Here is a 115,343-nt window from a genome sequence, read left to right as displayed (position 1 = left end):
TAACATCCATCATTGCTGCTAAAGAGCTTTTATTGCTGTTTGCACCTTCGGTACATGACGCAAACTTTTTATAAACGCTATTCACGCCCAAAGCTAAAAATGAAAACGCGCTTAAAACGCCCAAGAGCCAAAACGCACGACGGATAATATCATTTAAAAACGGCAAGAAAAGCGCAACTTGTACCAGCGCACAAAACATGGTAAACAACACGGCAGAATATACTAATTTTTTAAGACGTGCCTGATACGGTGCAAATTGCGGCTTGGAAAGAATGTCTTCGTTGGGAGTATCGTAATGTGCAACCACAACAATAGGCCTATTGCCCTTCATAACCAAAGGACCCGTTGCACGATGTACGCCGATAATGTTTTGACTTTGTGCAAGTGGACCAAACGAACTAATTTCAAAAATATGAAGCTTTTCTAGCACAAGCAAAACCGTTGCCGCAAGACATACGATAAAGCCGAAATAACTCACAAATGTACCCGTAAAACCAGAAATAAGCATGCCAATAAACAAGACAATATACAGACTATCATGCACAACTATTCCCCAGCCGTGCGAAACAACATCTTGGCGATGTAGCTCAAGATTATGGTCGCGCATGAGTTTTTCTATAAGCTCAGCGGCATCAAGCTCTTCCTGGCTATTGGTTGGAGCAATTTCAATGGATTCATTTAAATAATCAAGATATGTACGAATATCTGCCATACGTATATCCTTTGTTTTGCTGTAAGCCGTTTTCTTTAACGCATATGGAATAAATAACTTACTTTCTTTTATGCAAGCCACGCATTCCTTTTATAAAGATACGTGTGTTTTTCTTCCACATACAGTTATGTATAAGTTTGCCACAAATTTCCTCTTTACGCACGCAAAATATAGAATTTGTTACAAAAGACATTCTCATAATTCGCTCATGTCATGATTTGATTGAGTTTTGTATACTGATACCGTAGATTCTGATCGACCCACAAGGCTTTAGCAGCAAATGTACAAGGCAGTGATGTATATGTTTACCGAAAACGATTATGCCGTTCGACGGATTGTTGCACTGGCAACCTACTTTATGAACAATGCCTCAAGCGTAAGCGAAGATCGTCTTTTGTCGATGTTTTACACTGCAATCGAAAAAAGAGAATCCCAAGTTAAAGCGCTTAAACGTGATATAGCTCGCCTTGAATCTTGTGGCTTTGTTTTTATGAAACACGCAGACCTACAACAAGGAAAACCATGTATATCATGGCAGGTTGACGAGAAAAAGAGTTTTATTATCCATAAGTTTTCACCAGTTTTCATGCAAGCACTACGCGTTCTATGTGAGCCACTTACACTTGATAATTCGTTTGCATGGCGAGATGAATTGAAAAGCGCGCTTATAAAATTGGACTCCCAACCGCATATATCAACCTTACCCATTGCTAAGAAGGCACCATCTTTTCCTGTAGATATGTGTACAAACGAGCAAACGAAACAAACTATACTTGCCGTCCTAATTCAGGCGCTGAGTACGCATCACTGCGTGAGCTGTACCTATACCGTACAAAGTGGAGAGACACGCTCTTATACGCTTGCAATGCTTGGCACTTTTGGATTTCACGAGCATACCTATTTTGTTGCCGAAAAACAAAACGAAAAACACGGCAAACCATCATCGTCTGAAACCTGTGCTCATAAGCACATTCGTGTGTTTCGTTTAGATCGATTTGTAAAAGTTACGCTCACTTCAAAAACTTACACACCACCTCAAGATTTTTCATCGCTTGATTATCGTGTTATGCCCTATCAACTGGGAAATAACCCCTTAGAAGCAACGTTTGCTATTCTGAATAGCTGTCCCAAAGAAGTGCGCGAAGCATGTCATATGCACTTACATCCAGCACAGTTTTGCGAGAGTAAACAAACAACCACCACGGCGCAACAAGCAGCTGCACCACAGCATGTTGCGTTATGGAAAACACAGGTTTCAAATATTGATCTTACGGTGCGCTGGGCTATCGAAAACAACTGTATTCCCCTTGCACCATCAGCATTACATACTGCATGGAAAAAACTTCTGCACTGCACGGAAAATTTTTATGTTGAGCAACCTAATACTATAAAGCAGGCGCCTTCATCAGCTGACAACAAAGCTACATCACAACATCTGCGCGGACGAAAAGACACAAAATCCCTTATTAAGCTTCTCATTTCTCTTGTGGGAAGGCTTCAGCACAATGGAGATACACTTACCGAAGATCAAATTATGCAAATTACTCATTGCAAACGCGATCAGGCGCAAAAAATATTGCAGTTGTTGCTTATGCTGGGTGGCGACACACAATTTCCTGGTCTAACTCTCACCTATGTAGATACAAAAAATCCTAGCACTGCCAACAATAATTCAAGTGCTGCAAGCTCTTGTGCAACAGATAATGATTCCTATGAAGATACGCCTATTCAAAGCGTAACGCTTTATGATCCACATTATGATTCATATGGTATTAAAGGACGAAGCATGCGTTTGACGATGGCCGAAACCAAAGCACTTACCGAAGCGCTAACTCTGCAGGGCTTTGCAAACAAAGATGAGTTTTTAACCTTCTTACAAACGAATGTTGTAAAGAGTGCTCACAACGGTTCACGAGCCTCTGAAGTGCGCAAATGTAAAGAACAGGCGCAGCAGGGTGCGAGCATGGCGCAAGAGTTGTCAGTCATTACTCGCGCGTTACGCAATCAGTGTGTTATTCAATTTAGCTACGTAAAGTCAAATCTCTCGTGTTACCGCACGATGAATGAGTCTCAGCAGTTTGACACTTTACCCAACCAAACTCAAACTTCATCTCATCAACGTCGTGCAATACCGCTTGAATTACAACGGCGTGATCAAGCATGGTATATTCAAGCATATGATTTGGACAAGCATGCAATACGGATATTTAAATGCAAAAACATGCATACTATTACAGAACTCCCCTCTACGTCCTGTAAAAACCTTACAGATTTACACTCCACAACTCTGCACGTCACTCATGAAACTACAGATTTGATAGACTTTTTCGTTACTAATCCTGGTATTCTACAAAAACTATGGTGGCCAAACTCACCAAAGAAACCGCAAGAACTAGATGGTGTTATCAAAATATCGTATCGTCTGTTTTCAAGCTCGTGGCTTATACAACGTATGTGCGCTTGCGCCGATAGCGTGTGCACAAGCAATATAAACTTCTCTCAGCAGGTAAAGGCATATGCGGATAAGCTTCTTGCAACGTCGAGTTCTTTAAAAGAGCAAAACATCGCGTAACACTTAACACTACGCAACGCCAAGAATGTAAAGAACACAAGTTTATTCTTCGTGAGCTTTTCGCCACATCTGTATGTACGACTTCATGTTCTCACAGGATATTTCCTGATGGTGTGCATTTGGTAAAGCGTGAAGCACGTGTTTTCCATATGCCTTGCTTAAAACGCGCGTATCAGCAATAATCACCAGTCCACTGTCATGTTGCGTTCTAATAAGCCGCCCAGCTGCTTGACGAATTTCGGTAATTGCACGAGGCAACACATAATTCCACCAGGTAGATGAGTCGCGTTCGGTAAGCGCTTCAACTATAGGATCGGTTGGTGGCAAAAACGGAAGTCGAGGAATTACAACACAGCGTAATGTATCTCCAGGCGCGTCGATACCCTCCCAAAACGACTTGAGTGCTACCAGTGACGCTGTTGTATCCTTTTTGAATCCACGCATAATTTGCTGCGCCGATGTTGTGGGAAGCTGTTCAAGCAGTGTTAGACCATGGCTTTCAAGGCGCGGCGCGAGCTTTGAACTTACAGCCTCCATCTCACGACGATTGGTAAAAAGCGTTAGCACCGAGCCATTCATGGCTACATGAATATCAAAGAGCAGGTTAGATAGGTGCTGAATATATTTTTCATGCTGTGGCAACACAAGGTTATTAGGAACAATAACCCCCATATGACTCTCGTAATCAAATGGCGAAGGAAGCGTTTTGGTTTCTACACGCTCGCTGTTAAGCCTGTCAAGTCCAACCAAATGATTAAAGTACTCAAATGATTGTTCAATCGATAGCGTTGCAGAGGTATATAGCACACTTTGCGCACCTAAATACCAATCGGTGTACAGGCGCTTTCCAATATCAAGACACGTTTCCCTTAAATAGGTCTGATATACTTTCTTTTGCTTTACTCGCTCAACCGTATATACAAACCCATCTTCCAAACCTTGAGTCAGACGAGTCATTACCTCAAGATACGAGGCAACATAAGCACATACACGCTTAAAATCAGAATCACGATGCTGAGATGCTTCACTTGAAATTACCTTACAAAGTTGAGTAAGCACCGCCTCGAGCGTATCGAATGTTTTAGCAAACTCGCTCATTTTGTCTAAAAACGCATTCCATGCATCTTGAGAAACAATAGAGTTGTCTACACGCTGAATCATATGTGTATGCGCGCCACGAGAAAAGCGATATCGGTCATCAAGCGTAACAGCATTAAGAGAATCGAATAAATCTTCGTTTTTAACATGCAACTGCGCCACCAACACAGACGCTTTTGAAATAAGTTTTTGCAAAAGAGGTTTTTGCTCGCTGTTAGACGAGCTGGAAAACGCGTCGCCTAACAAGCCAGTTTTTATACCACCTAATGTATAAAACAGATCGTAAAAGGCGTCTTGAGACAACTCTTGTGCCCATTGATCGCGAACTTGATCAGCAAATCCATGAGCCTCATCCACAATCCAATTGGAAACAAGCGGAAATAATACATGCCCCAACGCGATATCAGTTGCAAGTAATGCATGGTTGGTAACCACAAGATGTGCATGTTGAGTTCTTTCGCGCAACTCGCTTAACATATAATGCGGTGCACAAGTAGACAAAGTGCGGCTTGAGCCTGTGTGATGTGACGCAACAAAATCCCCTTTAGGAATCATGTTCCACCTAATACCCAAGCTATCTACATCAACATCAACTAATTCGCAACAAGCACTGTATATAAGAGCCGCCGTAGTAAGAATTTCAGCCTTAATTTTTGACGAGGAAAATCTAATATCTTTGAATTGCGAAGTATCAAATTCTTCTCGCAAGAGCGTGTCAATCCCTTCAAGATAGGGATAGTGTTCAGCACCTTTCACAATAAGATATGAAAAGTCTTTGGGATAAACCGCATGTAAATGAGGCAATTCCTTTTTGATAAGCTGCTCTGCAAGCGCGTTGGTTTTGGTAGCAACTCCTATTTGTATATCATTTTGTACCGCACGAGAAACCGAAGGAAGTAGATATGCAAGACTTTTACCTACACCAGTTCCAACCTCTAAAACGCCGCATTGACCGCTATTTTGTAAGCTCGTTACGCGTACAGCCATTTCTTGTTGTGTTGGACGCACTTCGTAATTTTGCGATAAAAACATCTGAGCCACACAGCCCGTAGACGAAAAATCATGCTTTGTTTGAGTTTCATCAACCGTTTTATCTTGATTTGCATGCTCCTGTTGAAACGTATAGGTATGCGTGTTAAAAAGATCTCGTCTAATTTCGGAAATCGTGCCCGTATTTGACATACCAACAGATGTATTCTCAACAGCTAAACTATACACAAAAGGAGCGTCGCTGTTTTCTGGGAGCACTTCGTGAAGAATATACGAAAAAATGAATCTATACGGCCAGTTAACCTCGTTATGCGCTTCTACTAATGTTGTTAAAATCCCTTGAGGTATGTCGCAAATACCTGCCAAAATATAATGCCACACACCTGCTAAGGCAGTACAATCGTCGTTTGCACGATGAGTAACGCTTTCACAGCCAAAGATATACGCTAAATCCTGCAGTTTGTGCGAGGTCAACGCAGGAAACGCTATGCGAGAAAGCGCCAGCGTATCGATCCAAGTATCACTTACACAGGTATCGTTTTGTGCGGCTTCAATAAAGGCTCTATCGAAGCTTGCGTTGTGAGCAAGAATAGGATCAAGTTCAACAAAATCAGCAAGACGCGCAACCGCAGTTTGGGGAGTTGGGGCGTGTTCCACATCAACGCTGTAAATGTTGGTAAGTTTTTCAATATTATGCGGTATAGGACGAGATGGATTTACAAATGTTGTAAACTCATCAACCACACTCCCCTCTTCAAGCTTTACGGCAGCAATTTGGGTAAGCTGATCATTTTTATGCGAAAGCCCTGTTGTTTCGGTGTCAAGCGCCACAATGTCGGATTCTAGGCAGCCAAAATCATATAAAGATGCGCGCTCCATAAGCGTTGTATATCTTTTACGAATATGAGGATGAATATCCAAAGGCAAAAATTCATTGACTCTCATCTCAAAATCTTGCCGTTGTTGATTGTCTTGTTCCACGTCAGTCACCCAAATTCGCTGGATTATTTTTCTAATGCATATTCTACCAAGCGCTTACAAAGCTCAGGAAATCCCATGCCTTCATGTGCTGCAGAATCAGGAATTAAACTACGCTCAGTCATCCCTGGAATAATATTAGTTTCCAAAGCATACGGCACACCATTTTTGTCAACAATAAAATCGGTACGCGAAACACCACGACAACCAAGTGCCACATGAGCTTGCTCGGCAAGTTCTTGAGCGCGAGCGTATACATCTTTATCCAAACGTGCAGGTATAACATGGTGAAGAGCTGCAGGCTCGGCTTTTGCTTGTATATCATAAAACGGAGCGTTAAACACAATTTCAACAATAGGCAGTGCATGAGGATGATGGTTTCCAATAACGGGAACCGTTATCTCGGTACCAACAATAGCTTGCTCTATAAGAACATGTGTTCCTGTTTTTTGTGCTTCCTTAATTGCGCCTGCAAGGTCTTTTTGTTCTTCAACTTTAAATACACCAAAACTCGAACCGTTGTCCGTGGGTTTTACAAATAACGGCAATCCTAAGTTATCAATAATACGCTGTACTACGTTTTCATCAATCTCGTCATCTGAAGCAAGACACGCATCTTTTGGAGTAGGAATACCTGCGTTTTCGTATGCTAGTTTAGCGATATCTTTTGCAGTTCCCATAGCAGATGCCAATACTCCAGAGCACGTATAAGGAATATGAAGAATTTCCAACAAACCTTGAATACAACCGTCTTCACCATAGCGGCCGTGCATAGCAACAAAAGCAATATCAAATTCATGCGCAGCAAGTCGTTGAATAAAAGAAAGGTCTTTAACGTCAAACATTTCAACTGTTGTAAAACCAGCTTCTTTAAGAGCTTTTACACATTCGGTGCCAGATTGGAGTGATATCTGAGCTTCGTCAGACCAACCACCTGCCAACACTGCAACGCGATAATGTGTTACATCAGTTTTCTGCATAACCGTCTCCTTACATGCCTGTGATTTGGGTAGAATAAAAACATACATTTACAACGTAGTTAAGTGGTATAAGCATACAACATTTATCACTTATGAGAGAGGCTCACCGTAGGCATATGAACAATCAAGACAGTAAAATCAAAGTAGACCGTACGGCTATCGCCGATGAGGTACGTTCTCTGTACAAGGAGACACAAAAGAATCCACAGCAACTGGCATTAGACGCAGGTAATGAGGATAGTTCAAATATTCATACATCAACGCGACAACCAAGTTGTAGTTGCATAAATGCGGCCCACACGGCTGCTTTGTGTAAACAAGAAGCGTCACAAAAGGTCGAGATTAGAAGCTTGAACCATGATCAGCTAACCTATGCACTTACATCTATGGGCGAACCTGCGTTTAGAGTTAAACAAATTGAGGCGTGGTTGTGGCAAAAGAACGCACGCTCTTTTGATGATATGACAAATCTGTCTAAAAAGTTGCGCCTTCAGCTCAAGGAAAAATTTGCTTTATACTCCCCCGCCCTCGTTAGTAAGCAGGTTTCGCAAGATGGCAGCAGAAAGTATCTTTTACGCTTTCAAGATGGTGTTATGGCAGAATGTGTGGGTATGCCAACTAAAAACAAGCTTGCGATATGTGTTTCAACGCAAGCGGGATGCGCTATAGGCTGTGTGTTTTGCGCAACAGGTAAAGCTGGTCTTACTCGTTCGCTTACGGGTTATGAAATTTACGAACAAGCTCTATTCATACAAGACGATTTCCAAATGCGCGTTGCTAGCGCAGTCCTTATGGGACAAGGCGAACCGCTTACTAATTATAACGCAAGCATATTTGCACTTAAAATGATGAACTCAGCTGACGGCCTAGGTGTAGGAGCTCGACATCTTACTATTTCTACCTGTGGAATACTGCCGAACATCATAAAGTTTTCTCACGAAAAAGAACAGTTTACCTTAGCTGTTTCTCTGCATTCCGCCGTGCAATCTACCAGAGATTATCTTATGCCTGGCGTTAAACGGTTTAATCTGCAGCACTTACACGACACGATGAATTTATATGTAGAAGCAACAGGCAGACGTCCAACCTATGAATATGCACTGATAAAAGGTGTTAATGATACTGATGAAGAACTTGCGGCACTCTGCGATTTTTGCGCTGGAACGCTTGCACATGTCAATCTCATTCAACTTAATAAGATAGATGATTCTCCCTTTTTACCAACAAGCGAAAAACGTGCTGAACATTTTGTTAAAACACTTAAACGTTTTGGTGTCGAGGCAACTATTCGTCATTCACGTGGCGCAGATATAGATGCTGCATGTGGCCAACTTAAACAAAAAGTAGTAGGAAAGAAACGCATATAATTGTGTAAATGCTTAGATGAAACAATTTTAAATTTTGTTTCATTACTATTTCTAACAAAACGCCCGTCTCTTACAAGGCGGGCGTCCGTTTTATCATTATTGTAAAGACTTTATTCCTCTAACGAACCTGATTGTATACGCTTAACAAGCCTCATTAAGTCGTCATTATCTGCAAACTCAATTTCAATCCTATGTTTGGTACCAGATTGTTTAACTTTAACTTTGGCACCAAGGGCAATATGTAATTGGCGAGCAGCGCGCTTATATTCTTGTGGTAACACAGTACGAGGTTTTTTATCTAACGTAGCGCCAGAAAACAATGGAGCAAGTTTTTCTGTCTCTCTTACCGATAAATGCTCTTCCACTATCTTCTTTGCAAGTTTTATTTGTGCTTCTTCTTGAGGAATACTCAATAATGCCCGAGCGTGTCCAGCACTTATAAGCATATCACCAAGCAAATTTTGAATTTCTTGAGGTAAATCGAGCAAACGCATAGTATTGCTTATAGCCGAACGCGACTTTGATAACACCCTACTCAGTTCTTCTTGTGTCACTTTAAGTTGCTTAATAAGTTTTTTATAGCCTAAAGCTTCTTCAAGAGGGTTAAGGTCTGCTCGTTGCAGATTTTCGATTAAGGCAAGTTTGAAAATTTCGTCGTCTGAAATATTACGAACACATACTGGTATTTCTTTTAGACCAGCCTGTTTTGCCGCCTGAAAACGCCTCTCCCCTGCAACAATCTCATAAGCTGAACCTTTTTTCCTTACTAAAATTGGCTGTAAAACACCGTTTTGCTTAATAGAATCCGCCAGTTCTTGTAGTTGAACTGGATCAAAATGTTTTCTCGGTTGATTCTTATTTGGTTTGATTTTATCAAGTGATATAAGCTCAGATTCCTTGGGAGTTCCAGCCTCAGTATCACTACTTGTTAGAAGAGATTCAAGACCTCTTCCCAACCCAGATTTTTTAGCCACGACGGCTCACTTCCTTTGCAAGTTTAAGATATGCCAATGACCCCTTGCTAAAACGTGCATAAAGATTAATTGGAAGTCCGTGACTTGGGGCTTCGGATAATTTAACACTTCGGGGAATAATCGTTTTAAACACCTTAGAACCAAAATACTTTCTTACTTCACTTACCACTTGTTTTGAGAGCGTAGTACGGGGATCGTACATTGTCATTACTACTCCAAAAACATCAAGTGTTGGATTAAGCCTCGAATTAATCATTTTCATCGACTCAATAAGCTTACTTACTCCTTCAAGAGCATAAAACTCACATTGAATAGGAATGAGAAGGTTTTCTGCTGCTACCAGAGCATTAATGGTAAGCAATCCAAGTGATGGGGGACAGTCAATAAAAATATAATCGTATTGATATCTAATGGGTTCAAGCAAACTTTTTAGTATATTTTCACGAGCTATACTTGACACAAGCTCAATTTCAGCACCTGCAAGTTGGATTGTAGCTGGTATAACCCAAACATTTTTTTGAGGCGTTTCATAAATTAACTCTTCCAAAGGAGTATTATCCAGCAATGCATTATAAATATCCTTTTCAAGTGAGGTTTTATCAATGCCAAAACCAGATGTTGTATTTCCTTGTGGGTCTAAATCGATAACCAAAACACGTTTTTTTTGCTCACCTAAACAAGATGAGAGATTTATAGCAGTTGTAGATTTACCTACACCACCTTTTTGATTAATGATTGGGATAATATGACCCCTATATTGTTTCGTTTGAGCTTCTGTCTCCATTAAACACCTCTCAGCGATTATTGTTTCACGTGAAACATTTTACAACGGTTTATGGACAGCATCACCAATATTTCTCGGAAGTTTTATCTTTGCTTCATTTTCTTTACGATATACAACAAATTCTCTATGTCCCATGTGAAGTGGCAACTCAAATGTTTCACGTGAAACAAATCTAAATCCACACGTGGCAGCTATATTTACTGCATGTTGAAACTCTTCTTCAGTAAGCTGTGCTTTAGAGCAAATGAGAACACCGCTATGATCCAAGAGGGGAGAAGCATACTCAAGAAGAATAGAAAGACGCGCAACAGCTCTAGTTACAATCAAAGTAAACTGCTGATTATATTGAGGGGAAAGTTCTTCAACACGCTTATTCTCAATATAAATAGGGCTATCAATACGATTTTCTTCAATGTAATGCGAAAGAAATTTTGTCTTTTTTCCGACAGAATCACATAATACAAGTTTTTTTGGCACCTTTATAGATAAAGGAATTCCTGGAAACCCAGCTCCTGTACCTAGATCAAGAATAGTTTGTTTACATACATCAATGTTAAGGTCTTGCATAACTAACATATTCAAAAGTGAATCAAGGTAGTGTAGAACAAGAGCATTCCATGTATCAGTAATACGTGTCAAGTTTGTAACTTTGTTATACTCACGCATTGAACAGAAGTGCTTATACAACGCATCTGCCTCGCTGCTGGTAAGACTTATACCAAACGTGTCCGCTAAATAACAGAGCACATTAATAAAAAAAGATTCCTCTTTATCTAAAAACGACTGATTAAAACTGTATAAACTGTTGTCTGTTACCAAGAAGTCACGATAGGGTAGAGGTATGTCGTGTAAAGTAATGTTAGTTTGTGTATTAGAAGCCTTCATATATATCATTTCTCTTTGTAACAAACAGAACAATAGTATGAGCTGCTAACCCAAATGTTATTTATTATGAAATACAAAATCTCAAGCAGTCTTCATACCCTTTAGATAAGTCTTATTGTAGATGATGGTCAATCACTTATCGCAAGCCATATAAAAGTTTGTAACAAACAAACATAGTTTTACATCTAATAAAAAAGAGCTGCAACACATATAGTTGCAGCTCTTTCAAAACATATACAAGAAAATTTAACGTTGCCTATTTTTTCTTACATAGGTAACAACAACTCTACGATGAGGCTCAACGCCCTCGGAATGTGTTGCTACAGAAGAATCACCAAGAAGTGCAATATGAACCAGTCTACGTTCAGCAGGACTCATAGGTGACAGACTAACTTTGCCATGACGATTACGTGCACGTGCGGCTGCGGCTAAGGCAATAGCTTCAACTTTCTTTTTCCTGCGAACCTTATATTCTTCAACATCTATAGTAACTGGATAATAAAAATGAAGTTCATTGCTTACAAATGCATTAATAATGGTTTGCAGCGCTTCTAGGGTAAAGCCGTGACGTCCTATAAGAACTGCTAAATCACCACCAGATATATCAAAAATAAGAGAATTTGTTTCGCTTTCGTATTCATCTATAGAAACACTTGTTTCACCAAAAAATCCCAGAATAGACTTAAGATGTGTTACAACAATAGAAGCAATAAAGTCTTTTTCCTCTTCAGACAAAGGCTCACGAGCTACCATATGATCGTGAATTGCATTGATAACAGGGTTATCACTTGGAACATATTCGGATTCAATACGTTCATCCTCAGTGTGTTGATCTTTGAGAGCGGCTGAGGAAAATTCACGTTTTACAGGCTTCTTATCGTCTTTGGAAGATTTATATTCCTGGTTTGAAGTTGAAGTAATTTCAGAAAAGAAACCATCCGCACGTTGTTGAGCTAAAAATGCATCAAGTGAAGCTTTAGTATCTTTAAACATAGAATCACTGCGATTCACCTGAGAATCAGACTCATCCAGTGAATCAAAACTATCTGGCATAAATTGCGACTCGGTACTCATAAACTCTCCTTAGTGATATTAACGGTTATCCCTTTTTATGAGGACGATTTTTCTTTTCTTTTCTCACAACATCGGGTTGGACGCTCTGATTTTTCATTTTTTCTTCGGTTTCTTTTTTAACACGTGCCATAACCCTATCAGTAACAAGTTTTTGCTGAATAATTTGCCAAACTGATGAAGTGTTGTAATACAGCAAGACTGCAGTAGGTACGGTCCATCCAAACCAAAGCATGAAAACACTCATTACAGCGCCCATGGTAATTGTTTGAGAACGCTGTTGAGATGACGATGCAGAAGAAGTGATAACCATTGGAATAAATGTCATAACACTAAAGGTAATAACCAAAAGAATGTAAATTGCCGCACCCGACAAACCTTGCTGCTCAAAAACTGTTTGAGGAGATAATGAGATAGAGGGAAGTATATTAAAGAACGAAGCATCTTGCGGAATCTTGCTTGCAACCGTAAATAAACCAAAGAAGATCGGCATTTGCAAAAGTGTTGGCAAACATCCGCCAAGCATATTAAATTTATGCTCGGAATAAAACTTTTGCATTTCTTCGTTCATACGCGCAGGATCATCGGCATATTTGTCTTTAATCTCTTGCATTTTTGGTTGTAGTACCTGCATTTGAGCAGAGGATTCTGTTGATTTGGTCATAAGCGGTATCAACAACACACGTATAATTAAAGTTAATATAATAACTGCCAAACCCCAATCGCCACAGAGCGATTGTAAAAGCTCAAGAATTTGAGTTAATATTCCTATAAACCAATCCCACATACGTCCTCCGTAACTGTTTAGGGCACTGGATCAAATCCTCCCTTATGAAAAGGGTGACAACGTAAAATACGGCGAAGAGCTAAATAACTTCCTTTTAAACATCCATACTTTTTAAGTGCTTCGCATGCATATTCAGAGCAGGTAGGGCTATAAATGCATGAAGGACGCATAAGAGGGGATAGATATCTTTGATATCCTCTAATAAGCGTAATAAAAACGTTTTCCGTTTTAGCCAATTTCATTTTATAACTCTTAAAGAACGTATAAGTACCTTACAATTTATGAGCTATAACACCTATGTTGCCGTTATGGAATGTAGGAGTTTATTTATAATCTTACTCAGTTCATAAGAGGAGTACGCTTTTGTTTTGTATGTGGCAAACAAAATCACATCAAAATTTTGTGGAACACAATCTGTGTCACGAACAGCTGCTCTTAAAAGTCTTTTACACCTATTTCTAAGAGGTGCACATCCTATCTTTTTAGGTGCACAGTACGCAATACGGGTTGTTTGTGTAGACGGGATATAAATTATTCTCACAGCAGGATGAAACAATCTTTTCCCGTTTTTGAAAACCATAGCAAAGTCTCGTTTCGACTTTATGGTTTGCATACCCCTCTCCTTATAAACTGTCTACGTTATTACAGACTTACGGTAAGTCTTTTGCGACCCTTAGCACGACGACGAGCAAGAACAAGTCTTCCTGCTTTTGTAGCCATGCGTGCACGGAAGCCGTGAGTCTTAACGCGTTTAGACTTATTAGGTTGATACGTACGTTTCATAAAAACCCCTTTTTATACTAGTTTTATATACGGTATACGATGCCTGTTTGTAATAAGCTAAAAAAGTATAAAAGTTTATGCAGGTGTATGTCAATATTTATACATGAACACCTTAAATTCAACGTGTTTCCACATCCACGCTCAGTTCATGTATTTTCCTATTTTTGTTTTCATAACTTTTCATTGTTTAAGAAAGTTTGTGACAGATGTTTGAAAGTTTTTATCACAACTATTATGCATTACCTGTTGTTTTATAAAAGTTTTCACAGTTTTATTCATTCTTTTTTGAATATGTTTATAAAGTTATCTACATCTTTTTAACAATTGTTGAAAACTTATTTTCAATACCTTTCATCTATGAAAGACAATGCATTTATTATGAAAGAAATTTACTTTGAATGCCAAAAAAGAAGATATGTGTCGTAATATATAAGTTTGCAGAGCTTGTTAAAATTCAAGTATGGTAAAAGAGGTGAAAAGATGGCACATACGTTTTATCCTTTCGTAGAAAACCATGAACAAGAAAAAGAGTTAGATAATAAAGATAAAACTATGTCAAAGCCTTCCTCTAAAAATGATACTTTATTACCTCAATACGCAGCTAGGATTGCAGTATTTGATGCAGCCAACGCCGCACCGCGCGTGGTAGTTATTGAACCTTGTAATGTACGCGATTATTTAGAAGAAATCACTCAACAGGTAACAAAACTAGCCTCAGAACAAGGCGGTACCATACCTTTTATGGTGATTAGAGAAATTGTTGAAAATTTTATTCATGCATATTTTATTGAACCTTCTATTAGCATTTTAGATAAGGGTATGACCATACGATTTGCAGATCAAGGGCCTGGTATTAAAGAGAAAAACAAAGCACTGGATTTTGGTACCACATCTGCTACAACCGAAATGAAACGTTATATCCGCGGTGTTGGGTCGGGACTTCCCTATGTGCGCGAGTATATGAAAAGTACACATGGGTTTTTAGATGTTGAAGATAATATTAATGGCGGAACTATTGTTACTTTATGCGCGCAAGAAGGTGCGCAACACTCATGCAGGACTTATAATAAAACTCAAACAGATGCTACACACACTGGTATGCAGGGATGTACAACTTATCAACCAATGAATTCTGTACAAACCTATGAAACAAATGAACAAAACGCTTTTAACAGAGCATATCAAGCAAATGTTACCTATCCTGCTAATAGCTATGTATCATATAACCCCGAACAAATGCCTACAAATTCTACTCCTATGTATCAACAAACATATCAGCAGGTACCACCACAAAACTATCCACAGCAACAAAACCGTGAAGCATACCCTATGGGATATTCCATGCAGGTACAACCAACACGGGTTGAATCTCCTCTTACTACATTGCCATTAACAGCTCGACAGCAACAGATACTAACATGCGCTCAAACATATGGATATGTAGGACCAACCGAGTTAACAAAACTTTATGGCTTGTCGCAACCAACATGGTCACGTGAACTTAAAACATTAGAAGATATGGGAATACTTCATAAAAATCCCAAGGAACAAAAAAGAGTAATAACTAAACTTGGTTATGCATATATAAACTCACATTTACAACAATAGCCTGCCTCAATAATCACTTGTATGAATAAATGACCTATTATTTTGTAGCACTATATTTTTTCTTAGATAGACTTCAAAAAGTTTTCAACATTCTTTTTGAATTTTATAAGTTTTCATCATATACTAGAATTACTTTTCAACATTATTTAGGTAACGGCTCTTAGTAAGAAAATTATCGTAATTCAGGAGTAAATATGAGTAAAGAGGTTATTGAATCAAATATGCAAGTAGCGGAACATGATATGTCCGATGCATACAGTTTGTGGCAAGATGTTATTAACCTCTTTCGTGAGGATGGTTATATTCCTTCGGTTATAGCAATGTTAGAAAAATGTACGCTTGTTAGTTTTACACATAACGTCCTCACCGTCAGTACGTCCTTAAATTTTGCCTACAAAAAACTTTCGGCGCATAAAGACGCTATTGTTGCAAAGATGGAAGAGGCGGCATTTGAGCCAATTTCATTACAAATTTTGTTTAAACCTTTTAATAATGATATAAAAACTGATAGCGATACAGCTCATACAGACGTTAAATTGTTTGACACAGCTCAAACAAAACCAGAATCAATTACAGCGCAACTACCGAATCAAGTAAAGGTTGAGACACACGAAACACCAAGCACAAATGATTCAAGCGACAAACTCATAAATGTACAGACTAAAATTACTAAAGATGAGTTGGATAAACTTGAAAATCAAGATAACTTGGTATTTGATCAATATTTTGATCAAATGAAAACCACACATATGGAACGCCTTAATCGTGAACATAAAATAATTTCGTTTGAAACAGGACAGGTAGAAAATCCTATACAGAGTGAAATTGATTCCAAACTAACCTTTGACCGTTTTGTACAAGGTGAGGAAAACCAGTTAGCATATCAAGCAGCAAATCAGGTTGCATGCGGATCGTGTAACCAATCATATAATCCACTTTTTATCTATGGTAAAAGTGGATTGGGAAAAACACACTTATTACGGGCAATACAAAACTACATTATAAAAAATGATCCTACGCGCACCTGTGCTTACAAAACAGCAACAGAATTTATTGAAGAATATACACTGGCATGGCAAAAGTCGCCACTCGAAAGAAATGCTTTAGCTCGTAGTTATAAAAATATTGATGTACTTATTATCGATGATATCCAAAATATGCGAACAGCAGCAGGTACCATCAAGTTTTTCTTCGATACATTTAATTCGCTTATTTCTAATGGAAAACAAATTGTTTGTGCAGCCGATCGATCGCCTCAAGAGCTTCAATTAGGTGAAAGTAAGTTTGACGAACGCGAAACCAGTCGTATGGATTCTGGTATAACTATCAGTATTCAGGTACCAAATTACGAGTTAAAACTTAATCTTATTAATAACTTTTACAAATACATTCGTCATGATGCTGAAGTAGAACACTTACTTATCGATTTTGGAACAATCACCGAAGAACAGCGAATGTATATGGCAAAGATTGCGGGTAGCAACATTAGAGTTATCGAGGGTTTTGTTCAAACGTGTTTAATTAATGCAGGTAAAAGAAAAAAAGAGGGGAGAATTTTCTCTAATAACGATATCGCACAGATAGCAGCAACTAAATGGAAGCCGCGGCAGCATATTCCCAGTATTGAGGAAATTCAAAAATGTATAGAAGACACGTATCACATATCTCATAACGATTTGGTAGGTGACCATAGGAATAAAGAGCTTACTGAACCACGTCATATTTGTATTTGGTTAGCACGCGAACTCACAGACATCACATTGGCTGACATAGGTCAAAAATTTGGTAACCGCACGCATGCAACGATAAAACACAGTATTGCCATTATCGAGAAGAAGAAGAAAGACAGAGTGTTTTATGATCAACTGCAAAAATTTAAAGATCTTCTTACAAAAGAATAGACTGAATTGCACATGTTTATAACTTTGTTGATGCTTGTTAATGAATGTCTATAAACGCGGATAAAAAGAGCTTTAAACAGATATGGTTGGTTTGTATGTTGATAATGATGGAAATTTATAAAAGATTTGCTCGCTAAAAACGTAGTGTTTAACTGCATGAATGATAAGTTATTAACATGTGAACAATACTTATTAATAATAAAGTATTTAGATATTTATTATTATTTATATAATGAGATGTAGATACTTTTAAGCGAAAGGAAGCATATGAAATTCTGTGTAAGTCAAAAAGAATTCAATCAGGCAATTACGATAGTTCTACGTGGTGTTGCCTCCCAAGCTACGCTTCCTGTTTTAGGTGGTATTTATATTCAAGCACAAGGATCAACGCTAACTTTACAAACATGTGATCTCAAAGTCTCAATACGTCATAAACTTGAAGCTGCGGTTGAAGAAGAGGGTCAAACAGTTGTCCCTGGCATGTTCTTATCAAAGTTGGTAAAAAACTTACCTGATGCACCTATTACCGTAGAAACAAATCAGGCGCAGGCAATTTTAACATGTCTTAAATCTACCTACGAACTTTCTACCCTTGATGCTACCGATTTTCCTGAGTTTCCAGATATTACACCTTCTCAAAGTATTGAGTTGCCAAGTGATTTGCTTAACGATATGGTAGAGCGCGTGTATCGTGTAACAAAAGAGGATATATCTAATCCAATTTTAGGTGGTATTACCCTTGTTGCTGCCGAAAATAAACTTACTATGTATGCAACAGATTCTCATCGCTTGGTTATTATTGATACAAACACGGAAACTGCGTCTATTGATTCTGAGTTTACCGCAATTATCCCTGCCGTTTGTTTTCATGAACTTCTTAATTTGCCAACTATTACACCTCGTTTGCAAATAGGATTAACTGATAATCAGGTTATTTTTAGTTTTGAAAACACAACGTATGTAAGCTTAAAAATTGAAGGTATGTTCCCCAATTATAAAAATCTCTTTCCTAAAACTTGCAATACTAAGCTTACTGTTAATCCCGAGCAGCTTACGCAGGCAATTAAGCGTGTTGCATTAGTTACCACGAATAAAAATCTTGGTGTTATTTTTGATATAGATCCTCAAAATCAACTTATAACACTTAAAGCAGACTCTTCTGAGTTTGGTGCTTCAAAAGAAGAGTTTAGTGCAACTATCGAGGGTAATCCTATTTCGTTTTCAATGAATTACCAGTTTATTCTTGAATGTTGTCGCTCTACAACCCATGCCGACGAAATGACTTTTGAGATAGTTGACAGTTTCCAACCTATTGTTATTAAGTCGTTTGGAACAATGAACTATCAATGTTTGTTGATACCACTTCGCACTAATTAACAACCTTGAGGTAGTATGAGTTTTATATTACGTGAGCTTACCTGTACAAATTGGAGAAATTTTCAACATCTTCACATAAGCTTAGGTGATAAAACAACTGTTTTACATGGCAGTAATGCTGTTGGTAAAACAAATACCATCGAGGCTGTGCAAATGATTACCACAGGTACTTCATTTAGAAAGCCTTTGCTTACTCAGATGATTTACCATAACAAAGATGCAGCTCAGCTTCGTGCGTCTTATGAGGATGAGCTGCATAGTGTTGAGTTGGCTTGTAATATATCAACGCATGTAAAAACGTACTTAAAAAATAACAAAAAGTGTTCTGTTTCAACACTTTGTTCTGTTATGCCTTCGGTGCTTTTTTCTCCCGACGATTTATTGTTTGTTAAGCAAGCAGCTCGCTTGCGCAGAAGTGAAATAGATGGGTTTGGCACTCTTGCACATAAAGGTTATAGAAAGCTTGTCGCAACATTTTCTCGTGCACTTGAGCAAAGAAACAACATACTTAAATTAAATTTTGTAGATTCAGATATGTTACATGCCTGGAGTGTATCGTTGGCGCATGGATCTGCAAGTGTGGTTGCTGCTCGCCTTAAGCTTATCAATCACCTTTATCATAAAGCTTGCGAGGTATATCATACAATTTCTCCTGCCGAGCACCTTGAAATTAAGTACAAAAGCTCAATACCTTTGATAAAAGATTTAGAACATAAGGTAGAAGAGACTTATCTGTATACACCACAAAGTTTATCTTCTCTTAGTAAAGAAGATCTTGTGCAGTCATATTTAGATGCTTTTAGTCAAAAGGAGCAAGAAGAATTACGTAGGCAGGTAACACTTATAGGTCCTCAAAGAGATGATATTGAATTTTATATCAATGGTGTACCAGCGCGCACATATGCCTCGCAAGGCCAACAAAGAAGCGTTGTTTTGGCATGGAAATTAGCAGAGGTTTTGTTTATTAAAGAGTTAACTGGACAAAATCCTATTCTGCTTTTAGACGACGTTATGAGTGAGCTTGACGCCACGCGCCGTTTAGCGATTATGGAATTTATCCAGCAGGGTATTCAGACTATAATTACAACCACAAATCTTTCGTATTTTACAAAAGATATACTTGACTGTGCGAAGGTGGTGAATATGAATGAAAAACAATCATAAACAACCTGCTGAAAGCAGTCTTTCTTCACTTTTAAATTCATGTATTACCAATCCTGCTCTCGCAAAAATTAAAAAGCAAAAAGCTTCTGCTACCGCTTGGAATTCGGTTATAGGGGATATCGAAAGAAAACATACAACTGGTGTGTTTGTTATAGAACCTAAAATAAAAGGTCGCTATCCTATTCTTGGTGTGTTTGTTGATTCTTCCTCTGTTCTTGTAGATTTTAATGTTAATAAAGAAATGTATCTTCTAAGACTTACGCACTTAGGTTATAAATTTGATGACATTCTTTTTAAGCTTTCTAAATATACGCAAGCAAAACCTGTGTTTAAACCACAAACAATCAAATCATCGTGCGCAAGTCCTGCTTTACAACAAACTTTAGCACCTTTACCTGCACTTTCTCCTCAAGAGGTTGAGTTTGCTGAACAAGTTGTGCAAAACTTACCACCCACGCTTCGTTCATCTGCACTGAAGGCTGTTAAAACAACACTGCAACGGCACAAGTTATCAGCATACGCAAAAGATAATTTATCGCTAAATTAAGCCGTATAAACCGCTGAGAGATATACTTTTGCGTGGTATAGTGTGAGATATTGTTTAGGCTCGTTGATTTTTCTGCATATTTCACAACATTTTCCATAATTTTATAACGAGTCTTAATAATTAGCGTAAAATAGAGACATCGTATAAAAGGAGGGTGTTTGTGACAAAAGAAGTCAGTTCATACGGTGGTAACGAAATTAAAGTTCTTGAAGGACTTGACCCAGTTCGTAAACGTCCTGGAATGTATATTGGTACAACGTCAGCATCTGGTTTACATCACCTTGTGTGGGAGATTGTTGATAACTCAGTAGACGAAGCAATGGCTGGTTACTGTACCTCAATAAATGTGGTAGTACATCCTGATAACTCTATTTCTGTTGAAGATAACGGGCGCGGTATTCCTGTTGAAATGCACCCTCAAAAGAAAATTCCTACCCTAGAAGTTGTTTTAACAATTTTACACGCTGGTGGTAAGTTTGATAATGCTGCTTATAAAGTATCAGGTGGATTGCACGGTGTTGGTGTTTCGGTTGTTAATGCACTTTCAAAACGCTTGATCGCACGTGTTTCGCGCGACGGTGGAATTTTTGAAATGGAATTTAAGCGCGGTAAAGTCACAAAAAAGATGACGCGTGTTGGTGATTCTTCTCATACTGGCACAACCATTACGTTTTGGCCCGATGACACCATTTTTGAAACTACAACATATAATTTTGATACACTCCACGACCGCTTACAAGAAACTGCTTTTCTTAATAAAAATTTGCACATCAGCCTTACCGACGAGCGTGAAGAGACGCCTCGTAAAGAGGAGTTTTGCTACTCAGGCGGTATCGTAGACTTTGTTAAATACTTAAACGAAGAAAAAACTATCCTACCTGGACTTAATGACCCTATTTATATCGAAGGCTCTTCTGCGCCAGATACACCTCTTAATCAACGCGGCGAAGTAGAAGTTTCCATTCAGTGGAATACAACCTATTCTGAGCATGTAATGTCGTTTGCTAACGATATTTATACCGATGAAGGTGGTATGCACCTCGAAGGTTTTAGAACGGCGCTTACTAAAACAATTAATGATTATGCGCGTTCACACAAGCTCTTAAAAGAAAAAGAAGCAAACTTAACTGGTGACGATATTCGTGAAGGTTTATGTGCAATTATTTCGGTTAAGCTTCCTGACCCTCAATTTGAAGGTCAGACCAAAGCAAAACTTGGAAGTTCTTATATGAGGACACTTACCAACAAAATTGTTGGTGCAGGACTTACCGAATATCTTGAGGAGCACCCTAATCAAGCAAAAGAAATATTTAAAAAAGCATTCCAAGCAGCTAAAGGTCGTTTGGCGGCACAACGCGCTCGTCAAGTTGCGCGTAGAAAAGGTTTGCTTGAAAGTGCTTCATTACCAGGTAAACTTGCTGACTGTTCTGTTCGTGATGCTCAAATGACCGAACTTTTCATCGTTGAGGGTGACTCGGCAGGTGGTTCTGCTAAAATGGCTCGTGACCGTTCTATACAAGCAGTTTTACCGCTGAGAGGAAAAATTCTTAACGTTGAGCGTGTTCAGCAAGATAGAGCTCTTTCCTCTGAATCTATCACATCTCTTATTACAGCTATTGGTACTGGTGTTGGTAAAGAATTTAATATCGAGAAAGCGCGCTATCACAAAATTGTTATTATGACCGATGCTGATGTAGATGGCGCACATATTAGAATTTTACTTCTTACCTTCTTCTATCGTTACATGAAACCTTTGGTTGACGCAGGATATATTTACGTTGCGCAGCCACCTTTATATCAAATTAAGGCAAAAGGTAAAAAATACGGTAAGTATTTATATACCGACGAAGAGTTAGCGCTTGAGGCTAAACAGTTTGAAGATTCTTCTAAATATAGTGTTCAGCGTTATAAAGGTTTAGGAGAGATGGATCCTGAACAACTTTGGAGTACCACAATGGAGCCTAAAAACCGAATTATGCTTCGGGTAACGGTAGATGATGCACGCGAAGCAGAAAGAGCTGTTGCTAACCTTATGGGTACTCAAGTGGAAAAACGTAAAGATTTTATACAAACACACGCAAAAGACGTGCGTTTCCTTGACATTTAATGAAAGGCTAAACTGTGGCAGACGATAAACACACACCTCATAACCACGATGAGTCTTCGTTTAACGAACAGGATTCTTCTGATAATGTAGACAACGCTTCGCAAGATGATTCGTTTGACGATGAGTTTGATAACTTGTCAAATGATAGAACATCTGATGATGAAGCACTTGAAGATGATATAGAAGAAACCACCTCAAATGAAGATGAGCAAACGCTTAATCTTGCTGGTGCAACGCTTGATCACACCATTTCTGATGAGGCCGGTTCACGCTTAGATTTATCTGATATTCATGGTGGAGCGCTTAAACCAACAGATTTGTCTTCTGAAATGAAAGCATCATTTCTTGAGTATTCAATGTCTGTTATTGTGGCTCGCGCGTTGCCAGATGTACGAGATGGATTAAAGCCTGTTCATCGCCGTATCCTTTACGCTATGAATGAAGCTCACATTGTTCCTACACGTCCTCATAAAAAGAGTGCATGGACGGTAGGAGAGGTAATGGGTAAATATCACCCACATGGTGACTCCTCAATCTATGATGCTATGGTTCGTATGGCTCAAGAGTTTTCGATGCGCTTACCTTTGGTAGATGGCCACGGAAACTTTGGTTCTATTGACGGTGATCCTCCAGCTGCTATGCGTTATACCGAGTCACGTCTTACTCATGCTGCCATGCAGATGTTGCGTGATTTGGATAAAGAAACGGTAGACTTACAACCTAACTACGATGAATCTTTGCAAGAGCCTTCTGTTTTACCAGCACGTTTTCCAAACCTGCTTGTAAATGGTTCAAATGGTATTGCTGTTGGTATGGCAACAAACGTTCCACCTCATAATCTAGCAGAGGTTTCTCGTGCTGTATGTATGATGATAGATAACCCCGATGCTACGGTTGAAGAGCTTATGCAGGTACTTCCAGGCCCTGATTTCCCAACCGGCGGTATTATCATGGGTACCGATGGCATTCGTGACGCTTATACCACTGGTAGAGGTTCTATTACCATTCGTTCAAAAGTACACATCGAAAACGTTGGACGCGGCGGCCGCCAGCGCCTTGTTATAACCGAAATTCCATATCAGGTTAATAAAGGTCTTTTGCAGGAACGTATTGCTCAACAAGTTAACGAAAAACGCATTGAAGGTATATCTGATATGCGTGATGAGTCTAACCGTAAGGGTATGCGCATTGTTATTGATCTTAAATCGGGTGCAGTGCCGCAGGTTGTACTTAACAACTTATATAAAAGAACACAATTGCAGGTCTCTTTTGGTGTAATTGACCTTGCGCTTGTTGATGGTGTTCCTCGAACATTAACCTTGCGTGAGATGATTTATTACTACATAGAACACCAAAAAGATATCGTAACACGTCGTACGCAATTTGATTTGGACAAAGCACTTAAGCGTGTTCATATTCTCGAAGGCTTGTTAATTGCAGTTGATAATATCGACGAAGTTGTTCATATTATCAGGTCTTCTCATGACGACCAAGAGGCAAAACAACGTATGAATGAGCGCTTTGGTATTGATGACATTCAAGGCGAAGCAATCCTGCAGATGCGTCTACGCCGTTTAACTGGTCTTGCGCGAGAAGAGCTTGCAGCACAGATTGCTGAGCTTTATAAGTCAATTGAATACTATCGTGATTTACTTGCTCATCCGCAAAAACTTTTGGAAGTTATTAAAGAAGAGCTCACTGAAATTGCTGATCGTTTCTCGGATAAGCGCCGCACACAAATTTCTGCGCTTGGTGTTCAAAATCTTGATGTAGAAGACCTCATTGCCGAAGAAGACATGGTAATTACGGTAACGCACGCAAGCTATATTAAGCGTTTACCAGTAGCAACCTATAAGTCTCAAAAACGCGGTGGTAAAGGTGTTCAAGGCTTATCGCTGAAAGACAATGACTTTGTTGAAAACATGTTTGTTGCCTCCACCCACGATTATGTTTTGTTCTTCACCAACAAAGGAAAGGTATATCGCCTTAAAGTTCACGAGCTACCAGTTGGCTCGCGCCATGCCCGTGGTTCTGCGTTAGTTAATGTTTTGCCTTTAAGTGAGGGAGAATATCCAACGGCGGTTATTACCACACGCGATTTCCCAGCCGAAGAGCATCTTATGTTTGCAACTAAATCGGGTATGGTTAAAAAGACAGCTATGAGCGATTACGATAAATCACGTCGTGACGGTCTTATTGCTATTAACCTTAAAGATGGCGACGAATTAGTAAATGTTCGCCGTGTAAAAGAATCAGAGTATGTAATTTTGTGCTCAAGTGCAGGCAAAGCAATAATGTTTGAAGAAAGCGACGTTCGCCCAACTGGACGTGGAACATCTGGCGTGCGCGGTATAACGCTTAAAGATGGTGCTACGATGCTTGGCATGGAAATATCTAACGGTAAAGGCGACTTGCTTGTTGTGACCGAACACGGTTATGGAAAGCGTACTCCCGTTAGTGAATATCCACTCCAAAAGCGTGGTGGTTTAGGCGTTAATACCATCGCTATGACTCAGAAAAAGGGTAAATTAAGCGCTTGTCGTGTAGTTGGCCCTCAGCACGAACTTATGATTGTCTCTGAAGAAGGCGTTATGATTCGTGTTCAAAGTCAAGATATTTCGCTTCTTGGCCGCGCAACGCAAGGCGTCAAGATTATGAACCTTGCTGAATCTGACAGCGTGTCTGCTCTTGCTCGTATGCATATTCACAAAAAGAAAGACACAAATGAGCAAGCAGATAGCAATCAGCCGCAATTACCGCTCGACTTTTTATCTCAGAAGCATCAAGAAGAAGAGATAAATATTGGTGATGATGAACAGATTGATGACGAGTTATTAGACGACGATGAGTAGAGCTAAAACCTCACTCTAAGCTCTGTGGCATAGGTAATTATGTGGCTATATGTACTCCGATGGTGCATATAGCCATTTTATATGGAGCTACACACAGTAATATGCCTATACCAAAAGAGTTACGTATGGCTTATTTTACTCGTCAAGAGAGGATATAAAGTTTTCTAACGCTTTGTCTTGTTGTTGGTTTAATTGAGCTTCTAAATTTGGGATCTGCGCCGATGAAATAACATGGTCATCAACAAACAGAGCAACGTTTAATAAAATACTTAAGACACATGCATCAGAGGGTCTCACTTCAATTGTAAAGGATTCACCGTTATCTTGACTTATGTTTCCTCGTGCATAAAACACAGTACCTTTAACATCGTAAATTTCAAAGTAGACAATATGTGTATTGGTATGGTTAAGCATTTGTAGGATGATATCAAAAGGAGTAGGACGAGAAAAAACCTCGCTTGCGCTACAGCCTTTTCGCATACGGTCAATACATGTGCTTAACACGGACGCTTCGTGCGTTCCTACACGAATAGGAAGAATTGGTTTATTGTCCAACACAGGTGCATTACGTTGTGTGTTGTCTTTAGGCGTAGGATTTTTAGTTGGCTTGTTTTGTAGTTTTTTAAATGCGCTGTCAGTAGGTTGCAAAAATATTAGAGAAGGAACACTTAAATTTCCTCGTACTAAGCTTTGAATTTCCATTGCAATCATTACGTACTCCAAAAAACCAAAAGTTTGTCTGACATCTATCTTAGTATCTCATATTTGCAATTGTGTACGTACAACAAAACAAATAACAAACAGTAATATACAGCTTGTACTGCGCATTTATATGATTTTTAAAACGTAAAAGAACATTTGAATATCTGATAAGAGCTCAAATCAACGACATTATGTATAAAATTAACTTGATATTGTAGAGCCGCATAAACATATAAGTTCTGTGAAGTTCTTATAGTATAAAAAAAGATTAGAAAACTGCTTGACTCACGAGTCACAACAGGGTACTATTTTTTCTTGCATTGGACTCGTAGCTCAGTTGGTCAGAGCGTCCGGCTGATAACCGGGAGGTCACAAGTTCGAGCCTTGTCGGGTCCACCACATTTTGAGATAGTCACCCCAGTGGCGGTTATCAAAACCCGCTGGGGTGGTTATAAAATGTGTGAAGCACCCATTTGGGGACGTAGCTCAGTTGGGAGAGCGCGGGCTTTGCAAGCCTGAGGTCGTGGGTTCGACCCCCATCGTCTCCACCATTTGCAATTCAAGCTAGGTGTTTTCACCTAGCTTTTTTTATATCGAGGAACTTATGAGCCAATCACCTATGCATTCAAACTCCGCAACTCCTATTTCTCCTGCATTAGATATCTTTGTTACACAAGTTATGGATGCTGTTTGTGAAAGATATAAAACTGATACATCCATACCAGTTCTTCTTGTTCTACAAGATAAAAACAATGAGTGTGTTTCGTTTGAGTTTGATCACGATAGCATCGAAAAATGCCTGGATGAAGCACGTGTCTATGTTAAACATTTGCCACGCATGCAGCCACATCTTAAAAACTTTCACCCTATTCGCTATGTTATATCCTATATAGGAAGTGTGAGCGAAGACGAATCTACACCTTCTTTTATTTCGGCACTTTTGTTTGAATATCAAGAAACAGGGGGTACGGGATATTCAGCGTACCTGCCTTTGGATAAAAAACAAGGGTTATTTTCTCGTTCACCTTTATCGGCAGGTGTTATAGAGGAACTTTTGTAATCTGATATAAGAATATACCGTGTAAATTCCTTAAAATCACAGGATTTTAACTTCTTTTCCAAAACAGTGGTATAAAGTTTTAATGTTTATACATTTAAGTAAACGCACATCTACGACCAAAGAAGAGGTTTATATGCTCCAAGAGCACATTAGAAATATTGCTATTATTGCCCATGTTGACCACGGTAAGACAACACTTGTAGACAAACTTCTGCGCGCAACCGACGCATTTAGAGCTAATCAGCAGGTTCAAGATCGTGTTTTAGATTCAAACGATCAAGAGCGTGAGCGCGGTATTACCATTCTTGCTAAGAACATTTCCATTGAGTATAAGGGTGTAAAAATTAACGTTATTGACACCCCAGGTCACGCTGACTTTGGTGGAGAAGTTGAGCGCGTTCTTAAAATGGCTGATAGTGCTTTATTGCTGGTAGACGCTGCAGAAGGTCCTATGCCACAAACACGTTTTGTTTTACAACACGCTATTGCTGCACACTTACAAATTATGTTGGTTATCAATAAGATCGATAAGCCTGCTGCAAATTGTGAACTAGCTCTTAATAATTCCCTGGATTTAATGATGGATTTGGGTGCAACAGATGAGCAGCTTGAATTCACCATGGAACATGTAATTTATGCTTCGGCTGTTAACGGTTTTGCTCGACTTACCCCCGATGATTCTTGCGATACCATGTTCCCACTTTTGGACATGATCGTGAACGAATTACCTGCTCCTGAAGTTGATGTAGATGCGCCTTTAGCTATGCAGTGCGTTACCATTGACCACTCGGACTACGTTGGTCGTATTGGTGTTGGTCGTATTTATTCGGGAACCATTCATAATAACGATAAAATTTTGGTTGTTAAAAACGATGGTACCTCATCTGTTGCTCAGGTAAAGCAGCTGTATACCTTTGACTATTTAGGAAAAAAGGAATGTAGCGAGATTTCTGCAGGTGATATTGGTGCGGTTGTAGGTATTGATCACACAGATATTGGTGATGTGTATACTGATATTGATAATCCTGTAAAGTTGGAGCCTATCGAAATAGATCAACCAACACTTTCAATTGTTTTTGAACCATCTACATCGCCTCTTGTTGGTCGTGAGGGTGATATTGTTGGTGGTCGTCAACTTAAAGAGCGCCTTGAAACCGAGCGCGAAAATAACGTTACTATGCGCATAGAAGAACTTGACGATAAAACTGGTGTTGAAGTAGCTGGTAGAGGAGTGCTTCATCTCTCGGTTCTTATGGAGCAAATGCGCCGTGAAGGCTATGAGTTTCAGGTTGGTCGTCCACGCGTGCTTTTCAAAAAAGACGAGCATGGCAACATGCTTGAGCCTATTGAGCAGGCAGTTGTTGAATGTTCTGGTGAATATTCAGGTAAGGTTATCGAGGTGTTTGGTAATGCTGGCGGCACTATGATAAACATGAAAACTGGTGCTACTCACACTCACCTTGATTTTAAGATTCCAACGCGCGGTATTATGGGATTAAAGACCAAAGTGTTAAATGTAACACACGGTGATGCAGTGTTTTATCACACGTTTTTGGAATACGGACCTTACGCAGGAGAAATTGGTACACGTCAAAACGGTGCTATGATTTCGATGTCAACTGATAAAGCGGTGGCATATGCTTTGGGAACACTGCAGGAACGAGGCCAACTTTTTGTAGCACCGGGTACCGAATGCTATGAGGGCATGTTGGTGGGTGAGCGCTCTAAACCTGGCGATATGGTTGTTAATATCGCAAAAACCAAAAATCTTGGTAACCAACGCTCTTCAACTGCTGATATTGCAGTTCAGCTTACTCCTCCTAAGACATTTACACTCGAAGAAGCACTTGAATACATTATGGATGATGAGCTTGTTGAGGTTACACCGCAAAATATTCGTATGAGAAAGCGTATTCTTAACGAAACCGATCGTAGAAAATGGCGTGTTCGTAACGGTATGGTTGATAAATAATCTGCCTTTTGCATAGCCAAATTTGTGGTGCTTAAGATTGTAGCGAGATGGTTTTTGCTGTCTCGCTATTTTTTATGCATACGCCTCCAGCGTTGATAGTGCGCACGAGGATGAATAACTGTTCTTATAGCGGTGTTATGAGAAAACGCCTGTTTTGCGCGTCTTGCTTGTTTTTCAATTTGAGGCGTAAGATCAATATCGGCAGGGGATAAGAGATTATATGTAAGAGATATTCGTCTTAATACAACGGTTACAAGTACACAGAGTGCAGCCGCGATTGGACGATACATGTATAAACCAAATACCGCTGTATAGCTTACCAGCGATCCTGCAATTGCACAAATTGCATAATAATTGCTTCTCTGGAAAATGCGCGGTGTATTACCAATAAAAATATCACGTGCCATACCGCCACCTACTCCTGTAAGTGTTCCCATAAGCACACATGCCCAAGGGCTTAAGTAAAAAGCCATAGCTTTGTCGGTTCCTGCTGCAGCAAAAAGACCTACTGACAAAATATCAATCCATTCAAGTGATTTTGGATGTTTGGTTAAAAAACTGGGGAATAAAAACCCTATCCACGCAACAATTACCACCGAAGGTATTGCAAATTGCGAATCAAGCGCATAAATTCCACCGCGTTGCATGATCATATCTCGAATGAGTCCGCCTCCCAATCCTCCTAAAACCGATAGTGCCATAAAGCCTATTAAATCAAGCTTTCTTTCTTGAGCAACGAGCACGCCTGATAGTGCTCCAACCATAACCGATGCTAGGTCAAGCCACAAAGGAATCGACAGCGCGGACGCGTCTGGACCGTATGCGAGAAAAATGTCATCCATAAACAATGTCACCTTTATATCCGTTATTTGCTCCGTATAGTATTTTGTTTGTGTAGTATAGTACCTTATATACGCTTTTATAAGCACTTTTATGAGCGCACCATGTATATTCTATATGAGTAGAGCATGTAAATATTGTGCAAACCGCATATAAACTGGCTTATATACAAACGCTATGGACGAACATACTAAAATACGTTATACTTGCTTACGCACTCTTAAATGGATGCTGTGCAAAAGCGTTTGATTTAGGAGCTTTTATTGGAGAGTTGTCCGAGTGGCTGAAGGAGCACGATTGGAAATCGTGTATACGCCGAAAGCGTATCCCGGGTTCAAATCCCGGACTCTCCGCCAGTAAGTAACCTTGGCGTTGCACATTGTGTGACGCCAAGTTTTATAGATGTTGCACAAAGGATGTGTTGTGTCTAGTCTATAGTTGCTTATGTGCGCGCTTGTTGCCTTGAAATTTGTTTGTGTTGTTTGGTGCGCAAATTTTTAGGTGTTCACCCTGGAGGGGTGGCAGAGTGGTCGAATGCGGCGGTCTCGAAAACCGTTTACCCTTGTATAAGGGTACGAGGGTTCGAATCCCTCCTCCTCCGCCATATTTTTTCTTACTTTTTACCCTATTTTATCAGCGCAAACGTAGTCTTTTTAATACGTAAAAATAGCACACTTCAGTTGTTTGTAAAAACCGAACAACTGAAAGCATTGTAAAACCGTAAAAACGTAAATTACCGTGTTTAACTGGTGTAATGTTTTGCAATAACTCACCCGAAAAAAACTCATGCAATAATAATGCAATAACTTTTTGAGTTATAAATGCCTTATAAATTATTGAAATAAGCTCATTGTGGTATCATTGGAATCTATATTCTATTCAAAAGTATTGACGAAGGGAAAACCATGGACTCTCGTTTTTCTTCTAATCAAAGTTTGTTTTCGGCAGCAAAATCTGCGTTAACCTGCGAGGGTGGATGGTTTAAGCGCGTGTTATTGCTTTGCCTGATAGGCTTTATCCCAATTTACGGTTTAATATTTGTAACTGGGTACATTTACGAATGGGCTGCGGGTATTATAAATCATACTGAACTGCCATTTGTAAGAAAAATTAACTGGAAACGTACGTTTCTGGCGGGTTTAGTTCCATTTATTGTAGGAATCATTATTTATGGTGCCTTTACCGAGATATCATTATCTACTAAAAATGTGGGTATACCATTTTTTGGCTTTATTCTTACGTTTTTGCAGGTCGCGATAACTGTTATTTTTACAGGACTGTGTTTGCGCCAAACGGTATACCGTCGCTTTTCGGAACTTTGGTCCGTTTCTTCTATACTTAGTGTGTGTCTAGAAGACATGAGTGGTTTCTTGAGCTGTATTGTCCTTAGTTTTATTATTTCTTTTCTTACATCTATCGTGATGGTTATTTTGTTCTTGGTAATTCTTGTCTTTGGATTTGCTTCAGTCGCAGACCCTCAAATCATACTTAATGTGATTCAGGGTGACGCGTCTCATCTCTTATCCATTATTGTTACGCTTATGATCATGGGTCTTATTACAGCGGTGGTTGTTTCTCCTGTGCTTGTAATAACAAACGCCTTAATAGTGGCTCTTGTTGCAGTTTGGATTGCTCGTAGCGACATTTCTGCTGATCGTAAGTTTTATGCTCCAGCTATTACCGATGGAAGCAACGCCGCTCGCACGACGGATACCTATGACGTGGATAATGGCTAACTACGTGTTGAGGTGTTTGCCTTTGTGATTTGTTCGCAACACATGAATGAAGAGTACAAGCAGCTATATTGAGTTTCACTTCAAGATCACCTGCGTATATTACGTGGGTGATCTTGCAAGTTTACGCCAAGTTTTATGCAAGTTTAACTTGATAGGATATGTATAACGAGTATGAAATACCTATAAGGGTGTGGCAAGATTGTGTTTGTACGAAAATATCGTTAGCACTGTGGTAGTATAGAAAATTGACTTTTCCTGCTTTGAGTGCAACCTTCACAACTCAAAGCCGTTAGCCCAGAGGAGGTGACCATATTGAAGGCATACGAATTATTGTATTTTGTAAGTCCATCTTCTACCGAAGAAGCTCGCGATGCTGTAGCAAAGCGTATTGACACTACTGTTAAAGAAAATGGCGGTGTTATTGATAATGTAGAGGATTGGGGTAAGCATAAACTCGCTTACGAGATTGATAAGCTTACCGAAGGTGATTACACCCTTATTGATTTTCATGCAGATCCAACGCAAATCGCAGAACTTAATCGTGTTTTACGTATTAACGACACGGTAGTTCGTCACATGATTGTGCGTCGTCCTGACAAAGATTAGCAAAATTAAAATCACACGACCTTGATGTGAGAGGTGGATAAACCATGAGTATTAATAGAGTTTCATTATCCGGTAATCTTACGCGTGACCCCGAATTACGTAGTACAACTTCGGGTTCGCAAGTGCTGTCTTTTGGAATAGCTGTAAATGATCGCCGCAGAAATGCACAAGGCGAGTGGGAAGATGTTCCCAATTACGTTGACTGTGTTGTATTTGGTGCTCGTGCGGAATCTTTAAGCCGTTTTCTTGCTAAAGGTCAAAAAATTGTATTGGAAGGAAAACTTCGTTGGAGCCAATGGGAGCGTGATGGTCAGAAGCGCTCTAAGCTTGAGGTTATTGTAGATAATCTTGATTTCTTCTCTCAACGTCGTCAAAGTGGCGCAGAAGGTTCTGGTTATCAACAGCCTTACGGTACGCAGATGCCCATGCAACAAAGTGTACCCGTTGCCGCACCAACTCCATATACACAAGCGCCAGCAACCGGTGGTTATCAAGATCCTCAACAACCGGCACAAGCTTCGGTTCCCGAGCCTCCTGCTGCGGATGTGTATGACGAAGAAATTCCATTTTAAATTTGTGATGTGATATGAAAATCAAACGAGATGGATTTTCCATCGTAGAAAGGCTTTAAGACATGGCTAGACAAAAGCAAGTTGAGCAACCTCAGCCGCGTCGTAAATTCAGTCAACTTGATAAAGCTGAACTTGATTTTGTGGATTACAAAGACACACAGCTTTTGCGCAAGTTTATGACCGATCGTGGGAAGATTAAACCCCGTCGTGTGACCGGTATTTGCACGCAGCATCAACACAATGTTGCAATGGCTATTAAGCGCGCTCGTGAGATGGCGTTACTTCCTTATACAGTAACTGTTGTTTCGAGTCGTGGTGGCCGCAACCGTGGCTAATTAGCTCATTATACGTATTGAGAGTTGGTTAAAACCAACATATTAAAGGAGTTCCTATGAAAGTCATCCTCTTGGGTGAGCTGAGGGGCAAAGGCGGAGAAGGCGATGTTGTAGACGTTGCTCAAGGATATGCAGAAAACTGCCTATTCCCAAGCAAAATTGCCGTACCTGCTACCCCAGGTAACATTAAACAACTCGAGGAGCGCCGTCATAACATCGAAAAGCGTGAAGAGAAACGTTTGGCTGATGCACATGCGACTAAAGAGTTGCTTAATGGTAAACAAGTTCTCATCGAAGCTAAAGTGGGAGAAAACAACCAGCTGTTTGGTTCAATTACAACTGCTCAAATTGTTGCAGCTGTTAAAGAACAATTGAACGTGGAGATTGACCGCAAGCGTATTGCTCGTGGTGCAACAATCAAGGTTGCAGGTTCTCACAAAGTTGAAATCAATCTTTACCGTGACATTAACGCAGAGATTTTTGTTGTTGTTGGAGCAAATGTTAAAGAGATTGAAAAATCGCTTTCTGACGACAAAGAAGACTCTGAAGGCGTTGAAGCAGACGCACAAGCAGATGCTACAACCGAAGAGAATGCGGCTGAGTAGTATTTAGCTCACTATGCATTCACTCAACTTTTAAATGAAACAGGTGGACAAATTGTCTACCTGTTTTTTTACGTAACGTACGTGTTAACTTATTAACAATATGGATTAAATACATGCGTCTAAAATGTATATCGACATAAATCTAATGAGAATCAGTATTCAGTGGGTTGCCGATTTAACAGGTTTTGTTCAGATTAATATACATAAAATCGTATAGATAATATATCTACCTGCTATTATTTAATTGAGAACGTATAATTGCACGTATTCAATTCTTTGCAAAATTGAACAAAATATCCCTTCACAAACCCTTCATATTGTTGAAGTTGTCAAAAGCGTGTTTATTAAAATGTTGAAAATGTTGAAAACTTATAAAATGCATTGAAAAAGCCTGGCTATTATAAACAATCAACGATGAAAGCTTTTTATATGTCTAAACTTTAAAAGTAAAGACTTGATTTCAAATTTCTTCATTCTTTTTTGTTGTAGACTAAATTACGCTCTGTTGGACGATATGAGAGTTTTTGCTATGAAAGGAAGCTCTGTGGCGGCAGAAAATACTTTTCAAACTTACGATAACAATCAACAGCCCGAGTTCAAATCTAGCGCTCTTGATCCTACCCAAGTTCATATGCCGCAGGATAGCGATGCGGAAAAATCGATTCTTTCTGCAATGCTTTTGTCTGATGATGTGTTACAGGAATGTTTGATGCGTCTGCGTGTAGATGATTTTTATTTGCAGTCGCATAAGATGATCTTTAATGCAATATGTGCTCTTTCAGAACAGGGTCACCAAGCTGATCCTATTTCGGTTGCGGATTACCTCAAAAGTCAAAATCAGCTTGATAGAATAGGTGGATCATCAACGCTTCTTGAACTTAACGAAAATACGTTTTCGTTAACGTCTTGGGAGCATCATATTGAAATTTTACGCAGAAACGCAACCTTACGAGCAATTATTCATGCATCGGCTAATATACAAAAACTTGCGTTTAGTGCACCCGAAGACACCAAAGAAGTGGTTGACTCGGCAGAAAATATGCTGCTAGATGTTACCAATAAAGAGGTTACCAGTAACTTTTCGCAATTATCCGACCTCATGGCAGATTTGTATAACGATTTAAGCGATATGCAAGAAAATGGAAAGCCACAGGGAGTGTACACCGATTATCCTACGGTGGATCGATGGCTGCAGGGTTTGCGTCCAGGACAAATGGTGGTTGTAGGCGCTCGTCCAGGTGTTGGTAAAACGTCATTTGCACTTAATTTGGCAGTTAATATGGCAAATTCAGGAGCGTCTGTTGCATTTTTTTCTCTTGAGATGAGTAAAATTGAAATTGCACAACGCCTTCTGTCCGCTCAGGCAAAAATTGACTTGTCGGTTATTAGAGGTGGAAATATTCAAAATAATCAATGGGCACCTATTATGGCGGCAACTGCGGATCTTTCTAAACTCGACATTATGATTGATGATACACCTGGAACTACCGTTACCGAAATTCGCGCTAAAGCTCGTCGCATGCTGAATAATAAAGAAAACAGTGTAGTTATTATAGACTATCTGCAGCTACTTTCACCGCCATCGGGGCGCTATCGTGCCGATTCTCGTGCAACCGAGGTATCAGAGATGTCGCGCGGTATTAAGATTATGGCAAAGAACCTCAATGTTCCTGTTGTTGCTTTGTCTCAGCTTAATCGTCAGGTTACTGGTCGTCGAGATCAAAAGCCTCAGCTTTCAGACCTGCGTGAATCGGGTTCAATTGAGCAGGATGCTGATATCGTTATCTTGCTTGATCGTTCTATGACCGACGAAGAAGCCGAGCGCCAAGACAGGCCAGATAGAGGAGAAACAAATCTAATTATTGCTAAAAACAGGTCAGGTCCTTTGGGTGTTGTATCATTAAGATTTTTACCAGGAACAACTAAGTTTTTGGAAATCGACAAATCGCACGAGGAATAACGGTGGTTGTGAGGCTGGTTTCTTACAACGTACGCATAATATATACAAGTTGTACGTAGACTTTGTTTTACTGCTTGTTTCCTGTGTATAAATAATGCAATACTAAAGAAGTTATATAAATCTAAGAAGGGGGATTTTATGCCTGCTTCAGTTCTTGTTGGTGCTCAATGGGGCGATGAAGGAAAAGGTAAAGTTACCGATCTTATCGCGGGTGATTTCGATGTTGTATGTCGATATTCTGGCGGTGCAAATGCGGGTCACACCGTTGTAGTGGGTTCTAAAAAATTAGCGCTCCATCAGATACCGTCTGGAATTATGTATAAAGATGCAATCTCGGTAATAGGAAACGGTTGTATCGTTGATCCCGAAGTTGTAATTCAAGAGATTGATACGCTTGAATCAGAAGGTGTTCCATGTGATAATTTGCGCATTTCAGGAAACGCACATCTAGTTATGCCTTATCACAAAGACCTCGACGGCGCTCACGAGCAAAAACTTGGTAAAAATCTTATTGGCACTACTAAACGCGGTGTTGGTCCAACTTATATGGATAAGATGAATCGTATTGGTTTGCGTGTTCAAGATCTTCTTGATGACAATACGTTTAATCAAAAACTTGATGCGGCTCTTGCCTACATTAACCCAATTTTAACCGAGATCTATGGTTTAAAACCCTATCAAAAAGACCAATTAAGTGCCTTATATCTTGGATATGCACAAAAGCTTAAGCCTTATATTATTGAGAGTTGCTTATATCTTAATAAAGTTCTTGACGCTGGTAAAAGCATTCTGTTTGAGGGTGCTCAGGCCACTATGCTCGATATTGATCATGGTACATATCCCTTTGTTACGTCTTCCAATTGTACGGCAGGTGGTGCAGTGACCGGTTCTGGTGTTGGCCCCACTAAAATCAATCGTATTATTGGTGTTGCAAAGGCTTATTTAACACGTGTTGGCTCGGGTCCTTTCCCAACAGAGTTAACCGATGAGATGGGCGAAAAGCTTCGTCAACAAGGTGCTGAATTTGGTGTAACTACAGGACGCGCACGTAGATGTGGCTGGTATGACGCTCCTATTGTAAAGCATTCGGTTCGCGTAAATGGTTTGACTGATTTGGCTATTACTAAGCTTGATGTGTTGAGTTGCATGGATGAGATTAAGGTTTGCGTTGCTTATAACTGTGACGGAGAGCGTTATGACAGTGTTCCCGAGTTTCAAGCGCGCTTTTTGCATGCAAAGCCTATTTATGAAACGCTTCCTGGCTGGAACTGTGATATTACAGGTGTTCGTCGCTTTGAAGATTTACCTAAACAAGCTCAAGCTTACATTGACTTTTTGGAAAAACTTGCTGGCGTACGGATTTCTATTATCACTGTTGGTCCCGAGCGTGAGCAAACCATTAATCGTTTTTGGAATTAAATCATAACTGAACGCATTCTATTTCATTGAGATAGAATGCGCGACAAAACGCTTATGTTGTAATAAGGAGAGGGGTGTAACATGGCGGATACACAACAAAAGAAGTTTGCAATTGTATGTGATAGTGCATGTGATGTTCCACTACACGCGCTTAATTCTGCTCATGTTCGCCTCGTTCCCTATTATATTTGCTCAAAAGAACAAAACTATCGCGAGTGCATAGATCTTGATCCCTTGGATTTTTACGTTCATCTGTCTGCTACCAAGGGTCGTTTTACTATTAAGTCACCCACGACAAAAGATTATGCTCGTATTTTTGAAGAGTGTAGGGATTTGGGTTATAAAGACATTGTGACACTTCATGCGTCTACAAAGCTTTTTGACTCATATTCTGCATGCGTTACGGCGGCTAAATCTATTTTGGGCGTATGTGTACATGCCATTGATACAAAATGCATATCTGGTCAGCTAGCGCTTGTTTTAGCTGCTTTAGTGCGTGATCGCAACAATGGATTAGACGTAGAAGAGGCGTGCGAGCGTGCTGTTGCGGTTGCAAATGCTACCAAAATATCGATAATTCTTCCTCCTCAAGCAGCTGACTTAACAAGAGTGTCCTCTAAACCATATGGAAGCATTCTTCTTGGAGCACAAGCACTTAAAGCCCGCGCGTTTGGAGTGCGCCGCATGTTTACCCTGACCGATGAAGGTTTACCTAAAGAACTTTGTAGCGCTCCAGAACTTCATGTGTTAACAGGTAGATTGGTTCGCAACATGAGTTTATATGGACATAAAGTAGGTCCTCTCACTCATGTTGAGATTAACGCAGGCGCGCCTCGTTTGCTTGCAACGTTAGAAAAACCTTTGGATACTAATGAATTTGAAAGTCATGTAGCAGGAATTGTTAATACTAACCCGTGTATAACTAAACTTTTGGGTATAGGAACTGTTGGTGTGAGCTATACGCCATCGGCATACGTGAGTGCTGCTGAATTTTCGTCTTTTCTTGCAGGTGATGAATAGCATCGCTTTTACAGCGCTCTTTTGGCTCCTGCTCAATAAATTATCTTTCTTCAATCCTTTCCATATGGTTTCGTTATGATAAAACCATGCTTGCGCTGAATTTTCGCTATCATGAAAACATGTGTTATGGAAAAGTATTCTTTTAGGTCATACACATAAGAGGGAGGTAGTGGTATGTCGAAACGTGCACAAAAAACCAAACAAGACGTTAATCAAACTTCTGAAACCACCGATATTACCTGCGTTGAGTCAAAGACGTTTTCTAACGCTGATCTTATGGAACTTCCTCTTAGTGAATCTACCGTTTTTAAAGGTCTTATCTTTGATGTATCCAGAATGCAGGTAAAACTTCCCGATTCATCTGTAGCTCAACGTGACATTGTTCACCATCCTGGTGCTGTTGCCGTTGTTGCTCTTACTGATACGGGGTCAATTTGTCTGGTAAAACAGTATCGACCTTCGCTTGATAGAATAACTGTTGAAATACCTGCTGGTAAACTTGAGATTGGAGAAGATTCTCTTGCCGCTGCACAAAGGGAACTGCTTGAAGAAACGGGTATAACTGCACAACGCATGGCGCTTCTTACAACCATTGCATCGGCGGTTGGGTTTTCTGATGAATTAGTTCATATTTATATGGCAACGGGTCTTACTCAAGGAACACCTCAACCCGATCAGGGCGAATTTGTGCACACAGAATTTGTTCCTTTAAATGAATTTATCAACACTGTGTTAGACGGTAGAATAGAAGACGCAAAAACGGTTGTCGGCGCGCTTATCTGTGACGCCGTTTCTCATCGTTTGACCTCGCAAAATACCGTTGAATAAGCGGTACGGTTAATTGTAGTACGGAGATTTGTATGGCAAAAAAAAGAGAAATCGCACGTGTTCAGCGTCACGCTCTTAATGCCGAGCGTGCCGAAACTTTGTTTTCCACGGTGGATGAGACAGGTCATACGAATGCTGAGACAGCAAAAAAACAACGTGCTCACAGGCGTCGATTTGGAAATACGGTTGCAGTTGACCCTCTGTCAACTGACGATCCTTCGGGCTCTAATGTTGAGCGCATTATTGCCATAACTGCGGTTTCTTTTGTAGCAATTTTCTTTGTATTGGTTGTAGCTTCGCAGGTTGCGATAGCTGTTATCAGGCGTAATAGTACGGCAAATCTCGCAACAGAAGTCTCGGTTAAAGCTGTTGGATCGGCTATGAGTGGTGGTGTTGAATGGGGTAACGGATTTACCCAGTTCCCCGAACGTTTCTCTGTTGAAGAGGCGGACGAAAACACACATCGTATAGAAGTTACCGTTACCGACACCACATCAAAAGATTACCTCGAAGTATTTGCCGGATCTCAAATTCAAGCTGCTGCGCTTTCTATTAATGCATTGCTTAACCCTAATATTAATACGGTAATTTATCATGTTCAGGTCTACTTTAATGAAAATAATAAGCTGCAGCATTCTAACTTGTTTGGCATACTTCCACCTCAAGGTGCGCCGCGTACGCTTATGACATTTATTTGGACTAAGACAACAACAAATAACGGAGTTAGATTCCACTGCACCATTAAAGGTGTTGACAAAGAAATTGCCGACAAGCTTCGTGCTAATATAACGTCGTCGTTTACGCCAAATACTATTATTGGACAGGTATTGGGCGCCTCGGATCAAGACGTTGATACCAATTCCAAAGATGATGCATCATCAAGCTCAGCTGAAGATACATCATCCAAGAGCGATACAACGTCCCCATCAAGCAATCAAGACGGTACGTCAGATAAAGACAATACGTCAACAAAGCCTGATACGAGCGGTTCAGGCGATGCCAAGTCAGTTACCGATAAGGACGTTCCCGAAGGGTCAAGCGTTGCTATAGATAATTCAAATAGCGTAGATACCAAAAAATAGTGTTTGGAATGGTAAATACGTCTTTTTAAATAGCGAGCTGAAATTAGAAGTGCACCTGCAGGCGTTTATAAGGTCATTTGTGCAACTTCGCCTAGCAGCGATTCAAAGCTTACGCCACGCATTTGCCAATCAGGCTGCATCTGAGTGACGTTAATAGCTTTGCATACAAATTCACCTGCAAATTCAGTAGCTTCTACGATGTTTTTACCATTCATGCAACACGCTAATACGCAACTTGCAAATAAATCTCCTGTACCATGTAGGCTAACTTGAATTTTTGCCTGCGCAATCTTGAGTACGTTACCGTCTTTATCTGCTATAAAATTAATGATCTTTCCGTCTGATGTTTCGATGCCCTTTAAAATAATGTAATTTGCTTGATATGAACTCAGTGCATGAAGTAGTTTTTTAACAGAGTCTGGCGATGCATTTTGGCCTTCATAGGGCAAATCCGTTAAGATTGCGGCTTCGGTAAGATTTGGGGTAAGAATGTCGGCGTTGTGTGCAAGGTCTTTCATAGCGTCGCATAATTCTTGTGTATATGTTGGATAACGTTTTCCTCCGTCACCCATTACCGGATCTACCACGCGCAAAGCTTGTGGAAACATCGTGTAAAGCGTCTGTATTGCCTGTACTTGCTCGGCTGCTCCCAAAAATCCTGAATATACGGCGTCTACGTCAACGTTTTCTTCTTTCCATGCGCTTAAATACGGTTTTAACATAGAGGTAGTGTCATGCATATAAAAATGCTCGTATTTAGTATGTGCCGAAAAAAGTGAAGTAGGAACAGGGCAAACATCACAACCTGCGGCTGAGAGAAGGGGAATTGCAACTCCCAACGAACATTTTCCATAACCACATAAGTCGTGGACAGCTGCCACGCGAGGAATATAATGCTCTTTCTTTGAGAAAAGGGACGTAAACTTTTGTTGCATAGCATCTGTAGTGCATAGCGTGTAATCTGACTTGCGATACATGTTCTCTGTGGTGCTCATTTGCGCTCCTTATCAATGCATATGTTTCATCAGACATGATGTCCAAAACCAACTTAACTATCTTTATAGTATAAGTATATCGAAAAGACAGGGTTGTCGTGTGTGAAATGTGGACTCATATCCTCATGAGGTATAATATCGGTTTGTATAAAGCGGATTGATTGTAGTGGTTACCGCTTGAAATGCAGATAACATCTTCTATAGATAGAGGTTCACATGGGTAAACATAGTACCCAACAAAATAGCAACTTAACAGATATGCCCGTTAAACCTTTAGGGTATTCGCATCTGCGTGGTGCATACAGCACTCCTGTTCAGAAGCAGAAAAAAAGAAAAAAGAGCGTAAAAGATTACTTCTCAACGATTCTTATTGTTGTTGGAATTTTGCTTATGCTAGGTGGTGGCATTTACTACGGCTATTCGCAATGGTGCTACTACGATCAAAGCCAAAATAATAGCAAGCTTGCTCAATTTGCCACTATTCCCGATGCTCAAACTGATAACGACGGTGATGAGACCAATGGAGCGCCTGAGGTTGATTGGGCAGGTCTTAAGGCCATTAACCCCGAAGTTGTTGGATGGCTACAAATGCCTGGTACACCCGTTAATTATCCGGTGTATCATACAGATAATAATGATCGATATCTTCGTCACAACGCCGAAGGAAAATGGTCAATCGGCGGTCAGGTTTTTATGGACTGTGATAATAAAGAGCCTGGTCTTGTAGACTATCAAACTGTTTTGTATGGACACCACCTTAAAGATGGCACCATGTTTTATCATTTCTTTTTGCTGAATGACCAGGATAAATTTAACAAAACCAAAACAATTTGGTATGTAACTGAGCAAAAAGCATATGAGCTTGAGCCACTGTTTGTATACTACACACAGCCTGAGGATATTGATGTTCGTAAAGTTTCTTTTGCAAACGATCAGGAATTTCACGAGTATCTTCAGCAACGCTTACAAAAAGCGGTTACAAGACGATCTGATGCAGATCAAATCATTCCGCGCCTCAAACATGTTATGACCATGTCTACCTGCAACTACTACGAAGGTTATGGTCGTTCAGAAACTGTTTGCGCGCTTAAAAGTGAAATCAATCTAAAACAATAATGTTTTTGCATTAAAGTTTGTTTTAAAAAGATATGCGTGGATAAAACCTATCCACGCATGTTTTTTAGCTGCTCCTTTGGCATCTTTTCAGACATCTATTAGGGCAGTTCATTAATCAGCTGAATAGTATCGTCTTTTTGGCCAGATCCAGGATTGTTGATGTCTTGGTAAGGAACCCCCATAACACACACGATATATTCGGTATTATTTTTTGATACAAGCGTTGCCCAGCATAAACCTGCGTTGTCGGTAGTCCCCGATTTTCCTCCCAAGATCTTAAATCCATTTTGTTCCTCAGGCGTTAAACGCTTTAAGATATTATTTTTCATGGTAATTCCTTGAGGGTGCTGGTTGGTTTTAGATGAAGTGTATATGTTTGTTGTCAGTATTTCTTTAAATCTGCTGTCTTGTAAACATGCTCTAAAAACCTTTGCCACGTCTTCTGCGCAGCTCATTTGTTCGGGGTTGTCTAATCCTGTTGGATTGGTGTAATGTGTGGCGGTAAGTTTTAATTTAAGAGCATTGTCGTTCATTTCCTTTACAAAAGCCTCTTCAGATCCCGTGGTGTTAATAGCTAAATTGATGGCACATTCTCCGCCAGATCTCAAAAGCGTTCCATAGAGTAAGTCTTTATACGTTGTTTGTTCTTCGGGTACAAAACCTGCCATTGATGCATTTTCGTCCTCTAGATGTTGAAAAGAAGGTTTATCAATAGGGGCTATTTCGTCCATGGACTGTATGTGTTGTAGTGCGGTATAGATGGTCATGAGTTTTACAAGCGATGCTGGCGCACAGGCAACGTCTGCATCGTCGTTGATAATCTCTTTATCATGAGTTAGGTCATATACATATCGATATTTTGACTGATATGTGCCTTTAGCATGATGTGCAATTTGGAAAGGCTCAAGTATATAGTCTTTGACTATATTGGGTACATGTAGCGAGCCATTTTCTGCGTTTTGCGTATTTATAAGGATGTATAGAATAAACGATATACACGCAATAAAAAGAAGCAGGAACAACATGTATATCGTCTTGACTATTTTACGTAAAACTCGCCTATGTTTTCTTCGTTTTGAGCGCGTGCAAAAATCTTGGTCTTGCTGTGGTTCAGCCAATTTGTGTTTTGCCATATATAAGTCAACTGCCTATCAACGAAGAATGCATATGTACGGTTGTTTTTATTGTACACATGTGCACCGCATGCGGCATTATGTACAAGCTTTATAGATTATTAACATATCACAAGATGCTATCAATGTGTCACATTTTTATGCCGTGTTTTTATGTATTATTACGCCTTGCGCTTTTATGTTGTTGACGCTCCGTTCACTCATATTCTCATGGTTTTCCGCGGTTTTTTATAGAGATATCGGCTACACTGATAGGTGTGTAGACGTTACGGTTTGGTGTAAGGAGGAAGTATGTCGCTTTCCAATCAGGAAATATCTCAACAGGCAAGTGAATATCTAGATACGGCTCTTGATTTTCTTATGCGGAAAATTGAGAAAAAAGCAATCTCTGCCGAAGGTATCACTGCGGCTCATATGAAAGAAGATGCCGAGTTTGTAGCGCATGAGCTTACGCGTGTGGGGGTTGATGCTCAAGTAATTCAATCTCATAACGCTGATGGTAGCGCTGGCGCGTGGGAAGTTGTTGGTTCAAAGATTGTAGACCCGTCTGCAAAAACCGTTCTTTTATACGCACACCACGATGTTCAACCTGCGCCAAATGAAGACGGTGCATGGAATACCGACCCTTTTAAAGGAACTATTAAAGGTGACCGTTTATATGGACGTGGCGCTTCTGATGATGGTTCGGGTATTGCCATCCATTTGGGTGCGCTTAGTATTTTGGGTGAAAAGCTTGGCGTAAACATTCGTTTCTTCATCGAAGGCGAAGAAGAAATGGGTTCTGACAGCTTTATTCCCTTTGTAAAAGAGCATCCAGAATTCTTTGATGCAGATATCATGATTGTTGCTGATTCGGGCAACTGGTCTTCAGAAATTCCAAGCCTTACAACTTCGTTGCGCGGAAATACTAATATTGATGTGGAACTACGTGTCTTAGATAGTCCACGTCATTCAGGAGCGTTTGGTGGCCCTATTCTTGACGCCAATACACTTGCGGCTTTGCTTATCTCTCGCATGTACGACAAAGACGGTAATCTTGTGGTTCCGGGCGTTGAATCACAAGAAGTAGTAGGCGGATTGCAGCAAGATATCGATGAAGCTCAATTTAGAATTGACGGAGGCGTGTTACCAGGCGTAAAACTTGCTGGTTCTGATTCAATTGCATCGCGCTTATGGGTAAAACCAGCTGTTACTGTTATTGGATTTGACGCGCATCCTGTTGAAGGTTCGTTTAATGTAATTTCTCCTTCTACTAAGTTTAGACTTTCATTGCGCACCGCTCCTTCACAAGATCCTGAACAGGCTCAAAAAGCACTTGGTGAGTTTATGGTTGCCAACGCTCCTTTTGGTTGTGAGGTTTCTTGGACTCCTGTTGATAAAGGCCGTGGTTGGGCTATGGATGCACACAGTGACGTGAGTATGATAGCCGAACAAGCCTTAACTGATGCTTTTGAAACACAGCCTATCAATCAGGGTCAAGGTGGATCGATTCCGTTTATTCCTGATTTATGCGAGATGTTTCCAAAATACCAAGTTTTGGTAACGGGCCCTGAAGACCCGCAGGCAAATGCTCATTCACCTAATGAGTCGCAGTCAATTTCTTCTTTAAGAAAGCTCATAGCTGCAGAAGCCATGATGCTACGAGACTTTGCTAACCTAGCTTAAAAGCTATATTTTACAGCGAAGATATTGTATTTTGCGCCCTTGTATTTTTTTAAGTTATGCATGCTACACATGGACTTAGCTTGAAAAATGTGAGGGCGTAAAAGTTATTACGTTTTGATGTACTTCTGCGTATGTACAGGCAATATGCATGGTTTGTAAAAAGGTGTGTAGAGATTTTAATGTGAATAAGCTATAGGCAAAAACCGTTTCTAAACATGCAGAAAAATCTGATTCTTTGGTATAGGGTGCCAGCAGCTCTGAAGTAAAAAAATTACTACTTTGGGGATGTTGTTGCAAATATTGTGATAATACATGCTGTAAAGCAAGATAAATGCGCTTTTCTTCATCTTGAGAGAACTTGAGTGTTTTGGTCATTCTTTTTTTACGTGCGTTTGCGTGCATGGCTGTATTATTTGTTGAGTGTGTATGCGTAAGCACATATTCATTTAGTACATAGGTGTTTGCATCTTGTTGTAGGTATATTTGCATATTAGAGCTTCTGTGAGTGTATAAAATGCCCTCTATTATCATGGCAGCCTCCTTTTTCTAATATGGTAACTTAAATTATCTGAAAAAGCAAACATGTGTTCTATAAAATAGTTATCTTCGAGTACAACAATAAACTACGGGTATTATAAGTGTCTGTGTTTATTTGCATTTTTTACAAAATGAGCGATGTGCTTTTGTACATAATTAATTTTGTGCACACGCAATGGCGATTTTATACACGTTTTGTCCTAATGTTTTGAGCGCGTATGTAAACAGATTGTGATAAAAAAAAGAGCCGACCAGCGACCCTAGAAAAATCAAATGGTGCGGCGTATAGGATTCGAACCTATGACGTTCTGATTCGTAGTCAGACCCTCTATCCAGCTGAGGTAACGCCGCATTGCAATTAGTATAATGCTCTTATCGGCTTGTCTTGTCAAGTATGAATTGCAAACTATTTTATTTTTTCCCAACTTTTTAATATACGGATGCATAACTGGTGTTTTACAAGTCCAAATACTATAACCATGGTTTTTATTTGGTGATCCATTATTATTGAAAGTGTTGCTGACACGAAGGTCATTATGTGGTAATATTTTCCATTGCAAACGGAGAGCTGACCGAGTGGCCGAAGGTGCTCGCCTGCTAAGCGAGTATAGGGTGCAAACTCTATCTGGGGTTCGAATCCCCAGCTCTCCGCCAGTTTTTTTCTTTCTTTACATATAATTATTAGAGCATGCATTTTATTTATTTTTATATAAAATAGTGAGCATAATATCAGCTGTTTTGTTGTTTCGAGGATACCATGACTCATTTTACCTTGGGAAAACCTTCGTGCATTTGCCGTTGGAGAATTTATAATCAGCAACTTCCTCTAGAAAACAGGCTACTTCGCGGTTTATCACGGCGTACGGTAAACGATAAACCAATTGATAAACGTCTTGTTGCGTGGGCAAAACAGCACATTGAATGGACGCTTGTTTCGGGTTCAACTACCTATCCTCACGGTGTTCTTATGCTTGTTATCGACGAAAAAGGACAGGCAGCCATGAGTGTTGGCCCGTACACGCCTCTTAAACAAGCAAAATTATCAGCCTTTTGTGCCCGCGCGCACATAGCACAACAAGAAGCGGCTGAGACGCATGTTGCGCCTGAAAGCTTATGGGGCGTGGATAATAACACGCTTCTTTGGTGCGCTCAAGACGACGAAACAGCAAGTGGCGTTAATTCGCTTGTCATAGATCTTGCACATACACTCGGAATACGTGTTGTTAAAGAAGCAAATTTACTTAATCAGGTTCAAAGCAAACAAGCCTGTGTTTCCGAGGTGTTTTTAGTTTCTGATGAGCACGGCGTTGTGGTGGATGAAGCAAGCAGCTCAAGTTTGGTGCAGCGCCTTGCGCAAAGTTACCAGAAGCTTTTGCAAAAGACGCAGCAGCCCACTCGTTCTACAAACTAGCGTTTATTTTTAGCAATCAACGCTGAAATTGTCGTTTAATTTTGTAAAACGTTGTGCTGTCTAACTACACGAAATAGCAGTACAGCTGCGTGCAAGACCATTTAAAAGCCTTTGAAACCGTGTCCGATAATCTCGGTAGTATTTACAATGGTGGTAAACGCATCGGGGTCGTTTTCACGTAAAAAGATGAGGAGCTTGGCAGCCTCTCTTCGCGTAAGCACACTTACCAATTCAATTTCTAGCTTTCCCGAGAAGCCGCCATATTCTTTTCTAACCGTTGCGGTTCGATGAAGTTGTGTGACCAAAAAGTTAAGGACGCTATCGGGTTTTTTGCTTATAATGGTGCAGACTTTTCTAATACTTACACTTTCAACTACGGTATCTACCACAAAAGCCTTGGCAATGTGTCCTAAAATACAATAAAGACCAATGCGCGGTCCAAATAAATATGCCGAAATAGCAACAATAATAGCGTCAACTATCATAAGTGCTTTGCCGATTTCTACGGCTGTATATTTTTTAAGAATCATAGCCAGGATATCGGTACCGCCTGTTGAAGCACCGATATTAAATGCAATAGCGCTTCCCGTTGCAGGCAGAATAACAGCAAATGCCAGTTCAAGCAAGGTATCATTGGTAAGGGGCTGGCTCATAGGAATAAAAAACTCAAGAATAGTTACATATGCTGAAAGAGCCAAAGAAGAATATACCGACCAGCCAACCGTTTTTTTATCCAGGAATATAAGGCCTAAGATGACCAACAAAATATTTACTGCCCAGATAAAGGCACTTAAGTGAAGATTTGGAAACAAGTAAGCAAGGATAATAGAAAACCCCGATGTACCTCCCATGGCAAAGTGGTTAGGAGCCTTAAAACACATAATGCCCACTGCATTAATAATAAGACCAAAATTAAGAACGAGAAAAAACTTTATCGAACTTGGATGGTCGCGCTTATCCGCAATGCGTGTGCCAGCTTCAACCTCTTTTTTGTCAAGTCGGTCTTGAAATGCCTCCATACCTCTCTCTTTCCTTTATGTATATGAGAACATTATTGCGTATGAATGGTACTATAAGCAAAAACACTTCACGCTCATTTCATATTTTGGCACAACTTTGTCTTATAAGGAACAGGTTATAAATTTATTCACTATTGTGGATATTGGTAACGAATGCTTGGCATGTTTAATTCCTCGTGCACGGTCTTCAGAAAAAACACCATCTTGCACGACAACTCATTTTTTAAAACCGTTACAATGTATGATCACATATAAAACCCAAAATAAGGAGGTTGTGGTGATGAATACAAATAATTCAACACCCCTTATGTCTGCACACAAACAGGGTCTTGGGAAAACCCCTGCATGTGATAACACCTCGGGCGCTGTCTCGTTGTGCAAGAGCATGAGTGCAGAAAAGGCTGCAAAGATTGCAACAGTTGCAGCACTGTATGGAGCTATGACGCTGGTGGTTTTAAGCGTCTTTTCGGGATTTGCCTGGGGGCCTGTTCAATTTAGAGTTTCAGAAGCTCTTTGCGTACTTGCTCTTTTTTGCCCCGAAGCTGTTGTAGGCCTAACTGTTGGTTGTGTTTTGGCAAACCTTATTAACATTTCGCTATCGGCAACCGGTATTTTAGGATTGCTCGATGTTGTGTTTGGTTCGTTTGCCACCTTGCTTGGTGCATGGTTTACCTGGCACTTTAGAAAAAAACCTGTTCTGGCGCTTTTGGGACCAGTTGTAGCAAATGCTTTGATTGTACCTGCATATCTTCCATTTATACTTGCAGGTATTGGTTTTTACACGATTCCTTTTACCGAGATTTCTTTGGACGCATCTTATGTTGCTATGTATGTATTTGGTGTTGTTGCAACCGGTATTGGAGAAGCCGCTGTGATGTATGTAGTTGGCTTACCGTTGTACAAGGCTTTGACCACAGCAGGTTTATCAAAATTTCTACAAGCAAATTCAGCATTATAGCTATTACACCAACATATCGTTCTTGTGCATGAGATTTTGTATCTTTGGCGCATGAACGGTAGAATATAGCTTTAAGGCTTCTGCACAAAATAGCGTGCAGGCATATAAACAGCTGAGTCTTAAAGGTAAGGAGCGCAACACATGCATAAACAGGGATCATATGCTCATTTTTCTGTGCGTTTGTGTGCGCTTCTTGCCGTTGTTTTTCTGCTTGTTTTTCTGCTTATTTGGGGCGTTGCGCACTCAAATCTTCTGAGTGCGTTGCTTGCTGGCGTTATGCTTGCACTTGTTGTTGCCTGGAGTGGCGTGCAGCTGGTATCGCCAGTTGATAAGCGTCTTCAAGCCACCGAGCGCACGCTTCGGGTTGCCTCGGCAACACTTGCTCACATGACAGACGGATTATCCGAACAAGGCTGTATGGCAGTATGTCAGTTACTTTTGTCCGAAACAGCAGCAAGTGCTATTGCTATGACTGATACACGCACAACGCTTGCGTATGTGGGAAGCGAAGCAGGAATTGTACCTGTTGCCACTAAGGTAAGCAGCGCGGTAAAAAATGTACTGGAAAGCAAACGCGTTCAGACATTCACGCTTGACGATCAAAGTGAGTGGAAGGACGAGTTTGCGCTTTCTACACTTCAATCATCCAAACTGGCACCATTTCCTGCAGGAATTATAGCGCCTTTAATTGTTTCTGACAAAAGTGTTGGAACACTAAAATTGTATTACGCGCGTAAACAAGATATTACCCATACTCAAATCACAATCGTGTGTGGTTTGGCAGAATTGTTGTCTACACAACTTCTTGCATACGAGTTGGATAGACAAGCCGAGCTTACGGCGCGCGCCGAGGTAAAGGCACTTCAAGCGCAAATAAATCCTCACTTTTTGTTTAATACGCTTAATACCATTGCGTCTTTTACGCGAACCAATCCAGAAAAGGCTCGTCTTTTACTGCGTGATTTTTCGTCTTTTTATCGTCATACGCTTGAGAGTTCGCAAACACTTATTCCGCTTTCAGAAGAATTGCAGCAAACGCGCAGATATTTGCAGATAGAAAAGGCGCGCTTTGGTGAAGATCGCATTATAGAAAACGAGCGCATAGCACCTGATTGTGCGGACATTTTAGTTCCAGGCTTTATGGTGCAGCCAATTGTAGAAAACGCTGTTCGCCACGCCATGAAAGACGATGAGCCACTCCATATTGATATTTTAGCTGAGGTGGATGAAAGCGATGTGCTTATATCGGTATGTGATGACGGCTTGGGCATGGATGCCAGTACTGCTGATAAATTATTACACTCTACAAAAGTTTCAATTAAACATGATCCACGCGGAACAGGTATTGCCCTTCGCAATGTAGCAGAGCGAATCGAGCGTTTTTATGGAGCTGGTTCGGGTGTTGAAATAGTAAGTAAACTTGGTGAGGGCACCTGTGTAACACTGCGTCTTTCTCGCGAAGCACGAACTTCTCATGCATAATATACCCGTAACATTTTACCTAACATTTAAAAGAACGCGCTTGGGGCAACTTGCTATAATACTTGAGGTGATATACTACGTAACTATTGTGACAACGTGTAGCAATTCATTCCTTACAGGGAGGAAACATGCAGGTTATTAATGCACTGATTGTGGATGATGAAGCGCCTGCGCGCTCGGAGCTTAAGTATTTGCTTGAACAAACTGGTCGTGTTGCGCGCATAGAAGAAGCATCGAGCGCTCGTAGTGCTGTTGAGGCGCTGGTGCGTAGTAAAGAGGGCGCAGAACAAGCAACCAATGTTATATTTTTAGACATTTCTATGCCAAAGATGTCTGGTATGCAACTTGCAGAGGCACTTCATAAGCTTAATAATCCACCTGTTGTTGTTTTTGTTACAGCTTATAGCGAATATGCTTTGGAAGCCTTTGATGTAGATGCTATTGATTACCTTATGAAACCTGTTGAAACAGAAAGACTGATGCGTGCGTTAGACAAGGTGGAGCAACATTTACAACCTGCTGCTGCACCACATACGGCACCCGAGAGAATTCCGGTAGAGAAAAACGGTAGAAAAGTGCTCATTCCCGTTTCGCACATTCGCTACATAGAAGCGCGTGATGATTATTCGTGCATTTATACCTTAGATGAGCGTTTCTTATCTACAGTTTCGCTTGCAAAATTTGAGGCACGACTTGCTGATCACGGCTTTTTTAGAGTTCATCGTGGATATATTGTTAATCTCGAACAAGTTGAAGACATTGAGGCAGTATCCGCAGGCATTTTGCAGTTGGGTATCAAGGACGTTCCCGATAAAAAAATTCCTGTATCACGACGCCGTGTTGTAGCGCTCAAAAGAGCTTTGGGCCTGTAAGGCATTTACCTTGTTGCCACGCGCGTTTGGTCTTTGCTTTGCGTTCTTGAAAAGAGGTTGATATGCGTATTGATATTTTATCCGATACTCACGGGCATCTTTCAGATGCTTTACTTGCCGAAATTAAAGGCGCTGATGCACTTGTTCATGCAGGCGATATGTGTTCTCTTTCTGACTACGACGTATTGTCGCATATAGCACCACTCTATATGGCTAAGGGAAACAATGATTATGGGCTTGATTACGGCTCGTTTGTAAAGAATCTCACGCATTTTTTCTTAAGCGGTCTACGGTGGCAGGTTTGTCATTATCGCGAGCGTCTTGATCTTGTAACTTGTGATGTGGCAATTTGCGGTCATACCCACATCCCCTTTATTGCTCACGACGAAAAAACGGGAACTTTGGTTATGAATCCAGGTAGCACCACATATCCGCGCAGTGAAGAAGGACCAACTATGGGTCGTATATACTGTAGCGATAAAAAAGTAGAATCAGCCGAAATTATTCATCTTTCGGCGTAGGTAGCACGCACAGTACACGCAAAATTTAATAAGCAGAGAGCGTAACACGCGTTTCACGACTATTGATGTAAGTGTTTTTTGCGGTGAGGCGTTTTTTCTCCAAGATCTTTTTCGAGCATAAAAAGAGGCGCAATAACCCTTGTATAGACAGCAAGCCATGCAAGCGACACGCAAAAACCAGCAAGAACATCAGAAGCGTAGTGTACGCCTAAATACACACGACTTAAACCAACCGCAATAACACACAGGGTAAAGCCACATATGCAGCTGTATTTGACCACCTTATCGCGTTCGTAATTCCAAATCATCCAAATAAGCAAACCGTAGAACGCCATAGCAATCATGGAGTGACCAGAGGGAAAGCTATAACCTGTTTCACTAATGAGGCGGAAACCGTCGGGTCGTGGACGGTGTACAATTTCTTTAAGAATAAGGTTGAGTATAACAACTAAAACGAGGTTGCATGCAGCACAGGCTCCTGGTTTTTTGCCCGGAGCAAAGGCTGCAACTGCCAAAAGCATAACTGCCAATACTACAGGAAGCGCAAGCTCGGATATAGACTGCATGATGGGGGTAAGCCACGACCTTCTCATGTGCACAACAATAAGCCTATAAGCTGTATTGTCAAAAGCAATTACATCGCCTTGGAGAATTTCTACCATAAGGGCCAAAAAAACAATGGTGGCAATAAAGCCAATAAGAATAAGGACGTTCTTTTTAACAAGACCCATAAGTTTTGAAGGCAAAGAGTAAAGTGTGGGTTGTGCGGCTTTAGACATAGAGCCTCTTCGATTGAATTTGAGCATTGGGTTAATGTTTGTGAATAAACTACTGGCTCACATAACAAGCGTGCGCGACAGGTGTAAGACCGTTATTAAAATCCATAGAACCTAGCGTAAGATGGAGCATAACGGACGCATAAAACCTGAGTATGGTGTTTATGCGTCCGCAAGATATGTTAAAGATGTGCCTCAATTTCGCTGATAAGTTCATCTTTAGGCATATTGCCTACAAGAGAATGAACGGCATTGCCGTCTTTGAATAAAATAACTGTTGGAATTGAGACGATCTGAAATTTTTGAGCAAGCTCGGGTTCTTCGTCTACATTGCATTTATAAACAGCTAATTTATCGGCCATTTCCTCTGAGATTTCATCGATTTTAGGACCTAAAGCGCGGCAGGGACCACACCATGTTGCCCAAAAATCAATAAGAACAGGTTTGGTTGATGAGCTGATGATGGAATCAAAATCAGCTGAAGTAATAGCTTGTGCCATAATAACTCCTTGAAAGTTGTACCGATGGTAAACCACGGCAAGAAAGCCTATGTATATGCATGGTTATACCCAATCCTCTGCGTTGTTTTCAGCAACTGCTTATCTGTTAGCCCACTTTTATGCAGTACATAAAGTTGGAGCACGTGTGCGCTGATATTCCGCCTTAACGTGGCATGTCTTACCGTGTATTCGATTTTACCTCTTGTCGATAAAAATTGGAATCATGTGTGTGATATGCTTTAATATATGCGATTTTTTGTGTAAAGAGGTGTGTTGTTCTGGAAAACTTTGAATCAAAATTAAAGCAGAGCCTGTTAAGTAAAACAACACAAGAGCTTACCAACCTGCTTGATGACAACGTGCTTATTGATGGTAATCCTTATGCAAGTATTGTTGTAGTAAAACAGCTCTTAGATAAAGATTGTTGTACCTCTGATACATTTTTATGCAAAGAAGATGGTCAAGCGTTGCGTAAGGCGTGCGTAGCTCTTGGTTTTGCCCCCAATGACTTTTGCGGCATAAGCACAGCTTTATGCAAAAGCCCTCAAGAAAATTTAAGGCTAAGCTTGACTGCGTTGGATCCCATATACGTTATATTGTGCGACGAACAAGCGCAAACCGATTATGAAGCAGAATTTTTGGATAATCATCACCTAAAAATAGGGTGTTTAGAACATCTTCCCACGCATGTGGTACTTGCCTTAGGAAACTTTAGTCAAGCACTTAAAAGCACGTCTTCCAAACAAGCCGCATGGCGTGCGCTGAAAAGCCTTGCTCGCCCAAACGTGTCGTAAACACATCATTGCAGAGCGTGTGTGTATACAAAAACATTCTTTATTAATTGCATGCTTGCGCTACACTTATAAAGGGACATAAACAAAAGGAGTATGTATGAATACGTGTACATCGCACATAAAAGCACCTATTGATGTAACCACAACCGATGCGTGGAAAAAGTTACAAAAACATTTTGATGAACTTCAATCACAAGGCATAGATTTGCGCTCATGGTTTAAGGATGATTCGCAGCGCGTAGAAAAATACTCCTATGAAGTTAACGACCTACACTTTGATTTGTCAAAAAATTTGATCGACGATACCACCAAGCAACTTTTGTGTGAGCTTGCTCAAGAATTAGGCATTGAACAGCGCCGTGACGACATGTTTAGCGGTAAGCACCTTAACACAACTGAAGACCGCGCTGTTTTGCATACCGCGCTTCGTCGTCCTGTTGACGAGGTTGGAAGCCTTATAGTAGACGGTCAAGACTGCGTTAAGGACGTTCGTCACGAGCTTGATCGTATGTATGCCTTTGCAGACCGTGTTCGCTTGGGTCAGTGGAAAGGTGTTACTGGCAAACGTATAGAAACTGTTGTTTCTATTGGTATTGGTGGATCGGACTTGGGCCCGGTTATGGTATACGAAGCTCTTAAGCCTTATGTTCAAAAAGGGCTATCGGTTCGTTATGTTTCCAACATTGACCCTAATGATATGGCCGAAAAAACCAAGGATCTTGACCCCGAAACCACGCTGGTAATCATTGTGTCCAAGACGTTTACTACGCTTGAGACTATGACCAACGCTCGTGAAGCTCGTACATGGCTGTTGGAAGGTCTGCAAAAACAAGGAGCTATTGACGCTTCTGATGCTCAACGCGCCGAGGCTATTGCTAAGCACTTTGTTGCGGTGTCTACTAACCTAGAGCTTGTTGCTCAGTTTGGTATCAATCCCGAAAACGCATTTGGTTTTTGGAATTGGGTTGGCGGTAGATACTCTGTTGATGCGGCAGTAGGCCTGTCGTTAATTATTGCATTTGGCCCTGTGGTGTTCGAGGAATTCCTTAAAGGATTCCACGATATGGATATGTATTTCTGCAAAACTCCGTTAGAAGACAACGTTGTATTTTTGATGGGTCTGTGTAACATTTGGTATGTCAACTTCTTTGGTGCTCAAAGCCACGCTGTTTTGCCTTATAACCAATATCTTCATCGTTTTCCTGCGTATTTGCAGCAGCTTACTATGGAGTCCAACGGCAAGTCAACGCGTTGGGATGCAAGCCCAGTGACCACTAAAACAGGTGAAATTTTCTGGGGTGAAGCAGGTACTAACGGTCAACATGCGTTTTACCAGCTTATTCACCAGGGAACCAATTTGATTCCTGCCGACTTTATTGGTTTTGTAAACACCAAGCACCCAACCAAGGACGACCAACAAGATATTCATGAGCTGTTTTTAGGCAACTTCCTTGCACAAACTAAAGCATTGGCATTTGGTAAAACTGCAGATGAGGTTCGTGCCGAGGGTACTGCCGAGTGGATGGTTCCCGCTCGTATGTTTAGCGGCAATCGTCCTACCACCTCTATTTTTGGTGTTGAGCTTAACGCACATACGCTTGGTGAACTTATTGCGCTTTACGAACACATCACCTTTGTTGAAGGTAGCGTATGGGGTCTTGACTCTTACGATCAATGGGGTGTTGAGCTTGGCAAGCAGTTGGCTAAACAAATTACGCCAGCATTTCACGATGATGAGGCTCTTGCTGCGCAAGATGCATCTACGCAAGCTCTTATTAAGTTTTATCGTAAACATCGTAAATAGTTCAAACGTTTAGGCCGTGCTTGTCATGTGCGCATAACATGTGATGAGCACAGCTTAGGTCTTGGATAACCATCCAAAACATGATACAGTAAGTACCAATAAGCGTGTCTGTTGGGTTCGGGCGACACTATGTTTCGAACCTGGTCAGGGTCGGAAGACAGCAGCCATAAGATGCCTCTAGTGGGTGTCCGCACCCAACAGGCACGCTTGTTTGTATTGTCAATGACTTTGGATAATCGTATGAATATTTTTTCTGAGCTTCTTGAGCTTATTCGAGACCCTCGTGTTGCTATAGCATCGGCTATAGCATCGGGACCTGTAGCAGCTTACGGTTTGGTATTTGTTATCATTTTTATCGAAACTGGTGTTGTATTTTTCCCCTTTTTACCAGGGGATTCACTGTTGTTTGTTTCGGGCTTTTTTGCTCATAACGGTGGTTTTGATATAGTACATTTGCTTGTTGTTGCATGGGCGGCGGCAATTTTAGGTGATCAATGCAACTTTGTAATTGGCCATTATTTTGGACAAAAAATTATTGCCTCGGGCAAAGTTAAAGCAATGACACCAGAACACATTGCAAAAGCAGAGGCTTTTCTCAACAAATGGGGGAAGCTTGCTATATTTCTTGGACGCTTTTTCCCGTTTATCAGAACATTTGTGCCTTTTATAGCAGGCGTTGGAAATATGCATTGGCACAATTTTGTACTGTATAACGTTTTAGGTGGCGTTGTTTGGTCAACGTTGTTTGTTGCGCTTGGATACTTTTTTGGCGCAATTCCCGAGGTACAAAAGCATTTTGAACTGGTAGTTGTAGGGATTATTGTTATTTCAGCCATACCTCTTGTTGCGGGCTTCATCAGGTCTAAACTAACTAAGTAGTACATGTTTTAAGTACAGAAGAGGTATTGCTTGGCGCGTTTGCAAGAAGCTTATAGTTTTGCGTTTTGCTTTTCTCTTTGAGTGTTTGCCGCCATATTGGAGGTTGTATGGAGTCGCTTTATACTAAGTATCGCCCTGCGGTATTTCAAGATGTTGTTGGACAAACTCATGTGGTATCAACGCTGCAAAATGCTGTTCTTGAACATAAAATTGGACACGCTTATCTTTTTTGCGGACCTCGCGGTACGGGTAAAACTACGATGGCTCGTCTGTTTGCCAAAGCGTTATTGTGCGCATCCCCTCAAAATGGTCTGCCTTGTGGCGTGTGCGAAACCTGTAAAAATATAGCGCAGGGCATTCATCCCGATGTCTTTGAGCTCGACGCTGCTTCTCGTACGGGTGTAGACAACGTGCGTGAAGAGATCATCGATCGCGTTAATTATGCGCCGCTTAAAGGCGCGTACAAGATATATATTATCGACGAAGTTCACATGCTTACGGCGTCTGCGTTTAATGCGCTGCTCAAAACGCTCGAAGAGCCACCTTCTCATGTTGTTTTCATCTTGTGCACTACAGAGCCTCATAAAATTTTGGCAACCATCTTAAGCCGTGTAATGCGTTTTGATTTTCATCGTATTAAAGGCGATGAGATGTTTGCACATTTGCAAAAAGTTTGTACGCTTGAGCATTTTTCTGCCGACGATGAAGCGCTTAAGCTTATAGTTGAGCATGCACAAGGTGGTATGCGCGATGCGCTTTCTTCACTTGAGCAGATTTCTGTGTTTGGCAAAGGTATTATCAGTAAGCGTTTGGTAGAGGATATGCTAGGCGCCACTTCGCAGACAAACCTTACTGCATTGGTACAATCTTTGGCACTTCGCGATACCAAACGTTTGTTTGAAGAAATTGCGTCCTTGTGTGAGCAGGGAAAAAGCATTGTCCAGGCTGCTTGTGAGCTTGCCGAATATATGCGCGACGTGTATCTAGCAAAAACTTTAATGGAGAGCCGTCTCACTTTAGACGATTATGCGGAGCTGTTTACCTGTGGTGTTGCAACAGCACAGCTTGAGGCAGACGCGCAGGCGTTTAAGAATGTTCGTCACATAGCTTACGTGCTCAACGTAGTAGTTGATATGATTTCGCATATTAAAACGGCAGCAAATCCGCGATTAACATTTGAACTCTATAGCTGTCGTATGATACATCCCGTTGTAACAAATTCATCGCCCGCGCTTATAAAGCGATTGGAAGCAGTTGAGACGCAACTTGCACAATTTACATCGGGACCCTCGCAACAAAGCGGTACGTTTGCAGCTCATGCACCTGTTCAGCACGCAGCGCGTGTACAGCCAGCGCAAAAAGCTTCTGTGCAACAATCTGGATATCAGCCTTTACAGCAGCCTGCGCAAACGCGCACGCCGCAACCTGCGCAACAACAGGCACAGCAAATGCCACAACAACCTGCCCAACAACGGGTGCAACAAATGCCACAGCAGCCTGCGCAAACGCGCACGCCGCAACCTGCACAACAACCTTCCCAGTCCACAGCAGCCCCTATATCGCAAGGGACCGCTGATAAAAGTCAACTTCAGCGTATGTGGAAACAAGTTGTTGACAAGCTCATGGAAGCTAATCCTTCTCGTGGTTCACTGCTTACTAACGCCGAGATTCGCTCAGACGATGGTGCTCGTTTAGTTATTGAATTGCCGATTGGATCTTCGTTTGCAACCAAAATGCTTGCAGAGCCTAGTATCTCTGCGCTGGTTCAATCTTGTGTTGCACCGATTTTTGGTAATCGTAAGTTGGTGTATGCAGAAAGTAGTTTACAACAGACAAATATTGCACGCGCGCAAGCAGCTCAAACACCGGCTACCACACCAGTTGCTGCGCCAACTTCAGTACCTGCTCCAAGTGCCGTATCAGCGCCAGCATCTGCAATTGCACCAGCATCAGCTCCAGTACCAGCCGTTGCACCGGTACCAGCTCCAAGCGTAGCACCAGCTCCTCAGCCACAGCCTAAAAATATTTCTACGCCTACGGCCAAGCCTACGCAGTCCGCAGCACCTCAAAACGCAATACCTTCGGCTCAAAGTGTTTCAAATAGTGTTGCGCCTGCTCGTGTCCACGAGAAAACAGCAACACCTGAAGCCGTACCATCTTCTTCTCCAGCATCTTCCAGCCAAGAACAAGACCCACAACACACAATTCCGCGTAAGGCAACTCGTGCTCAAACACAAAAAATTCTTGACATGCTTACCGAGGCATTTGGAGAAGGAGTAAAACCTCGTATGGAAACTAGGGAATCTTTGGAATAACACCATATAATAGAAACGCGTACCACGCTATACGACTTAGTAACACACAAAGGAGTTTTTTATGAACATGCAACAGATGATGAAACAAGCGCAAGTTATGCAGCGCAGGCTTGCCGATGCACAAGCCAAGCTTAAGGACATAACAGTTAGTTCATCAACTGGTGGAGGTATGGTAAAAGTTGAGGGAACTGCAGATGGGAAAATCACCTCAATTACGCTTGATCCAGAAGCATTGCAACCAGATGATGTTGAACTTTTACAAGATAGTATTTTGGCGGCTGTAAACGACTGTTTGGCAAGTGCTTCCGATGCAGCAAACCAACAAATGGGTGCAGTAACTGGCGGTATGAACATTCCCGGGTTGTTTTAGGTAAGTTATGGGACAAGCATCTAATCAAGCATTACAATTTGTATTGGATGAATTTGGACGTCTACCAGGCATTGGACCAAAATCGGCTCAGCGCATAGCATATTTTCTGATGGAAGCAGACGACGAAACTGCGCGCAGGTTGAGCAGGGCAATTTTAAATCTTAAAGAGCATGTTCATTTTTGTCCTGTGTGTTTTGCGTATGCTACCGATGATGTATGTGCTTTATGCAATGATTCTACGCGCGACGTTTCAAAAGTCTGTGTTGTTTGCGAGCCTCGCGACATAGCTTCTATCGAAAAAACTGGTGTTTACCACGGATTATATCACGTCCTTGGAGGTGTTATTTCTCCTATGGATAAAATAGGACCCGAACAGTTGCACGTAAAAGAGCTCTTGGCGCGTCTTGCAGGTGATGAAATCAAAGAAGTTATTTTGGCGATGAACCCAACGGTTGAAGGCGAAACAACAGCTACCTATCTGGCTCGTACCATTAAAACTTTAGGAATTCAAACCACGCGTTTGGCAAGTGGTCTTCCTGTTGGGGGAGATCTTGAGTACGTGGATGAAGTAACGCTTGGGCGAGCTATTGAAGCGCGTCACGAAATGTAGCTTTATGTTTGTTCTTGCTTGCAACATGAGGTTATGTAGGAAATTAAAGCACGCTGGAATAAGAGAATTTGAGTGTTACGAAACTAAGGAAGAGGGATTGTGAATAGTTTTTCTACAAGACCAAAGCCAACACATGGGCGTCACGGCATATCAAGTAATCAGCCGTCTAGGACTTTGAACTATTCTACTAATGCAAGCCATCATGCGACGCCAAGCGCATTTTCGCATGTGGCAAAAGGCTGTGGCGCAGCAGTTGAAACACGCGAAACCATAGAAAGCCTTTCTGCAGATAAGCGTGTAATTCGTGCGCGAGCGAGATCTCATCAACGAATCTTGCATCATAAAATATATACACAACAAGCGCTTTCAGGAAATAATGTGAAAAAAATTATTATATGTTTGGTTGTGCTTATAGCTGTGTTTATAGGTGCATATTTTATTATGAAGCCGTTTATCGAAAAACCTGCAGCTCCACAAGCGGAAGCTGATATGCCCCAACAACAAGTGGCTCCCGAAGTTGCTATTGAGTATCGAGGAATGAAATACTATATTCAAGAAAAAGACGATGGAAGCCATGTACTTTCGGCAAAGGCCGCCAACTCATCGCAGGACGATGCAAGTGAGCTTGCGCAGATAAAAGGCACACCTATTCAGCTGATTTTATATAACGGCGCGCTGCTTATACCAGAAAATCTTTCTGATGGAACATGGGATGTGCTTGCGTATACGTTTAGCCCTGGAAGCGTTCCGTCTGCTGTGGTTGATGCACAAGGAGCACCCATCGTTGGTACGGGCAAATTGGTAAAAGCTGAGCTTCGTGATCCGCATTTGGTGGTCACCGATGCTAATCATAAAGAAACTTCTATTTCGCTTGTATAAACACGTGTTGGGTGACGTCTTAGATGTTCGTTGATTTTCATACAAGGGAAGGAAGTAGATAGTGCGTGTACCTTGTGTTTTGTTGGGCGCGAATGAAAGTCTTTATAAATACCTCACAATTTTAAAAAAAGACTAGACAAAACAGGGTAAGATTGTGTATTATAACTTTTGCGATAACGCACGGGGTATTAGCTCAGCTGGTTAGAGCGCCGGCCTGTCACGTCGGAGGTCGCGGGTTCGATCCCCGCATATCCCGCCATTTGGATATAAGAAGCTCAGGATAAAACCTGAGCTTTTTTTATTTGTGTAAATACATATGAATACAGCAAAGCAATACGGTATAATCTGTGATTGGTTGTCTTATAGGATTATAGATTTATGAGAGTGAAGTGCACACCAACGAGCGTTCAAGAACAAACATACTCCTTTGAACACAAAGCTCCTTTAGCTGTTTTTGATTTTGATGGAACACTTATTAACGGGCAGTCGGGAACACTTTTTACACTGTATCTGTTTCGTCACCATCTTTTGTCGTGCGTTGATATGCTCCACTTAACCTGGTGGGCTGCACGCTATGTTCTTCATTTACCGTTTAATCAAGCTCAGGCGCGTGAAATTCTGTTTAAAAAGCTGGCAGGAAGATCCAAGCAAGACGTAACTCGTCTTATGAAAGATTTTCATGAGCGCATTATTATGCCCAGGTATCGAGCACGTGGAATACAGGAAGTTCATCAAAAGCAAAGTGAAGGGTGTATTATCGTGCTTGTTTCGGCAACGTTTAAAGGAATTGCCGAACAAGCGGCGCTCTATTTGGGCATTGACCACGTCATTGCAACGGACATGCGCTACGACGAACAGCAACGTTATACAGGCTTTGTGTATGGTGATGTTGTTGAAGGCGCAGCTAAAGAGCAAGAACTTACCAAATGGGCTCAAAAGACGTTTGGTGCGGATGCTTGGTATATTGATTTTGCATATGGAGATCATCATACCGACGACGCTTTGTTGCAAAAAGCTGCACATCCCGTTGCTATTAATCCAGGTGTTGTTCTTAAATATAAAGCTCGTCGCAATAAGTGGCGGATTGAAAATTGGAAACGAGCATAAGCTCATATGAAGAACAACCCTGCGTTACCTTTATCAAGTTGCGAGCTTAAGGCGTTTCGCACTAAAATTGCTCAAAAAGGTCAAGAACTGTATCGTGATTTTGCATGGAGAAACACGGCCGATCCCTATAAAATTTGGATTTCCGAAGTTATGCTTCAACAAACACAAACCGCGCGCGTTGAAAAGCGATTTGACGCATGGGTGCAAAAATTTCCCACCGTTGATGTGCTTGCGTTAGCAAGCGTTTCTGACGTCTTGAACGAGTGGCAGGGTATGGGATATAACCGTCGTGCATTAGCGCTGTTGCGTGCGGCACAGATGCTTTCTGAACAAGGTGGCGTTATACCGCGCTCTCAAGAGGGTCTTCAGGCATTACCTGGTATTGGGCCTGCTACTGCGGCAGGTATTTGTGCGTTTGCGTACAATCAGCATGTTGTGTATCTTGAAACTAACGTGAGAAGCGTGTTTTTGCATGAATTTTTTCGCGATGCTGAACAAGTAAATGACAAGCTTTTGATGCCTTATATTACGCAAAGCTGTCCAGCATCAGGTGCATTAGAGTCTCGCGAGCAGATGTGTCCGCGCATGTGGTATTATGCGCTGCTTGATTATGGTGCTCATCTTAAGAAAACACAAACTAACCCCTCAAGAAAATCAAAAACGTATGTTAAGCAATCTAAATTTGAGGGGAGTCATCGCCAAAAACGTGCCGAGCTCGTGCGCTTACTGTTGGCTTATCAAGTGGACAATACTTCATGTACTACTCAATTATTATGCGATGAACTTAATCAAATAGAGCTCCGTGCGAAACGTGCGCGTGTTTCGTATGAGTATGTGCAAAAAACGCTTGAAGAGCTTGCTGAGCAGGGTTTTTGTATGGCTCAGGGCGATATGTGGCGCGTTGCGTGAGATTATTTAGTCACGAGAAAAGCCTCAATTTTTTCAGCTTTCTTTCTTTTTGTTACGTATATTACAGAAATGTATCTGAATTGTAACAGAAATATATTTTCTAAAACTGCATAAACCTATCATATAGCGCTCCTTTATAAAATAAAGTGAAAAATATATACGATTATAGAAAAAAATATCCAAACATTTTTTATTTTTATAAATTGATCTACTTCTTCATGCTGTGAAAAAGCGTGTATCTTGTTTCACTACAAATCGATGAGGAAAGGAAGGGTCTCATGAATAAAAAATGGGAACTTAAGATATTAAACGCACACGCACAACATCGTGCGTGGTCAAAACACCATGTATTAGAAGCTATTTTTGCACTTGCAATTTCTGCCTTCCTTGTAGCTCCACAAGCAGCTTTTGCACAAGGAGCATCGTATAAAGGTGATGCTGCTACACCTGCAAAGTCAGAGCAAACATCTGCAACCGCTTCTCACGTAAATGTAAATGCAGCCAATGTTGTTTCTCAAGTTCTTAAGAAGGCGTCACAAAGTGCGCCTCAACAAGAGGTTCCTGTTGTTTTGGACGCTGCGTCTAAACAGAGCCAAGTTGTAGCATCAGCCGATGAACCCAATAAGTCTCAGGCCAGCAATTCTGCAGCATCAGCACAACAAGAGCCCCCTGTTGATAAAAAAGCTCAAACAGCTCCAAAAGCTGAGCAAAAGCTTGACCCAAACAAATATAAAGACGCTTTGGGAACAGACCTCAATTTTGACTGGAACAAAGACGGTAAAACCACAGCTGCAGACTGGTTGGCATTTAGAAAATGGCTGTCTGATTATAAGCCGCTTAAACCCGATGCACAGGGTCATCCCGATAACTCCGAAGGCGGAAATACTGCCTTAGGTGCCGTTAAAATCATTACCGGTGTTTCGGATTCAGGCGACAAAAAACTTGATAACAACATGGATGTTTCAAAAATTAAGCAATACTATTTGCAAAATGTTGGCCAATTAACGCCCGCACGCGATCAAGGAAGCGCAGGAACGTGCTGGGTTCACGCAATTATGTCTGAGCTTGAAAGCGCTATCCTTAAGAAAAAGCAAGGTGACGGCGGAAAAGCTCTTGATGAGGCAAAGCACAAGTCTCCTTTATTGTCTAACATTCCCGACAACATTGATTTATCCGAGCTTTATTTTGAGTTAAAATCGTTTACCCCCGAAAAACAAGGCAGACAAAAAGGTGAAGGCGCAGAGCAAATTGACGATAAAACGGGTAATGTTGCGCCAGTGGCAGATAGTATGAACCTCGGTGGCTTTACCGATTTTGATGAGAACACACTTACCAACTGGGAAGGTGTAGTAAGCGAGAAAACCGAGCCTTACTGGCCTAAAAAAGCTCCAGGTTTTGAAGACAATTTGGACAATCGTCTTAAATATCTGTTAGGTCTTATTGATTCCGATGAGTTTTGGGACACTAAGAACTGGGGATATCACGATGAAGCTGCTGCAGCCAAGGAAAAGCCAGTAGCACATGTTGATGGTATTTATTATCTTCCTGCGCTTAATCACTATAAATTTGACGGCAAAGGAAATATGGATTGGGTATCTCGCAATGACAACGCTCGTCTTCGCATCAAAGAAGCCCTAGTTAAGTATGGTGTTGTACAGGTTTCTATGAACGCGAATCGTGCTTCGAAATATACCTATGACGACGGTGATCAAACTGTTCAAAACCACGCAATTACTATTGTTGGATGGAACGACGATGTGCCTGCCGATAAATTCAAGGGTTTCCAAAAAGGAACAAAACCCGAGGGTAACGGCGCGTGGCTCATTAAGAACAGCTGGGGATCTCAGTCTAATACAGCTGCTGCGTTTAAAAAACTTCAAGCTCAATATCACTTGAGTGACGAGCAGATGATGGACAAAATCAAAGCAATTCTTAACAGTGACGAAGAAAAACAAAAAGAACTTGATGACTTAAAGGATTCCGTCGATCGATATGGCAAGGCAATCAAGAAGCTTGAGGATAAGATTGCAAAGGCAAAAACTCCTGATAAGAAAGATCTTGAACGTTTAGATAGATATAAGAAAAAGCAAGCTGAATATAATCACAACATTGCTGATTTTGATAACTACTATAAAGGTGTAGTATCTGACAAGCTTGGTGGTGTTTTACAAGGTAAAGATACGGGTTGGGGTCTTCCTGACAAAGACGGCAATCCTTCGGGCTTCTTCTGGATCTCTTATTATGACCACTCGCTTACGGGTGCTCAGGCGTTAAGCGTAGACATTGCAGACGACGGTTTTGATTATGATAACGTTTATACGTACAACTACACCAAAACCGGAACCGATAATCCACTTGCACTAAGAACTCAAGGTAGCGATACTGCGGTTGCGAATGTATTTACTGCAAAGGGTACCGAAATTCTTAAGGCTGTATCTGTTCGCTCACAACTTGCTGGAACCAAAGTTAATATCAAGGTTTATTTGGTAACCGATGAGGGCCTTAAAGACTTAGATCCTACGAACGATTCTTCAGTGGTTTCGGAACAAAACTATGTAACTGAGGCTGCAGGTTTTGAAACAGTTAAGCTTAACACCCCAGTTCAGCTGTACAAGGGACAAAAATTTGCTGTGGTAGAAACAGTGGTATCAACAGACGCACAGGGCAAGGCTTACTCGTGGTTAAACGTTGAGACAGGTCTTTCTCAATCTGCTCAAGATCCAAATCCAAATGAGAAAAAGAATGCCGATGGTCTTTTGAATAAGGGTCTGCCTATGCAGTATATCTGGACTCATGTTAAGTCTAACCCAGGCGAAACCTTTATTCGCATCCAGACTAAAGACGGTCTTAAATGGGTAACTCCTGAGGCTCTTACACAAGCAATAAGCCAAGGGGATGCGTTTGAGTTTGGTAACGCACTTATTAAGGCGTTTACCGTAAATGGCGAACTTCCTGGAGCATTTGCTTCTGATCAGTCGGCTGTACACACGGCAAGTGACGTTTCGTATACATCACAGCCAAAGACTCCAAAAACCTCCGATTTAGCAGGTTCGGCTGCTGGAGTATTAGGCGGCTTAGGAGCTTTGTTCTCGCTTGCTGGTGCATTTGTTTCGCTTAAGCTGAACAAAAGATAAAGCTGTTATGCATTTATAGAGGGCAGATGTTCATCTGTCAGCCAAAACGCGCTCGTAGCTTACGGGCGCGTTTTTTTGTTGGGCTGTTTTAGCGCTATGGTTTGTTTGCCAAAAACGTCGTGCGTCTGTAGTGAGCGTTATGGTTTGTTTATTTGGAGAGATTGCATGACCGTAAGAAACAAACTCTACGTGATTGTGGGTAGTGCGTTTGTGGTATCAAGGATTTATTGTGATGAGAGTAAATTTTTAATCGCGCGTTACTAACGCTTAACTGTGGATTAGTATCAACATGCTGTACAAACACATATTGATACTCACTATATATTGTGTTATTGTTTCTTGAGCTTTATTGAACACGAGCTTGTATTGTTATCGATAAGGAGAGGAACGGGAATGCAATCTGCTTCAAACGTACAACCAACATCTCAATCTCCAGTTGATTTTGCGTATGCTGATAAAGGCTGCAATATGCGTGCTGTTAATTGGAACAGAATTCAAGATGAAAAGGATCTTGAGGTTTGGAATCGTGTTACTCAAAATTTTTGGCTTCCCGAAAACATACCCGTTTCTAATGACTTGCCATCTTGGAACGAGTTGGATAGTTCGTGGCAGCAGCTCATTATTCGCACCTTTACAGGGCTTACACTTTTAGATACTGTGCAGGCAACCGTTGGTGATGTTGCTCAGATTCGTCATGCACTTACCGATATAGAGCAGGCAAATTACGCAAACTTTGCCTTTATGGTTGCAGTTCATGCGCGCTCGTATGGAACGGTGTTTTCTACGCTGTGTAGCAGTGAGCAAATTGACGAAGCGCAGGCGTGGGTGGTTAATAACGATGCGCTCCAAAAACGCGCAAAAGCACTTATTCCTTACTATACGGGTTCTGATCCCTTAAAAAGTAAGGTTGCTGCAGCTCTTATGCCAGGATTTTTGCTCTATGGTGGCTTTTATCTGCCGTTTTATTTGTCTGCACGCAGCAAGCTTCCTAACACTTCTGATATGATTCGTCTTATTTTGCGCGATAAAGTTATTCACAACTATTACAGCGGTTATAAGTTCCAGCAAAAAGTTCGCAAGCTTACCAGCGATGAACAACAAACTGTTAAAGACTTTGTATTTGATCTTATGTATCAGCTTATTGATTTAGAAAAAGCATATTTGCAAGACCTGTACAAAGATTTTGATCTGGCAGACGATGCCATACGATTTAGCTTGTATAACGCTGGCAAATTCTTGCAGAATTTAGGGTATGATTCTCCATTTTCAGAGCAAGAAACCTATATTTCACCCGAGGTTTTTGCACAGCTTTCTGCACGCGCCGATGAAAATCACGACTTCTTTTCTGGTAGTGGATCGTCCTATGTTATAGGAACCTCTGAAGAAACAACTGACGAGGATTGGGAGTTTTAATCGTGCAAATTGTTTATTTTTCTTCTACCTCGGAAAACACGCATCGTTTTGTGCAAAAGCTTACCTGTGTATCTCATCGTATTCCGCTTAATCTGCAGGAGCACATGGTGGTTGACAGTGAATACATCCTCATTTGTCCAACGTATTCGGGTGGAGGTAAAAACACGAACGGTCATGTAGATACGCGTGGAGCTGTGCCCAAGCAGGTTATTCATTTTCTAAACGATGAGCATAACCGCAAGTTGTGTAGAGCCGTCATTGGAACGGGCAACACTAATTTTGGAGATAGCTTTGCCCTTGCTGGCCCCATTATTGCTGCTAAAGTTGGTGTTCCTCTTGTATATCAATTTGAATTATCGGGAACACAAGAAGATGTTGCGCGTGTACAAATGCTTATCGACGAAAAGATTTCTCAACCTGAGAAAGCGCCCATGCTGGTCTAAGACGCGCGTAATGCAAGAAACTTTCTCCACCATGTGCCGCGCGCTGTTGTGTTTGTTCACGCACTTACCGCGTGCCACCGCGCTCTGTTTGCGCGCTTGATGTTCAGACGTATTATAAACCTGCCAAAGAACGGACTTACTATGTCAACTTCTACAACTGATTCTTATATTGCTCTTAATGCGCTTACGCGCTTCAAAACCGAAGACGGTCACTATAATTTTTCTGCCGATAAAAAGGCGGTGCAGCTCTATCTTAAAGAGCAGGTAGAGCCTCGTCTTAAAACGTTTGAATCGTGTCAGCAACGCCTCGATTATCTTGTTGAACACCAATATTACGACAAGGCGGTATTAGACCTCTATAGTCAAAAAGATATAGAAGCGCTTACGTCGTTGGCTTACGAGCAACATTTTGAGTTTTTGTCGCTCATGGGTGCTATGAAATTTTATATGGCGTATGCACTACAATCTGACGACAGGACAACATATTTAGAGCGTTTTGAAGACCGCGTTGTGATGTGTGCTCTTTTTCTTGCTAACGGCGATGTTGCGCTTGCGCGTAATTTGGTGCTCGACTTAATGTCTAATAGATTCCAGCCTGCAACACCTACGTTTTTGAATGCAGGTAAAAAGCGCCGTGGTGAATATATTTCTTGCTATTTGCTTCGTGTTGAGGACAACATGGAGTCAATTGCTCGCGGTATTGGAACCAGTTTGCAACTCTCAAAGCGCGGTGGCGGTGTGGCTTTGTGCCTTACCAACTTACGCGAAACAGGTGCTCCTATTAAGGGCTTTGCTCACCAAGCAAGTGGTGTTGTTCCCGTTATGAAATTGTTAGAAGATACGTTTTCTTATGCAAATCAGCTGGGTCAGCGCCAAGGTGCAGGAGCTGTTTATTTGCATGCGCATCATCCCGATATCATGCGTTTTCTTGATACCAAGCGCGAAAACGCAGACGAAAAGGTACGCATTAAGTCACTGTCACTTGGCGTTATCGTTCCAGATATTACCTTTAAGCTTGCAAAAGAAAACAAGGACATGGCGCTTTTTTCGCCATACGACATAGAAAAAGAGTACAAATGTTCTATGGCAGACATGTCTATTACCGAAAAGTACGACGAGTTGGTTAACAATCCTCGGATAAAAAAGGACTATATTAGCGCACGCAAGTTTTTCCAAACCATAGCTGAGCTGCAGTTTGAATCGGGTTATCCGTATATCTTGTTTGAGGACACGGTAAACAGACGCAATCCCCACAAGAAAGCTGGGCGTATTGTGATGTCAAATCTGTGTTCCGAAATTGCACAGGTGTCTACGCCAAGTTCTTATACCGAAGATCTTGGATTTACGCAAACAGGCGTTGATATATGCTGTAACTTGGGGTCTATCAACATAGCAGCTGCCATGGATCATGCGCCTGAGTTCGCGCGCACCATCAAAGACGCTATCGTTGCGCTTGATCGCGTGTCGCGTTCGTCCGATTTATCGTGCGCGCCTTCTGTTAATAAAGGAAACAAGCTTAATCATGCTGTTGGTTTAGGCGCTATGAACCTTCACGGATTTTTGGCAACGCACCATATTTATTATGCGTCGGCAGAGGCTGTTGACTTTGTTGATATGTTCTTTTATGCAATGGCATACCACGCATTTAAGGCCTCGTCAGAACTTGCGCAAACCGAAGGTGCCTTTGCAGGCTTTGCCGATTCAGAATATGCTGATGGAACTTATTTTAAGAAATACACCGAGCATAAGATTGAGCCTGCAACGCCGCGCATTGCCAAACTTTTGGCTGATTGCCACTTTGAGCTTCCTACCCAACAAGATTGGCAAGAGTTGGTTAAAGACATTCGCGCGCATGGTTTGGCAAATTCGCATCTTATGGCAGTTGCTCCTACGGGTTCTATCAGTTATCTTTCTTCGTGTACGCCAAGTTTGCAGCCAGTTGTTTCTCCTGTTGAAACGCGCAAGGAAGGCAAAGTTGGACGCGTGTATGTTCCTGCCTATAAGATTAGTGACGATACCTATAAATATTATCAAGACGGTGCATATGAGGTTGGTTACGAGGCAATTATCAACATTGTTGCAGCTGCACAAAAGCACGTAGACCAAGCAATTTCGCTCACCTTGTTTATGACTTCACAAGCCACTACCAGAGATCTTAATCGCGCCTATATTTATGCCTTTAAGAAAAAGTGTGACTCCATTTATTACGTGCGCATTCGTCAAGACGTTTTGGAAGGCAGTGAACATCTAGAAAGCGATGAGATTTTACCCGATGCTGCAAAATCTGACGAGAAAAAATCTGCGTTTCATTGTGATGGTTCTTCGGAATGTCAGGTTTGCATGATTTAAGGCATACTGTGCAATCCACCCATGAGGCTTAATAGTATGAACATGACTATGGGACAACATGAGGCGGTACGCGCATGTAAAACGCTTGCATGATAACAGGAAACGAGCAGGTCAAGTGGTGACTTGCTCGTTTTCTTTTGTGAGGTGTTTACGCAGTGTAGTTGTGCTGTTAGCGCCGCTGTTTTGTTTGCTGCGCTCATAGCACGTGCACACCATACGCAAAATCGCGCGCATGCGGCTGCTTGTATGACGTATGAGTTTATGTAGTATATTAAGCGGCTAAAGCGGCTAATAGCCCATTGCTTGCATAACAAACATGATGATGGTAAGAATGGTTACTGCAATGACGGTAAACCATGTAAGCATGGTCCACAGTTTACTATTAACGTGTTTTCCCATGATAAATTTATTTGAAGCAATGCGTACCATGCACACCAAAAGAATTGGCAAAAGAATACCATTTATGACCTGCGCAAACATCATAATTCCAAATAGGTCAATATGAGGAATAAGAACGATTACCGCGGATATAACCAAAATAGCGGTAATAATTCCCCGATAAGCAGGGGCTTCTTGCCACGTGCAATCTGCACCACGTTCCCAGCCAAAAGCTTCGCAGATACCACTTGCGGTAATTCCTGGTAGTACACAGGCCGCTAAAAATGACGCGCCAATAAGGCCAATGCCAAAGAGCGCATAGGCGTACTCGCCTGCAAGTGGAGCCAGGGCAGCTGCTGCATCTTCTGCACCGTTAACGGTAATGCCTGCAGGAAACAGCACTGCTCCTGTTGCAAGAATAATAAACCAGCTGATAACACTTGCTACAACAGCTCCAGTAACCGTATCAATTTGCTGATAGGGAATGTCTTCGTCGTGCGCGTTTTTATCAACAACATTTGATTGTGCTAAAAATATCATCCAAGGCGCAATGGTTGTTCCCACATTTGCAACCAATAACGACAAATACTGAGGATTAGGCGTAATTTGTGGCACGGCGGTAGTGAAAAGAGCGTATGACCAATCGGGTTGTACTAAAAATCCTGCAATAATATAGGTTACAAATACGCAGCTGATAGCCAAGAGCACTTTTTCGATAGAACGATAACTTCCGCTCATTGCCAATACCCAAATGAGCAACGCAGAAAGCGGAACCGAAAGATAGGTAGGCATGCCAAACAACGCTAAGCCCGAGGCAATACCTGCAAACTCTGAAAGCGTAACCGTTGTATTTGAGATAAGAAGTGCAAGCATGGCAACTGCAGAACGCTTGACACCAAAATATTCGCGTATAAGCGACGCAAAGCCTTTTCCGGTAACGCAACCCATACGAGCTGCTGTTTCTTGTACCACAATTAGCAAGAAGCACATAATAGGAACCGTCCAAAGCTGACCGAAGCCAAACAGAGCACCAGCGTTGGAGTATGTTGCTACACCACCTGCATCTGCGCCGGCAAGCGCTGCAACCATACCAGGTCCCATAGCAAGCAAAACGCGCTTAAACTGCAATTTTTGGGGTCGGCTCTCCAAGGCGTTGGTTTGCTTAGAATTCATTGCACTCTGCGTGTTTTCTGGATTATGCGTTTGTAAAGGCGGTGTTTGTTGTGTTATCACTGAAGAACTCCTAAAGCGCCCATGCACATAAGAGCTGCTATGCACATTACAAACGATAAGATCATAGAAACAAGTGACAGCACAAAGCCTGAGGTATCAAGATTTTTTGCATCGCGCACACGTAAAATTGCAAGAAACAGAGGAGACACTATAACAGATATGCAAGACGCAATACCAATTGCCACAAACGACGAAAGAAAACCTTTTGATAGCACCGCATCAAAATTGCGCATGGTACACAATATAGAAAAGATCACTTCGATTGCCGCAAAAATAGCAGCAAACACAAGCGCCAGACCAAGGCTTTTAACACCAAATCCCAAATCGGATGGCGAGTTTTCGTCATCTGCATCGTTTTCGAGGAAGAAATTAACGGTATGCGAAATAGAAGCGTCACCAAACATTAAACATACGGGTAGAAGCGCGCATGTAAACAGCATGAGCGCGTTTTTATGAGCATCAGGTAAAGGAAGATGGAGCAAGCCACACAAATGGAGTGCAAAGGTAATGCACGAACCAAACACCCATATAAACAGCCATGCGTTATGACGAAGCAGCCAAACAAGCGCGCCTGTTTGTCGCTTTGAATCACCATCATTTGCGCCAGCACCTGCAATTTGCAGGTCTTCTTCGTGCTCTTCTTCCATAACGTCAAGCGCGTCATCAACGGTAACAATACCTAATAGACGCTTGTTGTCGTCAATAACAGGCATTGCCAACAGGTTGTACTTTGCGATGTTTTCGGCAACGTCTTCTTGGTCGTCATCGGGATTTGCGGTAATCATGTCGGTTGTTGCTATGTTTTTAAGTGGTGTTGCTGGTTCGTTAATAATAAGCTTATTGAGATTTACCACGCCGCTTAAACGGTCTTCATCGTCTTTTAGATACACATAGTGCACGGTTTCAAAGTCTTCATCAAGCGCGCGCATGCGTGCAACCGCATCTGCAACGGTTTGTGCTTCTGGCAGGCACAAAACCTCAGAGGTCATAATACGACCTGCGGTGTCTTCTCTATATCCTAAAAGTTGTCTAATGGCTTTGCGCTCTTTTACGCCCATAAGGCGAAGGATTTTTTCTGCCTTGTCATAGTCAAGTTCGCTTACCAGCTCAGCTGCATCGTCTGGATCCATTTCCGATAACATACGCGATGCGTCAGTATCGGCCATGTCGCCCATAATTTCTGCGGCAATATGATCATCGTCAAACTCAGCGATTGCATCTGCCGCGCGCTCGTCGTCTAGCTGTGCAAACACACGACCACGCAAGCGCGGATCAAGACGCTCCAAAATGTCTGCAATATCGGCAGGGTGCAGACCATCGAGTGTTTTATGCGATACAGATAGCTTTACATTAGATAAATCGCGATCAAGCAGGTCCATATAGTTCCATGCGATAATTTTTTCGGGCATGGGCTTGCCAAGCGATTTTGCAATTTTAAGCGTGAGCGTTTCAAGTGCAGGAGAAAGCGAGCGTAGCAAACCACGTATTCCAACTTCGGCACCAAGCAGACGAAGCTGCGATGAGCTAGTGTCTGAAAGCTTTAAGTCGTTTACTCTTACAACACGCATGCCCCGCGTATCAACAATTTGTTTGTTAAGTAAATCGCGTGCAATTAACACTTCGTTAGGCTGAAGATAAGAAAATCTAATATCGGTATCAACTACTTTTAAGTGGATTTCTTCGGTAGAAAACGATTCAACATACTTGCGCCATGAAATCATAAAAGGCGTTTTACCAGGACCTTCAACAGCAAGTGCGGTGATACGAGGAAAGACTTCGCCCGTTGCAATGCCAAGATCGTTCACGCGACCTATTTTTTCGCCTTTTGCATCAAATACGGGATTGCCCAATAGTTGGGAAAGATAAATCATACAAACCCCTTACTCGCTCATGGCTTTTTTCATAAACCTACATGTACACATACACTATAATTTTACACGGTTTTACTCGTCTTTTTACGGCGTTTATACGAGCTACTAAAATACCATGAGAAGCTCTAGGATTTACAAGTATTTTTTATTGAGTTTATTTGTTGGACTTACTTTTTAGAAAACTTTACATAAGACGGGCAAAGCGCACGAGCAATGCACGTTTCACAGCATGGATTTTTTGCTTTGCATATCTCGCGCCCAAAATGGATCCATTCTTCATTTACGCTGCTCCACAATGTGGGAGGAAGCAACTTAAGCAAATCTTGCTCGGCTTCAAGCGGCGTTTTTGCACGTGTAAACTGTAGGCGCGTTGAAATTCTAAATACATGGGTGTCAACAGCAATGCCTTGAGTTTTGTTGAATGCTTTGTTCAATACAATGTTGGCGGTTTTTCTTCCTACACCAGGAAGACGCATAAGTTCTTCCATGGTTTGAGGCACCTCTCCTGCAAAATCGCTCATAATCATTTGCGAGGCTTCAACACAATGTTTTGCTTTAGCGCGCCAAAATCCAATGGTACGGATAACCTCTCCTATGTCCTCGGGCTTTGCTTGCGCCATGTGCTTAGCAGTTGGCCAGCGTGCAAACAATTGAGGAGTTACTTTATTAACAGCTGCATCAGTTGTTTGAGCCGAAAGCATAACGCAGATGGTAAGGGTAAAGGGGTTGTGATAGGTAAGAGCCGACTTTGCTCCATGATAGCGTGCATGAAGAATTTCGTAGAACGCACACGCACGCTTTTGTTTGCTGCGTTGTGACTCTTGTGCCATAATCCCTCCTCATCTGGTATTCAAGGGCGTTGTGTTGGTTGGTCTATATAGTAATCAAACGAATGGATGCCACAAATAGTTGGGCATTGTGTACAGTTCATTATAACGTCCACCTGTCTTTCCTATAAATAGGTACCCAAACCGTTCACAGGACTGTTTTTTACTTATGCCAAAGTTGTTGATTTTGTCGAGGCTTTTGCGCGTATATTGCCGTAAAATAAAAAATATGTTGTTTCAATGTAGCTTTTTGGTATGTGCGTGGAAATACAGCCACTACATTTTGTGGATAGCGGTGTGAGTTGTATAAAAGCGCAGCTTGTACGTAAAGCTTGACCGTAAAAGAGATATCAGTTTTTTGCTGACGGCTTGTATTGAGGGGGACATGTATGAAGAGCTTTACCCTTAATGATGTGCAATTAACAAATGACGACCGTTATCTTTTTGCTCAAGGTAATTGGTATAGAAGCCACGAAAAATTGGGAGCTCATCCTATTGTTTGTAATGGACGCAGTGGTTTTTATTTTGCTGTCTGGGCTCCAGGTGTTAAAAGCGTGCGTGTAGATGGTGATTTTAACAATTGGGGTGAAACTCAAAATTATCTTGAACATAAAGGCTCTGGTATTTGGGAAGGTTTTATCGGCGGAGCACAAGCCGGTGAGCTGTATAAGTACCTCATTGAAACACAAGACGGCACTACGTTTTATAAAGCAGACCCCTATGCTTTTAGTGCCGAATGTCCTCCAGGCACGGCTTCGCGCTTGCTTGATGTTTCAACATATAAGTGGTCAGATGATACGTATACCAAATACCGCAATAACCACAATTTTCTTCATGAGCCACTTAATATTTTTGAATGTCATCTAGGAAGTTGGAAGCGTCAGCCATCTGATGAGGTTATTAAAGAACATGCAAATGATGTTTCGCCTGCGTCTGATGATGAAGATACTTCAAATGACGAATGGCAATGTCAAGGGCGGTTTTTAAGCTATGACGAACTGTCCGAGCGCCTAGTTGCTTATGTTAAAAAAATGGGATATTCTCACATCGAAATTATGCCCATTATGGAGCATCCTTTTGATGGATCATGGGGCTATCAGGTTACGGGTTATTTTGCGCCAACTGCGCGTTATGGTACGCCCGATCAGTTTAAGCATTTTATTGACGCGTGCCATCAGGCAAATATTGGTGTTATTCTCGACTGGGTACCTGGTGGTTTTTGCAAAGACGAGCACGGTCTTAGTCGTTTTAACGGCGATAAGCTGTATGAGAAAAAAGAGCATCCTAATTGGGGCACGTACAAATTTGATGTTGGTCGTGGCGAGGTAAGAAGTTTTCTTATATCTAACCTTTTGTATTGGGTGGGAGAGTTTCATGTAGACGGCATTCGTATGGATGGTGTTACCAGCATTTTGTACCTTAACTTTGGTATAGATGACCCTGCTCAAAAGCAATTCAACGAAAAAGGCACCGAAGAAGATCTTACCGCTATAAAATTTGTTCAGCAGTGTAACGAAGCAGTGGAAAAGTATTATCCACACACCATGATGATTGCCGAGGAATCTACCGCATGGCCGCTGGTAACATATCCGCCTAAAGATGGAGGTTTAGGTTTTCATCTTAAATGGGATATGGGCTGGATGAATGATACTCTGCACTACATTCAGGCCGATTTTCCTTATCGTCCAGGCGCGCATCATTTGCTTACGTTTTCTACTATGTACCAATTTAACGAAAACTTTATTTTGCCTCTGTCGCACGATGAAGTGGTGCATGGAAAATGCTCTTTGATTCGTAGACAGCCTGGCGATTACTGGCGTCAGTTTGCTGGTATGCGTGCGCTTGCGCTTTATCAAATGGCTCATGCGGGCGCAAAGCTTAATTTTATGGGCAACGAGATTGCTCAGTTTATTGAGTGGCGTTATTACGAGGGAATTCAGTATTTCCTTACCCACAAGTTTGACGCGCACAAAAAACATCAGCACTTTGTACAAGAGCTTAATGCTTTCTACAATAACAATCCTGCAATGTGGGAGTTTTCGTTTGAGTCGCGCGGATTTGAGTGGATAGATGCGGACAATTCTGGTCAGTCGATTATTGCGTTTATTCGCCACGGTGAACACAAGACCGACGATTTAGTTGTTGTGATCAATTTTGAAGTTAATCCACACGATAACTTTAGACTTGGTATGCCCATGGCAGGATATTGGAAAGAGGTTTTCAATACCGACGATCCTGCATTTGGCGGTTCGGGAACTTCTAACGGTTTTCATGCGCTTGCTACCGAGGAGGAGCCTCAACATGGGCGCGATAATTCGCTGGTTATTACCGTGCCTCCTTTAGGTGGTGTTATCTTCAAATATGTGCGCGCGTTGCCTGCAAAAAAGAAAGCTGCAAGCAAGGCTGTGGAAAAGGCTGCACACAAGACAAACGGTAAAACTACAGGTAAAGATGCAGGTAAAGACGGTGATAAGACAGCTGCAGGAAAAGCGTTGCATAGCAGCGCACAAGCTAAGGCAGCGCACAAGAAGCCTGCGCATAACACAGTTACCAAGAAGGTTAAAAAACGTAAATAGCTTTGTGCCTACACGCATATCGGATGTGTAGGCAATTATCGGAAAGGGACTACATGGCATCTTTATTCAACAATACACAAGACTTTATTCAGCAGTATAGACAGGGGTGTGAATCGTTTTATGCTCGTTCATTTGAGGATCTTACAGATACCCAACGGCTTTATGTTTTGTCGGCGCTGATCGCAAAAAAAGCAAAGTCGTTGCAGGCAGATCAAGACCCTCAACAGAAAGAAGTATTTTACTTTTCTCTTGAGTTTTTGACTGGCCCACTTTTGGACAATTATCTGCTGAATTTTGGTATTCGTGATCTTGTTGAAGATGGATGCAAAGAACTTGGCGTTGATTTAGACGATCTTATTAAGCTTGAAGTTGATCCTGGTTTGGGAAATGGTGGCTTAGGTCGTTTAGCTGCATGTTTTATGGACTCGTGCGCAGCACTTGGCATTGCAGGAAACGGCTGTGGTATGCGTTATCACTATGGACTGTTCCGTCAAGCTATTAAAGACGGCCGTCAAGTAGAGCTGATGGATAACTGGCTTGAACACGGTTTTCCTTGGGAAACACGCTGTATTGCCGAGTCGGTTATTGTTCAGTTTGGCGGACAGGTTGTTCGCCACGAAGAAAACGGTCGTTTTTGGTTTACGCAAGAAGGCGGCGATTTGGTTCGCGCCGTGCCATATGATGTACCGTTAGTTGGTTTTGGTGGCAAAACAGTAAACAATTTACGCCTATGGAGCGCTGAACCTGCAGAGGAAAACTTTAATCTTGCTGCATTTAACAATGGTAATTACGCGGAGGCAATGCGTTTTCGTTCGGATGTTGAGGCTATTTCGCAGATTTTATATCCCAATGATTCGGGTGAACACGGCAGACTTTTGCGTCTTAAACAGGAGTATCTCTTTGTTTGTGCAGGCCTTCATTCAATTCTTAGAGGTTTTGAGAAAAAGCACGGGTGTGATTGGGATAAGCTGAGCGATTTTGTTGCCATTCATACTAACGACACACATCCAGCTCTTTGTGGTCCTGAGCTTATGCGTATTTTGGTCGACGAAAAGAACGTTGAGTTCGATCGAGCATTTGAAATTGTGCGCAATACGCTTTCGTACACAAATCATACGGTTATGCCCGAGGCTCTTGAATGTTGGCCAATTTCGCTTTTCCGCAGTCTTTTGCCTCGTACGTATATGTTTATCGAAGAAATTGACCGAAGATTTCATGATACATTTCCGCGCGATAAGCAAAATTGGCACGATTTACTGTCTCAAACAGCTATGCTGTGGGACGGTTGCGTTCGCATGGCAAATGTTTCGGTTATTTTTTCACATTCTGTTAACGGCGTAAGCGAGCTTCACACTCAAATTCTTAAAGACACAACGCTCCATGGTTTTTATGAGCTTTATCCAGACAGGTTTAATAATAAGACCAACGGCATTTCTCATCGTCGTTTCTTAGGTAATGCAAATCCTGCTTATAGTGCGCTTATCACCAAAACAATTGGCGATGGCTGGCTAAGCGATGCATCCGAGCTGGCAAAATTAAGCGCCTATGAAAACGATCCTAGTTTCCTTGAAGACTTTGAAGCGGCAAAGCTTAACGATAAACAGCGTTTAGCGCGCTACATCAACGAACAAACAGGTGTTTCGCTTGATCCGCATATGATTTTTGATGTGCAAGTTAAGCGTTTTCACGCCTACAAACGCCAGCTTTTGAATGTTCTTAAAATTATGGATGTATATAATCGCCTGCTTGACGGCAAGGGATTTACTATGCACCCCACGGCATTTATTTTTTCGGGTAAAGCCGCACAAAGTTATGTATTTGCAAAAGAAGTTATTCGTCTTATCAATTCGGTTGCCGATGTTATTAACAATGACGAGCGCGTAAATCAGATTATAAAAGTTGCTTTTGTGCCTAATTTTTCGGTTTCAAATGCGCAGCTTATTTACCCTGCTGCCGAAATCTCCGAACAAATTTCTTGGGCAGGTTCTGAGGCGTCGGGTACGTCTAACATGAAACTTATGATGAACGGCGCATGGACGCTGGGCACTTATGATGGTGCAAATATCGAAATTGCAAAGCGCGTGGGCGATTCAAATATCAAAATTTTTGGACTTCGTGAACAAGATGTTCTTAATCTGCGTCAGCCTGGTGCATATTGGGCATGGGATATGTATAACAACGATCGCATTCGTTTAGGAAGAATTATTGACCAGCTTACTGATGGAACTCTTAATCGTTTATCGGGTGGTTTTGAAAGCATTCGCGATGAACTGTTAACCAATAACGATCATGACCTCGTGTTGGCTGATTTCTATGCGTATGTACAGGCATGGGAAGAGCTTACTCGTAGTTATACTAATCGTCACGTTTGGAATCATGGTGCTGTTCATAACAGTGCTTGTTCGGGTTACTTTACATCCGATAGGACAATTCGTGAGTACGCGAATGATATATGGCATATAAGCTGCTAAAGCAGAACTTTAAGTTGTCTTTTTGTGGGTTTGGAAGGAGTTATTATGAGCAAGAAGGAGTGCATTGCAATGCTTCTTGCCGGCGGTCAAGGCAGTCGGCTTGGTGCTCTTACCAAAGAGATAGCTAAACCGGCCGTATCGTTTGGCGGTAAGTATCGCATTATCGATTTTGCGCTGTCAAACTGCGCGAATTCTGGAATAGAAACGGTTGGTGTTCTCACACAGTACCAACCTTATGTACTTCATTCCTATCTTGGTTCGGGCGCTGCGTGGAATCTTAACGACAGCGATGGAGGTGTATCCATTCTGCCTCCGTTTGCAACGCAAACGGGTGGTGCATGGTATGCCGGTACTGCTGATGCTGTAACACAAAACCTTGGCTTTATCGAACAAAATAACCCTGAGTACGTGCTTATTCTTTCGGGCGATCAACTTTATAGCATGGACTATCAAAAAATGCTTGAAGCACACAAACGTCACGGTGCCGATCTTACGATTGCTGTTATGCCAGTTGCGTGGGAAGAGGCTTCTCGTTTTGGAATTATTACGCAAGACGAAAACGAGCGCATAACCAAGTTTACCGAAAAACCCAAGAAGCCCGATTCTAATCTAGCGTCTATGGGAATTTACATTTTTAACAAAGACTTGCTGGTAACGTCTTTGCGCGAAGACGCTATCAATCAAACGTCCGAGCACGATTTTGGTGGAGATATCATTCCAAAACTTCTTGAAGATGGGAAAAAACTCTACACCTATGAATATCGAGGTTTTTGGCGTGACGTTGGTACCATTTCTTCGTATCACGAAACAAGCATGGATTTGCTTGGTGAGCACCCTGCATTTGATTTATTTAACACAAACAACCCCATGATGAGCAACGCTTCTACGCGCCCACCTGCGTATATTGGACCACAAGGCTCAATTGATGATTGCTTGGTTGGCAACGGTTGCAATATTTATGGAAGCGTTCGTCACTCAATTATCTCTACGGATAGCTTTGTAGGCGAACGTGCCATTGTTGAAGATTCTGTACTATTACCTGGCGCCGTTGTTAAAGCAGGCGCGCACGTAGTTCGTGCAATTTTGGGAGAACATGCCGTGGTTGAGGAAGACGTTGTACTAGGAAGCGTTGACCAAACACGCGACACAGCGGTTATTGGAAACGACGTTGTAGTTGGAAAGGGTGAAGGTATACGATGAAAAAGTTTATTGGTATTATAACCGCCAACTATTCTACAAAACACCCCAGTGTTTTAACCGAAACGCGTCCGGTGGCGTCCATGCCGTTTTTGGGAAGATACCGTATTTTGGATTTTGCGCTTTCTAATATGGTAAACAGCGGAGCACGCACCATTGGCATGATTATGCCGTATAACTACCGCTCCATTATCGACCATATTGGGTCGGGTCGCGATTGGGATTTGGACAGAAAAAAAGGCGGATTGTTTATTCTTCCTGGTTCGGCGTTTGGAACTTCTCGTACTGGTTCTCGTTTTTTGCTGCGCGATATTGAAAACAATAAAGAATTTTTGCAGCGCGACGCTCATGAGTACGTTATTGTGTCTTCGGCAAACTTTGTTATGACCATTGATTATAACGACATTCTTAACGCTCATATAAAGTCGGGTGCTGATATTACTGTGGTTGTTAAGCGCGCTTCTCAAAACGATTCCGATATTGTGGGGCTAAATGTTGAAGATGGTCGCGTGCGTGGAATCACCCATGGTATTGTGTTTGGCGATGCCGCATTTCTTGATTGCTTTGTGATTAAAAGAACGCTGCTTCTTGAGTTGTTGGAATGGTATGCTCAAAGCGATTACCTTGATCTTTTTGAAGCTATGGAGCACGATTTTAATCGTGTTAACGTTCAAACCTTTGAGTTCTGTGGGTATGTGAAAGGTATTTTTAACAAAAAAACGTACTTTCAATCAAATATGGACTTGCTGAATCCTGCTATTACGCAAGAGTTGTTCCCCGTTGATCGTCCTGTTCGTACCAAAGCACACGATAATGCGCCTGCTAAGTTTGAACAGGGTTCGCGTGTAACCAATTCACGCATATCGGGAAGTTGCCGCATTTATGGAACCGTTACTAATTCAATTTTAGGCCGCGATGTTATTGTTCAGCATGGCGCGGTTGTAAACGATTCTATTATCATGCAGTCTTGCGTTATTGAGCAGGGAGCACGCGTTGAACATGCTATTGTGGACAGAAACATTACGGTTCCAGCTTCAACCGAGCTTCGCGGTACGCCCGACGCTATTTTGATCAAAGAAAAAGGTAACTAACCTAAAAACGAGCGAAGTTGCTGCTTGCAGCAGCGGTTATCGCAAAATGTAACGTCAACAACAAAGGTAATGGACTGATATGAGTATGGTTGAACGCACATCAACTAAGCAAACAAAAAAGCTGCATGTATTATGCGCAACCCCCGAATGCGTTCCTTTTGTAAAAACGGGTGGGCTTGCCGATGTTGCAGGCGCTTTGCCGCGCGCGCTTAAGCGCTTGGGGGCGCGTGTAAGTGTTATTTTGCCCAAATACAGCGCAATTCCTTGGGAGTATGTTTCAAAGATGGAACATATTGCCGAGTTTTATGTGCCACTATCTTGGCGTTATGAATATTGCGGTTTGGAAAAGCTTCGCTATAAAGGCGTTGAATATTATTTCATTGATAATGAGCATTACTTTAAGCGTGATGGCATTTACGGATTTTTTGACGATGGCGAGCGATTTGCGTTTTTCTCAAAAGCTATTTGCGAGGCCATAAATTATATCGGCGAGCTTCGTTGTGACATCATTCATTGTAACGATTGGCAAACCGCTCTTGTGCCAGTGTTTTTACACGAGTTTTATCACGAAATACCATCTTGTCGCAATGTCCGGGTAACCTTTACCATTCACAATCTTAAATTCCAAGGTCAGTTTGGCGACCAAATGATAGGTGATGTGTTGGGCTTGGCAGGTAAACCCAATGCCGTTCGTCAGCTCTATATTGATCGCGACTCTATTAACTTTATGCAAGCAGGCCTATGCTACGCCGACCGTATTACCACGGTAAGCCCTAGTTATGCAGGCGAAATACAAATGCCTTTTTATGGTGAGGGTTTGGATGGGCTTCTTAGAAGACGCTCGTGTATTGTTCGAGGCATTCTTAACGGTATTGATGTTGAATTATGGAATCCCAAAAATGACAAGCTCATTCACAGCAGGTACTCAATTCAGGATTTAAGTGGTAAGGCGCGCAACAAAGCTCATCTTCAGCAAGAACTTGGACTTGATGTAGATTCAACCCGTCCTTTGATTGCGCTTGTTGGCCGTCTAACCGCACAAAAGGGTATTGGACTGGTAACCTATGCCATGAATTACCTCATGCAACGAGGCGTTCAAGTGGTTGTTCTGGGAACAGGCGAAAAAGAATACGAAGACTCGTTTAGATATTTTGCGGCCACCTATCCTCGCCAAGTAAGCGCTTGCATTACCTTTGATAACGCGCTTTCTCATAGAATCTATGCTGGTGCAGATATGTTCTTAATGCCGTCTGTGTTTGAACCGTGTGGGTTATCTCAGTTAATTTCAATGCGATACGGAACAATTCCTGTTGTTCGCGAAACAGGAGGCTTGCGCGATAGCGTTATTCCTTACAACAAATATACGCAAGAAGGCACTGGTTTTAGGTTCTGCAATATCAATGCAGACGAAATGACGCGCATACTTATGGATGCTTGCGAGCTTTATTGGACCGATAAAAAAGCGTGGATTGAGCTACAAAAACGTGCGATGCGTGCCAACTTTAGCTGGAGTAGAGCAGCACATGAATACCTGCGCGTTTACCTGCAGCTTTGTCCTGAATATACAAACATTTACGTAAAGAGGTAATATCGTGAGAGCGCAACATAATAGTCTTGATACAAGATATCGTTCAATTGCTGGAGCCGTAGCGGTTGGTGAACAGTTGCGGTTAACTATTGATATTTGGGACGATGTTCCTCGTCGTGTTGTGTTGCGCACGTGGACGGACGAAGAAAAAGAAAAGCTCGTTCCCATGAGAAAAGTTGGCTGTTCCGAACGTCGTAATATTGCACTCTGCGGAGAGCTTAACGGTGGATGCCGCTATGGTGTAACACTTACATTTGATAAGCCGCAGGTGCTGTGGTACAGCTTTCAAATTACCTCTTCTAAAGGCGATGTATGGCGCTACGGTGCAGCTCAAGAGGATAAAGTGGGCGTTGGTGCTTTTGCCTACGGTGAGCCTCCTTCATTTCAGGTAACGGTATATAAAAAGCAAAGAAACGTTGATCCTACCTGGTATACCCAAGGTGTTGCCTATCAGATTTTCCCCGATCGTTTTGCACGTGACGATAATTGGCGAGCCCGTTGTGAGTGCGTTTTAAGTATTCCGCGCAAAGGGGTTGTGCGTAGGCTGGTAGACGATTGGAACACCTATCCCTATTACGAGCGTGATGCCGACGGTAATATTTTGGCGTGGGATTTTTACGGAGGCAGTTTACAAGGTATTATTTCTAAGCTTGACTACCTTAAAAATTTGGGAATTACCATTATTTACCTTAATCCTATTGTAGAAGCACAGTCTAACCATCGCTATGATACAGCTGATTATTTTCATGTTGACCCCATGCTGGGTACCGATGAAGACTTTGAAGAGCTTTGCAAACGGGCTTCTGATATGGGCATCTCAATTATGCTTGACGGTGTGTTTAATCATGTGGGAGCAGATTCTCATTACTTTAATGCGTGCGGAAATTATGCCGAATTGCCAGCGTCTAACAAAAAAGCAACAACGCACTCATGGTTTACGTTTAATGATTCGGGTGCATATGATTGCTGGTGGGGTGTTAAAGACTTGCCAGCTATTAGAAAGCATTGCCCTGAATTTCGTGAGCTTATTTGTGGCGAAAACGGAGTTATTCGCACCTGGTTGCGTCGAGGTGCTCGTGCATGGCGTCTCGATGTTGTAGACGAACTTACTGATGATTTTGTTGAAGACATAAAAAGTGCCGCTTTAGCAGAAAAGCCCGATTCGGTGGTTATTGGAGAAGTTTGGGAAGACGCGTCTCACAAGCGCGCATACGGCAATTTGCGAAAGTATTTTCAGGGTGCAGAATTAGACGCCACGATGAACTATCCGCTTCGCGATGCGCTTATCTCGTTTATTACGCGTCGTAGCTCTGCTGATTCTTTTGCATCATCCATTGAAAGTTTGCAAGCCAATTATCCACGTGATGCCTTTTATGCCGAATTTAACATGATGAGTACGCACGATCGTGCTCGTATTCTTACGATGCTAGGAGATGCTCCCGATAAAAGCGCAATTTCTGAAGGCGATCAATATTGGTTTAGACTTAATCCTGGCTGTAGAGCTTTGGCAGTAAGTCGTTTGTGGCTCACAACGCTTATACAGATGTGCCTACCTGGTGTTCCGTGCGTATATTACGGTGACGAGGCAGGACTTGAAGGCTACAGCGATCCATTCTGTCGCTCAACGTTTCCGTGGGATAATCCCGACAAAAATTGTCAGATCATTTATCGTAATGCCATTCAGCTGCGTAAAACGCTTGACGTGTTTGTAACAGGTGATTTGCATGTGCGTTCATTTGGTTATGACGTATTTGGTATGTGGCGCCGCGATAAAACTACAAGTGTATGTGTGCTGGTAAACACACATACCGAGATGAGTCAAACCATAGATATTCCTGTTGAGAACTTTGTGCCGCTTACTCAAAATCTTGGTAAAGATATGCACGCGCTACGTCTGGTGGATCTGTTAACAGGCAATGAGTATCAAGCGTATAACGGAACACTTACCCTCACGCTTCAAAATTTGGGTTCAATGATTTTATGTGCGTCTATTAAAACACCTTTGTCGCTTCCGTTTAAGCCAGGTGCGGGTGTTTTGTGTCACATAACGTCGTTACCTGGAGGAACGCTTGGTCAGCCTTCGTATAACTTTGTTAACTATCTCTCACAAGCGCACATGCGTTATTGGCAAATGCTTCCCGTGCACCCTGTAGACGAAGATAAGTCGCCGTATGCGGGGTATTCGGCTTTTGCTGGAAACATGGCACTCGTTGAGCAACAAGAGCAGTGCAACACTAAAGATGACGAGGATGAGGACAATACGCCTGACAGCGTTGAGTTTCATCGCTTTGTTCAAGACAACGACCACTGGTTAGTGCCGTATGCTTGTTTTAGAGCGCTCAAGAAGCGTTATAAGGGAATTTGCTGGCAGAAGTGGCCAGAACCGTATAATCGTTGGGATCCAGCGTTTACGCGTGAGCGCGATTTGCTTGACGACATTGAAGCGTGCGTAAAAAAGCAGTTTGTATTTGACCGCCAGTGGCGCGCGCTTAAGGCATATGCGCATGAAAACGGCGTGTCACTTATTGGCGATATTCCTATGTATGTTTCGGCAGACTCAGCCGACGTTTGGACAAATCCTCAGATGTTTAATCTTGATGTAGACGGTTATCCCACGTTAGCTGCAGGCGTTCCGCCTGATGAATTTAGTGCAACAGGTCAGCTTTGGGGAAATCCTACCTATAATTGGGACTTGATGGAACAAGACGGTTTTTCGTGGTGGACGCGTCGTCTTGCGCGTGAGTTTGATCTTTTTGACTATGTGCGTCTTGACCATTTCTTAGGATTTTCTTCTTATTTTGCAATTCCTGTTACTAAACAGGCTGTACGTGGTAGCGAGCAAACAGAAAGCGAAGAGGCCGCTATTCAGGCTATTGCGCACGGTTCGTGGCGTGAAGGCCCAGGTATTCGTGTTATGCGTGCGCTGTATAAAAAGTTGGGTCCGCTTCCTTTAATTGCCGAAGATTTGGGTATTGTAACGCCTGCTGTTCGTGCGCTTTTAGTGGATACGCACATTTGTGGTATGGATGTTATGCAATTTTCTCACGAAGATGTACGCTTTGGCTATCATCCGTCTTGTAAGAAGGTAGCATATACTTCCACACATGATACGCAAACGCTTATTGGCTGGTGTAAAGATTATTACCATATGGACAACTACACGGCAGAAAAGCAGGCAGAATATCTGTTGAGTGAGGCGTTTTCTTCTGACGCGCTTGTGTCAATTGCAACGCTGCAAGATATTTTACACTTAGACGATTCTGCGCGTATGAATGTACCGGGTACAAGTAACGATAATTGGTCGTGGCAGGCGCATACAGAAGATTTGGCAAAATCGGCAGAATACGTACGCACATTGGTTGATCAGACTGGACGGATATAGCATGTTTTTACATAGAGTTGTTCAGCAACTCCTTACGTCTCGCGAAATACACAGGATATGGAACGAGCTTGACCAGGGAAAAGATTGTACGCTGAACATCTCTCAAAGTGCTCGTCCATTTATGGTTGCCGCTCGTACGTGCGCCCAAGCACGCCCTCTATTGCTGGTGGTATCAGGCGAGGACGCAGCGGATAGAGCTGCACGCATCCTTGCTGGCTGGCTTGGACCCGACGTGGTGTTTCGCTATCCCAACCGAGCTGATTTACCTTGGAGCGACAAAGGCGCTGGTGCAGAGGTATGTGGCAAGCGCGCCGAGGCGTTGGTTCATCTTGCGCAGCCACAGCGGTGTGTGGTTGTGGCAAGTGCACGAGCTCTTCTGAGGCGGCTTCCGCCCACAACGTCGTCTTTTGCTCAGCAACAAAAGATTTGCATAGGCGACGAGCTGGACATATACGCACTTGCACGCCAATTGGTGCTATGGGGATACGTTTCTACAACAGTTGTTAAAGAAGTTAGACAGCCAGGTTATTTTTGTGTTCACGGCGATAGTGTTGATGTGTTTTCGCCGTGTGAACAAGCTCCTGTTCGCATTTCCTTTTTTGGTGATGAAGTAGACGAAATTAGAAAAGTTGTGCCGTCTACAGGTCAAACGATCTCTTCTCAGCAGCAAGCTGTGCTATATGCCGCGCGTGAGCTTGAATTATCGCCTGAAACTATACAGTGTGCAAAAAACAAGCTTTATGACAAAGCTCAAGAGGATTCAGATACGGCGCGTGTTTTAGATCAGATAGAAGAATCCGTTTATACCAACGAATTAGATGCCTATCTTCCGTATTTATATCCTTCAACTGCAAGTGTTATAGATTATATGCATCCATCTGCTCTTGTTGTTTTGGCAGAACCTCGTGCATTGTTTGATGATTGCCAACGTGCATATGATGAGCTTGTGCATGCATCAACAGAAAAGCGCGCGAGTTTGGATGGACTGTATACCTCGCCAGTTGAACTTGATTTTGGTAAACAACAGCGACTTTCTCTCTCTTCTCTTGCAAGGCAGGGAATGCGTGCGTCAAATCACGTTGTGACCGAGCAATGCGACATTGCAGGATCTGCAAGTAAGATGATTGGGCGTATACGTGAGCTTTTGGCAAATAACACAGCAGTTGTTTTTTCGGTGCCCGATCGCGGCGCGCGCCGTGCGTTGCAACTTAGTTTTACAGATGAAAACATTTCGTTTGAAGATGCGTCTGAGCACGCATCTGAACACAACCAAGACGTAGAAGCGCAAAATCTCCCACTTCCGCGCAACAAGGTAGTGTTTTTTGCCGATCCCATTAATGCTGGTATTGTAATTCCGTCTGCACATCTTGCTATTTTTTCGGTAAGCGACTTAAATGCTCATCTCAACAATAAAAAGCATCGTTTTCAAAAAATTGACCCCACCAAACTAACGTTTCCTTTTAAGCCGGGAGACTATGTGGTGCATGCAACGCATGGAATTGCGCTGTTTCAAAAAATTGTTCAACAAGAAGTAGCTGGTAAAAAGCGCGATTATTTTCTTTTGACATACGCGCAAGATGATAAGCTCTACGTTCCTTTTGAACAAGTTGATAAGATTACGCGCTATATAGGCCCTGATGGCTCAACGCCTCGTTTAACGCGTCTTAATTCTGCTGACTGGTCGCGTGCATGTACACGCGCGCGAAAATCGGCACAAAAAATGGCGTTCGATTTGGTTGATTTGTATACGCGCCGTTCAACAATTAAGGGATTTAGCTTTTCTTTTGACAACCCAGCGCAAGAAGACATGGAAACAAGTTTTCCCTATACGCTTACGCGCGATCAAGCTCGCGCGCTCGACGATATTAAAGCCGATATGCAATCCGCTACACCTATGGATCGTCTTTTGTGTGGCGATGTTGGTTTTGGGAAAACCGAGGTTGCTCTGCGTGCAGCGTTTAAGTGTTGTCAGGATCATAAACAGGTTATGGTTTTGTGTCCAACTACCATTTTGGCTCAACAGCATTTTGAAACCTTTTATGAGCGCTTTACTCCATTTGAGGTGAATGTGCGCGTTCTTTCGCGTTTTATTAAACCTGCCGAGCAAAAGCGCACGTTAGAAGGCTTTTCTACAGGTGATGTAGACGTTTTAATTGGAACGCACCGCCTGCTTTCGTCTGATGTCAATCCTTCTAACTTGGGTCTTATCATTATTGACGAGGAACAGCGCTTTGGTGTTCAGCATAAAGAGCAGCTTAAAAATATTCGCGAACAGGTTGATGTGCTTACGTTGTCGGCAACGCCCATTCCTCGCACCATGCAGATGGCAATGAGTGGCGTGCGTGATATGAGCTTGATTTTAAGCGCTCCAGCAGGAAGAAAGCCAGTACGTGTGCACGTTGGCGAGTGGGATTCAGACCTTATAAGCGATGCTATTCGCCTAGAGCTTGCGCGTAAAGGTCAGGTATATTACGTAAGCAACCGAGTAAAAACCATTGATGATGCGCTTGAGCGCGTCCACGCATGTGCGCCCGAGGCACGCGTTGGAGTGGCGCACGGTCAGATGAGTCCGTCTCAGATCGAAGAAGTTATGCTTTTGTTTGAAGAGCACGAGATTGACGTTTTGGTTGCAACAACCATTATAGAAAGCGGTATTGATAATCCGCATACCAACACGCTGATCATCGAAGATTCTCAGCGCTTGGGCTTGGCACAACTTTACCAGCTTAAAGGCCGTGTTGGTCGTGGCCGCGTGCAGGCGTATGCGTATTTTATGTTTCCACCTACCGAGCCGCTTACCGAAGAAGCTCGCAGGCGCCTTGAAGCAATTTACGAGCATCAAGAGCTTGGTTCGGGTATGCGCATTGCTATGAAAGACCTTGAGATCAGAGGCGCCGGTTCACTTATGGGCGCTGAGCAGCACGGTAATTTATCGGGCGTTGGTTTTGATTTGTTCACACAAATGCTCTCCGATGCTGTTCGCGAAGCAAAAGGCGAAACTCAGCACACAGACCTTGCCGAGGTGGTTATTAACATTCCTGCCGATTTTTATTTCAGCGAAGACTATGTCCCCGAGATTGATAAACGCGTGCTCTTGTATCGACGTTTGGCGGCGGCAACAGAATTGAGCGAGGTAGACGCACTTGAAAAGGAGACGCTTGATACCTATGGTGTGCTTGAACCTGCTGGTGTAAATTTATTTGGGCGTGCTCGTATTCGTATTCGTGCCGCTCGTTTAGGTGTTCAAACTGTTTCTGCATTAACGGATAAGATCATTTTGCAGGGGTTGGAAGTGCCTTATGCACGTGCACGTTTGTTGCGCGCGCACAATGTTTTAGTTTACCCTAAGACTAAAAAGGTTGTATTCCCTGTTAAACGCGAGCGTGAATTGGAGGGTGCTACGAAGCGTGTTCAAGAAGCGTCTAGGCGTCTTCAAGCTGCGCAAACGCACGATTTGCCGCAAGAAACAATCGCGCGCGATGCGCGTTCGCTTAAAGGTGACAAGTTGGTTGCACAAACCTTGCAAGCCCTCGAAGAATTTGGTGATAGTGATGACTCATAAACATAGTGTAGTGGTAACAGACGAGCAAGAAGCGGCTATTGATGAGCGTATTACGTGTATGAAGAACGCGCCAGCTTCTCAAATTGCTTTTGCGCGCCTTGTTCGTTTGGTGTGGCGCTTGCGTCAAGACGACGGGTGCCCGTGGGATAAAGCACAGACGCACGAAAGCATTACCAAAAATATGATTGAAGAAGCCTACGAAGCGGTTGATGCTATTCATCAAGCGGACAGCGAGCATCTGTGTGAGGAGCTTGGCGATGTGCTTGAGCAGGTGCTTCTTCATGCGCAAATTGCCTTGGACAACCAGGAATTTACGCTTGAGGACGTCTGTCATGGTTTGGCGGAGAAGCTTATTCGTCGTCACCCTCATATTTTTGATACCAATTCTTTGGCGCATATGCCCAGTTCTGCCGATGAAGTTCTAAATATTTGGGATAGTGTTAAAGACGCCGAGCGCGCAGCCGATAATACGAGTGCAGGCACGCATAAAGGCTTGCTTGATTCAATACCACGCTCGTTTCCTGCGCTTATGCAGGCTCAAAAGGTTGTAAAGCGCGCACATAAGGCTGGTTTGGGTGCGCGTACTCACCAACAGGCATGCGCCGAGACCGAAAAGCACATGCATGAATTGGTTGATCTATGTGCGTCTAAGAGCGATTTTGTTGCAGACCAAAACAATACAGATCAAAACAAGCAAGTCCAAAACAAAGCCGATAACAATCACATCGCCCACGACGATCAAAACGAACGTGCGCGCCTGTTTGGTAAGCTTATGTTTTCGTTGGTGGAGCTTGCACAAGAAATGCATGTTGACGCCGAGGAAGCGCTTGATTTTGAGGTGCGTACGTATCGAGAAACATTTCGTGCATGCGAACGTCAGCTTGCAGCACAAGGCTCATCGCTTGATGACGTAGATTTTGAAGATAAGCAACGCATATGGAATGATGTGTCCAATAAATCGGTACAATAAATTATAACGTTGGTGGCTATAGGGATATTTCTTGCATGTATAGTTCAGATTCATCTCAAAAATCAAATGGTACGCGCGCTACAGTACGTCGTTCGCGCGCTGTAGACACGTTGCGCAATGCACGCGAAGAAGTGAATTCGTCTCGCGCATCACGCTCGTCTCGCCCGTCTCGCATGCGCCAAGCGCCGCGCTCAGCTGCGCCACTGTCGCAAAATCCTACTTCCGTGCAAAATCCTTCATTTTTAAGCAATCTTTCCAATTCGGCGCAAACACCCTCATCAGGTGCATCTTCTAAGCGCGCTGTGCGTCGCAGCTATAAGAATAGAAGTCGCGCAACATCGCAGCATGCTTTATCTGCGCAGGTAGGACAGCTTGTAGGAATCATTTCTACCATTTTATCCCGTAAAATTTGGGTTGTCTGCTTGGTGATTGCAGCTATTGCACTAGGCGTTCTAGGACCTGTTCATGATTTTTATGTTGCTCGTCGTACAGGCGATGTTCTTGAACAGAAAAAAGCGTATATCGAAGAAAAAAACTCTGAGCTTGAAGCCGAGCGCGATTCTTTGTTTACCGAAGAAGGTGTTGAAACACAGGCGCGCAAAAGGGGATATGTATCTCCAGGTGAGGTTGGCGTTAATGTAGAGGGCTTGGAGCAAAAAGACGCTGACGATCCTTCAAAACCTGTTGAATATCCTGACTCGCGATCGTGGTTTGACAAAATGCTCGATACACTCTTTGGTTTTTCTCCGCAAGATATTTGGAATAAGCGCGTTTAGTGTTACCACTTTGAGCTGCGTATGGTGTTCAAACACCCGTTAAGCAGTTATTGTATTGCTCATACGCAGCAATTATTCCGTGCTTTCTGGTTCAGTATGCGCCGTCTGCCTTGTGTTTCGTGTCTGAATTTGCACATCTGCCTTGTGTTTCGCGCCTAAATTCGCGTCATCTGCACGTCTTGGCTCACCATTGGCAACACTTGCAGCCCATGGCTCACCATCGGCAACGCATCTGCACGCCTCGGCTCACCTTTCGGCGATTTTGTCTTTGTTACAAACCACGTTATTTACTGTTTGTTGTACTATTAAAAGAGTGTTTGCGTATAAAAGGTGGGTTATGTTATGAAACAAATTGCATGCATAGATATAGGTACCGTTACAGTTCGTTTGGGAATTTTTGATATAGATTCCAAGCCTATGAAAGTGGTTAAAAAGCTTTCAACCATTTGTGATTTGGGTAAAGGGTTTAACGAAACAGGAAATCTGAGCAAAGACGCTATCGAACGCGTGCTGTCTTGCATTGACACCTACGTTGCCATCATTAAGTCTATGGATGTAGTGGGCGTTTGCTGTGTTTTAACAGCCGCCGCTCGTGAATCGCATAATGTAAGCCCTCTGTTAGATGGACTATCCTCAAAGGGTCTTATTGCGCAGGTTATTGGTGGTAAAACCGAAGGTTGTCTGACGTTTTTAGGTATATGCCAAGATTTTCCTAACCAGCGCATTTTAGCTGTTGATAATGGTGGCGGTTCTACCGAGTTAACCGTTGGTCGTTTGGCCGAAGAAGAGGAGCTTTCATATCGTCCAACCAATGACGCAAAGCCAACGCATCACATGCTCCCCGTGGTAGAGCGTGTTATGTCTATTGGTATAGGATGCCGTCGTTTAAGCGATTCGTATAATTTATATACGGGCATTCCTACCCCAGAAACAATAGAGCAGGCGCGCGCGTATGTGCGCAATAGCTTTGCAGGTGCGGTGGACGAAGAAGGCATTTTAATGCTTGAGCCACAAAAGATGATTGCTTGTGGCGGAACAGTGACTTCGTTGGTTGCAATGCTACACGAACTTGAGCCTTATGATCCTGCTTTTGTTCATTTGCATACGCTTACATTTGACGAAATAGAAGGCCTTATTGCTCGTATGAGCAAGCTTGATTTAGATGGGCTTAAAGCGCTTCCTGGCTTGCAAGAAAAACGTGCCGATGTAATTTTTGGCGGTGCGCTTATTTTGAGCGAACTTATGAAATGCGCGGGCTTTAAAGAGCTTACGGTAAGCGAACACGATTTGCTGGTTGGGCTTGGTATTTGTGCCACTGCAGAGTATCACAACGACTATGTGCCCCTGCCTTGGAAACCTGGTTTGGCTCGTTTGTAAAATTGCGTGTCGCTTGCGCGCATTTCCGCACATCTTATACAAATTTTTAATTTATGCTTTATGGATCGCGCATTCCGTGTTAAAGTGTTAAAAGTTCTAGTGCTCTTTGTACGAACACATCGCGTAATGCGTGTTTGGGGGCGTGGTGGAATTGGCAGACGCAGAGGACTTAAAATCCTCCGACTTCGGTCATGTGGGTTCGAGTCCCACCGCCCCCACCACTTTTTTTCTTCCTTTTTACCCTATTTTACCAGCGGAAACGCAATCATTTTAATACGTGAATATTCATCAAGTGCGCCAAGTGTTGCAAAGTGTAAAAAAGCGTGTTTAACTGGTGCAATAACCTTACAACAATTCACCAAAAAATTCTCATGTGACCTAAATGTGACAAGTCTTATGATGTAATACAAACGTAAAAAGTTTTAAACATGCATTACATCAATTGTGATAAGGAGCTTATACCATGGCGACTACACTTTGTTCTAACCTAACGCGCGAAAAAGCATTTGCACTGCTTCAACAGTACAATCAAGAGGAATTTCATATTATTCACGGTCTTACGCTTGAGCGTTTAATGCGCTATTTTGCGGCAATTCATGATAAAGATAATATTGATTTTTGGGGTCAAGTTGGATTGCTGCACGATATGGACTGGGAAGTTTGTGATGGAGATGAAGACCACACCCTTTGTACCGAGCGCTTGCTTGTCAAAGAAGAAGCATCCGCTGAGCTCATCCGTGCAATCCAAACACACAATTCCGACTTCAACGACAGCCTTCCTAAGCCAGAGCTTAAAATGGAGCGCGTGCTTTTTGCCGCAGATGAAACTTCGGGACTTATTGATGCATGCGCTCGTCTTCGTCCTTCAAAATCTTGTCAGGACCTTGAGCTTTCAAGCCTTAAGAAGAAGTTTAAAAACAAAAAATTTGCCGCTGGATGTGCGCGTGAACAAATGACTTTAGGAGCTGACTATAACTCTTGCGATGTTGAGACGATGCTTGCCGCGGTTTTGGCTGCGTGCAAGGCAACCGATCCTAATCGTGCTCAATGGCTAAAAGACAATCCTTCGTGGTTGGATGAGAATCCACAAAATAGCGATGAGGCACTTCTTGAGGTTGCGCGCCGTATGTAGTCTGTAGTGCGCATCTCTTGCTTGGAAGATGGCTGGTTAGAGCGCCAAGTCCATGTGCATGTCTTTGTCATAAACCGACGCACTTGTAACCACGTTATTTTATGGTAAAAACACCAATCACGTGGCAAAAACGTTTTGTTTTATGGTATATAACTAGTTTGTCATGTAAACCCATAATTTTGCTTGGGACAACAAACAAATAAGGAGAGGATATGGCGTTTCTTTCCAGAAGAAACTTTTTATATGGAACGGCTGCAAGTGCGGCTACACTTGGCACGCTTGGCGCACTTGGTGGGTTAGTTGGTTGCTCACCTGCGGACAACACTAAAGAGTCGCAAGACATGGATTTATCTCGTATTGCCGATCAGGACTTAATTTCCAAAGCGCAAGCCGAAAAAGAGCTGATTGTGTACGGCTCTGCAGAAGAACCTTTTGTGGCGGCGGCGTGCAACAATTTTCAAAAGCTTTTTGGTATCACCACTAAATTTATGCGTCTCTCTACGGGCGAAGTTCAGGCAAAAATCGAAGAAGAAAACGGCAACCCATCGGGTGATGTGTGGTTTGGAGGCACTACCGATCCCTATAATATTGCTGCATCAAAGGGATTGCTTGAGCCTTATGAAGCTCGTAATGCAACACACCTACTTTCTCCGCATTACAAAGACGATCACAATTATTGGTATGGCATTTATAAAGGTAGCTTGGGCTTTTTCTACAATAAAGCAGAGCTTGATAGACGATCGCTTGAGGCTCCATCAGACTGGCCCGATTTACTTAAGCCCGAGTATAAGGGCTTAATTTGGTCTTCTAATTACAACACGGCTGGTACGGCTAAGCTGCTTATTAACACCATGATTCAAAAATATGGTCATGACGAGGGTATAAAATACCTTGTTGATTTGGATAAAAACATTGCGGTTTATAGTAAAAGTGGCGTTGGCCCTGCGCAAAATGTTGGCACCGGGGAGTGCACTATTGGTATTGGCTTTGTTTCGCTGGCTATTAAGCAAATTGTAACCAATGGTTATAAAGACATTCGCATTGTAATTCCTTCATCGGGAACAAGTTATGAAATTGGTGCCACAGCTATTATCAAAGGCTGTAAGCACCCGTATGCCGCGCAACTTTGGATTGAGTACGCGCTTTCGCCGCAATGCGTTGAGCGCGCGCAAGAAGTGGGCTCTAATCCGTTTTTGGTTATCGACGATGCACAACAACCGCCTCTTGCTGCAGAATTTGGTCTTGATCCTAATAATGTTATGGATTACGACTTTGAGGACGCTAAGAAAAACACCGAGCGTTATGTGCACGAGGTTATGCAAGCGCTTAAAGGTGGAGACTCTCGCTTTAAGACAAAATAGAGGTTTATCGCGCCTCATGGTTGCGCGTTGGGTGTCTACGCAGTGTAGGTAGGTGCGCCTAGGGCGCACCGAGTCGCCGATTGTTCCGCAGGTGCCTAGCATTGTAGGTAGGCACCTGCAACCTGTATGCTTATAAGCAGGTAGAAGAAGCAGATGATGTGTCGTTTTGTTTTTCGTTTGATTTATCGTACAAAAGATAGTTCTTAACAAAAACTATACCTGCCAGCGCAAGTGCGCACCCTAATCCCGTGTAGAAAAACGCAATAAAGAAGTTAGGCAAAAGCTGATATGCGCGCAGTCCAATGCCTCCGCTCATCATAACCGCCATAATAGCATACGATTTAAGGTCAAAGAAACGCCAAAAAGGTTGCGCAGACGTATAGGCCATGATTCTTGCGGTATGCTTTGTGCTCATGCCAAAAAACATCAAGGCAAATAGGCAAAAAATTATAACCGAAAGTACATAAGCTATCCATGTAGCCTCGATAAGGGCATATGACAGCAATCCAAGGCGCGCAACATTAAAACCGGCTATAAGCCATACCACACCTGCAATTAATAACAGTGTTCGTTTGTTAACGTAAAACATAGCATGCTCCGTTTCGTATGTGATTATGAGCTTATTTTACCCACGCCGAATAAATTTTTCAGGGCATATAATTCTTAACACAACGAACACGCGGCATGCTCGCATTATGAAGATTAGTCATCTTGTCGTAGCGGCTGATACTTTGGATAATACTTGCGTGTAGAAATGCGTCTTCTCATGTAGTCCAAAAAGCGCACGAACGATCGATCTTTTTCGTACCACTGTGTAAACTTATAGCCCTTAGCAAGATAGGTGTTTATCAGGTCTTTATCCGCGGGGCTTCCATATTTTTTAAGCACGCTTGGATCTACATATAACCAAAGGCCACGCTCATCGTGATAGTGCGGTGCTAGGTGATTATGCTCAATTAAGTCTTCTACAACATAATGCATAAAATTACATCCGCCAGCTGTCATATAATACGAAGATCGACCCTGGCGAAGATTAATTTCAAATACCTTATACGTATGGTCACGCACGTCGTACTTTAAATCAAAGTTAGCAAAACCACGATAGCCAATGTCTTGTAAGAAACGAGCATAGCGATCATAAAGAGCTTTGTCGCCCATGGTTAAAAGGGCATTATAATTACCTATCTCGTAGGGCAAACACTCGTCTAAAAGACATTTTCCAAGGCACATCATGCTAACTTTGCCGCAGCTGTCTACGTATGCGTTGAGCACGTACATTGCCGAGGAATTACCTGGAATAAAGTCTTGTACAACAAGCTTTCCTTGGTATCCCTCATTATAGATGGTGTTGACCACGTGCTCTAATTCGTCGCGCGTATTAATCTTGTAAAACTTTTCCTTGCCTTCAAAATTCATACGAGCAAACTCAATACTGTCATCAGCTTTTAGCCCAACAGGAAACGTGAGACCCAAATCCAAATCATTTTTAGTTTGCTTGGTTATAATTTTTGTTGCAGGATAATCCAGACCATAATCTTGGCAAATCTGATAAAAATTAATTTTGTTTTCTAGTTTTTTCTGCAGGTCGTAATCGATGTAATTAAATACAAAATGCTTTTCGAGCTCGTGTTTATGCTTAACAATAAGTGCCGTGTAGCCATCAGAGCACGAAATAAGTAACAAGGGCTTGTTTTGCTCGCTAAAACGTTGGGTCACGCTTTCAAGGACGCGCAGAAATCCTGTGTCTGTGTCAAAATCCTCGTGGACTTCTACATCGACAATCTTTGATGCACGAGTAAAGCGCAGTGCTTTCACTCCAAAAGCGTATGAATGAACTCCATATGCTTCGTGTAAAGAACGCGCAACACCGTATGCATTAATATCGGTTCCTAAAATAATGGGAATGAACTGCATTATACCCTCTTTCGACCACAGGTCTTAATGATTGCGTCGCCTAAAACTTGGGTGGTATCTACAACATTTTTATGGGTTATGCCCAGCGTAGAAAGCTCCGTACAGGCAAGAATAACAATTGCATCCTGTGTATATTTGGCAATGAGCAAATCCAGAGCAGGAAACTGAGTTTGGCCAGTTTTTTTAACGCCATATATTACGTCTGTAATGGTATTTTGCTCTTCTTCTGTGGGATAGATAACCTTAAGATCGTGCAGAGCTGCATAGCGTTCATACAACTTTGTTGAGCGTGTGCCTTGCGTGGCAAAAACAGCAACGTTTTTGGCGCCCATCTGTTTACAACGAGCAAGCGTCTCGTCTACCATGTTAATAATTTTTCCTTGAGCCATAGAAGCCATTGCATCAAAAAAGTAGTGGCTTGTGTTACACGGAAACGCAATCAAAGGCACATTCAGGTTGTTTAATATCTGAAAATCTCCTTTGACGGCATCAAGAAACACTTGATCATTACCGTGTAAGATAACATCTGTTCGATCGGGAAGGGTGGCATGATTTAAGATGATTGCGTTTATGTGTTCTTGATCTTTGTTGGCCTCCGTATGGCGAACAATATAATCAAAAAGAACGGATGTAGCCAAAGGCCCCATGCCGCCGATAATGCCCAATTCATAGCTCATAATTTCAGATCCTTTTTCGTATTTTTCTCATTGTATCATACAACGAAATGCCGTTGCGCTGCGTGTGGATCTATAGCAGATGTTGCACAAGGACAGATAGGGTGGAGCGTGGTGCATGCGCGTATATCAGTTGGAGGAGTGTTGTGAGGCAACCTGTATAGGCGCTTTTCCCGTTTACCGACGTGTTGGATACGTTCACCAGATTATTATGCCGCTTAAAACCATTGTGGATATTCACATATTATTATACTAACTGCTGCGATCATGGGAGTGCACCATTTTCTGCGTTTGATCATGCATATACCTTTGTTTAAAGCAACCAATATACAGTCATATTACTATAGAGGATGGATGAATTATGCTACCTAAATCATCAGACTTGTCAGGCAAATTTACGCACAGTTTAAGTCGTAGGCAATTTGTCTCGGGAGGGATTGCACTCAGCGCGCTTGGTGTAGGGCTGGGTTTTATAACTCCCATTATGTCTCGTACCGCTTTTGCAAATCAGAAAGATCAAAATAGTATTGCCGGGAAAGATGTTCAAGCTATTTTGCATGCAATGACACGTCGACAAAAAATTGAGCAAATGCTTATGCCCGATTTTAGACAGTGGGGAGCAAAAAATGATCAGAAACCGTCAGATCTTACCGCAATGAATGATGAGGTGCGCGCAGCACTAGATGAGTTCCACTTTGGTGGTGTAATACTTTTTGCCAATAATGTTAAAGAAACCGAGCAAACGCTCAAGCTGACGCGCGATATGCAGGCTGCGGCACTACAAAACTCCAAACATGATCCTTGTGGTGATATCCCACTTTTCCTTACGATTGACCAAGAGGGCGGCATTGTTTATCGTTTAGGAAGTGGTACTGCTTTACCAGGTAACATGGCTGTTGGCGCCACGCGTAATCCTGATTACGCACAAGAATGCGGAGGAATTATTGGGCGTGAGCTGAGCGCACTTGGCATAAACGTTAATTTTGCACCCGTTTTTGATGTAAACAATAATCCGTCTAATCCTGTTATTGGTTTACGCTCGTTTGGCGAAAAACCTGAGCTTGTTAGTTCAATGGGTGTTGCAATGATGAAAGGTATGCAAAAATATAACATCATCGCAACGGCGAAGCATTTCCCCGGTCATGGTGATGTTGCTGTGGATTCACATATTGGTTTGCCACGTGTTGATAAAACAAAAGAGCAACTTGAAAATCTTGAATTTATCCCCTTTAAAGCTGCTGTTAAGTCGGGTATCGATATGATTATGACAGCACACATTCAATATCCTAAAATCGAAACTACTAAAGTTAAATCAACTAACCCTAAAAAAGGAGAGTTCGAACTCCCCGCTACTCTGTCTAAGGTGATTATGACTGACATTTTGCGTACAGAGATGGGTTTTAAGGGCGTGGCAGTTACTGATGCTTTGGGAATGGGCGCTATAGCCGAAAATTTCACTCCTTTTGACGCGGTTAAAAGAGTGTTTCTTGCTGGGGTAGATATTGCACTTATGCCTATGGTGCTCAGAAACACGGCTGATATTGATAAGCTGCGCAAGTTAATAGATGCTTTAGAGAAAGATAAAGACATTACTGACACGAGGCTGGATGAATCGGTTACGCGCATTCTTAATCTTAAAAAGAAGCGCGGCATTCTTGATTATGCAAAATCAGTAAAAGAATGGGCAACTGCATTGAACTTTGCAAATGCTCAAGTAGGCTCAAAAGAAAATCGCGGGATTGAACGAAAAGTTTCCGAGGCGGCAGTCACGGTTGTTAAAAACGAAAACAATGCCCTACCATTTGCACCGACTGCTTCGGACAAAGTATTGCTCATTACTGCATTTGCAAATGAAATTCCAGGTGTAAAGTTAGCAATCCGTCGCCTGAAACACGATAAGGTTTTACCAGAAGATGTAGTTTGTGATGTTGATAATTACATTAAAACAGGAGATGAAACGGAAGAGCAAATCAGCGCAACTGTAGATGAACTCAAGAACAAAATTAAAGGGTATTCGATGGTTGTTGCTGTGTCGCGCGTGTATTCAGCAAAATATCTTACTGATAAAAAGAAATCTCCGTATAGCGTTTTTGCAACCACATCCTTAGTTAATGCCTGCGCCGATGCAAAAATACCAATTGCAGTGATGTCAATAGCTAACCCCTACGATGCGGCTCTTTATACAAATGCATCTGCAGTGTTATGTGTTTACGGCAATAAGGGAATGGATCCAACAGAAAAGCTTGAACCGTCTAAAGCTTTTGGGCCCAATATCCCTGCAGGTATTGAGGCTATTTTTGGTGGTTCTGTACCTTCGGGTAAGTTGCCTGTGACGTTTTATGCAATAAAAACTAATGCTTCAAACGATGCAGAATTTGACACCAATACGGTTATTATGCCTTATGGTTCATCAGTAAGCGTGATAAGCTTAGACCAGAAACGCGCAATGTCTACCTCAACAAATAATACAACTTCAAATGGTGAACAGACTTCTACCCCATCGCAAGAAAACACAAAGCCTGGAAACAGCACAGGGAACACTACACAAAACGGCGCATCAGACGATGATCAACAGAATGAAGGAAAAAGTTCTGGTGGCGTAAACGATGGGGGAGCATCGTCGGATAACAATACAACACAGGGCATGCCGCAAACATCAGATTTGTTTAATAACATGGCTTCAATAGCTGCTATGGGGATGGGTTTATCTGGTGTTTTAAGTGGCATAACAACGCGTTCATATAAGAAAACCGTGCACGATAGTTCAAATAATACAAATACAGCCCGTATGTAATAACGAGCGCAAAACACCCGAGTGTTAGTGTTCACACTCGGGTGTTTATATGGCTGCTATAGTCACAAGTTGCAGAGATTTGAGCTATAAGCCGTAGGGCTTTAAGCTTTAGGCTGCTGGCCGTAGTCTGCAGAGCGCAGAACTATAGACGTGCTACTTGTTGGTATGCTTTTTGCGCGCGCGAAGCACTCCTGCAAAACTTGCAAGCGAAAAACCAAGCGTAGACAGCAATGCTCCCCATGAACCCTCATCACCTGTCTTGGGTGTTTGTTTCATATGCTTTTTAAGGTTAGTCAAAGGCATAGTGGTATACGTGCTTATGACGCGTATAAGACGTCCAGTAGAAGGATCTACTTTATAGACCTTAATAGTTGTTGAGCCATCATCATTTTTGATAACTTCCTTGTTACCCACTTTAGTTAGACCGTCTTTAGCAGCAGTGATTTCTACCTCATCACGAGGCACCCATACGCCGTTAACAAAGCTACCTGTATGTGTAGTAACTTTTAAGCCATCTACAGGATCACTAATCTTTTTCTTTGTGTTAAAAGGAAGGGTCTCATCTGCTACATAAACCATTTTTGCAGGTAACACTTCTACTTCTTGTGTATCAAGGACAGCTGGCTCGTTGTGAGCATGAGACGTTTCGGTTGGATCACTAAGACGTCCGGTAGAAGGGTCTACTTTATAGACCTTAATAGTTGTTGAGCCATCATCATTTTTGATAACTTCCTTGTTACCCACCTCAATTAAACAGTTAACTGCAGGTGTTATATCTTCGTGCGTTGAAATAAGCTTTCCAAGCTGGTTTGGTTGCGTCTCATCAATTTGGTAGACAGATGTGGTAACAACTTTTCCGTTTACTCCGTAAACCTTGATTACTTGTTGTTTAAATGCAAGAGAGGTATTAGCTACATAGTTAGTTGTAAACGGAATAATTGTAGTCTTTTGGATTTGTGTGGTGCGCTCAGGCGTAGGCGTTGGCTCTGGCATTGGCTCGGGCTCTGGTATTGGCTCTGGCTCTGGCATTGGCTCGGGCGTTGGCACCACGTTTTTGGTATATTGCGCGTATACCACTTGATCGGCATCAACAACACTGTCTTTGGTAAACGATGTGCCACTGCCGTCTGCTTTTGTATTCCACTCTTTAAACGTATAGCCATCTTTAACAGGAGCATTGGGCATAGTAACACCTGTTAAAACGGCATCGCTTGTTACGATTGTTTCGCCTGCAAGATCGGCAATCTTTTTGCCAGCTTCAACCTTAAGGGTTGTGACCTTCGACTTTTCATCCATAAATGTTACGGTATGCGCCGCTTTAATGGTATAGGTTTGGAACAAGTCCGAAAGCTTTGCGTCTGAGGTAAGTTCTTTTTCGGCAACAGCTATATAGTCAGTTGGAACCTTGGCATCTTTTGTGTGTAAAGTTTTAGCACCCTCTGCAACAGCTCCAGGAATGTAGTGTTTTACGATCTCAACAGCATCCGTTGATGGTGCGCTGTCTTTCCCGTTAATACGAGAATCAAGCACCGCTGGAATATGCGTTTTTTCACTGGCAGTACCGTATTTCACAGTAACAAAATGGGCTTTTTCTCCGTCTGCTTTTTGTCCTTTTATAGTATTGAGCAGCACATCATTGTTGGTAATAACTAGATTGTTGTCGAGATAATATTTTAAATTATCCCAGCCAGGGTTATCATGAGTTTTAATAGAATTAAAATAATCAATTATTTCTTTATCTGTTGTATTTCCAACATTGAATATATACGTAGCCCCTTCAGAATCACCAAGAACATCAAAAAATACTCTAGGCCTAAGCCACTTTATATTAGTGAATGTTAGTGGAAGATACTCAGATGTTCTGTATCCAAACATTTCGGAACTAGACGAACCATAATAACTATCTTCATAAAACTTATCTGCCCAACTTTGTATAGGAGATATATCAGTCAGTTTCATACAGCGAGCAAAGACATACCTTAGAGGCCCGTCTGCTGGATTTACACTAATATTCCAATCTTTTATTCCGCTAATATCCGTTAAGTTTTCGCAGCCGCTAAACATGCAAGCAATAATTAAATTTTTATTTGTCTTCCAACCTTTAAGCCCGTTTAAATTCTCTAGACTCTTGCAACCATCGAACATATTGCTCATGTCGGTAACGTTCTGAACGTCCCAGTTAGCCATCTCATCAACGTTTCTCAATTTTTCACACAGTACAAACATGCAGTACATGTTAGTAACTTTGCTGGTATTCCAATTTTTTAAACCTGCCAAATTTTCAAGATTCTTGCAACCAAAAAATAGGTAGGACATGTCGGTAACGTTGCTCGTATCCCAATCAGATAACTTGTCAAGATTCGTCAACCCTTCACAACCAGGAACATGCGTTGGAGTCGGATACTCATCACCAATAAATCCTGCAAACATTCCTTGCATGGTAGTAACGTTTTTGGTATTCCAATTAGACAACGCAGAAATATCCGATAAATTCTTGCAGCCAAAAAACAGGTAGGACATATCGGTAACATTACTGGTATTCCACTTAGACAGTGCAGAAATGTCATTAAGGCTCTGATTACCAGATATCGCAGTGCGAATAAAGAAGCTATTAGAGTCGTCATCAGAATGGATAATACAATACCAGCTAAACATACCGCGCATCTTACGTAAGTTTTCGGTTTTCCATTCCTCTAAACCAGCTAAGCTTTCTAAGCCTTTGCAGCCGCTAAACATGTAGGACATATCGGTAACGTTGCTCGTGTTCCATTTGGCTAGGGGTTTAAGGCTCGTTAATTTTTCGCAGGCGCTGATAGAAATAATCTTCGTTTTACCGAAATCTACGTAAAAATAATCAGAATAACCGGCAAACATGCCGCGCATTGTAGTTACACTACCTATATGCCAGCTCCTCAAACCCGAAATATCTGACAAATTCGCGCACCCAAAAAACAGGTACGCCATATCGGTAACTTTGCTGGTATCCCACTTCTCTAAGGCAGCGACATCTGTTAATTTTTCGCAGCCATTAACTATGGAAAAGCTGCCCATTGAGGGACTGAGATGTTTTTGTACCTGACCTCCAAACATTGCCTTCACCGTAGTAACGTTGCTCGTATTCCAGTCCTTCAAACCTTCAATATCCGACAATTTTTTGCATCCACTGAACATGTACGACATATCAGTAACTTTGCTGGTATCCCAGGTCTTTAAGGCACTAACATCTGTTAGGCTTGTACAACCGTCAATTTTGCCTGCAAATTGATGTACCTGCCCTCCAAACATTCCCTGCATGGTGGTAACGTTGCCTGTTTTCCAGTTTTTCAAACCTGAAATATCTGACAAATTCTTGCAGCCGCTAAACATGTAGGACATATCAGTAACTTTGCTGGTATCCCACTTCTCTAAGGCAGCGACATTTGTTAATTTTTCGCATCCATCGATTTTGGTATCTTGATAATAACCTAACTGACCAGCAAACATTTCCTTCATCGTAGTAACGTTGCCTGTATTCCAGTCTTTCAAGCCTGTAATATCTGACAAATTCTTACAGCCGCTAAACAGGTACGACATATCAGTAACGTTGCTTACGTCAAATTTAGCAATATTGCCAAGAGACTTAATATTGGCATCGCTAAACAATCCAGCAATACTGCCATAGCCATATATCTTGCCTTCGAATTTTAGTACGCGATCTTGATTGCGGCGTATCACATATGTAATCTGTTTGAAATCGTCTTTCTTAAGATCGGCACTGATAACACCTTCGGTGGCGTTATCTTTTGGTTTAATAACGAGATATTTAATGCCATTTTCATCTTTATATTCAGCCATGCAACCAGCCATGTTTTTGACTTGTTCAGGCGTAGGAGTACTTGTAGATGCAGGAGTAGCATTAGCCGTAGTGTCAGTGCTTGAAACAGAGCGTTCAGTGTTTAAGGCGCTTTTAGTTGCCTTGTCTTCTGTTGAAGCTTCATTTTTAGTATTGCTTGGTGTAGAAGCGTCTGTTTTAGGATTGTTTGTTTGGTTTGTTTTGGAGTTGCTTAGTTGCTTAGAAGATGATGCAGCTGGTACTTGAGCATCCTTTATCTGATTTTCTTTTTGTGGCGCAATTTCTTTGTTAGAAGCGCCCTTCTGCACTGCGTCTTTATTTGCTGGAGCTGTAAGTGAAGCAGGTTGTGCAGGTTGCTCACTTGCATAGGCAGAAGTTGGAGCCGCGGCTACTGCAACACTCATAGACGTTGCACATACGCCAATGCTTAGTGCAATCGGTAAATAGGTACTTGATTTCTTTTTAGAATACTTCATGTTTATCCTCCATCATACAAACATACAGAAGGTACCTGTCAGAAAACGTAGGATTTAATATACAATCCTTGTGTGGCAAAATCACCTCAATGTATTCCTAAATTTACCTGAAGAAAGTATAGTCCAAGCCCGTTTTTTATACAACATAGATCAGTATATTAAATCCTACCTTATACGACACGCTTCTATTAAAAGAAGGCAACACATATACAAGCTATTACTGCCGCACGCATTTATTGATTACCTGAACACGATAGGTGCCTGATGCCAAAAGCGGCTAATTCTTTTTGAAATTCTTTTGCTGAATATTGTATCTAAAGAGAAAATGCTTGAAAGTAAGCGTTATCAAACTTATACTGTAGGTATCGACGCATCCGTCGATAGGGTGGCGGATCTTTAGTTCCGATAAAGTACGCTGACACAGGACGACGCGCGATGACACAGGACAATGCGCGCTGACGCAGGACGGCGCGCAAAGACACCTCAGGTGCGGCAACGTGTGGCGACGAGACAACGCGTGATGACACGCGACGATCTTTTGACGCGACAACCCATTAAGCTCGTTAACCCTTTACAAGCTTATAGCATGAGGTGAATTGCATGGCTCGTAAAAAGCGGCTTAGTTTTGATGAACGCAAGCAGGCAATAAAGCACGCTGCTATACGCATTTTTGTTGAGCAAGGTTTTGAGAATACAACCATGGAAGACTTGATGAAAGAATCAGGGCTATCAAAGGGTGGGTTTTATCACTACTACTAAAATACAACCGACATACTCCACGACATTATGCTCGACGGCATTGCATACCGAAACGCTATCATGATGAAATCTATTGAGGATGGCAAGCAGTGGAGCGTTGATTTTCTTGCAGATGAAATGGCTAGGAAGGCAGTTGATAGCAATGCACTTATGCCCGTCTACGTGGAGCTTTTGTTGGCTAAAAAGAGAAACCCCGGCTTGAACATGTATATAGGCAGCTTGAACACACTGCTTTTGATACGTTTAAAGTGCATAACATCGACGCTGAGATGCTTTCTGTTGAGCCTTCAAATTTTGAACTCATGGCGTTCTTTGTAAATGCGATTATTCTTTCTGCGAATGTGCTAAACGCGCACAAACTTGTACAAGATAATCAGGCGCTTATTAAGCAGCTGCTCTTGAATATTTTGAAGCAGGACACCGCTCACGCCAGTCACGAGGATAACGGCTGTGGTGCTGCTTGCTCCAGCGACGAGGGAGACAATCAGTTCGGCAGCATGCAAGAGTCTGTTTCAACATCTTCAACTTCTTTACCATCAAAGAAGCGCTCATGAATACATACCGCAAACTGTTTGCGTATATCCCTCAGTTTAGGGTTTTGGCCCTTGGAGCAGTTTTGGCCTCGGGTTTATCGGCTGCGCTTACTACCTGCGGCTATTATGCTATTAATTGTTTTTTGTACGCGCTTATAGCGGACCAAAATATGTCGCGTGCACAAAGTCTTGCGTTTGTTATTGCGTCGTTTTTGCTCGCTGGTACCATCTTCCGTGGTGCATCGGGCCTTATGGCACATTACATTGGTTTTCATCTCGAAAACGCCCTGCGCAAACGCGGTGTTGAGGGCTTAAGTCGCGCAAGTTTTACCTTTTCATACCAGGGCACAAAGAAAAATATAGTCAATATTTCATCGCTTGCAATTGCATGTAATCAAATTACGGCAATTGTAGGAAAAGATGGCGCTGGTAAAACTACGTTTCTTAATTGTTTTTGTGGTTTAGAAAAAAGTGCAAGGGTAGTTTTGAATATGAAGGGCGCGCGTTAAGCAACCAAGAACGCAAAAAATTATGTTTTATGGTTATGCAAAATACAGGAAACCAGCTGTTTAGCGAAAGCGTTCTTGATGAAGTTCTCATGAGCTTGCCCAAGCATACCAACAAGAGGCAAGAAGCAGCTATGAATATATTGCGCCAACTGGATTTAGAATTTTTGGCGCATCGTCACCCTCAGAGTTTATCGGGCTGTAAAGCTGTTGTATGCCGCCGACGCCCACAATCAGGCTAATTTATGTCTTGGGCGCATCTGTTGGCATCTGCGGTAGTGTTAAGGTGGTCATAAAGCCGCCGTGCTTACTTTTGCTTATGGACGTTTTCCCATTATGTGCATCGACAATCTGTTCTACAATCAAAAGCCCTAAGCCATGGCGCTGTTCGGTGGTACTTGTATCACAGATCATATAATGAGGCGTGTGATTAAGCTGTTTGAGTTTTTCATCTGAGACTCCTATGCCATTATCTTCAACGCAAATCATGCAATTGTTGCGATTTGCGCTCACAGACACATAAATTGTGCATCCGCTTTCGTTATGAGTGATGCTATTCCACATAAGATTTGAGATCGCTCGCTTTAATAAGTCCTTGTCTGCAAAAATATTGCAAGTGGTAAGATTCTCGTCTGTTTCCCATACGATTTCAAATTCGCCCTGCATATCCATGTTTATGAAATCAACAACAACTTGACGAACAACTCCAACGGCGTTTTCCTCTTTTTTCTTAATTGGCTGCATGTTATATTCAAGTTTTGAAGCAAGATTAAGATCATTGATTAAATTTTTCATGCGCTCGCTTTGCTTCATAATCATGTTCGCTTTTTTTCGATCTTCTGTTACGAGCCAAGAAGAGCTCGCCAGCTGACTAGCGTATCCCATGACCATAGATAAAGGTGTACGAATATCGTGAGAAACACCCGCTATCCAATTTGCGCGGGCCATTTCTTTTTTCCGTAATTGTTCTTTTTGTTGTTGCAAAACATCGGATGTTGAGTTGATATGAGCAGATATTTCTGAAAGCGCTCCTGTTTCTGGAATGTGGACACGCTCGGCTGTGGACAGGCGTTGTATGCCCTTAATAATTGGATTGACCGATTTAAGGAGTTTCATATTAGCTATTACATAAATTCCAAGGACAAGGCAGATGTTGATACATAAAACGCCTAAAACAATCTGCGGAGAATTTGAAATTAAACTGTAGTTCCAACTTGGTGTTGTGTGTTTCCAAAAGCTATTGCGTGGGAAACCTACAACAACAACGCCTCGTTCGTTTTCGCCCGTATAAGTGGGGTATCCTTTAAGATATCCCACGCTCAACTGTGCTATATCGGAGAGTGTATAGCTTGCAGGAATAGTGGAGGGAACATTTTTTGTTTTCCACACAACGCGCGAGGTGTCATTATCAATTAAAATTGCCCATGCATGGGCGTCTTTCAGTTTAGTGCTCATGTGCTCGGGGAGTGTAAAGTCTCCGTTTGCAGATACATGGAGCGCTTCTCCAGCTTCTTTTGCAATATTATATGGAGACGTCTCTTTATGAGGGATTTGATTTGCCATCAGTACAGCAAACGCAATGATGTTTATAGCCAAAATAAGTACCGAGCTCAGCAGAAAAATACCTATAAATCGTTTTATGAGTTTTGGTATGCTTTTCATCCTATTTCTCTTCCACGATCAGCTTATAGCCCAATCCCTTAACCGTTATGAGCGAAACGGGTTGCGATGGATTACGCTCAATTTTTTCTCTAATGCGGCGTATATGCGCCATTAAAGAATTTTCATATCCAAAAGGATTGTCGCCCCACGCCGCCTCGCACAACGCGTCAATGGTTATAATGCGTCCTGCATTGCGGTATAAGGCAGAAAGTAAATCATGCTCTTTTGCGGTCAGCGGAATATGCTTTGCATCTTTTATTACTTCGGCAGCCGAAAAATCAATCAGACTGTCTTTTAGCTTTACAACTGGGCTTTCGCCCTTGTAACTTCTCCTTAATATTGCCATGATACGAAACATGAGTTCTTTTGGCAGAAACGGTTTTACCACATAATCATCGGCACCTAGGTTAAATCCCTTAAATTTGTCCTCGTCTTCACCGCAAGCAGTGAGAAACAAAACAGGACAATCACTATATTGTTTGAGGTACTTCATGAGATCAAATCCATTTCCATCAGGAAGCATCACATCAAGGATCGCTAATTCTGGAGGGAATTTTTTAGCCGCGTTTATCGCGTCTTTCATGGTTTGAACCGCTGTTATATGGCGAAACCCGTATTCGTTGAGGATGGACACAACCATATGCAACAACTCTTCCTCATCATCAACAAGCAGCACGTGCTTATTCAGCAAATAATCATCCCGATTCATAGCAAAGCCTCCTTTATCTCTATTATGCCATGTGCGTATACATTTTTTGAACGCCTTACAAAACGTAAGGTAGATGTAAGGTAGAGCGAATGTTGTTGCAAGGTTGGTGCAATATCATAAACCTCAGAAAGGAGATATTGCTATGAACAATATTGTTACAACACAACAGCTTACAAAAAGATACAAATCATTTATAGCTGTTAACAACGTTTCACTTCATATCCGCAAAGGAAGCATTTACGGCTTTCTTGGTCCAAATGGGGCGGGAAAATCTACCACTATGAAAATGCTTTTGGGGCTTACAGCTCCCACACAAGGCACTTTTACCATAGATGGAAAGCATTTTCCTGCAGATCGTATACCCATATTGAAGGAAATAGGATCATTTATTGAATCCCCGTCGTTTTACGCTAATCTAACCGGTAGAGAAAATCTTGATATCATTCGACGTATCTTAGGGCTTCCCCAATGCGCAGTTGAAGACGCACTAGAGTTGGTGAGTCTTTCTGAATTTGGCGATCGTTTGGCAAAGCAATATTCACTTGGTATGAAACAGCGACTAGGACTTGCGGGCGCGCTACTTGGTAGGCCGCCTATTCTGATTTTGGATGAGCCAACAAATGGACTTGATCCTGCTGGTATTCATGAAATCCGCAATTTGATTAAATCACTCCCTAGTCTTTACGATTGCACGATTCTTATTTCTTCTCATATGCTCTCCGAAATTGAACTCATGGCAGATGATATTGGAATACTTAATCACGGACGTTTGTTATTTGAGGGCAGTTTGGATGACTTGCGCCAGTATGCCCTGCGTTCTGGCTTTGCTGCCGATAATTTGGAAGAGATGTTTCTGTCTATGATTGAGAGTGACAACTTACGCAAAAAGCAGAGGGCAAAGTTATGAAAACGTTTGTAATTGAACTTAAGAAAAGCAAAAGGACGGGTTTTATCCCTCTTATGCTTGCGGTGGGTATTATGGGTGCGGCTTATGCCTTTGTAAATTTTGTTGTAAGAAAAGATGCGTTATTAAGCCTACCTTTAGCGCCTATGGATATTCTTCTTACGCAGCTTTACGGCATGATCATGGTATTAAACATGTTTGGCGTGATCGTTGCGGCATGTATTATGTATAACATGGAATTTAAGGGAAATGCTGTTAAAAAGATGCATATGCTCCCCATGAGCGTACCTTGCATGTATCTTTGTAAATTCTTGCTGCTAACCGCGCTACTCTTGCTTGCTTTTTTTCTTCAGAATTTAGCACTTGCATATATTGGTATGACCGATTTACCGCAGGGTGCCTTTGAGTTATCTACACTTATATCTTTTGGGGGATATTCGTTTATTACCTCCATGCCAGTGTTGTCTTTTATGCTTTTCATTTCGTCGCGATTTGAAAATATGTGGATGACACTAGGAATTGGTGTGGCAGGATTTTTAAGCAGCATGGCTGTAGCTTCGTCAGACATGATGCTTTTTATGATTTCTCCTTTTGTAATCATGCTAAAACCTGCTGTTGCTATGAGTGCTGCGCCTCATATGGGGATTGTGATTGCCTCGCTTGTTGAAACAATTCTGTTTTTATATGCTGGCGTGTGGACAGCTCAACATGTGCATTACGAATAGGAGGTATAGAAATGAACTTTTGGAACCTGCTTAGCATTGAATTTATAAAAGTAAAGCGCAGTAAAATTATTCCTTTAATTTTTATTGCTCCGCTTCTGGTGGTTTCATCTGGCGTAGCTAGTCTTCATAGATACTTTACGCCTGAATATACAAACGCATGGGCAGCTATGTTTATTCAAAGCGCACTGATTTATTCGTATTATTTGTTGCCGCTGAGCATGATTGTTATTTGCGTGATGATTGCAGGACGAGAAACGGCGCATAACGGGATATTAAAAATGCTTGCGTTGCCCTTAAGCCGCCGTGCTCTTTCTGCTGCAAAATTTTGTGTGCTGGTGTTTTATTTGTTTATGGAAATCGCGGTATTTTTTGCGGTATTTGTTATAGCTGGTCTGTTTGCAACCACGAGCACTGGAATTACAGAAACGCTTCCTGTGACGTACCTTTTGAATTGGTGTGGCATCTTGTTTTTAACTATGATTCCAAGTCTTACCGTTATGTGGGCAATTACAGTCCTTTTTGAAAAGTCGTTGCTGTCCATTGGATTAAATATTCTTCTGGTCATTCCAGGTGTTTTAGCAGCCAATACTCCGCTTTGGTTGGCGTACCCCTATTGTTATAGCGGTTATTTGGTTTCTCGGTCTTTGCATGCGGTAACGTCCATGGGGATAGGTGATGGTGTTTCGCTTTTTCCGTTTTTGCCATGTGCTGTTGCGATTTCTGCAGGCGTATTTTGGGTAGCTGTAACGCGTTTTGGAAAGAAAGAGATGAGCTAATATATATATTTGTATATAATTTTGTTAACTTTGTAAACGGTGCGTGCAATCCAAGCGGTGTAGGCGATTCAAGCGCTGCAAGAAATCTAAGCTGCGCGCGCGAAGCACGCGACCCAAACACCGCAAACGCTGCCGCTTCAACGGGAGACAAGTTATGGAAAAGCAAAGCAAAAACAAACGAAACATGCTGCTAGTTGTGTGCGTTATAGTTTTTGCGATGCTTTTTGTTGTATTCGGACCCTTGAGGAACAGAATTTTTCAGTCAAGTATTGTAAGAAACGTTAGCGACAAAATCGATTTTATCGTCAATACTAAACAACTTAAAATCCCTGATGACGCCCTTGCTTTTTCGGTGTATGACATGGATGCGAACGCCTACTTGTTTTATGAAGGAGCGGGTCAGGAGCCAACCGTTGCAAGCCTGTCAAAACTTTTTGCCATAGATTATGCACTTAGTAAGGTTAAGCTTGATGACGTTTTTGAAGCCAACGACGAAACACTTAAACTTGTGCCTGCGGGTTCATCGATGGCTAACCTAACGCGTGGAACATACACTGCAAAGCAAATTATGCAAGCGATGCTTGTTCCATCTGGAAACGATGCGGCATATGTTATGGCATATAATATCGGCAAAATGGATTTAGGCGCAGGTCATAGCGCAAAAGAATATATCAATCATTTTGTAAAATCACTGAGTACATATATAGCACGTGAGGGCTATAGCAAAACGGATCTCTATGACCCAAGTGGATTTTCTACGCAGGCCACTACCAATTTGGATGACATCAATAGGGTGACGCTTAAACTGCTCGATTACGATTTTGTCAAAGAGTGCATGGGAGAGAGCTCATTTACCATTACAACAAAACAAGGCAATTTTACGTGGAAGAATACCAATGAATTTTTAGATAAAGAGTCGCTGTTTTACAACAAGCACATCAAAGGCGTAAAAACAGGAACGATGGCTTCTTCTTATAATATTATTGCCCTGTACGAGAACAATGGCAAAAGATATTTAATTACCTGTTTAGCTGCGCATTCCAATAAAGACAGATATCAAGCCGTTCGGAACGCCATAAATACGATTATAGAAAAGCGTTAACCCTATAGCTTGGGGCACAAAGGCAACATATGACCAGCTGCCAAGTGTATAAGCCCAGTTATTAAGCTGCAAAGCGCACAAAACATGTAAGCCCTTGTGATTTATACAAAACACAAGGGCTCAACAACGATGATGTAAAATTATGCTCGTTTACCAGCGGTTATAAAGGAGCAATACTAAATGATGATATCGCCGTTCTCGTCCGCATGTTTAGTAAGCGCAACGATTCCTTCGATGAAACTAATAATTGCTGGAATAAATGTCCAACAGAAAAGCAAATATAATACTCCGCTTATTGGCTTACCAGCATAGAATCTGTGAATACCAAAGCCACCAAGAAAAATAGCAAGCAAACCATAAGCTATCTTATTAACTCTTTTTCCATTAATATAGTTTATTTGGGTGGGCGTAACAGGCGTTTCTTCAATTGGATTTACAAAAATTTGGTTTTCGGAGCAGTAAACCTCTACGCTTTGACCTGTATGTGGTAAAAAGCTTAGCGTATTTGTGGCAACCTCTTTTATGCTTCCATCGTCCATTCCAATAGTTGTTGTTGTAACATTTGCGCTTAAAATCTTAGCCATAGTTTCTCCCCTCAACTGAGTTTTAAGGACTAAGTTGTTATTTTAAAATAACGATATAAGTTGCAATAACAATATAAGCCTCCGTTTATTTTACCCTCTCTCTTATTTGTGTCAATAATGTGATGAACATACACCTGTACGAGAATGCTATGCATTATATTGGTTTGTTTGATTTTGGTGTGGGGCAGAGCGCAAGGCATGGTGTTAGTTTAAAGAATACGCATGTAATTCATCTTAAAAGTATTCTTTTGCTTATGTTTAACGAAAGCTCAAACGTAATGTGTGGTTAGCAACATTTTTGTCATACGCATGATTGATTAATACCTTTCTGTTTTTAGGAAACTTGAGGTTTTTACATTTTCCACTCTTGCTGTGTTTGGATGCGTTTTAGCAATATGGTTACGGCATCAAAAGCGAGTCAGATTCCTAAAAAACACGCACATCATAACCAGAATTATGCGTGATAAGTTTGATAGATGACTTATTGCTCGAACAGTAAATATTTGTTTTGAGAGTGCTGGATATTTACTTGTGTAGCCTGTGCTTGTGCAATGTATACTTGTGCATTCTTTATTTGCACATCCTGCTTCTATTATAAAACCTGATAATAATGCCCTTTTTCTACAGTGGATTTGATGCTTGTTGGTTAAGTCCCATAATAAAACTGCACTCCTAATCTGTTCTAATTTCTTAGTGCAAATTCAGGAGTGCAGTTCATTGATCACAGCTGTTTATATTGAGTGGGTTTTTGTAGGTATAAGAACCCAGCAACAAAATTACTTATCTTGCTTTTTGTTCTTCTTTTTATAAAGAATCCCAAGCGCTGTGATTGGCAGCCCTATGATCGACCATAACGAAGCAAGTGAAGATGACTCTCCAGTTTTAGGCGTTAAGCGTTCATGCATGTGCTTAGGTTGATGTAAGTCAGCAGATGGGCTGATTGGTGCTTGCGCAGGTGTAGGATCTTCCTTCGTTCCTACTAAAACTACCTCATCAACTGCATCAATGTGTTTACCTCGTAAAGAATCGACAGTATTAGTTAAACCGTTTACAGGATCAACAACATACGCGGTAGTAACAACGTCAATACCATTTTTACCTTGCGTTTTAACTTTTCTCTCGCCCTTCTTTAAGAAAGCATCATTTATTTCAATCGTCTTAAACTGAATTTCAGATGTCTTGTTATCAACGTTTCCAACCTTCACAACCTTATCAGTTGCCTTGGTTTCTTGAGTAGAGGTAGTAGGATTGCTCAACGCGCCAGTAGAAGCATCGACAACATAGGTCTTAGTGGTGGTTGACTCACCGTCTTTACCTTCAGTCTCAGTTACTTGAG

General features: G+C 41.9%; 92 protein-coding genes, 8 tRNA genes and 1 other RNA gene (1 of these 101 running past the window's edge). 70 read left to right on the top strand and 31 right to left on the bottom strand.

Features of this window, described 5'->3' with window-relative positions:
- Positions 1–712, bottom strand: the beginning of a protein-coding gene (locus AC1DBT_RS01515; protein WP_480018328.1) for a M28 family peptidase. The gene continues 2,597 nt to the left of window position 1, outside the view; 712 of the gene's 3,309 nt are visible here — the first part of the coding sequence; the start codon lies at positions 710–712; the stop codon falls past the left edge of the window.
- 301 nt (positions 713–1,013) lie between these two features.
- Between AC1DBT_RS01515 and AC1DBT_RS01510 the strand changes: the two genes are divergently transcribed.
- On the top strand, positions 1,014–3,284 hold the full coding sequence (locus AC1DBT_RS01510; RefSeq protein ID WP_480018327.1) for a WYL domain-containing transcriptional regulator: 2,271 nt from the start codon (positions 1,014–1,016) through the stop codon (positions 3,282–3,284).
- A gap of 42 nt (positions 3,285–3,326) precedes the next feature.
- Here the strand turns inward: AC1DBT_RS01510 and AC1DBT_RS01505 are convergent, their stop codons facing one another.
- Together AC1DBT_RS01505 and AC1DBT_RS01500 are read right to left on the bottom strand one after the other, a co-directional pair.
- Complete coding sequence (locus AC1DBT_RS01505; RefSeq protein ID WP_480018326.1) at positions 3,327–6,353, bottom strand: helicase C-terminal domain-containing protein; 3,027 nt, start codon at positions 6,351–6,353, stop codon at positions 3,327–3,329.
- 23 nt (positions 6,354–6,376) lie between these two features.
- Positions 6,377–7,330 carry a D-alanine--D-alanine ligase family protein gene (locus tag AC1DBT_RS01500; RefSeq protein WP_480018325.1) on the bottom strand — a complete coding sequence of 318 codons (954 nt, stop codon included), beginning with the start codon at positions 7,328–7,330 and terminating at the stop codon, positions 6,377–6,379.
- A 116-nt stretch (positions 7,331–7,446) separates the two neighbouring features.
- Here AC1DBT_RS01500 and rlmN point away from each other — a divergent pair, with 116 nt between their 5' ends.
- Positions 7,447–8,697 (top strand): dual-specificity RNA methyltransferase RlmN, encoded by a 1,251-nt coding sequence (gene rlmN, locus AC1DBT_RS01495; RefSeq protein WP_480018324.1) that lies wholly within the window; start codon positions 7,447–7,449, stop codon positions 8,695–8,697.
- 110 nt (positions 8,698–8,807) lie between these two features.
- Here the strand turns inward: rlmN and AC1DBT_RS01490 are convergent, their stop codons facing one another.
- The 8 genes from AC1DBT_RS01490 to rpmH all read right to left on the bottom strand — a co-directional run bounded on the left by AC1DBT_RS01490 (position 8,808) and on the right by rpmH (position 13,981).
- Positions 8,808–9,671, bottom strand: coding sequence for a ParB/RepB/Spo0J family partition protein (locus AC1DBT_RS01490; protein WP_480018323.1), 864 nt, complete (start codon positions 9,669–9,671; stop codon positions 8,808–8,810).
- Positions 9,664–10,455: a ParA family protein gene (locus AC1DBT_RS01485; RefSeq protein ID WP_416447762.1), complete on the bottom strand. Its 792-nt coding sequence runs from the start codon at positions 10,453–10,455 to the stop codon at positions 9,664–9,666. The genes AC1DBT_RS01490 and AC1DBT_RS01485 overlap by 8 nt, the downstream gene beginning before the upstream one ends.
- Before the next feature lie 39 nt (positions 10,456–10,494).
- Positions 10,495–11,340 (bottom strand): 16S rRNA (guanine(527)-N(7))-methyltransferase RsmG, encoded by an 846-nt coding sequence (rsmG, locus tag AC1DBT_RS01480; RefSeq protein WP_480018322.1) that lies wholly within the window; start codon positions 11,338–11,340, stop codon positions 10,495–10,497.
- Between the two features lie 246 nt (positions 11,341–11,586).
- Positions 11,587–12,414: a Jag family protein gene (locus AC1DBT_RS01475; RefSeq protein WP_480018321.1), complete on the bottom strand. Its 828-nt coding sequence runs from the start codon at positions 12,412–12,414 to the stop codon at positions 11,587–11,589.
- A gap of 25 nt (positions 12,415–12,439) precedes the next feature.
- Positions 12,440–13,198, bottom strand: a complete 759-nt coding sequence (locus AC1DBT_RS01470; RefSeq protein ID WP_311436643.1) for a YidC/Oxa1 family membrane protein insertase — start codon at positions 13,196–13,198, stop codon at positions 12,440–12,442.
- 17 nt (positions 13,199–13,215) lie between these two features.
- Positions 13,216–13,440, bottom strand: coding sequence for a membrane protein insertion efficiency factor YidD (gene yidD, locus AC1DBT_RS01465; RefSeq protein WP_480018320.1), 225 nt, complete (start codon positions 13,438–13,440; stop codon positions 13,216–13,218).
- A gap of 53 nt (positions 13,441–13,493) precedes the next feature.
- Positions 13,494–13,811: a ribonuclease P protein component gene (rnpA, locus tag AC1DBT_RS01460; RefSeq protein WP_480018319.1), complete on the bottom strand. Its 318-nt coding sequence runs from the start codon at positions 13,809–13,811 to the stop codon at positions 13,494–13,496.
- Between the two features lie 29 nt (positions 13,812–13,840).
- Positions 13,841–13,981: a 50S ribosomal protein L34 gene (gene rpmH, locus AC1DBT_RS01455; protein WP_006302258.1), complete on the bottom strand. Its 141-nt coding sequence runs from the start codon at positions 13,979–13,981 to the stop codon at positions 13,841–13,843.
- A 480-nt stretch (positions 13,982–14,461) separates the two neighbouring features.
- Here rpmH and AC1DBT_RS01450 point away from each other — a divergent pair, with 480 nt between their 5' ends.
- From AC1DBT_RS01450 to gyrA, 7 genes are all read left to right on the top strand, one after another.
- Positions 14,462–15,589, top strand: coding sequence for an ATP-binding protein (locus AC1DBT_RS01450; protein WP_480018318.1), 1,128 nt, complete (start codon positions 14,462–14,464; stop codon positions 15,587–15,589).
- 194 nt (positions 15,590–15,783) lie between these two features.
- The gene (locus AC1DBT_RS01445; protein WP_480018317.1) at positions 15,784–17,490 is read left to right on the top strand and encodes a DnaA ATPase domain-containing protein; all 1,707 of its coding nucleotides are present in this window, start codon (positions 15,784–15,786) and stop codon (positions 17,488–17,490) included.
- Between the two features lie 267 nt (positions 17,491–17,757).
- Complete coding sequence (gene dnaN / locus AC1DBT_RS01440; protein WP_480018316.1) at positions 17,758–18,867, top strand: DNA polymerase III subunit beta; 1,110 nt, start codon at positions 17,758–17,760, stop codon at positions 18,865–18,867.
- A gap of 15 nt (positions 18,868–18,882) precedes the next feature.
- On the top strand, positions 18,883–20,031 hold the full coding sequence (gene recF / locus AC1DBT_RS01435; protein WP_480018315.1) for a DNA replication/repair protein RecF: 1,149 nt from the start codon (positions 18,883–18,885) through the stop codon (positions 20,029–20,031).
- Positions 20,015–20,578, top strand: a complete 564-nt coding sequence (locus AC1DBT_RS01430) for a hypothetical protein (protein ID WP_480018314.1) — start codon at positions 20,015–20,017, stop codon at positions 20,576–20,578. Before recF ends, AC1DBT_RS01430 begins: the two co-directional genes overlap by 17 nt.
- Before the next feature lie 160 nt (positions 20,579–20,738).
- Positions 20,739–22,685, top strand: a complete 1,947-nt coding sequence (gyrB, locus tag AC1DBT_RS01425) for a DNA topoisomerase (ATP-hydrolyzing) subunit B (protein WP_480018313.1) — start codon at positions 20,739–20,741, stop codon at positions 22,683–22,685.
- 14 nt (positions 22,686–22,699) lie between these two features.
- Complete coding sequence (gene gyrA / locus AC1DBT_RS01420; protein ID WP_480018312.1) at positions 22,700–25,537, top strand: DNA gyrase subunit A; 2,838 nt, start codon at positions 22,700–22,702, stop codon at positions 25,535–25,537.
- Between the two features lie 135 nt (positions 25,538–25,672).
- On the opposite strand, the gene AC1DBT_RS01415 is transcribed toward gyrA, so the two are convergent.
- Positions 25,673–26,248, bottom strand: coding sequence for a bifunctional nuclease family protein (locus AC1DBT_RS01415; RefSeq protein WP_480018311.1), 576 nt, complete (start codon positions 26,246–26,248; stop codon positions 25,673–25,675).
- A 313-nt stretch (positions 26,249–26,561) separates the two neighbouring features.
- Between AC1DBT_RS01415 and AC1DBT_RS01410 the strand changes: the two genes are divergently transcribed.
- The 4 genes from AC1DBT_RS01410 (at position 26,562) to typA (ending at position 29,271) form a co-directional block, all read left to right on the top strand.
- Positions 26,562–26,638: transfer RNA gene (locus AC1DBT_RS01410), tRNA-Ile, on the top strand.
- Between the two features lie 76 nt (positions 26,639–26,714).
- Positions 26,715–26,790 (top strand) — tRNA-Ala (locus AC1DBT_RS01405).
- A 53-nt stretch (positions 26,791–26,843) separates the two neighbouring features.
- Positions 26,844–27,299: a hypothetical protein gene (locus tag AC1DBT_RS01400; protein WP_464359788.1), complete on the top strand. Its 456-nt coding sequence runs from the start codon at positions 26,844–26,846 to the stop codon at positions 27,297–27,299.
- Between the two features lie 133 nt (positions 27,300–27,432).
- Positions 27,433–29,271 carry a translational GTPase TypA gene (typA, locus tag AC1DBT_RS01395; RefSeq protein ID WP_480018310.1) on the top strand — a complete coding sequence of 613 codons (1,839 nt, stop codon included), beginning with the start codon at positions 27,433–27,435 and terminating at the stop codon, positions 29,269–29,271.
- Between the two features lie 65 nt (positions 29,272–29,336).
- Here the strand turns inward: typA and AC1DBT_RS01390 are convergent, their stop codons facing one another.
- Positions 29,337–30,113, bottom strand: a complete 777-nt coding sequence (locus AC1DBT_RS01390) for a trimeric intracellular cation channel family protein (protein WP_480018309.1) — start codon at positions 30,111–30,113, stop codon at positions 29,337–29,339.
- Positions 30,114–30,376: 263 nt separating this feature from the next.
- Here AC1DBT_RS01390 and AC1DBT_RS01385 point away from each other — a divergent pair.
- From AC1DBT_RS01385 to AC1DBT_RS01330, 12 genes are all read left to right on the top strand, one after another.
- A tRNA-Ser gene (locus AC1DBT_RS01385) sits at positions 30,377–30,467 on the top strand.
- Between the two features lie 156 nt (positions 30,468–30,623).
- A tRNA-Ser gene (locus AC1DBT_RS01380) sits at positions 30,624–30,715 on the top strand.
- Positions 30,716–31,016: 301 nt separating this feature from the next.
- On the top strand, positions 31,017–31,847 hold the full coding sequence (locus AC1DBT_RS01375; protein WP_480018308.1) for a DUF4013 domain-containing protein: 831 nt from the start codon (positions 31,017–31,019) through the stop codon (positions 31,845–31,847).
- A 312-nt stretch (positions 31,848–32,159) separates the two neighbouring features.
- Positions 32,160–32,453 (top strand): 30S ribosomal protein S6, encoded by a 294-nt coding sequence (gene rpsF, locus AC1DBT_RS01370; protein WP_010241717.1) that lies wholly within the window; start codon positions 32,160–32,162, stop codon positions 32,451–32,453.
- 44 nt (positions 32,454–32,497) lie between these two features.
- The gene (locus tag AC1DBT_RS01365; RefSeq protein ID WP_006302242.1) at positions 32,498–33,025 is read left to right on the top strand and encodes a single-stranded DNA-binding protein; all 528 of its coding nucleotides are present in this window, start codon (positions 32,498–32,500) and stop codon (positions 33,023–33,025) included.
- Positions 33,026–33,087: 62 nt separating this feature from the next.
- The gene (gene rpsR / locus AC1DBT_RS01360) at positions 33,088–33,360 is read left to right on the top strand and encodes a 30S ribosomal protein S18 (RefSeq protein WP_006302241.1); all 273 of its coding nucleotides are present in this window, start codon (positions 33,088–33,090) and stop codon (positions 33,358–33,360) included.
- A 56-nt stretch (positions 33,361–33,416) separates the two neighbouring features.
- On the top strand, positions 33,417–33,965 hold the full coding sequence (gene rplI / locus AC1DBT_RS01355; protein WP_480018307.1) for a 50S ribosomal protein L9: 549 nt from the start codon (positions 33,417–33,419) through the stop codon (positions 33,963–33,965).
- 544 nt (positions 33,966–34,509) lie between these two features.
- Positions 34,510–35,925 (top strand): replicative DNA helicase, encoded by a 1,416-nt coding sequence (dnaB, locus tag AC1DBT_RS01350; protein WP_480018306.1) that lies wholly within the window; start codon positions 34,510–34,512, stop codon positions 35,923–35,925.
- Between the two features lie 138 nt (positions 35,926–36,063).
- Positions 36,064–37,344, top strand: coding sequence for an adenylosuccinate synthase (locus AC1DBT_RS01345; protein WP_480018305.1), 1,281 nt, complete (start codon positions 36,064–36,066; stop codon positions 37,342–37,344).
- A gap of 81 nt (positions 37,345–37,425) precedes the next feature.
- On the top strand, positions 37,426–38,364 hold the full coding sequence (locus AC1DBT_RS01340; RefSeq protein ID WP_480018304.1) for a DegV family protein: 939 nt from the start codon (positions 37,426–37,428) through the stop codon (positions 38,362–38,364).
- A gap of 174 nt (positions 38,365–38,538) precedes the next feature.
- Positions 38,539–39,192, top strand: a complete 654-nt coding sequence (locus AC1DBT_RS01335) for an NUDIX domain-containing protein (protein WP_480018303.1) — start codon at positions 38,539–38,541, stop codon at positions 39,190–39,192.
- A gap of 32 nt (positions 39,193–39,224) precedes the next feature.
- On the top strand, positions 39,225–40,274 hold the full coding sequence (locus tag AC1DBT_RS01330) for a hypothetical protein (RefSeq protein WP_480018302.1): 1,050 nt from the start codon (positions 39,225–39,227) through the stop codon (positions 40,272–40,274).
- A 65-nt stretch (positions 40,275–40,339) separates the two neighbouring features.
- On the opposite strand, the gene AC1DBT_RS01325 is transcribed toward AC1DBT_RS01330, so the two are convergent.
- Positions 40,340–41,209, bottom strand: coding sequence for a pyridoxamine kinase (locus AC1DBT_RS01325; protein WP_480018376.1), 870 nt, complete (start codon positions 41,207–41,209; stop codon positions 40,340–40,342).
- Between the two features lie 276 nt (positions 41,210–41,485).
- On the opposite strand from AC1DBT_RS01325, the gene AC1DBT_RS01320 reads away from it, so the two are divergent.
- Entirely contained in the window at positions 41,486–42,385 is a 900-nt protein-coding gene (locus AC1DBT_RS01320) for a sortase domain-containing protein (RefSeq protein ID WP_480018301.1), read from the top strand.
- 98 nt (positions 42,386–42,483) lie between these two features.
- On the opposite strand, the gene AC1DBT_RS01315 is transcribed toward AC1DBT_RS01320, so the two are convergent.
- A complete protein-coding gene (locus AC1DBT_RS01315) occupies positions 42,484–43,410 on the bottom strand; it encodes a D-alanyl-D-alanine carboxypeptidase family protein (RefSeq protein ID WP_480018300.1) in 927 nt (308 codons plus the stop codon).
- Positions 43,411–43,809: 399 nt separating this feature from the next.
- Here AC1DBT_RS01315 and AC1DBT_RS01310 point away from each other — a divergent pair, with 399 nt between their 5' ends.
- Positions 43,810–45,183 carry a M20/M25/M40 family metallo-hydrolase gene (locus AC1DBT_RS01310; RefSeq protein ID WP_480018299.1) on the top strand — a complete coding sequence of 458 codons (1,374 nt, stop codon included), beginning with the start codon at positions 43,810–43,812 and terminating at the stop codon, positions 45,181–45,183.
- A gap of 75 nt (positions 45,184–45,258) precedes the next feature.
- Here AC1DBT_RS01310 and AC1DBT_RS01305 read toward each other — a convergent pair whose 3' ends face one another.
- Together AC1DBT_RS01305 and AC1DBT_RS01300 are read right to left on the bottom strand one after the other, a co-directional pair.
- The gene (locus AC1DBT_RS01305; RefSeq protein WP_480018298.1) at positions 45,259–45,714 is read right to left on the bottom strand and encodes a hypothetical protein; all 456 of its coding nucleotides are present in this window, start codon (positions 45,712–45,714) and stop codon (positions 45,259–45,261) included.
- 280 nt (positions 45,715–45,994) lie between these two features.
- Positions 45,995–46,071 (bottom strand) — tRNA-Arg (locus AC1DBT_RS01300).
- Positions 46,072–46,282: 211 nt separating this feature from the next.
- On the opposite strand from AC1DBT_RS01300, the gene AC1DBT_RS01295 reads away from it, so the two are divergent.
- A tRNA-Ser gene (locus AC1DBT_RS01295) sits at positions 46,283–46,374 on the top strand.
- Positions 46,375–46,477: 103 nt separating this feature from the next.
- Positions 46,478–47,131: a hypothetical protein gene (locus tag AC1DBT_RS01290; protein WP_480018297.1), complete on the top strand. Its 654-nt coding sequence runs from the start codon at positions 46,478–46,480 to the stop codon at positions 47,129–47,131.
- 101 nt (positions 47,132–47,232) lie between these two features.
- Here the strand turns inward: AC1DBT_RS01290 and AC1DBT_RS01285 are convergent, their stop codons facing one another.
- Entirely contained in the window at positions 47,233–48,150 is a 918-nt protein-coding gene (locus tag AC1DBT_RS01285) for a YitT family protein (protein WP_480018296.1), read from the bottom strand.
- A 280-nt stretch (positions 48,151–48,430) separates the two neighbouring features.
- Between AC1DBT_RS01285 and AC1DBT_RS01280 the strand changes: the two genes are divergently transcribed.
- From AC1DBT_RS01280 to AC1DBT_RS01265, 4 genes are all read left to right on the top strand, one after another.
- The gene (locus tag AC1DBT_RS01280; RefSeq protein ID WP_480018295.1) at positions 48,431–49,108 is read left to right on the top strand and encodes a QueT transporter family protein; all 678 of its coding nucleotides are present in this window, start codon (positions 48,431–48,433) and stop codon (positions 49,106–49,108) included.
- 141 nt (positions 49,109–49,249) lie between these two features.
- Positions 49,250–50,590 (top strand): sensor histidine kinase, encoded by a 1,341-nt coding sequence (locus AC1DBT_RS01275; protein WP_480018294.1) that lies wholly within the window; start codon positions 49,250–49,252, stop codon positions 50,588–50,590.
- A gap of 128 nt (positions 50,591–50,718) precedes the next feature.
- Positions 50,719–51,462: a LytR/AlgR family response regulator transcription factor gene (locus tag AC1DBT_RS01270; RefSeq protein ID WP_480018293.1), complete on the top strand. Its 744-nt coding sequence runs from the start codon at positions 50,719–50,721 to the stop codon at positions 51,460–51,462.
- A gap of 62 nt (positions 51,463–51,524) precedes the next feature.
- Entirely contained in the window at positions 51,525–51,983 is a 459-nt protein-coding gene (locus tag AC1DBT_RS01265) for a metallophosphoesterase family protein (RefSeq protein ID WP_480018292.1), read from the top strand.
- Between the two features lie 59 nt (positions 51,984–52,042).
- Here the strand turns inward: AC1DBT_RS01265 and AC1DBT_RS01260 are convergent, their stop codons facing one another.
- Together AC1DBT_RS01260 and trxA are read right to left on the bottom strand one after the other, a co-directional pair.
- Positions 52,043–52,762 carry a phosphatase PAP2 family protein gene (locus tag AC1DBT_RS01260; RefSeq protein WP_480018291.1) on the bottom strand — a complete coding sequence of 240 codons (720 nt, stop codon included), beginning with the start codon at positions 52,760–52,762 and terminating at the stop codon, positions 52,043–52,045.
- 179 nt (positions 52,763–52,941) lie between these two features.
- Complete coding sequence (gene trxA, locus AC1DBT_RS01255) at positions 52,942–53,259, bottom strand: thioredoxin (RefSeq protein WP_480018290.1); 318 nt, start codon at positions 53,257–53,259, stop codon at positions 52,942–52,944.
- Positions 53,260–53,618: 359 nt separating this feature from the next.
- Here trxA and AC1DBT_RS01250 point away from each other — a divergent pair, with 359 nt between their 5' ends.
- The 15 genes from AC1DBT_RS01250 to nrdE all read left to right on the top strand — a co-directional run bounded on the left by AC1DBT_RS01250 (position 53,619) and on the right by nrdE (position 70,265).
- Complete coding sequence (locus tag AC1DBT_RS01250) at positions 53,619–54,053, top strand: hypothetical protein (RefSeq protein ID WP_480018289.1); 435 nt, start codon at positions 53,619–53,621, stop codon at positions 54,051–54,053.
- A gap of 97 nt (positions 54,054–54,150) precedes the next feature.
- Positions 54,151–55,857, top strand: coding sequence for a glucose-6-phosphate isomerase (gene pgi, locus AC1DBT_RS01245; RefSeq protein ID WP_480018288.1), 1,707 nt, complete (start codon positions 54,151–54,153; stop codon positions 55,855–55,857).
- 109 nt (positions 55,858–55,966) lie between these two features.
- Positions 55,967–56,060, top strand: an RNA gene (gene ffs / locus AC1DBT_RS01240) — signal recognition particle sRNA small type.
- A gap of 37 nt (positions 56,061–56,097) precedes the next feature.
- Positions 56,098–56,736 carry a DedA family protein gene (locus AC1DBT_RS01235; RefSeq protein ID WP_480018287.1) on the top strand — a complete coding sequence of 213 codons (639 nt, stop codon included), beginning with the start codon at positions 56,098–56,100 and terminating at the stop codon, positions 56,734–56,736.
- 107 nt (positions 56,737–56,843) lie between these two features.
- Positions 56,844–59,051 (top strand): DNA polymerase III subunit gamma/tau, encoded by a 2,208-nt coding sequence (gene dnaX / locus AC1DBT_RS01230; protein WP_480018286.1) that lies wholly within the window; start codon positions 56,844–56,846, stop codon positions 59,049–59,051.
- Between the two features lie 61 nt (positions 59,052–59,112).
- Positions 59,113–59,421 carry a YbaB/EbfC family nucleoid-associated protein gene (locus AC1DBT_RS01225; protein ID WP_480018285.1) on the top strand — a complete coding sequence of 103 codons (309 nt, stop codon included), beginning with the start codon at positions 59,113–59,115 and terminating at the stop codon, positions 59,419–59,421.
- 7 nt (positions 59,422–59,428) lie between these two features.
- Positions 59,429–60,031 (top strand): recombination mediator RecR, encoded by a 603-nt coding sequence (gene recR, locus AC1DBT_RS01220; protein ID WP_311431263.1) that lies wholly within the window; start codon positions 59,429–59,431, stop codon positions 60,029–60,031.
- Positions 60,032–60,130: 99 nt separating this feature from the next.
- Positions 60,131–60,910 carry a hypothetical protein gene (locus AC1DBT_RS01215; protein WP_480018284.1) on the top strand — a complete coding sequence of 260 codons (780 nt, stop codon included), beginning with the start codon at positions 60,131–60,133 and terminating at the stop codon, positions 60,908–60,910.
- A gap of 182 nt (positions 60,911–61,092) precedes the next feature.
- Positions 61,093–61,169, top strand: a tRNA-Asp gene (locus tag AC1DBT_RS01210).
- A 119-nt stretch (positions 61,170–61,288) separates the two neighbouring features.
- A complete protein-coding gene (locus tag AC1DBT_RS01205; protein WP_480018283.1) occupies positions 61,289–62,017 on the top strand; it encodes an HAD family hydrolase in 729 nt (242 codons plus the stop codon).
- Positions 62,018–62,023: 6 nt separating this feature from the next.
- Positions 62,024–62,926 carry an HhH-GPD family protein gene (locus AC1DBT_RS01200; RefSeq protein ID WP_480018282.1) on the top strand — a complete coding sequence of 301 codons (903 nt, stop codon included), beginning with the start codon at positions 62,024–62,026 and terminating at the stop codon, positions 62,924–62,926.
- A 278-nt stretch (positions 62,927–63,204) separates the two neighbouring features.
- Positions 63,205–66,060: a lectin like domain-containing protein gene (locus AC1DBT_RS01195; protein WP_480018281.1), complete on the top strand. Its 2,856-nt coding sequence runs from the start codon at positions 63,205–63,207 to the stop codon at positions 66,058–66,060.
- A gap of 393 nt (positions 66,061–66,453) precedes the next feature.
- Complete coding sequence (gene nrdF, locus AC1DBT_RS01190) at positions 66,454–67,473, top strand: class 1b ribonucleoside-diphosphate reductase subunit beta (protein ID WP_006302211.1); 1,020 nt, start codon at positions 66,454–66,456, stop codon at positions 67,471–67,473.
- 2 nt (positions 67,474–67,475) lie between these two features.
- Entirely contained in the window at positions 67,476–67,916 is a 441-nt protein-coding gene (gene nrdI, locus AC1DBT_RS01185) for a class Ib ribonucleoside-diphosphate reductase assembly flavoprotein NrdI (RefSeq protein ID WP_480018280.1), read from the top strand.
- 141 nt (positions 67,917–68,057) lie between these two features.
- Positions 68,058–70,265: a class 1b ribonucleoside-diphosphate reductase subunit alpha gene (gene nrdE, locus AC1DBT_RS01180; RefSeq protein ID WP_480018279.1), complete on the top strand. Its 2,208-nt coding sequence runs from the start codon at positions 68,058–68,060 to the stop codon at positions 70,263–70,265.
- Between the two features lie 288 nt (positions 70,266–70,553).
- On the opposite strand, the gene AC1DBT_RS01175 is transcribed toward nrdE, so the two are convergent.
- The 3 genes from AC1DBT_RS01175 to nth form a co-directional block, all read right to left on the bottom strand.
- Complete coding sequence (locus AC1DBT_RS01175; protein WP_480018278.1) at positions 70,554–71,876, bottom strand: Nramp family divalent metal transporter; 1,323 nt, start codon at positions 71,874–71,876, stop codon at positions 70,554–70,556.
- Positions 71,873–73,747, bottom strand: a complete 1,875-nt coding sequence (locus AC1DBT_RS01170) for a magnesium transporter MgtE N-terminal domain-containing protein (protein WP_480018277.1) — start codon at positions 73,745–73,747, stop codon at positions 71,873–71,875. Before AC1DBT_RS01170 ends, AC1DBT_RS01175 begins: the two co-directional genes overlap by 4 nt.
- Before the next feature lie 167 nt (positions 73,748–73,914).
- Positions 73,915–74,577, bottom strand: coding sequence for an endonuclease III (gene nth, locus AC1DBT_RS01165; protein ID WP_480018276.1), 663 nt, complete (start codon positions 74,575–74,577; stop codon positions 73,915–73,917).
- Between the two features lie 386 nt (positions 74,578–74,963).
- Between nth and glgB the strand changes: the two genes are divergently transcribed.
- From glgB to AC1DBT_RS01100, 13 genes are all read left to right on the top strand, one after another.
- Complete coding sequence (gene glgB, locus AC1DBT_RS01160; RefSeq protein WP_480018275.1) at positions 74,964–77,150, top strand: 1,4-alpha-glucan branching protein GlgB; 2,187 nt, start codon at positions 74,964–74,966, stop codon at positions 77,148–77,150.
- 53 nt (positions 77,151–77,203) lie between these two features.
- Positions 77,204–79,621, top strand: a complete 2,418-nt coding sequence (locus AC1DBT_RS01155) for a glycogen/starch/alpha-glucan phosphorylase (protein ID WP_480018274.1) — start codon at positions 77,204–77,206, stop codon at positions 79,619–79,621.
- A gap of 45 nt (positions 79,622–79,666) precedes the next feature.
- Positions 79,667–80,821 carry a glucose-1-phosphate adenylyltransferase gene (locus AC1DBT_RS01150; RefSeq protein WP_480018273.1) on the top strand — a complete coding sequence of 385 codons (1,155 nt, stop codon included), beginning with the start codon at positions 79,667–79,669 and terminating at the stop codon, positions 80,819–80,821.
- Positions 80,818–81,909, top strand: a complete 1,092-nt coding sequence (gene glgD / locus AC1DBT_RS01145) for a glucose-1-phosphate adenylyltransferase subunit GlgD (protein WP_480018272.1) — start codon at positions 80,818–80,820, stop codon at positions 81,907–81,909. The genes AC1DBT_RS01150 and glgD overlap by 4 nt, the downstream gene beginning before the upstream one ends.
- A gap of 79 nt (positions 81,910–81,988) precedes the next feature.
- Positions 81,989–83,497 carry a glycogen synthase GlgA gene (gene glgA / locus AC1DBT_RS01140; protein WP_480018271.1) on the top strand — a complete coding sequence of 503 codons (1,509 nt, stop codon included), beginning with the start codon at positions 81,989–81,991 and terminating at the stop codon, positions 83,495–83,497.
- A gap of 4 nt (positions 83,498–83,501) precedes the next feature.
- On the top strand, positions 83,502–86,879 hold the full coding sequence (locus AC1DBT_RS01135; protein ID WP_480018270.1) for a 4-alpha-glucanotransferase: 3,378 nt from the start codon (positions 83,502–83,504) through the stop codon (positions 86,877–86,879).
- A gap of 1 nt (position 86,880) precedes the next feature.
- Positions 86,881–90,441, top strand: coding sequence for a transcription-repair coupling factor (gene mfd / locus AC1DBT_RS01130; protein WP_480018269.1), 3,561 nt, complete (start codon positions 86,881–86,883; stop codon positions 90,439–90,441).
- A complete protein-coding gene (mazG, locus tag AC1DBT_RS01125; protein ID WP_480018268.1) occupies positions 90,431–91,411 on the top strand; it encodes a nucleoside triphosphate pyrophosphohydrolase in 981 nt (326 codons plus the stop codon). The genes mfd and mazG overlap by 11 nt, the downstream gene beginning before the upstream one ends.
- Before the next feature lie 35 nt (positions 91,412–91,446).
- Positions 91,447–92,187: an FtsB family cell division protein gene (locus AC1DBT_RS01120; protein ID WP_480018267.1), complete on the top strand. Its 741-nt coding sequence runs from the start codon at positions 91,447–91,449 to the stop codon at positions 92,185–92,187.
- 342 nt (positions 92,188–92,529) lie between these two features.
- The gene (locus tag AC1DBT_RS01115; protein WP_480018266.1) at positions 92,530–93,564 is read left to right on the top strand and encodes a Ppx/GppA phosphatase family protein; all 1,035 of its coding nucleotides are present in this window, start codon (positions 92,530–92,532) and stop codon (positions 93,562–93,564) included.
- A 136-nt stretch (positions 93,565–93,700) separates the two neighbouring features.
- A tRNA-Leu gene (locus AC1DBT_RS01110) sits at positions 93,701–93,785 on the top strand.
- 242 nt (positions 93,786–94,027) lie between these two features.
- A complete protein-coding gene (locus tag AC1DBT_RS01105) occupies positions 94,028–94,696 on the top strand; it encodes an HD family phosphohydrolase (RefSeq protein ID WP_480018265.1) in 669 nt (222 codons plus the stop codon).
- A gap of 212 nt (positions 94,697–94,908) precedes the next feature.
- Positions 94,909–96,057 (top strand): ABC transporter substrate-binding protein, encoded by a 1,149-nt coding sequence (locus AC1DBT_RS01100; protein WP_480018264.1) that lies wholly within the window; start codon positions 94,909–94,911, stop codon positions 96,055–96,057.
- Positions 96,058–96,187: 130 nt separating this feature from the next.
- Here AC1DBT_RS01100 and AC1DBT_RS01095 read toward each other — a convergent pair whose 3' ends face one another.
- The 3 genes from AC1DBT_RS01095 to AC1DBT_RS01085 all read right to left on the bottom strand — a co-directional run bounded on the left by AC1DBT_RS01095 (position 96,188) and on the right by AC1DBT_RS01085 (position 98,648).
- A complete protein-coding gene (locus tag AC1DBT_RS01095) occupies positions 96,188–96,646 on the bottom strand; it encodes a hypothetical protein (RefSeq protein ID WP_480018263.1) in 459 nt (152 codons plus the stop codon).
- A 113-nt stretch (positions 96,647–96,759) separates the two neighbouring features.
- Positions 96,760–97,971 (bottom strand): carboxylate--amine ligase, encoded by a 1,212-nt coding sequence (locus tag AC1DBT_RS01090; protein ID WP_480018262.1) that lies wholly within the window; start codon positions 97,969–97,971, stop codon positions 96,760–96,762.
- Positions 97,971–98,648 (bottom strand): aspartate/glutamate racemase family protein, encoded by a 678-nt coding sequence (locus AC1DBT_RS01085; protein ID WP_480018261.1) that lies wholly within the window; start codon positions 98,646–98,648, stop codon positions 97,971–97,973. The genes AC1DBT_RS01090 and AC1DBT_RS01085 overlap by 1 nt, the downstream gene beginning before the upstream one ends.
- Positions 98,649–99,006: 358 nt before the next feature.
- On the opposite strand from AC1DBT_RS01085, the gene AC1DBT_RS01080 reads away from it, so the two are divergent.
- The gene (locus AC1DBT_RS01080; RefSeq protein ID WP_480018260.1) at positions 99,007–101,439 is read left to right on the top strand and encodes a glycoside hydrolase family 3 protein; all 2,433 of its coding nucleotides are present in this window, start codon (positions 99,007–99,009) and stop codon (positions 101,437–101,439) included.
- A 153-nt stretch (positions 101,440–101,592) separates the two neighbouring features.
- On the opposite strand, the gene AC1DBT_RS01075 is transcribed toward AC1DBT_RS01080, so the two are convergent.
- Entirely contained in the window at positions 101,593–105,747 is a 4,155-nt protein-coding gene (locus tag AC1DBT_RS01075) for a BspA family leucine-rich repeat surface protein (RefSeq protein ID WP_480018259.1), read from the bottom strand.
- Between the two features lie 600 nt (positions 105,748–106,347).
- Here AC1DBT_RS01075 and AC1DBT_RS01070 point away from each other — a divergent pair.
- The 4 genes from AC1DBT_RS01070 to AC1DBT_RS01055 all read left to right on the top strand — a co-directional run bounded on the left by AC1DBT_RS01070 (position 106,348) and on the right by AC1DBT_RS01055 (position 107,787).
- Positions 106,348–106,506: a TetR/AcrR family transcriptional regulator gene (locus tag AC1DBT_RS01070; protein ID WP_480018258.1), complete on the top strand. Its 159-nt coding sequence runs from the start codon at positions 106,348–106,350 to the stop codon at positions 106,504–106,506.
- Positions 106,507–106,754: 248 nt separating this feature from the next.
- Positions 106,755–107,060: a hypothetical protein gene (locus AC1DBT_RS01065; protein ID WP_480018257.1), complete on the top strand. Its 306-nt coding sequence runs from the start codon at positions 106,755–106,757 to the stop codon at positions 107,058–107,060.
- Entirely contained in the window at positions 107,057–107,548 is a 492-nt protein-coding gene (locus tag AC1DBT_RS01060; RefSeq protein ID WP_480018256.1) for an ATP-binding cassette domain-containing protein, read from the top strand. The genes AC1DBT_RS01065 and AC1DBT_RS01060 overlap by 4 nt, the downstream gene beginning before the upstream one ends.
- A gap of 35 nt (positions 107,549–107,583) precedes the next feature.
- A complete protein-coding gene (locus AC1DBT_RS01055) occupies positions 107,584–107,787 on the top strand; it encodes a hypothetical protein (protein ID WP_480018255.1) in 204 nt (67 codons plus the stop codon).
- A 1-nt stretch (position 107,788) separates the two neighbouring features.
- Here the strand turns inward: AC1DBT_RS01055 and AC1DBT_RS01050 are convergent, their stop codons facing one another.
- Positions 107,789–109,207 (bottom strand): sensor histidine kinase, encoded by a 1,419-nt coding sequence (locus AC1DBT_RS01050; protein ID WP_480018254.1) that lies wholly within the window; start codon positions 109,205–109,207, stop codon positions 107,789–107,791.
- A 1-nt stretch (position 109,208) separates the two neighbouring features.
- Entirely contained in the window at positions 109,209–109,916 is a 708-nt protein-coding gene (locus tag AC1DBT_RS01045) for a response regulator transcription factor (RefSeq protein ID WP_480018253.1), read from the bottom strand.
- A gap of 142 nt (positions 109,917–110,058) precedes the next feature.
- On the opposite strand from AC1DBT_RS01045, the gene AC1DBT_RS01040 reads away from it, so the two are divergent.
- The 4 genes from AC1DBT_RS01040 to AC1DBT_RS01025 all read left to right on the top strand — a co-directional run bounded on the left by AC1DBT_RS01040 (position 110,059) and on the right by AC1DBT_RS01025 (position 113,423).
- Positions 110,059–110,823, top strand: coding sequence for an ABC transporter ATP-binding protein (locus AC1DBT_RS01040; RefSeq protein WP_010241598.1), 765 nt, complete (start codon positions 110,059–110,061; stop codon positions 110,821–110,823).
- Positions 110,820–111,545, top strand: coding sequence for an ABC transporter permease (locus tag AC1DBT_RS01035; RefSeq protein WP_480018252.1), 726 nt, complete (start codon positions 110,820–110,822; stop codon positions 111,543–111,545). The genes AC1DBT_RS01040 and AC1DBT_RS01035 overlap by 4 nt, the downstream gene beginning before the upstream one ends.
- An 11-nt stretch (positions 111,546–111,556) precedes the next feature.
- Positions 111,557–112,321, top strand: a complete 765-nt coding sequence (locus AC1DBT_RS01030) for an ABC transporter permease (RefSeq protein ID WP_480018251.1) — start codon at positions 111,557–111,559, stop codon at positions 112,319–112,321.
- 154 nt (positions 112,322–112,475) lie between these two features.
- On the top strand, positions 112,476–113,423 hold the full coding sequence (locus tag AC1DBT_RS01025; RefSeq protein ID WP_480018250.1) for a D-alanyl-D-alanine carboxypeptidase family protein: 948 nt from the start codon (positions 112,476–112,478) through the stop codon (positions 113,421–113,423).
- Between the two features lie 176 nt (positions 113,424–113,599).
- On the opposite strand, the gene AC1DBT_RS01020 is transcribed toward AC1DBT_RS01025, so the two are convergent.
- Together AC1DBT_RS01020 and AC1DBT_RS01015 are read right to left on the bottom strand one after the other, a co-directional pair.
- The gene (locus AC1DBT_RS01020; protein ID WP_480018249.1) at positions 113,600–114,007 is read right to left on the bottom strand and encodes a TM2 domain-containing protein; all 408 of its coding nucleotides are present in this window, start codon (positions 114,005–114,007) and stop codon (positions 113,600–113,602) included.
- A 776-nt stretch (positions 114,008–114,783) separates the two neighbouring features.
- On the bottom strand, positions 114,784–115,343 hold a 560-nt coding region (locus AC1DBT_RS01015; protein WP_480018248.1), incomplete at its 5' end, for a G5 domain-containing protein.

Source organism: Fannyhessea sp. C0108B2 (assembly GCF_056583915.1).
This window is presented reverse-complemented; position numbering and strand designations above follow the sequence as displayed.

Excerpts from the sequence above, each read along its gene's own strand:
- AC1DBT_RS01510 (WP_480018327.1), top strand. The coding sequence starts at position 1,014 with ATGTTTACCGAAAACGATTATGCCGTTCGACGGATTGTTGCACTGGCA.
- AC1DBT_RS01500 (WP_480018325.1), bottom strand. The coding sequence starts at position 7,330 with ATGCAGAAAACTGATGTAACACATTATCGCGTTGCAGTGTTGGCAGGT.
- rlmN (WP_480018324.1), top strand. The coding sequence starts at position 7,447 with ATGAACAATCAAGACAGTAAAATCAAAGTAGACCGTACGGCTATCGCC.
- AC1DBT_RS01485 (WP_416447762.1), bottom strand. The coding sequence starts at position 10,455 with ATGGAGACAGAAGCTCAAACGAAACAATATAGGGGTCATATTATCCCA.
- rsmG (WP_480018322.1), bottom strand. The coding sequence starts at position 11,340 with ATGAAGGCTTCTAATACACAAACTAACATTACTTTACACGACATACCT.
- AC1DBT_RS01475 (WP_480018321.1), bottom strand. The coding sequence starts at position 12,414 with ATGAGTACCGAGTCGCAATTTATGCCAGATAGTTTTGATTCACTGGAT.
- AC1DBT_RS01470 (WP_311436643.1), bottom strand. The coding sequence starts at position 13,198 with ATGTGGGATTGGTTTATAGGAATATTAACTCAAATTCTTGAGCTTTTA.
- yidD (WP_480018320.1), bottom strand. The coding sequence starts at position 13,440 with ATGAAATTGGCTAAAACGGAAAACGTTTTTATTACGCTTATTAGAGGA.
- rnpA (WP_480018319.1), bottom strand. The coding sequence starts at position 13,811 with ATGCAAACCATAAAGTCGAAACGAGACTTTGCTATGGTTTTCAAAAAC.
- rpmH (WP_006302258.1), bottom strand. The coding sequence starts at position 13,981 with ATGAAACGTACGTATCAACCTAATAAGTCTAAACGCGTTAAGACTCAC.
- AC1DBT_RS01450 (WP_480018318.1), top strand. The coding sequence starts at position 14,462 with ATGGCACATACGTTTTATCCTTTCGTAGAAAACCATGAACAAGAAAAA.
- AC1DBT_RS01445 (WP_480018317.1), top strand. The coding sequence starts at position 15,784 with ATGAGTAAAGAGGTTATTGAATCAAATATGCAAGTAGCGGAACATGAT.
- dnaN (WP_480018316.1), top strand. The coding sequence starts at position 17,758 with ATGAAATTCTGTGTAAGTCAAAAAGAATTCAATCAGGCAATTACGATA.
- recF (WP_480018315.1), top strand. The coding sequence starts at position 18,883 with ATGAGTTTTATATTACGTGAGCTTACCTGTACAAATTGGAGAAATTTT.
- AC1DBT_RS01430 (WP_480018314.1), top strand. The coding sequence starts at position 20,015 with ATGAAAAACAATCATAAACAACCTGCTGAAAGCAGTCTTTCTTCACTT.
- AC1DBT_RS01415 (WP_480018311.1), bottom strand. The coding sequence starts at position 26,248 with ATGATTGCAATGGAAATTCAAAGCTTAGTACGAGGAAATTTAAGTGTT.
- AC1DBT_RS01400 (WP_464359788.1), top strand. The coding sequence starts at position 26,844 with ATGAGCCAATCACCTATGCATTCAAACTCCGCAACTCCTATTTCTCCT.
- typA (WP_480018310.1), top strand. The coding sequence starts at position 27,433 with ATGCTCCAAGAGCACATTAGAAATATTGCTATTATTGCCCATGTTGAC.
- AC1DBT_RS01390 (WP_480018309.1), bottom strand. The coding sequence starts at position 30,113 with ATGGATGACATTTTTCTCGCATACGGTCCAGACGCGTCCGCGCTGTCG.
- AC1DBT_RS01375 (WP_480018308.1), top strand. The coding sequence starts at position 31,017 with ATGGACTCTCGTTTTTCTTCTAATCAAAGTTTGTTTTCGGCAGCAAAA.
- AC1DBT_RS01365 (WP_006302242.1), top strand. The coding sequence starts at position 32,498 with ATGAGTATTAATAGAGTTTCATTATCCGGTAATCTTACGCGTGACCCC.
- rpsR (WP_006302241.1), top strand. The coding sequence starts at position 33,088 with ATGGCTAGACAAAAGCAAGTTGAGCAACCTCAGCCGCGTCGTAAATTC.
- rplI (WP_480018307.1), top strand. The coding sequence starts at position 33,417 with ATGAAAGTCATCCTCTTGGGTGAGCTGAGGGGCAAAGGCGGAGAAGGC.
- AC1DBT_RS01345 (WP_480018305.1), top strand. The coding sequence starts at position 36,064 with ATGCCTGCTTCAGTTCTTGTTGGTGCTCAATGGGGCGATGAAGGAAAA.
- AC1DBT_RS01340 (WP_480018304.1), top strand. The coding sequence starts at position 37,426 with ATGGCGGATACACAACAAAAGAAGTTTGCAATTGTATGTGATAGTGCA.
- AC1DBT_RS01335 (WP_480018303.1), top strand. The coding sequence starts at position 38,539 with ATGTCGAAACGTGCACAAAAAACCAAACAAGACGTTAATCAAACTTCT.
- AC1DBT_RS01330 (WP_480018302.1), top strand. The coding sequence starts at position 39,225 with ATGGCAAAAAAAAGAGAAATCGCACGTGTTCAGCGTCACGCTCTTAAT.
- AC1DBT_RS01325 (WP_480018376.1), bottom strand. The coding sequence starts at position 41,209 with ATGCAACAAAAGTTTACGTCCCTTTTCTCAAAGAAAGAGCATTATATT.
- AC1DBT_RS01320 (WP_480018301.1), top strand. The coding sequence starts at position 41,486 with ATGGGTAAACATAGTACCCAACAAAATAGCAACTTAACAGATATGCCC.
- AC1DBT_RS01315 (WP_480018300.1), bottom strand. The coding sequence starts at position 43,410 with ATGTTGTTCCTGCTTCTTTTTATTGCGTGTATATCGTTTATTCTATAC.
- AC1DBT_RS01310 (WP_480018299.1), top strand. The coding sequence starts at position 43,810 with ATGTCGCTTTCCAATCAGGAAATATCTCAACAGGCAAGTGAATATCTA.
- AC1DBT_RS01305 (WP_480018298.1), bottom strand. The coding sequence starts at position 45,714 with ATGATAATAGAGGGCATTTTATACACTCACAGAAGCTCTAATATGCAA.
- AC1DBT_RS01290 (WP_480018297.1), top strand. The coding sequence starts at position 46,478 with ATGACTCATTTTACCTTGGGAAAACCTTCGTGCATTTGCCGTTGGAGA.
- AC1DBT_RS01285 (WP_480018296.1), bottom strand. The coding sequence starts at position 48,150 with ATGGAGGCATTTCAAGACCGACTTGACAAAAAAGAGGTTGAAGCTGGC.
- AC1DBT_RS01280 (WP_480018295.1), top strand. The coding sequence starts at position 48,431 with ATGAATACAAATAATTCAACACCCCTTATGTCTGCACACAAACAGGGT.
- AC1DBT_RS01275 (WP_480018294.1), top strand. The coding sequence starts at position 49,250 with ATGCATAAACAGGGATCATATGCTCATTTTTCTGTGCGTTTGTGTGCG.
- AC1DBT_RS01270 (WP_480018293.1), top strand. The coding sequence starts at position 50,719 with ATGCAGGTTATTAATGCACTGATTGTGGATGATGAAGCGCCTGCGCGC.
- AC1DBT_RS01265 (WP_480018292.1), top strand. The coding sequence starts at position 51,525 with ATGCGTATTGATATTTTATCCGATACTCACGGGCATCTTTCAGATGCT.
- AC1DBT_RS01260 (WP_480018291.1), bottom strand. The coding sequence starts at position 52,762 with ATGTCTAAAGCCGCACAACCCACACTTTACTCTTTGCCTTCAAAACTT.
- trxA (WP_480018290.1), bottom strand. The coding sequence starts at position 53,259 with ATGGCACAAGCTATTACTTCAGCTGATTTTGATTCCATCATCAGCTCA.
- pgi (WP_480018288.1), top strand. The coding sequence starts at position 54,151 with ATGAATACGTGTACATCGCACATAAAAGCACCTATTGATGTAACCACA.
- AC1DBT_RS01235 (WP_480018287.1), top strand. The coding sequence starts at position 56,098 with ATGAATATTTTTTCTGAGCTTCTTGAGCTTATTCGAGACCCTCGTGTT.
- dnaX (WP_480018286.1), top strand. The coding sequence starts at position 56,844 with ATGGAGTCGCTTTATACTAAGTATCGCCCTGCGGTATTTCAAGATGTT.
- AC1DBT_RS01225 (WP_480018285.1), top strand. The coding sequence starts at position 59,113 with ATGAACATGCAACAGATGATGAAACAAGCGCAAGTTATGCAGCGCAGG.
- recR (WP_311431263.1), top strand. The coding sequence starts at position 59,429 with ATGGGACAAGCATCTAATCAAGCATTACAATTTGTATTGGATGAATTT.
- AC1DBT_RS01205 (WP_480018283.1), top strand. The coding sequence starts at position 61,289 with ATGAGAGTGAAGTGCACACCAACGAGCGTTCAAGAACAAACATACTCC.
- AC1DBT_RS01200 (WP_480018282.1), top strand. The coding sequence starts at position 62,024 with ATGAAGAACAACCCTGCGTTACCTTTATCAAGTTGCGAGCTTAAGGCG.
- AC1DBT_RS01195 (WP_480018281.1), top strand. The coding sequence starts at position 63,205 with ATGAATAAAAAATGGGAACTTAAGATATTAAACGCACACGCACAACAT.
- nrdF (WP_006302211.1), top strand. The coding sequence starts at position 66,454 with ATGCAATCTGCTTCAAACGTACAACCAACATCTCAATCTCCAGTTGAT.
- nrdE (WP_480018279.1), top strand. The coding sequence starts at position 68,058 with ATGTCAACTTCTACAACTGATTCTTATATTGCTCTTAATGCGCTTACG.
- AC1DBT_RS01170 (WP_480018277.1), bottom strand. The coding sequence starts at position 73,747 with ATGATTTATCTTTCCCAACTATTGGGCAATCCCGTATTTGATGCAAAA.
- nth (WP_480018276.1), bottom strand. The coding sequence starts at position 74,577 with ATGGCACAAGAGTCACAACGCAGCAAACAAAAGCGTGCGTGTGCGTTC.
- glgB (WP_480018275.1), top strand. The coding sequence starts at position 74,964 with ATGAAGAGCTTTACCCTTAATGATGTGCAATTAACAAATGACGACCGT.
- AC1DBT_RS01155 (WP_480018274.1), top strand. The coding sequence starts at position 77,204 with ATGGCATCTTTATTCAACAATACACAAGACTTTATTCAGCAGTATAGA.
- AC1DBT_RS01150 (WP_480018273.1), top strand. The coding sequence starts at position 79,667 with ATGAGCAAGAAGGAGTGCATTGCAATGCTTCTTGCCGGCGGTCAAGGC.
- glgD (WP_480018272.1), top strand. The coding sequence starts at position 80,818 with ATGAAAAAGTTTATTGGTATTATAACCGCCAACTATTCTACAAAACAC.
- glgA (WP_480018271.1), top strand. The coding sequence starts at position 81,989 with ATGAGTATGGTTGAACGCACATCAACTAAGCAAACAAAAAAGCTGCAT.
- mfd (WP_480018269.1), top strand. The coding sequence starts at position 86,881 with ATGTTTTTACATAGAGTTGTTCAGCAACTCCTTACGTCTCGCGAAATA.
- mazG (WP_480018268.1), top strand. The coding sequence starts at position 90,431 with ATGACTCATAAACATAGTGTAGTGGTAACAGACGAGCAAGAAGCGGCT.
- AC1DBT_RS01120 (WP_480018267.1), top strand. The coding sequence starts at position 91,447 with ATGTATAGTTCAGATTCATCTCAAAAATCAAATGGTACGCGCGCTACA.
- AC1DBT_RS01115 (WP_480018266.1), top strand. The coding sequence starts at position 92,530 with ATGAAACAAATTGCATGCATAGATATAGGTACCGTTACAGTTCGTTTG.
- AC1DBT_RS01105 (WP_480018265.1), top strand. The coding sequence starts at position 94,028 with ATGGCGACTACACTTTGTTCTAACCTAACGCGCGAAAAAGCATTTGCA.
- AC1DBT_RS01100 (WP_480018264.1), top strand. The coding sequence starts at position 94,909 with ATGGCGTTTCTTTCCAGAAGAAACTTTTTATATGGAACGGCTGCAAGT.
- AC1DBT_RS01095 (WP_480018263.1), bottom strand. The coding sequence starts at position 96,646 with ATGTTTTACGTTAACAAACGAACACTGTTATTAATTGCAGGTGTGGTA.
- AC1DBT_RS01090 (WP_480018262.1), bottom strand. The coding sequence starts at position 97,971 with ATGCAGTTCATTCCCATTATTTTAGGAACCGATATTAATGCATACGGT.
- AC1DBT_RS01085 (WP_480018261.1), bottom strand. The coding sequence starts at position 98,648 with ATGAGCTATGAATTGGGCATTATCGGCGGCATGGGGCCTTTGGCTACA.
- AC1DBT_RS01080 (WP_480018260.1), top strand. The coding sequence starts at position 99,007 with ATGCTACCTAAATCATCAGACTTGTCAGGCAAATTTACGCACAGTTTA.
- AC1DBT_RS01075 (WP_480018259.1), bottom strand. The coding sequence starts at position 105,747 with ATGAAGTATTCTAAAAAGAAATCAAGTACCTATTTACCGATTGCACTA.
- AC1DBT_RS01070 (WP_480018258.1), top strand. The coding sequence starts at position 106,348 with ATGGCTCGTAAAAAGCGGCTTAGTTTTGATGAACGCAAGCAGGCAATA.
- AC1DBT_RS01060 (WP_480018256.1), top strand. The coding sequence starts at position 107,057 with ATGAATACATACCGCAAACTGTTTGCGTATATCCCTCAGTTTAGGGTT.
- AC1DBT_RS01055 (WP_480018255.1), top strand. The coding sequence starts at position 107,584 with ATGCAAAATACAGGAAACCAGCTGTTTAGCGAAAGCGTTCTTGATGAA.
- AC1DBT_RS01050 (WP_480018254.1), bottom strand. The coding sequence starts at position 109,207 with ATGAAAAGCATACCAAAACTCATAAAACGATTTATAGGTATTTTTCTG.
- AC1DBT_RS01045 (WP_480018253.1), bottom strand. The coding sequence starts at position 109,916 with ATGAATCGGGATGATTATTTGCTGAATAAGCACGTGCTGCTTGTTGAT.
- AC1DBT_RS01040 (WP_010241598.1), top strand. The coding sequence starts at position 110,059 with ATGAACAATATTGTTACAACACAACAGCTTACAAAAAGATACAAATCA.
- AC1DBT_RS01035 (WP_480018252.1), top strand. The coding sequence starts at position 110,820 with ATGAAAACGTTTGTAATTGAACTTAAGAAAAGCAAAAGGACGGGTTTT.
- AC1DBT_RS01030 (WP_480018251.1), top strand. The coding sequence starts at position 111,557 with ATGAACTTTTGGAACCTGCTTAGCATTGAATTTATAAAAGTAAAGCGC.
- AC1DBT_RS01025 (WP_480018250.1), top strand. The coding sequence starts at position 112,476 with ATGGAAAAGCAAAGCAAAAACAAACGAAACATGCTGCTAGTTGTGTGC.
- AC1DBT_RS01020 (WP_480018249.1), bottom strand. The coding sequence starts at position 114,007 with ATGGCTAAGATTTTAAGCGCAAATGTTACAACAACAACTATTGGAATG.